This is a genomic window from Cryobacterium sp. TMN-39-2, assembly GCF_004402745.1.
Taxonomy (GTDB): Bacteria; Actinomycetota; Actinomycetes; order Actinomycetales; family Microbacteriaceae; genus Cryobacterium; species Cryobacterium zongtaii.
Genome location: NZ_SOFX01000038.1, coordinates 1 through 113,045, shown reverse-complemented (window position 1 = coordinate 113,045; position 113,045 = coordinate 1). Strand labels below are relative to the sequence as shown.

Annotated in this window: 104 protein-coding genes, 1 tRNA gene and 2 pseudogenes (1 of these 107 running past the window's edge); 49 read left to right on the top strand and 58 right to left on the bottom strand. The window is 69.1% G+C overall.

Annotation, left to right across the window (positions count from 1 at the left end):
- Positions 1 to 351 carry the 3' portion of a DUF4386 family protein gene (locus E3O57_RS14470; RefSeq protein ID WP_103461761.1) on the top strand. The gene continues 432 nt to the left of window position 1, outside the view, so only the last 351 of its 783 coding nucleotides appear in the window; its start codon lies beyond the left edge, outside the window; its stop codon occupies positions 349 to 351.
- An 88-nt stretch (positions 352 to 439) separates the two neighbouring features.
- A complete protein-coding gene (locus E3O57_RS14465) occupies positions 440 to 1,057 on the top strand; it encodes a hypothetical protein (protein ID WP_103461762.1) in 618 nt (205 codons plus the stop codon).
- 68 nt (positions 1,058 to 1,125) lie between these two features.
- On the opposite strand, the gene E3O57_RS14460 is transcribed toward E3O57_RS14465, so the two are convergent.
- Both E3O57_RS14460 and E3O57_RS14455 read right to left on the bottom strand, forming a co-directional pair.
- Positions 1,126 to 2,055 (bottom strand): NmrA family NAD(P)-binding protein, encoded by a 930-nt coding sequence (locus tag E3O57_RS14460; protein ID WP_103478634.1) that lies wholly within the window; start codon positions 2,053 to 2,055, stop codon positions 1,126 to 1,128.
- On the bottom strand, positions 2,052 to 2,642 hold the full coding sequence (locus tag E3O57_RS14455) for a MarR family winged helix-turn-helix transcriptional regulator (RefSeq protein WP_103478633.1): 591 nt from the start codon (positions 2,640 to 2,642) through the stop codon (positions 2,052 to 2,054). Before E3O57_RS14455 ends, E3O57_RS14460 begins: the two co-directional genes overlap by 4 nt.
- A 344-nt stretch (positions 2,643 to 2,986) precedes the next feature.
- Here E3O57_RS14455 and E3O57_RS18970 point away from each other — a divergent pair, with 344 nt between their 5' ends.
- The 5 genes from E3O57_RS18970 to E3O57_RS14430 all read left to right on the top strand — a co-directional run bounded on the left by E3O57_RS18970 (position 2,987) and on the right by E3O57_RS14430 (position 6,398).
- Positions 2,987 to 3,241 (top strand): hypothetical protein, encoded by a 255-nt coding sequence (locus E3O57_RS18970; protein ID WP_206750291.1) that lies wholly within the window; start codon positions 2,987 to 2,989, stop codon positions 3,239 to 3,241.
- An 84-nt stretch (positions 3,242 to 3,325) separates the two neighbouring features.
- Positions 3,326 to 4,474, top strand: coding sequence for a hypothetical protein (locus E3O57_RS14445; protein ID WP_103478631.1), 1,149 nt, complete (start codon positions 3,326 to 3,328; stop codon positions 4,472 to 4,474).
- A gap of 85 nt (positions 4,475 to 4,559) precedes the next feature.
- Positions 4,560 to 5,219: a hypothetical protein gene (locus tag E3O57_RS14440; RefSeq protein WP_103478630.1), complete on the top strand. Its 660-nt coding sequence runs from the start codon at positions 4,560 to 4,562 to the stop codon at positions 5,217 to 5,219.
- A 93-nt stretch (positions 5,220 to 5,312) separates the two neighbouring features.
- The gene (locus E3O57_RS14435; RefSeq protein ID WP_103478629.1) at positions 5,313 to 5,693 is read left to right on the top strand and encodes a hypothetical protein; all 381 of its coding nucleotides are present in this window, start codon (positions 5,313 to 5,315) and stop codon (positions 5,691 to 5,693) included.
- 207 nt (positions 5,694 to 5,900) lie between these two features.
- Positions 5,901 to 6,398 (top strand): hypothetical protein, encoded by a 498-nt coding sequence (locus E3O57_RS14430; protein ID WP_198415693.1) that lies wholly within the window; start codon positions 5,901 to 5,903, stop codon positions 6,396 to 6,398.
- A gap of 106 nt (positions 6,399 to 6,504) precedes the next feature.
- Here the strand turns inward: E3O57_RS14430 and E3O57_RS14425 are convergent.
- The 4 genes and pseudogenes from E3O57_RS14425 to E3O57_RS14410 all read right to left on the bottom strand — a co-directional run bounded on the left by E3O57_RS14425 (position 6,505) and on the right by E3O57_RS14410 (position 9,493).
- Positions 6,505 to 7,173, bottom strand: a pseudogene (locus tag E3O57_RS14425) (HAD family hydrolase).
- Positions 7,170 to 8,135 (bottom strand): TIGR03557 family F420-dependent LLM class oxidoreductase, encoded by a 966-nt coding sequence (locus tag E3O57_RS14420; protein WP_103478628.1) that lies wholly within the window; start codon positions 8,133 to 8,135, stop codon positions 7,170 to 7,172. The pseudogene E3O57_RS14425 and the gene E3O57_RS14420 overlap by 4 nt, the downstream one beginning before the upstream one ends.
- A gap of 9 nt (positions 8,136 to 8,144) precedes the next feature.
- Complete coding sequence (locus E3O57_RS14415) at positions 8,145 to 8,528, bottom strand: GntR family transcriptional regulator (protein ID WP_088456922.1); 384 nt, start codon at positions 8,526 to 8,528, stop codon at positions 8,145 to 8,147.
- Positions 8,525 to 9,493, bottom strand: a complete 969-nt coding sequence (locus E3O57_RS14410; protein ID WP_103478627.1) for a hypothetical protein — start codon at positions 9,491 to 9,493, stop codon at positions 8,525 to 8,527. Before E3O57_RS14410 ends, E3O57_RS14415 begins: the two co-directional genes overlap by 4 nt.
- A 244-nt stretch (positions 9,494 to 9,737) precedes the next feature.
- Between E3O57_RS14410 and E3O57_RS14405 the strand changes: the two genes are divergently transcribed.
- Genes E3O57_RS14405 through E3O57_RS14390 form a run of 4 tightly spaced genes read left to right on the top strand, consistent with a single transcriptional unit; the run spans position 9,738 to position 13,670 of the window.
- The gene (locus E3O57_RS14405) at positions 9,738 to 10,766 is read left to right on the top strand and encodes an iron-siderophore ABC transporter substrate-binding protein (protein ID WP_103478626.1); all 1,029 of its coding nucleotides are present in this window, start codon (positions 9,738 to 9,740) and stop codon (positions 10,764 to 10,766) included.
- Between the two features lie 44 nt (positions 10,767 to 10,810).
- Entirely contained in the window at positions 10,811 to 11,812 is a 1,002-nt protein-coding gene (locus tag E3O57_RS14400; protein WP_241979966.1) for an iron ABC transporter permease, read from the top strand.
- Complete coding sequence (locus E3O57_RS14395; protein WP_103478624.1) at positions 11,809 to 12,864, top strand: iron chelate uptake ABC transporter family permease subunit; 1,056 nt, start codon at positions 11,809 to 11,811, stop codon at positions 12,862 to 12,864. Before E3O57_RS14400 ends, E3O57_RS14395 begins: the two co-directional genes overlap by 4 nt.
- Positions 12,861 to 13,670, top strand: coding sequence for an ABC transporter ATP-binding protein (locus tag E3O57_RS14390; RefSeq protein WP_103478623.1), 810 nt, complete (start codon positions 12,861 to 12,863; stop codon positions 13,668 to 13,670). The genes E3O57_RS14395 and E3O57_RS14390 overlap by 4 nt, the downstream gene beginning before the upstream one ends.
- Before the next feature lie 163 nt (positions 13,671 to 13,833).
- On the opposite strand, the gene E3O57_RS14385 is transcribed toward E3O57_RS14390, so the two are convergent.
- Positions 13,834 to 14,727, bottom strand: coding sequence for a MerR family transcriptional regulator (locus E3O57_RS14385; RefSeq protein WP_103478622.1), 894 nt, complete (start codon positions 14,725 to 14,727; stop codon positions 13,834 to 13,836).
- A 293-nt stretch (positions 14,728 to 15,020) separates the two neighbouring features.
- Here E3O57_RS14385 and E3O57_RS14380 point away from each other — a divergent pair, with 293 nt between their 5' ends.
- From E3O57_RS14380 to E3O57_RS14360, 5 genes are all read left to right on the top strand, one after another.
- On the top strand, positions 15,021 to 16,064 hold the full coding sequence (locus E3O57_RS14380) for an iron-containing redox enzyme family protein (protein ID WP_241983581.1): 1,044 nt from the start codon (positions 15,021 to 15,023) through the stop codon (positions 16,062 to 16,064).
- A complete protein-coding gene (locus E3O57_RS14375) occupies positions 16,061 to 16,360 on the top strand; it encodes a CDGSH iron-sulfur domain-containing protein (RefSeq protein ID WP_103478620.1) in 300 nt (99 codons plus the stop codon). The genes E3O57_RS14380 and E3O57_RS14375 overlap by 4 nt, the downstream gene beginning before the upstream one ends.
- Positions 16,361 to 16,498: 138 nt before the next feature.
- Complete coding sequence (locus tag E3O57_RS14370) at positions 16,499 to 16,849, top strand: GntR family transcriptional regulator (RefSeq protein ID WP_103478619.1); 351 nt, start codon at positions 16,499 to 16,501, stop codon at positions 16,847 to 16,849.
- Between the two features lie 2 nt (positions 16,850 to 16,851).
- On the top strand, positions 16,852 to 17,832 hold the full coding sequence (locus tag E3O57_RS14365; protein ID WP_103478618.1) for a hypothetical protein: 981 nt from the start codon (positions 16,852 to 16,854) through the stop codon (positions 17,830 to 17,832).
- Positions 17,833 to 18,088: 256 nt separating this feature from the next.
- The gene (locus E3O57_RS14360; RefSeq protein WP_165787862.1) at positions 18,089 to 20,401 is read left to right on the top strand and encodes a bifunctional diguanylate cyclase/phosphodiesterase; all 2,313 of its coding nucleotides are present in this window, start codon (positions 18,089 to 18,091) and stop codon (positions 20,399 to 20,401) included.
- A 127-nt stretch (positions 20,402 to 20,528) separates the two neighbouring features.
- On the opposite strand, the gene E3O57_RS14355 is transcribed toward E3O57_RS14360, so the two are convergent.
- Entirely contained in the window at positions 20,529 to 21,104 is a 576-nt protein-coding gene (locus E3O57_RS14355; RefSeq protein ID WP_088456934.1) for a dihydrofolate reductase family protein, read from the bottom strand.
- Positions 21,105 to 21,225: 121 nt separating this feature from the next.
- Here E3O57_RS14355 and E3O57_RS14350 point away from each other — a divergent pair, with 121 nt between their 5' ends.
- A complete protein-coding gene (locus tag E3O57_RS14350) occupies positions 21,226 to 21,711 on the top strand; it encodes a DUF2809 domain-containing protein (RefSeq protein WP_088456935.1) in 486 nt (161 codons plus the stop codon).
- Positions 21,712 to 21,804: 93 nt separating this feature from the next.
- Here E3O57_RS14350 and E3O57_RS14345 read toward each other — a convergent pair whose 3' ends face one another.
- A complete protein-coding gene (locus tag E3O57_RS14345) occupies positions 21,805 to 22,605 on the bottom strand; it encodes a nuclease-related domain-containing protein (protein WP_133159700.1) in 801 nt (266 codons plus the stop codon).
- A 329-nt stretch (positions 22,606 to 22,934) separates the two neighbouring features.
- On the opposite strand from E3O57_RS14345, the gene E3O57_RS14340 reads away from it, so the two are divergent.
- The 9 genes from E3O57_RS14340 (at position 22,935) to E3O57_RS14300 (ending at position 34,319) form a co-directional block, all read left to right on the top strand.
- Entirely contained in the window at positions 22,935 to 24,212 is a 1,278-nt protein-coding gene (locus E3O57_RS14340; protein WP_341476115.1) for an MFS transporter, read from the top strand.
- A gap of 240 nt (positions 24,213 to 24,452) precedes the next feature.
- A complete protein-coding gene (locus E3O57_RS14335) occupies positions 24,453 to 25,433 on the top strand; it encodes a TIGR03885 family FMN-dependent LLM class oxidoreductase (protein ID WP_103461784.1) in 981 nt (326 codons plus the stop codon).
- On the top strand, positions 25,430 to 27,124 hold the full coding sequence (locus tag E3O57_RS14330) for an alpha-amylase family protein (RefSeq protein WP_103478615.1): 1,695 nt from the start codon (positions 25,430 to 25,432) through the stop codon (positions 27,122 to 27,124). Before E3O57_RS14335 ends, E3O57_RS14330 begins: the two co-directional genes overlap by 4 nt.
- A 32-nt stretch (positions 27,125 to 27,156) precedes the next feature.
- Positions 27,157 to 27,945, top strand: coding sequence for an alpha/beta fold hydrolase (locus tag E3O57_RS14325; protein ID WP_103461786.1), 789 nt, complete (start codon positions 27,157 to 27,159; stop codon positions 27,943 to 27,945).
- Positions 27,946 to 28,024: 79 nt separating this feature from the next.
- The gene (locus E3O57_RS14320; RefSeq protein ID WP_103478614.1) at positions 28,025 to 29,038 is read left to right on the top strand and encodes a LacI family DNA-binding transcriptional regulator; all 1,014 of its coding nucleotides are present in this window, start codon (positions 28,025 to 28,027) and stop codon (positions 29,036 to 29,038) included.
- Between the two features lie 157 nt (positions 29,039 to 29,195).
- Complete coding sequence (locus E3O57_RS14315; protein ID WP_103478613.1) at positions 29,196 to 30,902, top strand: alpha-amylase family glycosyl hydrolase; 1,707 nt, start codon at positions 29,196 to 29,198, stop codon at positions 30,900 to 30,902.
- A 42-nt stretch (positions 30,903 to 30,944) separates the two neighbouring features.
- Positions 30,945 to 32,315, top strand: a complete 1,371-nt coding sequence (locus E3O57_RS14310) for an ABC transporter substrate-binding protein (protein WP_103478612.1) — start codon at positions 30,945 to 30,947, stop codon at positions 32,313 to 32,315.
- Between the two features lie 133 nt (positions 32,316 to 32,448).
- The gene (locus tag E3O57_RS14305) at positions 32,449 to 33,420 is read left to right on the top strand and encodes a carbohydrate ABC transporter permease (RefSeq protein WP_103461790.1); all 972 of its coding nucleotides are present in this window, start codon (positions 32,449 to 32,451) and stop codon (positions 33,418 to 33,420) included.
- Positions 33,417 to 34,319: a carbohydrate ABC transporter permease gene (locus E3O57_RS14300; RefSeq protein ID WP_241990432.1), complete on the top strand. Its 903-nt coding sequence runs from the start codon at positions 33,417 to 33,419 to the stop codon at positions 34,317 to 34,319. Before E3O57_RS14305 ends, E3O57_RS14300 begins: the two co-directional genes overlap by 4 nt.
- Positions 34,320 to 34,376: 57 nt before the next feature.
- Here E3O57_RS14300 and arsM read toward each other — a convergent pair whose 3' ends face one another.
- Both arsM and E3O57_RS14290 read right to left on the bottom strand, forming a co-directional pair.
- Entirely contained in the window at positions 34,377 to 35,141 is a 765-nt protein-coding gene (arsM, locus tag E3O57_RS14295) for an arsenite methyltransferase (RefSeq protein ID WP_103461791.1), read from the bottom strand.
- A 226-nt stretch (positions 35,142 to 35,367) separates the two neighbouring features.
- Positions 35,368 to 36,213, bottom strand: a complete 846-nt coding sequence (locus E3O57_RS14290) for a pyridoxamine 5'-phosphate oxidase family protein (protein ID WP_198416846.1) — start codon at positions 36,211 to 36,213, stop codon at positions 35,368 to 35,370.
- A gap of 111 nt (positions 36,214 to 36,324) precedes the next feature.
- On the opposite strand from E3O57_RS14290, the gene E3O57_RS14285 reads away from it, so the two are divergent.
- Positions 36,325 to 37,761 carry a PLP-dependent aminotransferase family protein gene (locus E3O57_RS14285; protein ID WP_241990431.1) on the top strand — a complete coding sequence of 479 codons (1,437 nt, stop codon included), beginning with the start codon at positions 36,325 to 36,327 and terminating at the stop codon, positions 37,759 to 37,761.
- Between the two features lie 75 nt (positions 37,762 to 37,836).
- Here the strand turns inward: E3O57_RS14285 and E3O57_RS14280 are convergent, their stop codons facing one another.
- From E3O57_RS14280 to E3O57_RS14265, 4 genes are all read right to left on the bottom strand, one after another.
- The gene (locus E3O57_RS14280; protein WP_103478611.1) at positions 37,837 to 39,078 is read right to left on the bottom strand and encodes an ABC transporter permease; all 1,242 of its coding nucleotides are present in this window, start codon (positions 39,076 to 39,078) and stop codon (positions 37,837 to 37,839) included.
- 1 nt (position 39,079) lies between these two features.
- The gene (locus E3O57_RS14275; RefSeq protein WP_241990430.1) at positions 39,080 to 40,003 is read right to left on the bottom strand and encodes an ABC transporter ATP-binding protein; all 924 of its coding nucleotides are present in this window, start codon (positions 40,001 to 40,003) and stop codon (positions 39,080 to 39,082) included.
- A gap of 89 nt (positions 40,004 to 40,092) precedes the next feature.
- Positions 40,093 to 40,755, bottom strand: a complete 663-nt coding sequence (locus E3O57_RS14270; protein ID WP_103478609.1) for a response regulator transcription factor — start codon at positions 40,753 to 40,755, stop codon at positions 40,093 to 40,095.
- Positions 40,746 to 42,080, bottom strand: coding sequence for a sensor histidine kinase (locus tag E3O57_RS14265; protein WP_198416845.1), 1,335 nt, complete (start codon positions 42,078 to 42,080; stop codon positions 40,746 to 40,748). The genes E3O57_RS14270 and E3O57_RS14265 overlap by 10 nt, the downstream gene beginning before the upstream one ends.
- A 129-nt stretch (positions 42,081 to 42,209) precedes the next feature.
- Here E3O57_RS14265 and E3O57_RS14260 point away from each other — a divergent pair, with 129 nt between their 5' ends.
- From E3O57_RS14260 to E3O57_RS18935, 5 genes are all read left to right on the top strand, one after another.
- Positions 42,210 to 43,106 carry an ABC transporter ATP-binding protein gene (locus E3O57_RS14260; RefSeq protein WP_174776347.1) on the top strand — a complete coding sequence of 299 codons (897 nt, stop codon included), beginning with the start codon at positions 42,210 to 42,212 and terminating at the stop codon, positions 43,104 to 43,106.
- The gene (locus tag E3O57_RS14255; protein WP_103478607.1) at positions 43,103 to 43,927 is read left to right on the top strand and encodes an ABC transporter permease; all 825 of its coding nucleotides are present in this window, start codon (positions 43,103 to 43,105) and stop codon (positions 43,925 to 43,927) included. The genes E3O57_RS14260 and E3O57_RS14255 overlap by 4 nt, the downstream gene beginning before the upstream one ends.
- Before the next feature lie 94 nt (positions 43,928 to 44,021).
- Positions 44,022 to 44,699, top strand: coding sequence for a response regulator transcription factor (locus E3O57_RS14250; RefSeq protein ID WP_103478606.1), 678 nt, complete (start codon positions 44,022 to 44,024; stop codon positions 44,697 to 44,699).
- A complete protein-coding gene (locus E3O57_RS14245; protein WP_241990429.1) occupies positions 44,692 to 46,026 on the top strand; it encodes a cell wall metabolism sensor histidine kinase WalK in 1,335 nt (444 codons plus the stop codon). Before E3O57_RS14250 ends, E3O57_RS14245 begins: the two co-directional genes overlap by 8 nt.
- A gap of 111 nt (positions 46,027 to 46,137) precedes the next feature.
- Positions 46,138 to 46,797 carry a PepSY domain-containing protein gene (locus E3O57_RS18935; protein WP_198416844.1) on the top strand — a complete coding sequence of 220 codons (660 nt, stop codon included), beginning with the start codon at positions 46,138 to 46,140 and terminating at the stop codon, positions 46,795 to 46,797.
- A gap of 19 nt (positions 46,798 to 46,816) precedes the next feature.
- Here E3O57_RS18935 and E3O57_RS14235 read toward each other — a convergent pair whose 3' ends face one another.
- From E3O57_RS14235 to E3O57_RS14210, 6 genes are all read right to left on the bottom strand, one after another.
- Positions 46,817 to 47,932: an NmrA family NAD(P)-binding protein gene (locus E3O57_RS14235; RefSeq protein WP_165787861.1), complete on the bottom strand. Its 1,116-nt coding sequence runs from the start codon at positions 47,930 to 47,932 to the stop codon at positions 46,817 to 46,819.
- A 208-nt stretch (positions 47,933 to 48,140) separates the two neighbouring features.
- Positions 48,141 to 50,240, bottom strand: coding sequence for an alpha-galactosidase (locus tag E3O57_RS14230; RefSeq protein ID WP_103478603.1), 2,100 nt, complete (start codon positions 50,238 to 50,240; stop codon positions 48,141 to 48,143).
- 175 nt (positions 50,241 to 50,415) lie between these two features.
- Positions 50,416 to 51,747 (bottom strand): ABC transporter substrate-binding protein, encoded by a 1,332-nt coding sequence (locus E3O57_RS14225; protein WP_088456947.1) that lies wholly within the window; start codon positions 51,745 to 51,747, stop codon positions 50,416 to 50,418.
- Positions 51,748 to 51,847: 100 nt separating this feature from the next.
- Positions 51,848 to 52,717, bottom strand: a complete 870-nt coding sequence (locus tag E3O57_RS14220) for a carbohydrate ABC transporter permease (RefSeq protein ID WP_198415085.1) — start codon at positions 52,715 to 52,717, stop codon at positions 51,848 to 51,850.
- A 41-nt stretch (positions 52,718 to 52,758) separates the two neighbouring features.
- Positions 52,759 to 53,700, bottom strand: coding sequence for a carbohydrate ABC transporter permease (locus E3O57_RS14215; protein WP_088456948.1), 942 nt, complete (start codon positions 53,698 to 53,700; stop codon positions 52,759 to 52,761).
- Positions 53,697 to 55,760 carry a beta-galactosidase gene (locus E3O57_RS14210; RefSeq protein ID WP_103478720.1) on the bottom strand — a complete coding sequence of 688 codons (2,064 nt, stop codon included), beginning with the start codon at positions 55,758 to 55,760 and terminating at the stop codon, positions 53,697 to 53,699. The genes E3O57_RS14215 and E3O57_RS14210 overlap by 4 nt, the downstream gene beginning before the upstream one ends.
- 138 nt (positions 55,761 to 55,898) lie before the next feature.
- On the opposite strand from E3O57_RS14210, the gene E3O57_RS14205 reads away from it, so the two are divergent.
- The 3 genes from E3O57_RS14205 (at position 55,899) to E3O57_RS14195 (ending at position 58,210) form a co-directional block, all read left to right on the top strand.
- Positions 55,899 to 56,921 (top strand): LacI family DNA-binding transcriptional regulator, encoded by a 1,023-nt coding sequence (locus E3O57_RS14205; RefSeq protein ID WP_103478602.1) that lies wholly within the window; start codon positions 55,899 to 55,901, stop codon positions 56,919 to 56,921.
- A gap of 187 nt (positions 56,922 to 57,108) precedes the next feature.
- The gene (locus tag E3O57_RS14200; RefSeq protein ID WP_370290109.1) at positions 57,109 to 57,378 is read left to right on the top strand and encodes an acylphosphatase; all 270 of its coding nucleotides are present in this window, start codon (positions 57,109 to 57,111) and stop codon (positions 57,376 to 57,378) included.
- A 61-nt stretch (positions 57,379 to 57,439) separates the two neighbouring features.
- A complete protein-coding gene (locus tag E3O57_RS14195; RefSeq protein ID WP_088456952.1) occupies positions 57,440 to 58,210 on the top strand; it encodes a Pr6Pr family membrane protein in 771 nt (256 codons plus the stop codon).
- 24 nt (positions 58,211 to 58,234) lie between these two features.
- Here E3O57_RS14195 and E3O57_RS14190 read toward each other — a convergent pair whose 3' ends face one another.
- From E3O57_RS14190 to E3O57_RS18750, 8 genes are all read right to left on the bottom strand, one after another.
- Entirely contained in the window at positions 58,235 to 58,504 is a 270-nt protein-coding gene (locus E3O57_RS14190; protein WP_104162633.1) for a hypothetical protein, read from the bottom strand.
- A 277-nt stretch (positions 58,505 to 58,781) separates the two neighbouring features.
- Positions 58,782 to 60,218 (bottom strand): NAD(P)/FAD-dependent oxidoreductase, encoded by a 1,437-nt coding sequence (locus tag E3O57_RS14185; protein WP_103478601.1) that lies wholly within the window; start codon positions 60,216 to 60,218, stop codon positions 58,782 to 58,784.
- A gap of 248 nt (positions 60,219 to 60,466) precedes the next feature.
- Complete coding sequence (locus E3O57_RS14180; RefSeq protein WP_241990428.1) at positions 60,467 to 62,098, bottom strand: class I SAM-dependent methyltransferase; 1,632 nt, start codon at positions 62,096 to 62,098, stop codon at positions 60,467 to 60,469.
- A gap of 134 nt (positions 62,099 to 62,232) precedes the next feature.
- Complete coding sequence (locus tag E3O57_RS14175) at positions 62,233 to 63,399, bottom strand: NAD(P)/FAD-dependent oxidoreductase (RefSeq protein ID WP_103478600.1); 1,167 nt, start codon at positions 63,397 to 63,399, stop codon at positions 62,233 to 62,235.
- On the bottom strand, positions 63,392 to 64,159 hold the full coding sequence (locus E3O57_RS14170; protein WP_241980242.1) for a class I SAM-dependent methyltransferase: 768 nt from the start codon (positions 64,157 to 64,159) through the stop codon (positions 63,392 to 63,394). The genes E3O57_RS14175 and E3O57_RS14170 overlap by 8 nt, the downstream gene beginning before the upstream one ends.
- Before the next feature lie 3 nt (positions 64,160 to 64,162).
- On the bottom strand, positions 64,163 to 65,419 hold the full coding sequence (locus E3O57_RS14165; RefSeq protein ID WP_241990427.1) for a type III polyketide synthase: 1,257 nt from the start codon (positions 65,417 to 65,419) through the stop codon (positions 64,163 to 64,165).
- 109 nt (positions 65,420 to 65,528) lie between these two features.
- The gene (locus tag E3O57_RS14160; protein WP_103478599.1) at positions 65,529 to 66,365 is read right to left on the bottom strand and encodes a phosphatase PAP2 family protein; all 837 of its coding nucleotides are present in this window, start codon (positions 66,363 to 66,365) and stop codon (positions 65,529 to 65,531) included.
- Positions 66,366 to 66,541: 176 nt separating this feature from the next.
- The gene (locus E3O57_RS18750; protein WP_165787859.1) at positions 66,542 to 66,694 is read right to left on the bottom strand and encodes a hypothetical protein; all 153 of its coding nucleotides are present in this window, start codon (positions 66,692 to 66,694) and stop codon (positions 66,542 to 66,544) included.
- Positions 66,695 to 66,857: 163 nt separating this feature from the next.
- Between E3O57_RS18750 and E3O57_RS14155 the strand changes: the two genes are divergently transcribed.
- Positions 66,858 to 67,796 (top strand): phosphodiesterase, encoded by a 939-nt coding sequence (locus tag E3O57_RS14155; RefSeq protein WP_103478597.1) that lies wholly within the window; start codon positions 66,858 to 66,860, stop codon positions 67,794 to 67,796.
- Here the strand turns inward: E3O57_RS14155 and E3O57_RS14150 are convergent.
- Together E3O57_RS14150 and E3O57_RS14145 are read right to left on the bottom strand one after the other, a co-directional pair.
- Positions 67,726 to 69,543, bottom strand: coding sequence for a stealth family protein (locus tag E3O57_RS14150; RefSeq protein ID WP_088456960.1), 1,818 nt, complete (start codon positions 69,541 to 69,543; stop codon positions 67,726 to 67,728). The two genes, E3O57_RS14155 and E3O57_RS14150, sit on opposite strands and share 71 nt — an antisense overlap.
- A gap of 460 nt (positions 69,544 to 70,003) precedes the next feature.
- A complete protein-coding gene (locus E3O57_RS14145) occupies positions 70,004 to 71,881 on the bottom strand; it encodes a thioredoxin domain-containing protein (protein ID WP_103478596.1) in 1,878 nt (625 codons plus the stop codon).
- A 180-nt stretch (positions 71,882 to 72,061) separates the two neighbouring features.
- Here E3O57_RS14145 and E3O57_RS14140 point away from each other — a divergent pair, with 180 nt between their 5' ends.
- From E3O57_RS14140 to E3O57_RS14125, 4 genes are read left to right on the top strand one after another with little or no spacing between them, the layout of a single operon-like run.
- On the top strand, positions 72,062 to 73,996 hold the full coding sequence (locus E3O57_RS14140; RefSeq protein ID WP_165787858.1) for a PAS domain S-box protein: 1,935 nt from the start codon (positions 72,062 to 72,064) through the stop codon (positions 73,994 to 73,996).
- A complete protein-coding gene (locus E3O57_RS14135; RefSeq protein ID WP_103478595.1) occupies positions 73,993 to 74,430 on the top strand; it encodes a response regulator in 438 nt (145 codons plus the stop codon). The genes E3O57_RS14140 and E3O57_RS14135 overlap by 4 nt, the downstream gene beginning before the upstream one ends.
- The gene (locus E3O57_RS14130; protein WP_103461809.1) at positions 74,427 to 76,700 is read left to right on the top strand and encodes an EAL domain-containing protein; all 2,274 of its coding nucleotides are present in this window, start codon (positions 74,427 to 74,429) and stop codon (positions 76,698 to 76,700) included. Before E3O57_RS14135 ends, E3O57_RS14130 begins: the two co-directional genes overlap by 4 nt.
- Positions 76,701 to 76,727: 27 nt before the next feature.
- Positions 76,728 to 77,456: a hypothetical protein gene (locus tag E3O57_RS14125; RefSeq protein ID WP_103461810.1), complete on the top strand. Its 729-nt coding sequence runs from the start codon at positions 76,728 to 76,730 to the stop codon at positions 77,454 to 77,456.
- A 197-nt stretch (positions 77,457 to 77,653) separates the two neighbouring features.
- On the opposite strand, the gene pnuC is transcribed toward E3O57_RS14125, so the two are convergent.
- The 7 genes from pnuC to E3O57_RS14090 form a co-directional block, all read right to left on the bottom strand.
- Entirely contained in the window at positions 77,654 to 78,319 is a 666-nt protein-coding gene (gene pnuC, locus E3O57_RS14120) for a nicotinamide riboside transporter PnuC (RefSeq protein ID WP_088456964.1), read from the bottom strand.
- Between the two features lie 89 nt (positions 78,320 to 78,408).
- On the bottom strand, positions 78,409 to 78,990 hold the full coding sequence (msuE, locus tag E3O57_RS14115; RefSeq protein ID WP_103461811.1) for an FMN reductase: 582 nt from the start codon (positions 78,988 to 78,990) through the stop codon (positions 78,409 to 78,411).
- 251 nt (positions 78,991 to 79,241) lie between these two features.
- Positions 79,242 to 80,075: an aldo/keto reductase gene (locus tag E3O57_RS14110; protein ID WP_103461812.1), complete on the bottom strand. Its 834-nt coding sequence runs from the start codon at positions 80,073 to 80,075 to the stop codon at positions 79,242 to 79,244.
- 84 nt (positions 80,076 to 80,159) lie between these two features.
- Positions 80,160 to 80,987 carry an ABC transporter permease gene (locus E3O57_RS14105; protein WP_241990426.1) on the bottom strand — a complete coding sequence of 276 codons (828 nt, stop codon included), beginning with the start codon at positions 80,985 to 80,987 and terminating at the stop codon, positions 80,160 to 80,162.
- Positions 80,984 to 81,898 carry an ABC transporter ATP-binding protein gene (locus E3O57_RS14100; protein ID WP_103478594.1) on the bottom strand — a complete coding sequence of 305 codons (915 nt, stop codon included), beginning with the start codon at positions 81,896 to 81,898 and terminating at the stop codon, positions 80,984 to 80,986. The genes E3O57_RS14105 and E3O57_RS14100 overlap by 4 nt, the downstream gene beginning before the upstream one ends.
- The gene (locus E3O57_RS14095; protein WP_088456968.1) at positions 81,895 to 82,191 is read right to left on the bottom strand and encodes a transcriptional regulator; all 297 of its coding nucleotides are present in this window, start codon (positions 82,189 to 82,191) and stop codon (positions 81,895 to 81,897) included. The genes E3O57_RS14100 and E3O57_RS14095 overlap by 4 nt, the downstream gene beginning before the upstream one ends.
- On the bottom strand, positions 82,191 to 82,847 hold the full coding sequence (locus E3O57_RS14090) for a hypothetical protein (protein ID WP_103478593.1): 657 nt from the start codon (positions 82,845 to 82,847) through the stop codon (positions 82,191 to 82,193). Before E3O57_RS14090 ends, E3O57_RS14095 begins: the two co-directional genes overlap by 1 nt.
- A gap of 86 nt (positions 82,848 to 82,933) precedes the next feature.
- Between E3O57_RS14090 and hrpA the strand changes: the two genes are divergently transcribed.
- Positions 82,934 to 86,923, top strand: a complete 3,990-nt coding sequence (gene hrpA, locus E3O57_RS14085; protein ID WP_103478592.1) for an ATP-dependent RNA helicase HrpA — start codon at positions 82,934 to 82,936, stop codon at positions 86,921 to 86,923.
- A gap of 134 nt (positions 86,924 to 87,057) precedes the next feature.
- Here hrpA and E3O57_RS14080 read toward each other — a convergent pair whose 3' ends face one another.
- Positions 87,058 to 87,537 (bottom strand): MarR family winged helix-turn-helix transcriptional regulator, encoded by a 480-nt coding sequence (locus tag E3O57_RS14080; protein ID WP_103478591.1) that lies wholly within the window; start codon positions 87,535 to 87,537, stop codon positions 87,058 to 87,060.
- Between the two features lie 128 nt (positions 87,538 to 87,665).
- Between E3O57_RS14080 and E3O57_RS14075 the strand changes: the two genes are divergently transcribed.
- Complete coding sequence (locus E3O57_RS14075) at positions 87,666 to 88,043, top strand: DoxX family protein (RefSeq protein WP_103461817.1); 378 nt, start codon at positions 87,666 to 87,668, stop codon at positions 88,041 to 88,043.
- 68 nt (positions 88,044 to 88,111) lie between these two features.
- Here the strand turns inward: E3O57_RS14075 and E3O57_RS14070 are convergent, their stop codons facing one another.
- From E3O57_RS14070 to E3O57_RS14035, 8 genes are all read right to left on the bottom strand, one after another.
- Positions 88,112 to 88,864, bottom strand: coding sequence for an amino acid ABC transporter ATP-binding protein (locus tag E3O57_RS14070; RefSeq protein ID WP_133159708.1), 753 nt, complete (start codon positions 88,862 to 88,864; stop codon positions 88,112 to 88,114).
- Between the two features lie 41 nt (positions 88,865 to 88,905).
- Entirely contained in the window at positions 88,906 to 89,946 is a 1,041-nt protein-coding gene (locus E3O57_RS14065; protein WP_103478590.1) for an amino acid ABC transporter permease, read from the bottom strand.
- Positions 89,947 to 89,949: 3 nt separating this feature from the next.
- Positions 89,950 to 90,846 (bottom strand): ABC transporter substrate-binding protein, encoded by an 897-nt coding sequence (locus E3O57_RS14060; RefSeq protein ID WP_103461819.1) that lies wholly within the window; start codon positions 90,844 to 90,846, stop codon positions 89,950 to 89,952.
- Between the two features lie 218 nt (positions 90,847 to 91,064).
- On the bottom strand, positions 91,065 to 91,961 hold the full coding sequence (locus E3O57_RS14055; protein ID WP_103478589.1) for an ABC transporter substrate-binding protein: 897 nt from the start codon (positions 91,959 to 91,961) through the stop codon (positions 91,065 to 91,067).
- A gap of 226 nt (positions 91,962 to 92,187) precedes the next feature.
- Positions 92,188 to 93,216 (bottom strand): iron-siderophore ABC transporter substrate-binding protein, encoded by a 1,029-nt coding sequence (locus tag E3O57_RS14050; RefSeq protein WP_103461821.1) that lies wholly within the window; start codon positions 93,214 to 93,216, stop codon positions 92,188 to 92,190.
- Between the two features lie 69 nt (positions 93,217 to 93,285).
- Positions 93,286 to 94,140, bottom strand: coding sequence for an ABC transporter ATP-binding protein (locus tag E3O57_RS14045; RefSeq protein ID WP_103478588.1), 855 nt, complete (start codon positions 94,138 to 94,140; stop codon positions 93,286 to 93,288).
- Positions 94,140 to 95,207 (bottom strand): iron chelate uptake ABC transporter family permease subunit, encoded by a 1,068-nt coding sequence (locus E3O57_RS14040; protein WP_241990425.1) that lies wholly within the window; start codon positions 95,205 to 95,207, stop codon positions 94,140 to 94,142. The genes E3O57_RS14045 and E3O57_RS14040 overlap by 1 nt, the downstream gene beginning before the upstream one ends.
- Positions 95,204 to 96,283, bottom strand: coding sequence for an iron ABC transporter permease (locus tag E3O57_RS14035; protein ID WP_103478587.1), 1,080 nt, complete (start codon positions 96,281 to 96,283; stop codon positions 95,204 to 95,206). Before E3O57_RS14035 ends, E3O57_RS14040 begins: the two co-directional genes overlap by 4 nt.
- 56 nt (positions 96,284 to 96,339) lie before the next feature.
- Between E3O57_RS14035 and E3O57_RS14030 the strand changes: the two genes are divergently transcribed.
- Entirely contained in the window at positions 96,340 to 97,206 is an 867-nt protein-coding gene (locus tag E3O57_RS14030; protein WP_103478586.1) for a PhzF family phenazine biosynthesis protein, read from the top strand.
- 203 nt (positions 97,207 to 97,409) lie between these two features.
- On the opposite strand, the gene E3O57_RS14025 is transcribed toward E3O57_RS14030, so the two are convergent.
- Entirely contained in the window at positions 97,410 to 98,297 is an 888-nt protein-coding gene (locus E3O57_RS14025; RefSeq protein ID WP_103478585.1) for a sulfurtransferase, read from the bottom strand.
- A 70-nt stretch (positions 98,298 to 98,367) separates the two neighbouring features.
- Here E3O57_RS14025 and E3O57_RS14020 point away from each other — a divergent pair, with 70 nt between their 5' ends.
- A complete protein-coding gene (locus E3O57_RS14020) occupies positions 98,368 to 99,576 on the top strand; it encodes an MFS transporter (protein WP_088456982.1) in 1,209 nt (402 codons plus the stop codon).
- Between the two features lie 66 nt (positions 99,577 to 99,642).
- Here the strand turns inward: E3O57_RS14020 and E3O57_RS14015 are convergent, their stop codons facing one another.
- Positions 99,643 to 100,563 (bottom strand): SDR family oxidoreductase, encoded by a 921-nt coding sequence (locus tag E3O57_RS14015; protein ID WP_103478584.1) that lies wholly within the window; start codon positions 100,561 to 100,563, stop codon positions 99,643 to 99,645.
- A 124-nt stretch (positions 100,564 to 100,687) separates the two neighbouring features.
- Between E3O57_RS14015 and E3O57_RS14010 the strand changes: the two genes are divergently transcribed.
- Complete coding sequence (locus E3O57_RS14010) at positions 100,688 to 101,506, top strand: aldo/keto reductase (RefSeq protein ID WP_174776346.1); 819 nt, start codon at positions 100,688 to 100,690, stop codon at positions 101,504 to 101,506.
- Positions 101,507 to 101,578: 72 nt separating this feature from the next.
- Here E3O57_RS14010 and E3O57_RS14005 read toward each other — a convergent pair whose 3' ends face one another.
- The 3 genes from E3O57_RS14005 to E3O57_RS13995 are packed head-to-tail and all read right to left on the bottom strand — an operon-like array spanning position 101,579 to position 103,720.
- Entirely contained in the window at positions 101,579 to 102,565 is a 987-nt protein-coding gene (locus E3O57_RS14005) for an aldo/keto reductase (protein WP_103461828.1), read from the bottom strand.
- A gap of 46 nt (positions 102,566 to 102,611) precedes the next feature.
- Complete coding sequence (locus E3O57_RS14000) at positions 102,612 to 103,484, bottom strand: alpha/beta fold hydrolase (protein ID WP_198416843.1); 873 nt, start codon at positions 103,482 to 103,484, stop codon at positions 102,612 to 102,614.
- Between the two features lie 23 nt (positions 103,485 to 103,507).
- Complete coding sequence (locus E3O57_RS13995; RefSeq protein WP_103478582.1) at positions 103,508 to 103,720, bottom strand: hypothetical protein; 213 nt, start codon at positions 103,718 to 103,720, stop codon at positions 103,508 to 103,510.
- Positions 103,721 to 103,883: 163 nt separating this feature from the next.
- On the opposite strand from E3O57_RS13995, the gene E3O57_RS13990 reads away from it, so the two are divergent.
- The 3 genes from E3O57_RS13990 to E3O57_RS13980 all read left to right on the top strand — a co-directional run bounded on the left by E3O57_RS13990 (position 103,884) and on the right by E3O57_RS13980 (position 107,632).
- Entirely contained in the window at positions 103,884 to 104,828 is a 945-nt protein-coding gene (locus tag E3O57_RS13990) for a DUF4349 domain-containing protein (protein ID WP_165787857.1), read from the top strand.
- Positions 104,829 to 104,838: 10 nt separating this feature from the next.
- Positions 104,839 to 106,029 (top strand): acyl-CoA dehydrogenase family protein, encoded by a 1,191-nt coding sequence (locus tag E3O57_RS13985; protein ID WP_103478580.1) that lies wholly within the window; start codon positions 104,839 to 104,841, stop codon positions 106,027 to 106,029.
- 67 nt (positions 106,030 to 106,096) lie between these two features.
- Positions 106,097 to 107,632, top strand: a complete 1,536-nt coding sequence (locus tag E3O57_RS13980) for a threonine/serine exporter ThrE family protein (protein WP_133160357.1) — start codon at positions 106,097 to 106,099, stop codon at positions 107,630 to 107,632.
- A gap of 57 nt (positions 107,633 to 107,689) precedes the next feature.
- Here E3O57_RS13980 and E3O57_RS13975 read toward each other — a convergent pair whose 3' ends face one another.
- Together E3O57_RS13975 and E3O57_RS13970 are read right to left on the bottom strand one after the other, a co-directional pair.
- Positions 107,690 to 107,935 (bottom strand): hypothetical protein, encoded by a 246-nt coding sequence (locus E3O57_RS13975; protein WP_133159699.1) that lies wholly within the window; start codon positions 107,933 to 107,935, stop codon positions 107,690 to 107,692.
- Between the two features lie 427 nt (positions 107,936 to 108,362).
- Positions 108,363 to 109,499: a hypothetical protein gene (locus E3O57_RS13970; RefSeq protein ID WP_103461831.1), complete on the bottom strand. Its 1,137-nt coding sequence runs from the start codon at positions 109,497 to 109,499 to the stop codon at positions 108,363 to 108,365.
- 205 nt (positions 109,500 to 109,704) lie between these two features.
- On the opposite strand from E3O57_RS13970, the gene E3O57_RS13965 reads away from it, so the two are divergent.
- Positions 109,705 to 111,012, top strand: a complete 1,308-nt coding sequence (locus E3O57_RS13965) for a hypothetical protein (RefSeq protein ID WP_103478578.1) — start codon at positions 109,705 to 109,707, stop codon at positions 111,010 to 111,012.
- Here the strand turns inward: E3O57_RS13965 and E3O57_RS13960 are convergent.
- From E3O57_RS13960 to E3O57_RS18745, 4 genes and pseudogenes are all read right to left on the bottom strand, one after another.
- The gene (locus E3O57_RS13960; protein ID WP_103478577.1) at positions 111,009 to 111,788 is read right to left on the bottom strand and encodes a hypothetical protein; all 780 of its coding nucleotides are present in this window, start codon (positions 111,786 to 111,788) and stop codon (positions 111,009 to 111,011) included. The genes E3O57_RS13965 and E3O57_RS13960 overlap by 4 nt on opposite strands.
- 117 nt (positions 111,789 to 111,905) lie before the next feature.
- Positions 111,906 to 112,319 carry an ankyrin repeat domain-containing protein gene (locus E3O57_RS13955; protein WP_103478576.1) on the bottom strand — a complete coding sequence of 138 codons (414 nt, stop codon included), beginning with the start codon at positions 112,317 to 112,319 and terminating at the stop codon, positions 111,906 to 111,908.
- 156 nt (positions 112,320 to 112,475) lie between these two features.
- Positions 112,476 to 112,551 (bottom strand) — tRNA-Ala (locus E3O57_RS13950).
- 46 nt (positions 112,552 to 112,597) lie between these two features.
- A pseudogene (locus E3O57_RS18745) lies at positions 112,598 to 113,045 on the bottom strand (hypothetical protein); the annotation flags it as partial.

Here is a 113,045-nt window from a genome sequence, read left to right as displayed (position 1 = left end):
TGGGGTGAGTCCGCCTACCTCACCATTCAGACGTTGGGAATCCACGGTTTCGCCCAAGCGAGCCTCCTCACGCTCTGTGTCTGGACCGTGGGCATCAGTGTCGCCGGGGCGCGCTCCCGTGCCCTGCCGATCTGGCTGTGCGTCCTGGGAATCGTCACCGGCCTTCGGCTTGTGGTGGTGGTCGCTGGTCCGATCCTGACGGCAGCAAGTATCGACTTGCCTGAGATCTTCTGGTTTGGCTCGGTGGCGCTGATTCCACTGGCAATGCTGTGGTGGCTGGCGCTCGGGGTGGTGCTGTTGGTCATGTCTCGCCCCATCCGCAAGCAGAAACCTGTCGATTCGGTGCCGTGAGCTACGTCGAAGCGGGGGCTTGACCGCACAAAACCACGGCGCTATGTTCCGCCGTGTCGGTGTGGCACGCCTCGGAAGGAGTCCTCGGATGTCCCATGTGTTCTACGGTGTCTGGTTGGTTCGGCGGGGAGGTCTGGGTTGGGCCACGCACGAGGCGAAGTTCCCCACCCTCCCGATTCTGGCTCACATCCAATTGAGCTCTCTTCACCTGCAGGACGGTGACAGGTTCCAAATGTTTCGTCAGCAATATGCGCTGGCCTATATCGAGACGGTGAATACTCCCAGCGGAATCTGGGGGATCCCGAACCCTAACAAAGAGACGGACAACAACGTCTGGCTCACGACGGACCATCTCACGTTCCAGCTGCAGGTCGACGGCGTGGTGACCGCTTCGGCGTTCGGCCTGATCCACGACCTGAGTGCGGGAGCAGGCAGCGAAGCCAAGGTGACCTACAGTCGGGATCTCGCCATCTTTGATGACGAGGGCCGGGTGGTGGGCACTCATCGAGTGGTGCAGCTGGAAGGCGGCGGGCGAATCGACCTTGACGACGTGCAGGAGCGCGTGCTGGAACGCGCGACGGCACGGTCCGATCGGCACGTCGATGTCGTTCCGGTCGATCTGGAGGGAATTCCGCCAGACGCCGAGTTCCGCATCAACCTGCGTACGCGCCGCCCGGCGCCTCCCCGCGGTTCAAGCCTGGGCTGATCCGTTAGGGGTGTTCTCGCGCGCTCCCCCGCTCTCGTTCACAGAAGCATTGCGTGCAAGGGACGGACCTACTTGCCGGCTGCCGCAGCGACGTCAGGCTGGCTTGCCAGGTGCGCGGCGAGCACGTCCCGCACTGTTGTCCAGGCATGGACGCCGTAGCGGTCGTTGTCGACGTGGTGCAGCTGGGCCTGGCCGCTGAACATGCTCACGAAGTACTGCATGCCCTGCCAGGCGGGGAAGGTCGCATCCTCGCTCTTCGACAGGCGCCGCACGCCCTTGGCCATCGCCGAGAGGGTGCCGGTGGTGCCGGCCCACTGCAGCGTGAATTTGGTGCCGGTCAGCTCCGACATCGTTTGGGCCACGCTCCGCGCGGTGACCCGGTCGCCGGCGATCTCCACGACCCGGGGCGCGTCGGGGTCGAGTGCGACGAGAGCCACGACCCGGGCGACGTCGTCTTTGGTGGTGAAGTCGAGGATCTGGTCGGCCGAGGACCAGTACATGACTTTGCGGCGACCGAACGCGATCATCGGCGCGGTGCCGGTGAGCATGTCGGCAAACGCGCCGTTGAGAATGGAGGTGACCTTGATCGGGGCCGCGTCGAGGTCGGCGGCGAACTCGCGGCGCAGCTCGAAGTTGCGGTTGGTGCCCAGCGCGATCTGGCGGTAATCCGACGAGTAGTCCGAGGGGATGAACCGGGGCACGCCGGCGGCCACGGCCGCGGCCAGCAGCGCGCGCTGCGCATCCACGATCACCGGTCGGGTGCCGCTCACGGCCGACACGACAACGTCGGAGGCGGAGACGGCTTGGGTGAGCGCCGCGTGGTCGGTGTACTCGGCCGTGACGATGTCGACGCGGTCGTTGGCGGCGTAGAGGCCGGCGGCCGAGGCGCTGCCCGGTCGGGTGAGCACGCGGATGCGGGTGTCGTGGGTGAGCAGTTCGCGCACGATGCGCTGACCGAGGTCGCCGGTGGCGCCGGCGACGAGAACGGATGTGGTCATGGGCGGGTCTCGGTTTCTGTAGTGGGCTGGGGGCGGCGGCGGGATCGCTCCGGGGCGGGCACCGGAAGATTGAGGTCGGAGTTGGTGTCGGGGAGGGAAGCCGCGGTGGCGCCGGTGCCGAGAGCGGCCTTGGCCAGCAGCTGCCGCAGTAGGGTTTGTTCGTCGGCGGACAGGCCGCCCATCAGGGCGCCTTCGACCGAGCGGAGCGCCACGCGGGCCGTGCGGAGCAGCGCGTGGCCCGCCTCGGTGGGGTGCACCTGACGGATGCGCCGGTCGCGCAGATCGGGGCGGCGCTCGACGAGCGCATCCGTCTCGAGGGCATCGATGATGTAGGTCATGGCGGTCTTGTCGATGCCGAGCCGGTGCGCCAGCGCGAGCTGCGACGTGGGCTCTTCGGTCGTGATGGCCACGAGCACCTGGTAGCCGCGGGGGCCGCCGGGCACATCGGCCACGGCGACGCTGCCGGCCCGGGAGTAGCCATGGAACATCAACGCGAGCGACCAGCCCAGCTCGGTCTCGATGCCGTTGGCGGTCCAGTCGATCTGCGCCGCGGCATCCGTGGGCGAGGTTGGGAGTGATGCGTGCATGCAGAGATCGTATCAGTTTCAGATCATCTCAGCACCAGAAGGTACCTGTGGAGGCACCGACCTCTAGGGTGAACAGCATGGGGCGAACATGGGGACTTCGATGGGTTGGCGTGGTTGGGCTTCCGGTCGCGTTGGTGTTGAGCGGATGCACATCGACTGCAGATGCGGTCTCGCCGCCACCGGCTACCGCCTCCGACTCTGCGACAGATTCGGCAGATGACCAGGCGTCGGATCTGAGCGCGTTCGAACAGCAGCTACCGCTCAGCGGGGAGTTCGTCTCGCAAGCAACGGCCACTGAAGGCACCGTCGACATTGAGCGCCGTAGTGACGGGTCCGTCTGGGTCTTGCTGGACGACTTCCACACCGGGGACGCGTCAGACCTGCGTCTGTACCTGAAGGAAGACGCGCTGGTTCAGGATGCGGACGGGTACTGGGGTTCCGCCGAGGGCGGTTACGAAATTGCCGTGATCGATCCGGACGCGACGGCCCAAGAGATTGAGGTTCCCGGCGCGTGGGACATGCCGGAGATCCGTTCGCTCACCGTCATGGACTACACCCCGCCCAACTTCCCCGCACTGGGTTCTGTCGCGCTCGACTGACGGCGTGAATTTGCCGCCGTCGTCCGACCGCTACCCTCTGTAGGAGCCGAGTGTTGGCGAACAGGGCACGCGTGGGGTGGACGGATGCGAACGATAGACAGCACGACGAGCCTGCACACCGCGGCGCTCACCGATCGGGTGAAGCGCAAGGACGTGCGAGCGTTCTACCGGCCGTTCGCGGAGCGGTACCCGTCGGTGCGAAACCGGTTCCTGAAGGTGCAGCGGGCGGTCCTGTTCATCGGTGCCGCGCTGGGCTTTTTGGGCGTGCCCCTCCTGGCGGTGGGCGTGGTCCTCGTGGTGAGCAACGCGAGGGCTGACCGAGTCGTAGGCGACCTATCTATGGTCATCACTGGTCTGGTCATGATCGGTGGAGGCGTGTTTTTTGGGTGGTTCTTTTTGCGCTTTTCGACGCGTCGGGGCACCCCGAAGCGGCACTACCGGCTCTCCCGGTTTGCGACCGACAACGGACTGAGTTATGAGCCCGGGCCGATCACCGGCGCGCACGTGACACCGTGGGCGTCGCGCGGCCTTCTCACGCTCACCCGGGTGATGCGGCCGGTATCGGAGGTATCGGAGCGCTCGATCGAGTTCGCCAACCACGAACTGCGGTATGGAGTTGCCGGCACCGGCACGGCCCAGTTCGGCGGCTTCTGCGCTGTGCGGCTGAGCACGCGCCTACCGCACATTCTGTTGCGCGCCCAGGACGGTCCGGGCGATCGGTTCACACTGGTGGACCTGCCCGCCAGCAGCCAACGACTCTCCCTCGAGGGAGACTTCAACGACTACTACACCCTGTACTGCCCCGAAAAGTACGAGCGGGATGCGCTCTACCTCTTTACGCCGGATGTGATGGCACGTCTGATTGATCGGGTGCGCGGCTTCGATGTAGAGATCATCGACGACTGGCTGTTCCTGGTGAGCAGCCGCGACGTGGTGACCCTCGAGCCGGACGCCTGGCAGGCACTCTACGACGCGGTCGGCGCTCTGAGCGACAAGATCGGCCGCTGGGAGCGCTGGCGGGACGACCGGATGCCCGCGGTGCCGCGGGTGACAACGGGCACGGATGCCGGTACTGCCGCGGTCGAGCTGAAGCCTGCCCCGAGATCCGGGCGGGTGGCCAAGCGCGGCCGACGGCTGCGGATGCGCCTGGGCGTGGGTACGTGGATCGGGCTGATCGCTTTCGCACTGCTGATGGTCGGTGGCGTGGTCTCGATGTTCCACCAGGGCGGATAACTAGGCGGGCGGCCGCATCCGTTGCCTGAGCGCTAGTCTCGGGTAGGCCGATTGTGGCCGAGCGAAGCACACGTGGGGTGGACGGATGCACACAACGGAATACAGCACGACGAGCCTGCACACCGCAGCGCTCACCGACCGGGTGAAGCGCGGGGACGTGCGAAAGTTCTACCGGACGTTTGCGACGCGGTACCCGTCGGTGCGCAACCCGCTCATGCTCATGCGGCGGGTGTGCATGTTCATCGGTACCGGCTGCGTCCCCATCGGAGCCCTCGCCCTGGCCTACGGCATAACGGAGGTGGTCAGCGAAGGCGCACCCGTCGCCGATGTCGTCGCGCCGGTCGTCGTCGGCGCTCTGCTGCTGAGCGTGGGAATCATGATGGCGCGGTTCTTCGTGCGCACGTTCAAGCGCCGGGACACCCCCAAGCGGCACTACCGGTTGGCCCGGTTTGCCACCGCCAATGGCCTGAGTTACCTGCCCGGGCCGGTCTCCGGCAAGCACCTGAAACCGTGGGCCTCGCGAGGCGTTCTCACGCTCACGCGGGTGATGCGGCCCGCGTCGGAACGCACGATCGAGTTCGCCAATTACGAGCTGCGGGTTGACACTCTGGGCAGCAGCAACGCCCAGTTCGGCGGATTCTGCGCCGTGCGGCTGAGCACGCCCCTGCCGCACATCCTGTTGCGCGCCCAGGCCGGAAAGGCCGGAAAGTTCGCCCTGGCGGCACTGCCCGACAGTGCCCAGTGACTCTCTCTCGAGGGCGACTTCGACGACCACTTCACCCTGTACTGCCCGGAGGAGTACGAGCGAGACGCGCTGTACCTCTTTACTCCGGATGTGATGGCCCGCCTGATCGATCGGGTGCGCGGATTCGATGTGGAGATCATCGACGACTGGCTGCTCTTGGTGAGCAGCCGCGACGTGGTGACCCTCGACCCGGAATCTTGGCAGGGACTCTACGACGCCGTGGGGGCCCTGAGCGACAAGATCGGCCGCTGGGAGCGCTGGCGCGATGACCGGCTGCCGGCGGTGCCGCGGGTCGCAACGGGCACGGATGCCGGTGCGGTGGCGGTCGGGCTGAAGCCGGCCGCTTCCGCGGGCCGGGTGGCTAGGCGCGGGCGACGACTGCGGATGCGCCTGGGCTGGGGTGAGGCGATCGGGCTGATCGCGCTCGGATCGCTGCTCGTCGGCGGCGTGGTGTCGCTCTTCTACTCGCCCTGACCCGCGCCCGGGCCTGGCCGGGGCTGGCGCCCCCAGAACGGCACGAGAACGGGACGGTCGATGGCTCGACCGGAACCGGTCCGGCGGTCCTTGACACAACTGGCCATAGCTACGGACCATCGCTGCTGGAAGGGTTGTTTCCATCGAGCATCCGCTCGTCGCAGCCGGCGATAGTGCAGTCGCACTGCCCGAGTTCTGCGCCACCGATTGAACGGACCGCTCATCTCCTCCACCGCTTCCCACCCCGCGCCGTCCGACTTCGACTTCGTCATCGGCGACTGGACCGTTCACCACGAACGCTTGGACGGGATCTTCGTCGGCGCCGACACCTGGACGGCATTCGAGGGGCTCTCCTCCACGAACAAAATCCTCGGTGGCCACGGCAACCTCGAGGACAACCTCCTTAGGCATCCGTCGGGCGACTTTCATGCGGTGGCGCTGCGCTCCTACTCCGTCGCCGATGGCGAGTGGAGCATCTGGTGGCTCGACGGACGTAACCCCACGCAACTCGATACGCCCGTGCGCGGAGCGTTCAGGGATGGTATCGGAACCTTCCTGGCGGAGGACGTGTTGGAGGGAGTGCCCATCCGCGTGCGCTTCATCTGGGATGCGACCGGGCTTCAGCCCACGTGGGAGCAGGCGTTTTCGAACGATGCGGGCCTGTCGTGGGAGACGAACTGGCGAATGACGTTTCGGCGCGCGTAGCCGTCAGGCCCGGGGCGGCCGTTGGTTGCGAACGCGGTCGGCCCGCGGGGTCTCGACAAGCTCGACCAACGGCGAGGGGCGTGACATCGAGATCGATTCAGCCCGCCTATTCGATCCAGCCCATCTCGTCGAGCCGGTCGAGGAAGTCGGCCGGGCCGGCGAAGACCCTCTCGGCACCGGCCTGTATGAGCAGCTCTCCGGCGATGCCGCCGGTGAGCACCCCGAACGAGCGCACACCCGCGCTGGACGCGGCCTTGATGTCCCACTCCGAGTCGCCGACGAAGACGGCCTCCTGGGCTTCGACACCGGCACGGTCGAGAGCCACTCGCACGATGTCGGGGTTGGGCTTGGCCACATCCACGTCGTCGGAGCTGGTGGTGGCATGGATGGCGTCGTCGGCGTTGATCAGATCAAGCAGGACTTCCAGCTCATCCTCGGGCGCGGAGGTGGCGAGCACCACGATGATGCCCTAGTCGTTCAGGGCTTCGAGCAGTGACCGGGCCTCCGGCAGCAGCCTGAGCCTCGGGGCGAGAGCCTTGTAGTTCTCGGCGTGCAGGTCTTTGGCGCGGGTGATCCAGGCCTCGTCCTTCTCCCCCACCAGCGAGGTCAACAGCTCACCGGCATCCTGCCCGATGGGGCGGTGGATGAGCCAGGCCTCGACGTCGACGCCGAGAGTCTGGAAGGCCTGATGCCAGGCGTCGACGTGCAGGTAGTTGGAGTCGACCAGGGTGCCGTCGATGTCGAAGAGCACGGCCTGGGGCGCATGTGTGGTCATCGGGTGCTTTCGTCGAGCAGTCGGGGGCGGAGGTCGTTTTCGAAGAAGTCGAAGAAGCCGTCTTGGTCGGGGCCGGCGTTCATGAGGGCGATGTGGTCGAAGCCGGCCTCGGTGAATTCACCGATCACCTCGAGGTGTCGCTCCACGTCGGGGCCGCAGGCGAACTGCTCGCGGATGTCGTCCTCGCGCACGGTGGCGGCCGCGGCCTCGAAGTTCACCGGGTTCGGCAGCTCGCTCATCACCTTCCAGCCGCTCAGCGCCCAGGCATTGGTGCGGTGGGCGGCCGTGACGGCTTCTTGCTCGGTGCGCGCCCAGGCGAGCGGCGCCTCGGCGTAGAGCGGGCCGGTGCCGCCGGCCTCGCGGTAGCCGGTGACCAGGTCGGCCTTGGGCTCGGTGGCGAACAGGCCGTCGCCGTGCTCGGCGGCGAGCGCCACGGATTTGGGCCCGCTCACCGCGACGGCCAGGGTGGGCAGCACGTCGGGCAGGTCGTAGATGCGGGCGTCTTCGAGCTTGAGGTACTTGCCGTCGTATTTTTGGAAGCCGCCCTTCCAGAGCAGGCGGATGATGTCCAGCGCCTCGTTGAAGGTGGCGTGCCGCTCGTGGATGCCGGGGAATCCCCGGCCCACGATGTGCTCGTTGAGGCGCTCGCCCGAGCCGACGCCGAGGGTGAAGCGACCGTCGGAGAGAAGCGCCAGGGTGGCGGCGGCCTGCGCGATGATGGCCGGGTGGTACCGCACGCTCGGGCAGGTGACGCCCGTGGCGAGTTCGAGGGTGGTGGTCTTCGCGGCGATGGAGCTGAGCACATTCCAGACGAAGGGTGAATGGCCCTGGGCCTCCACCCAGGGGTGGAAGTGATCGCTCATCTCCACAAAATCGAAGCCGGCCTGTTCGGCGCGCACGGCTTGGCGAACAAGTTCCTGAGGTCCGAAGCTTTCAGCAATCAGCTTGTATCCGATTTTCATCCTTCGACGCTACGCAGACGGATGCGCCGGTGCAAGCCTTTGCGGCGGCACCGGGTCGGTCCACTCCACCCGCACGGCACGGATGGCGTCGGCCAGAGTGAGCCCGCCGAGCGCGGCGATGTACTCACGCGCGGCCGCTCGGGCCTCGGCGGGCAGGGGCGTCACGTCGCGCACCCGGGTTCCCGAGCGGTTGGAGACGAGCAGACCATCGGATTCCAGCTCCGAGTACGCGCGCGCCACGGTTCCGGGGGCGAGCCGCAGGTCGCCGGCCAGTTGGCGCACGGAGGCGAGCTTGTCGCCGGGCGCGAGGTTGCCGGAGAGGATCTCGTCGGCGAGCTGCTGCCTGATCTGCTCGAACGGCGGGGTGGGGCTCGCCTCGTCGATGGTGATCATGCGCGCGTGGTCGGTCCGGCGGGCTGGAGGGTGCTGGGCGCAGGGCGCACGGTGAACGGCGGCGTCACGGCATCCAATACGGCCAGCAGCAGCAGAGCCACACCGATGCCCACCACGATGAGCCCGACGCAGAACAGGGTCAGCGCCACCGTGAACCACGGTTCGATCTCGGCGTAGCTGCCGTCGAACCACTGCCCGCTCGCCGCGCTCATCGCCCTGCCGCCCATGAACATCAGCCCGCCCAGATAAACGATGAACGTGCCGGTGGTGAGCTTCACGATCACCCGGGTGATCAGCAGTCGCATCACCAGGTCGGCCTCGCGCAGTGTCGTGTGGGTGGGGCGGGCGGATGCGGCGACCCGCGCCAGTGCCGTCGCGGCCGCGATCGCGAGGGCCACGGTGACGAGCAGCACGGGCACGCCGTAGTACCAGCCGGGGTACGGGGTCGCGGTGCTGCTGTAGGCGCCGCTGTCGATGCGGATGGCGCGGAACAGGCCGTCCTCCGACGCCTCCGACGTGAGACCGAAGGCGACGATCACGCCGAGCAACAGCACCCCGGCAGTGGCCGGCAGCACCCGTGCCCAGGCCGGTGCGAAGCTCCAGGGGTGCCGCGGCGCGAGGTCGGCACTGCGTTGACTACCGGATTCCGCCACCGGCACCCCGGGCAGCGCGGCGATGACGAGGAGGCCGGCCAGGCTCATCAGGGCGGGGACCAGGAGGAAAACCAAGTCGTAGCCGGCGGGCATCGCGTGGTCCACCGCAACGGCCAGGGCACCCACCATAACGGCCGCCGTGGTCGCGAGGGCTGCACGACGCCGGAAGGCGCGCCGCGCGAAGTGCAGGCTGGGCGCCAAACCGGCCGGCACGGTGACGCGCCGGAACGCCTCGGTGGAACGCAGCCGAGCGACCGCCAGCCAGACGAGGGCCAACGCGGCGATGATGACGACGAGCGGGATGAGACCCATGAGCGGCACCCTTCTGTACCAAGTGGTCAATACAGTATCAAGTGTGTCAGGTGATTGATACAGCGCCGTGCCGGCCGAGTCGACGGACGCAGAGGCGACTTGCTTTTGCATGCGAACGCACTGGTAAGGTTAGGCAACCCTTACGACCGCGCCGGACTGGACCTCTGCGCACGGCCGACGGGTGCGGCATCACAGCTGCCGCCGGTCCGTCCCTGACCCCTGCATCACGATCACGAGGAAAACCATGCCCCGCGCATCCACTCTCATTGCCTTCTCGGCCGCCGCCGTGCTCACCCTGGGCCTGGCCGGCTGCTCCACCTCCCCCGCCGCCGACACCGCCGAGGCCGCATCCGGCGACTTCACGCCGGTCACCATCGAGCACGCCTTCGGCGAGACCGTCATCGAGGCCAAGCCCGAGCGCGTCGCCACCGTCAACTGGGCCAACCAAGAGGTGCCGCTGGCCCTCGGCGTGGTGCCGGTGGGCATGGCCGCCGCCACCTGGGGCGACGACGACACCGACGGCATGCTGCCCTGGGTGAAGGAGAAGCTCGACGAGCTTGATGCAGAGACCCCCGTGCTGTTCGACGAAACCGATGGGATCGACTTCGAAGCCGTCGCCGACACCAAGCCCGACGTGATCCTGGCCGCGTACTCCGGCCTCACCCAGGAGGACTACGACACCCTCACCGCCATCGCACCTGTCGTGGCCTACCCGGAGACCGCCTGGGGCACCTCCTGGCGCGACATGATCTCGCAGAACGCCGCCGGCATGGGCATGGCCGCCGAGGGCGACGACCTCATCGCCGAGCTCGAGACCGAGATCGCCGCCACCGCAGCGAAGTACCCGTCGCTCGAGGGCAAGACCGCGATGTTCCTCACCCACGTGGACGAGGCCGACCTCAGCGAGGTCAGCTTCTACACCACCCACGACACCCGCACGATGTTCTTCGACGACCTCGGTATGGAGAGCGCACCGAGCATCATCGAGGCCTCCGACGCCACCGACAAGTACTCCCTCACCGTGAGCGCCGAGCAGTCGGATGCATTCAGCGACGTGGACCTCATCGTCACCTACGGCGGCACCGACCTGGTCGCCACCCTCGAGGGTGACCCGCTGCTGTCGCAGATTCCCGCGGTGGCCAACAAGTCCATCGTGAACCTCTCCGGCGACGGCCCCATGGGCACCGCCGCGAACCCCACCCCGCTGTCGATCTCATACATCCTCGACGACTACGCCGCCCTGCTCGCCGCGGCGGCCGACAACGCTAAGTGACCTCGACAACCACTGCTTCATCAGCCGCTTCGAGCGTCGCCACCGTGCGACGCCCGAAGCGGCTGCGGTCGTTGTGGTTGCTCGCCGCGCTCGGGGTACTCGCCCTGCTGATGCTGGCCTCGATCACCATCGGCTCCCGCGCGGTGGGCTGGGACGACATCCTCGCCGCGCTCGGCGGCGCCACCGACGGCTTCGACCGGGCCGCGGTGGCCACCCGCATCCCCCGCACCCTGCTGGCCGTGGTCGCCGGGGCCGCCCTGGGCATGTCCGGCGCGGTGATGCAGGGCGTGACCCGCAACCCGCTGGCCGACCCGGGCATCCTGGGCGTGAACGTGGGCGCGGCACTGGCCGTGGTCAGCGGCATGGCCTACTTCGGCCTCACCTCCGCCTCGTCGATGATTTGGGTCGCGATCGTCGGCGCCGGCATCACCGCCGTGTTCGTCTATACGATCGGGTCGCTCGGCCGCGGCGGCTCCACCCCGCTCAAACTGGCACTGGCGGGTGCGGCCACCTCCGCGGCGCTGGCCTCATTCGTCACCGCCGTGGTTCTGCCCCGCAACGACATCGCCGGCGGGGTGCGGTCCTGGCAGATCGGCGGCGTCGGCGGCGCCACGATGGAGAGCATCCGCCAGGTGGCACCGTTTCTCCTAGTGGGCTTCGTGCTCTGCTTCCTTTCCGCCCGGGCGCTGAACTCGCTCGCGCTCGGCGACGACCTCGCCGCGGGGCTGGGCGAACGCGTGGCCGTGGCCCGCGCCGCCGCCGCGCTTGGCGCCGTCGTGCTGTGCGGCTCGATCACGGCCGTGGCCGGGCCGATCGGTTTCGTCGGCCTCGTCGTGCCGCACGCCTGCCGGCTGCTGGTGGGCGTTGACCACCGCTGGCTGCTGCCGTTCTCCGCGGTGCTCGGCGCCGCGCTGCTCACCGGCGCCGACGTGCTCGGCCGCATCGTGGCGCGGCCCAGCGAGATCGACGTTGGCATCATCACCGCCCTGATCGGCGCCCCGTTCTTCATCTACATCGTGCGCCGACGCAAGGTGCGTGAGCTGTGAGCGCCGCCGTTGCCGTGAAGCCGCTGTCGACAGCGGATGCGGTGGCCCGCAGCCGCGCGCGCCGCGGCATCCGTCGTCGCCGGGTGATCACCGTGCTGGCGTTGGCTATCGCCGTCGGCTACCTCGTCAGCCTCATGGTCGGCCAAACCATCTACTCCCCCGCCGAGGTGCTCGCCGTGATGCTCGGTCAGGACGTGCCCGGCGCCGGTTTCACCGTGGGCCGGCTGCGGCTGCCGCGGGCGACCCTGGCCGTGCTGGCCGGGCTGTGTTTCGGGCTGGGTGGCGTGACCTTCCAGACCATGCTGCGCAACCCCCTGGCCAGCCCCGACATCATCGGTATCAGCTCGGGCGCCAGCGCCGCGGCCGCGTTCGCGATCATCGTGCTGGGGCTGGGTTCGACCGCGGTGTCGGTGGTCGCGATCGTGTGTGGGCTGGCCGTGGCGCTGGCCGTCTACGCGCTCGCGTACAAGGGCGGCGTGGCCGGCACCCGGCTGATTTTGATCGGTATCGGTGTGGCCGCGATGCTCGACAGCATGACCGCGTACGTGCTCTCCCAGGCCGCCGAGTGGGACCTGCAGGTGGCCATGCGCTGGCTCACCGGCAGCCTGAACGGCAGCACCTGGGCGCAGACCCTGCCGGTGTTGGCCGCGCTGATGGTGCTCGCGCCGGTGTTGCTCGGGCAGTCCCGCAACCTGTCGATGAGCCAGCTCGGTGACGACACCGCATCCGCTCTGGGGGTGCGGGTGGAGCGGTCTCGGGTGATTCTGATCGTCGCCGCGGTGGGACTGATCGCGTTCGCGACCGCGGCGGCCGGGCCGATCGCGTTCGTGGCGTTCCTGGCCGGGCCGATCGCGTCGCGAATCGTGGGGCCGGGCGTCTCGCTGCTCGTGCCGGCCGGGATGGTGGGCGCACTGCTCGTGCTCGTGGGCGACTTCGCCGGTCAGTACGCGTTCGGCACCCGGTTCCCGGTGGGCGTCGTCACCGGCGTGCTCGGGGCGCCGTACCTGATCTACCTCATCATCCGCACCAACCGCGCCGGAGGCTCCCTGTGACACTCATTCATACCCTCACGGTGGAGAACCTCACCCTCGGCTACGGCGACCGCACCGTGATCGACGGCCTCGACCTGGTCATGCCGACCGGCCGGATCACCGCGATCGTGGGCGCGAACGCCTGCGGCAAGTCCACCCTGCTGCGCTCGATGTCGCGGCTGCTCGTGCCGCGCGGCGGCCAGGTGCTGCTCGACGGCACCCAGGTGCACCGGATGCCCGCCAAGGAGCTGGCCCGCACGATGGGGCTGCTGCCCCAGTCGCCGATCGCGCCCGAGGGCATCACCGTGGCCGACCTGGTCGGCCGGGGCCGCAACCCCCACCAACGGATGTTCTCCCGCTGGAGCGCTCTCGATGACGAGGCCGTCGCCGCTGCGCTGGATGCCACCGACACCGCGTCGTTGGCTGACCGGTCCGTCGACGAACTCTCCGGCGGGCAACGCCAGCGGGTGTGGATCGCGATGGCGCTGGCCCAGCAGACCGACCTGCTGTTGCTCGACGAGCCGACGACGTTCCTCGACGTGAGCCACCAGGTGGAGGTGCTCGACCTGCTCACCGACCTCAACCGGGCCCGCGGCACCACCATCGTGATGGTGTTGCACGACCTCAACCTCGCCGCCCGGTACGCCGACCACCTCATCGCCCTGGCGGATGGCCGGGTGCACGCGGTGGGCGAGCCGCACGAGGTCCTCACCGAGGAGACCGTGCAGGCGGTCTTCGGGCTGTCGAGCCGGGTGCTGGTCGACCCGACGTCGGGCCGCCCGATGATGCTGCCGATCGGGCGGCACAACGTGGTGGTGCCGGTCTAGCGCTCGTCTCGGGGTCGAGCTCGTCGAGGCCACGGTCGGCCCAAGGTATGCGGGTCACGCGCCGCTATGCGGGTGGCGCGCCACGCGCATAGCGGCGCCGTGCCCGCATAACGCGAATCGGGCATCCGTTGCGCCGGCCCAGCCGGCACGGATGCCCCCGCACTCACCCCGGCTGCACGTCAAAGACGCTCATCGGAGCACCGCCACCGTCGCCGGTGAACAACGACGGCCCGTGCACAACCTGCCGGGCCGTGGGCCGGATCGCGGTCAGATGGTGCCGGGCGCGGTGCTCCTCGAAGGCCAGCAGGTGCAGGTATCCGGCGGCGGCCTCGTCGACCGGGGTCGGCTCGGTGGCGGATGCAGCGGCGAACGTGACCTCGACGCGGCGCGGCAGAGTGCCGGCCACCGCGGTGACCGTGCTCCCGGTGCTCGCGTGCACGGCCTTCTCGATGCGCGCGAGGGCGGCCGAGTCGAGGCCGGCCCCGCCGGAGCGGGCCAGGAGCATCTGCCCGCTGGCGTTCCGGACTCCGGTGTCGGGCACCGCGGTCCAGCACACGGTGGCCGGCTCTGCCCCGAGGTCAGTCAATGCGTCGCGCAGGCCCCCCTCGATGGCGGGCATGTCCACGGCCAGCCCGGTGAAGGTCTCGACGCGGCCCTCGGCATCCTCGGGGAGGTCGAGATCGACGATGATGCCGACCCAGTCTTGGGCGGCGGCGGGAGTGCTGTGGGCGATGAAGTCGTCGGTGTCGAAAGTGCTGATCTTCTCGGCCACGGCGAGGGAGAAGTCCTCCAGGTGCCGCCGCAGCGCCACGGTCTGCCGCCACCGGTCGAAGGGGAAGTCCGGTGCCGAGGGCAGTTCAGCCAGCGGCACCTGGGCGCGGCGCAGGAGATCGACGGTCGCGCCGTGTTGGAGCTGCTGCCGGGCGTAGTAGCGGTACCCCGACCCGGGGTCGACCCACGCCGGCGTCACAATCCCCCGTTCGGCGTAGAGCCGGAGTGCCTTGGCGGTGAGTCCGGTCATCACCTGGAATTCGCCGGCGGTCAGGTCATCGGTCATGGTGCTCCTGGCTCTGGGTTGATGGGTGTCTCCCCATCATGGGCGTCGCCCCTGGGGCGAGGTCAAGCCGGCGGCGGGGTCTCGACAAGCTCGACCGACGCAAGGGGGACGTTCCCGAGGTCGGGTCGCGCGGTCTCTACGAGCACGGGCGACGAGCACGGGCGACGAGTCGTTGGAGGACCCCGAAACCCGTTTCAGCCTCGGGTCCTTCCCAACCTCCCCTGCTATGGTCACTCCCTGGCCGCGCCGCCACTCGGGCGTGCGAGCCGGTCGACAAGAGCGAGGTATGGCACGTGAGAATCCCCCAGTCCCGAGGTCCGGTGAGCGCCGCCCTGCTTGAACTCCTGAAAACTTCTCCTACTGCGGCCGAGACTGACCTCGCCACAACGCTGCGCGAGCTCACCGCCGCAGCCCTGGGCGAAACCGCCGACATCCTGCAGAATGATGACCTGCAGACCGCCCTGTTCCTGGCCTACGAGCTGCGCTACAGCGGCCTGCGCGGCGTCGACGACGACTGGGAATGGCACCCCGAGGTGCTCGCGCTCTGCGCCGGCATCGAACTCGAGTTTGAGAAGGCCCTGCGCGAACGCGCCCCGATGCCCGAGCTGCCCGCACCCGGCGTGGAGAGTGTCGCCGCCGCCCTGTTCGAGCTCACCGGGTCAGACACCGGGCCGAGCGTCTCGCGGTACATGGCGAAGAAGGCCACCGACGAGCAGGCGCACGAGTTCCTCATCCTGCGCTCGATCTACCAGCTCAAGGAGGCCGACCCGCACAGCTGGGCGATCCCGCGCCTGCGCAGCCGGGCCAAGGCCGCGCTGGTCGAGATTCAGGCCGACGAGTACGGCGGCGGCCGGTTCGACCGCATGCACTCTGAGCTGTTCGCCCGCACGATGCGCGGCGTGGGCCTGGACGCCACCAACGGTCACTACGTCGACGTGGTGCCGGCGATCACGCTGGCCTCCAGCAACATGATGACGATGTTCGGCTCCCACCGCCGGCTGCGCGGCGCCATCGCCGGGCACCTCGCCGCGTTCGAGATGACCTCGTCCCAGCCCAACCGGCTCTACGGCAACGGTTTCCGTCGGCTCGGCTACGACAAGGACGTCACCTTCTACTTCGACGAGCACGTCGAAGCGGATGCTGTGCACGAGCAGATCGCGGCCCGCGACCTGGCCGGTTCCCTGGCCACCGACGAACCCGCGCTGCTCGAGGACGTGTTCTTCGGGGCGGCGTCCGGCCTCTTCGTGGACGGCCTGGCCGGCACCCAGCAGCTCGATGCCTGGACCGCCGGCACGTCGGCGCTGCGCGTCGCGGACTCCGCGAGCCTGCCGGCATGACCGAGCCCGACGAGCAGCCCGCCACTCGGTGGGACGACCAGTGGGCCGATCAGCCCGCTGCCGGTGCGGACGAGCCCGTGAGCATCACCGCGTACCCGAATGGTCCGCTGCTGGTGCGCGGCACCTTCGAGATCCTCACGCCGTCGGGCGAGGTGATCCCGCCGCGGCGCAAGACCGTGGCGCTGTGCCGCTGCGGGGTGTCGACGCTCAAGCCCTTCTGCGACGGCAGCCACAAGGCGATCGGGTTCAAGACCGAGCAGGAACCGCCGGCTCCGCAGCCGCCACTGTCCGCCTAGTCGGCCGATCGTCGGATCGTCCGACCGGCTGATCGCCTGATCGCCTGCTCGTCGGTCGAGCCTGTCGAGACCTCCTGAGAGGTGCGCCAGCCGCCGCAGCCCTCGACACAACGGCATTGTTCTACTAACATTGCAAACATGTTGTTTCGTGTGGATCCGGCCTCGACGGTCTCGCTTGCCGAGCAGCTCGCCGTGCAGGTGCGAGCCGGCGTCGCCGACGGCACGCTCGCGCCGGGCACCCGGCTGCCGCCGGCCCGGGAGCTGGCCAGCGCGCTCGACATCAACATGCACACGGTGCTGCGCGCCTACGCCCAGCTGCGCGACGACGGGATCCTCGAGATGCGCCAGGGCCGTGGCGCCTCTGTGCGAGCGGATGCGGGCGCCGGCACCGTGCGCCTCGTCGAACTCGTCGACGCGCTGCTCGCCGAGGCGCGCAAAATGGGGGTCGCCCTGCCCGACGTCCTCACCCTGATCCAGACGAGAGGCTGACCATGCCCACCCGAACCATCCCCGAGGCCACACCCTCGCTCACCCCGCACGCCACCGGGCGAGAACGGTTCGCCGCCGCCACGCTCTGGCTGCCGGTGGTCGCCATCTCGTTGACGGCCACGCTCTGGTACGACCGGCTGCCGGCCGTGCTGCCCAAGCAGTGGAACGGCGCGGAGATCACCTCGACCGCCGGCACCGAGGTCATGATCGGCATCACGGGCACCATCGCGCTCCTCGCCGCTCTGGCGGGGCTGGTCGCCCTTTCCGACGCCGCGGCCGACATCCGTCGTGGCCTGGTGCTCGCGGCCGGCTGCGCCGCGGGTCTGGCAGCCGGCGTCTGGTTGGTGGTCGCCGGCCTAGTCATCGCCACCGGCTCAGCCGAACCGGAGGCGGGCGCCTGGCCGCTGTTCGCGGTGCTGGCCCTCGGCTACGGGCTGATCCCCTTCGCGCTGTCACCGCGCCGCCCGCACCGCCGCGAGCTGGCGGCAACCGCCGGCCCGACTTCGGTCCCGCTGGGCGCCACCGAGTCCGGCGCCTGGTTCACCACCGTGACCGTGCCGATGTTCCTCTGGCTGGCCGGCGGGCTGGCACTCGGCGCGGTCGGACTGACAGTCTTCAGCATCCTCGAGGACGGCGCCGGCACGGGCGGGGTCCTCACGTTGCTGCTGGCGGCCGGCATCTGCCTCACCTTCGCCCGACTGCGAGTCAGCGTGGACCGTCGGGGGCTGCGAGTCGTTTCGAGCCTGTTGCGGCTGCCGATCAAGCAGATCGCGCTCGACCAGGTCGCTTCGGCGCGCGCCGAGACCATCCGTCCGCTCGAGTGGGGCGGCTGGGGTTACCGGATCCTGCCCGGCCGCTCGGCCGTGGTGCTCACGAGCGGCCCCGGCATCGTCGTCGAGCGACACAACGGCACCCTGTTCGCCGTGACCGCGCCCGACCCCGAGCTGCCGGCCGCGCTGCTGACCACCCTCGCAGCGCGCTGACCACGTCTGCATTCTCATTTGCGGACTTCCCGCCGTCGCAGCGCCCACGAAGGGGGGATGTCCGCAATTGAGTGACGGCGGTGCCGCAACCCGCACGGCTCGGGCACCGTCATCCGTCAAGAGTGAGAGCGACTCACTGGTACGTTCAAGGTATGTGTCGCCGCCGCCACCAGGTGCTGCTCCGACACGATCCAAAGAAAGCAGTCAGATGGTCGCAGTCGGGGAACGATCCACGTTGAACAGAGCCGGTCACAGGATGACCACGTTCGGATCCGCGCTGCTGGACCGACCCGCTGGAGTGCTGGAGGGCACTCGGTGGCTCTTCACCTGGTTGGCGCTACTGTCGGTGGTGTTCAGCCTGCCCGGCATCATCCCCAACGTCACCGCAAGCCGGCTGGACCTGCTGCTGGCATCCGTGTCCACAGTTGCACTGATCAGCTCGTGGATATACAGCCTGATGCGGCAGCGGGTGCCGTTCGCCCTCGAGGTTCTCGATGCCCTCGCTCTCACGGCGTTCGCCCTGGCCGGGCCGGTGCCTCTGGCGGCAGCCCCGGTCTTTTTCGCCGCCGCCTGGCTGCGCACCCTCTACGGCACGTCGTGGCGGTCCGCGATTCGCGGCGCGCTCTACACGGTTGCGGTGCTCACCATCACGGTGCTCTGGCCGCTGACGCCTGGGCACCCCACCGCCCCCGACATGGCTCGCCAGGCCGCCACTATCTCCATCATGCTGCTCATTATCCTGGTAGCGGAACAGCTGCGCACCGTGCTGCAGGCCAACGACTGGGCCATCGAACGCGACAAGGCACTCACCGAGACCGGCTCCAGGCTGCTCGGCATGACCGACGCCAACGCCATCCGCCTTCTCTCCTGGACCACCGCCGGCGAGCTCGGTGCCACCACCCCCGGGTTACGGGTGGTCAAGGTCGTGCGCCACGAGGAGCTGTTGCTGGTCGGAGCCCACACCGGAGACTTCATCGTGCCGCCGCCAACGTCATTTCCCGGCGACGTGCTGCGGACCATCGGGACCAACGGCGACGCGCAAATCATGCGTACCGGCCCGCTCGACGATGCGGCAGGCCTGCCTTTGCTCTGGGAGTGCGTGTCGCTCACCGAGCAGGAGGAGGACGCGTGGCTGCTCGTCGGGGCGCCGAAGCGGATTCCCGAGGGCACCATTCTGTCGGTGCGCAGCCTGGTGAACCAGGTGAACCTGGCACTGCGCAATAGCCGCTCGCACCATCAGCTCACCGCGCAGGCGCAGCACGACACCCTCACCGGACTCGATAACCGGCTCTCTTTCACCTCCCAGCTCGGTGCCCTCCTCGCTCGCACCGACACCACCGAGGGTCTGCACGTGTTGTTCCTCGACCTTGACGACTTCAAGGACGTCAACGACCACATGGGGCACCGTGCCGGCGACGCCGTGCTCACCGAGGTGGCCGAGCGGCTGCGGAACTGCACTCGGCCGCAGGACATCTGCTCCCGGCTGGGCGGAGACGAGTTCGCGGTAGTGCTCACCGGCACCACGATTGCCGCCGCCAAGGCGATTGCGCAACGCATGGTGGGGTCGCTGGCCGCGCCCATCATCGTGGACGGACGGCCCTGCCGGGTGGGCGCCAGCGTGGGGGTGGCCACGGCCGCTCCCGGCGCCAACCTCGATGAGCTCGTACACCAGGCCGACGTGGCCATGTACGCCGCCAAGGCCCACGGCAAGGGCCAGGTACAGCTGTTCCAGCCGGGCCTTCTGCAGAATGAGTCCGCGTTGGTGTCGTTCGAGCGGCAGCTGGGCCGGGCCGCCGGTGGCGGCCAGCTCGAGGTGCACTACCAGCCGATCGTGTCCCTGCCCGAGTTGCACTGCACCGGAGCCGAGGCACTCGTGCGGTGGCGGCATCCGGAGCGGGGCATGCTGATGCCGTGCGACTTCATCCCGCTGGCCGAAACTTCCGGTGCCATCCTGGGCATCGGCGCGTTTGTGTTGCGGCGCTCCTGCACGGATGCCGTGACCTGGCCGGAGGTCCGGCCGGGCGTGCCGATGACGGTGAACGTGAACATCTCCGCGCGGGAGCTCGAGAGCGATCACTTCGTGGACTCCGTGCTCTGGTGCCTGGCCGACAGCGGGCTGCCCGCCCAACGTCTGGTGCTCGAACTCACCGAGACTGTGGTGCTGGAGTCGATCGCGGCGGTGGACCGGCTGAAGGCCCTCGCCGCCCACGGCATCCGCGTGGCGATCGACGACTTCGGTACCGGGTACTCGTCCCTGGCGACGCTGCGGTCGCTGCCGATCTCGGTGGTCAAGCTCGACGCGAGTTTTGTGTCCGGTGCGCTGAGCAACTCGGTGGACCGCACGGTGGTGGAGGCCATCGTGCAGATGAGCGCGAAGCTGGGCATCGACACCATCGCCGAGGGTGTGGAGCGGTTGGACCAGCAGGAGCTGCTGGCGCAGATCGGCACCGACGCGGTGCAGGGGCACCTGTATTGCTCGGCTGTGCCGCTGGCGGAGCTGCGTGAGTGGCTGATCCGCACCGGCACTCCCCCGCTGGTGGAGCCTGTCGCGCCCGTCGAGACCCCGTAAGCCAACCTCAAGGCGCCCACCCGTTGGTCGAGCTTGTCGAGACCCCACAAGCCGACAGCCCCACGCGAGGCTGTGGCCCGCAGATCCGGTCACCAGGTCTCGACACGCTCGACCGACGAGACATCCGCTAGCTGCTGGGCAGCACCTCGTAGCTGGACTGGGTGAAGCCCGCGCCGAGCTCGCGGGAGCCCACGTGCCGCAGGTGCACGTCGCCGTCGAGCGGGCCGAACAGCGGGATGCCCGTGCCGAGCAGCACCGGGGCGCGCGTGATGGTGATTTCGCGGATCAGCCCGGCCCGCAGAAAGCTCTGGATGGTGCGGCCACCGTCGACGTATACCCGGCGGCGGCCCTCTGCGACGAGGGTGGCGATCACGTCGTCGAGCGTGGCGTGTGCGGTGGTGTCCGGCTCGTCCTCGGCGTCGAAGCTGCGCAGCAGGGTGCGGCTGAGCACGAGCACCCGCTTGCCGGTATAGGGCCAGTCGACGAAGCCGCGCACGGTGTCGAAGGTGGCACGGCCTACGACGAGGGCGTCGACGCTGGCGAAGAACTCGTCGTAGCCGGTCTCGCCCAGGGCGTCCCCGGCGGCGACGAGCCAGTCGAAGTCGCCGTTCTCGCGGGCGATGAAGCCGTCGAGGCTGGTGCCCACGAACACGCAGCCGATCAGGGGCGGGACGGCGCCGCCCGACTCAGAGGTGGGGGTCATGCCAGCACGGTAGCAGTGGCCGCCGACACAGGCGAGGGGTGCGGCTGCTGCCGGTCCACCCGCAAACCATTCGAACGCATCCTGCTTTCGTCGACGCTTCGGCACACGGTACGGTCAGCATATGGATCGGACGCACCACATGTCGCACGGGGGTGACCTGCAGCCGGAATTCCTGGACGACGAGCACCCGCAGGCGATGGGCGACTCCGAGGCCGCCCAGGGTGCCCGGAACCTGGGCTTCCGCAACCGCCGGCTGAAGCTGGCCGCGATCGGCGTGCTGATAGTGCCCACCGGTCTGGTCGTGCACTTCTTGACCGAGGGCATCGTCGGCGATTTCGTCGGCGACGCGCTCTATGCGGTCCTGGTGTACCTGATCGTGTCGATTATCGCGGTCCGTACGCCCAGCCGGCAGGTGGCGGCCGTCGCGATCCTGATCTGCGTGGCCGTGGAGCTCTTACAGCTCACCGGCGTGCCCAGCAGCCTCGCCGAGCTCTTCGCGCCGGTGCGGTACCTGCTCGGCACCACGTTCAACGCCCTCGACCTGGTCGCCTACGTCGTCGGTGTGCTCGCGGCCACGGCCGTGAGCACCTGGCGGAAGCCGGACTGACGCCGGCCGAGTATCCGTTAGCGGCCGGGCTCACGCCGACCTGACCATCCGATATCGGCCGGACTGACGCCGCATTCGCGGTTTCGCGCCGCCTCAGCCGGCCAGCAGGGCCTGCGCCGCGAGCAGCACTCCGCCCACCGAGCCCGCGCACAGCGCCGTCGTTCCGGTGGCGGCCCAGAACACCCGGCGCACCCGGGCCCGACGCACCTGCCCGTCGAGCGCCGCGAATCGGGTCATCACATCCGCCGGGGCCGGGGTCGGATGCTGGCGCCAAGTGGCCGGGCTGTCCAGGATCACCACGGCCTCGGCGATCTCGTCCTCGCTGAGCACCGGCTGCAGCTTGAGCAGCCACCGGCGCAGGGAGCGGGCATCGAGCACTTTCACCTGCACGGGTTTGTCGCGGAAGGTGATCTGCTTGGGGTCGACGAGAGCGATCACCGGTTGCACCGGCGCGACCAGCGGCATCCGCTCACGCAGCACCGTGGTGACCCGTTCGGCCTCGTGCTCGGCGGCGGGCAGGTAGGCCTTCTTGTGGCCGGAGACGGTGACGGTGCGGGTGCCCACCCAGATGTGTTTGCCGCAGTGGTGCTTGGTGTTGATGGTGAAGATGCCGCCGGGGCCCACCAGGATGTGGTCGATGTCGGTGTCGTTCTTACCGATCGGCACGGCGTGAAAAGCAGTCCAGTCGGGGGGCAGTGTGGCGAGCATCTTGCCGACGGTGATCTCGCCCTGCGCGCCCAGGTACCAGCTCACGCTCTCCGGGCAGAGCGGCGACTGGCCGAACAGTCGGGCCACCCTGGTGCGCGGCGGCACCGCGGATTGGCGGGACAGGAGGTGTTCGATGACCAGCTGAGCAGCGATGCGGTTGCGCATCGCGGGTGGGTGCAGGGTCACGTTGCTCCTTCGGACGCGCCCGGACGCGGCTGCGCCAGGGAGACCGCGTGGGCGGGGCGGTCGCGCCGGGACCACCACACGGATGTGCGCCGCTTCGGGGCGTGCAGACCATCCAGGGAGCGGTGCGGGCGGGGCACCCACCAGGTTCGGTGGTTCGAGGTTAGCGACCGGACCGGCCCCGGCGGCACCCCCATTGTGGGTGGCGGCGCACAGCGGATGAGCGTGCGCCCGGCCCGCCGCGCGGCAAACCCGCGCCGGCGCGCACAACTGTTGCCCGTGCGGACATCTGCGTCCGGCGCACCGGGTGCAGAAGTCCGTTTCGGCAACAGTTGGCCCGGTGCAGCGGCGAGCGGCGAGCGCGGCATCCGGCAAAATGGCAGGAACACCGAGGAGACCCCATGGCCACCGCCACCGCCGCGACACCGACCATCAGCGCCCGCGCCTGGGTCGTGCTCGCCCTCGGCGTTGCCGCACAGACGGCGGGCACCGTCTTCGTCAGCGCCCCCGCGTTCCTCATCCCCCTGCTGCACACCGAGCGGGGCCTCTCCCTGGCCCAGGCCGGGCTGCTCGCCGCGATCCCCACCTTCGGCATGGTGCTCACCCTCATCCTCTGGGGCGCCCTGGCCGACCGCATCGGCGAGAAATGGGTCATCACCGGCGGCCTGATCCTCACCGCCCTCGCGGCCGGCGGCGCGATCCTCGCCGACGGATACCTCGCGCTGGGCGTGTTCCTGCTGCTGGGCGGCATGGCGTCGGCGAGCACCAACTCCGCCAGCGGACGCATCGTGGTGGGCTGGTTCCCCAAGCACAAGCGCGGCCTGGCCATGGGCATCCGGCAGATGTCGCAGCCGCTGGGCGTGACGGTCGCGGCCGTGACCATCCCGGTGATCGCTGCGGATGCCGGGGTGGGCGCGGCCCTGTTCGTGCCGTTCGCGCTCACCGCGGTGCTGGCCGTGGCGTGCGCGATCGGCCTGGCCAACCCGCCCCGGCCGGCCCCGCGCGCCGGCACCCCGTCCGTGCGAGCCGGCAACCCGTACCGGTCCAGCGGGTTCCTCTGGCGGATCCACGCGGCATCCGTTCTGCTGGTGGTGCCGCAGTTCACCATCTCGACATTCGGGTTGGTCTGGCTGGTCAGCGACCAGGGTTGGGATGCCCTCGCCGCGGGCGTGCTGGTGGGCGCCGCGCAGTTCGTGGGCGCGATCGGGCGCATCGTGATCGGCGTGGTCAGCGACAGGGTCGGCAGCCGGGTGCGACCGCTGCGCTGGGTGGCGGTGAGTGTGGCGAGCGTGCTGCTGGTGCTGGCCGCGGTGGATGCCGCGCACTGGGGCGCCGCCGCCGTGGTGTTCGTGCTCGCGACCACCTGCACCGTGGCGCCGAACGGGCTGGCGTTCACATCGGTGGCGGAGATGGCCGGGCCGGGCTGGTCGGGCAAGGCCCTCGGAGTGCAGAACACCGGCCAGTTCGTCGCCGCGTCCCTGGTCGGACCGCTGATGGGCGCCCTGATCGGGGTGGTCGGCTACCCGCTGACGTTCGCGGTGGCGGCGGTCTTCCCGGCACTGGCGGTGCCCGTCGTGCCCCGCGCGCACGCCGAGCACGACCACCTGTAGCGCCCGCCTCGCACCGGCACCCACGACGTGCCGGAAGGTGCCCATTCAGCGGGCCGGAAGGGGCAGTATGCGGCAACTCGGCCGGCAACCGACGACGGGGATACTTCGCCCTGGGTGGCAGTGAGTTCCGGGCGGGCCACGAAGCCGGGGGCTTGAACCGGCCGACGAGGTCTGCTTGCATGGTGCAACCAGTCCCGAGCCGTCGGCGCCGCGGGCAGTTCCCCAGAGAAGGGCACGGCCGTGATCGGATTTCACGCATCCCACGAGCAAATCGACCCGCGCGCACTGCTGGCCGCGGTGAAACATGCCGAAGAGGTGGGCTTCACCGCGGCGATGTGCTCGGATCACATCGCGCCGTGGAGCGTGCGGCAGGGCCAGTCCGGTTTCGCCTGGTCGTGGTTGGGCGCAGCCCTGGAAGCGACCGACCTGCCGTTCGGGGTGGTGAACGCCCCCGGGCAGCGGTATCACCCGGCCGTGATCGCGCAGGCGATCGGCACGCTCGGCCAGATGTACCCCGGCCGGTTCTGGGCAGCGCTGGGCTCGGGCGAGAACGTGAACGAGCACATCACCGGCGAACACTGGCCGCGTAAGGACCTGCGCAATGCCCGCCTGGAGGAGTGCGTAAAGGTGATGCGGGCTCTGCTGAACGGCGAGGAGGTCAGCCTGGATCACCACGTCAGCGTCGACAGGGCCCGGGTGTGGAGCCGGCCGGACACCCCGCCGCCGCTGGTGGCCGCGGCCGTGTCGGCGGAGACCGCCGGCTGGGCGGCCTCCTGGGCCGACGGCTTGGTCACCGTGGCCCAGCCGCCCGAAAAACTCCGGCGGGTGCTGGATGCGTACGAGCAGGCCGGCGGCACCGGCCGACGGGCCCTGCAAATTCACCTGAGCTGGGCGAGCACTGACGAAGAAGCCCTCGCCATCGCGCACGACCAATGGCGCACCAACGCCTTCGACCCACCCGTGCCGTGGGACATCGACACCCCGGAGAACTTCGACGAGATCTCCAAGCACGTCGCCGCGGAGGATCTGCGGGCATCCGTACTGATTAACAGCGACCTGGGTTGGCACGCCGACAAGCTGGCCGAGCTGGCCGGCCTGGGTTTCGATGACATCTACCTGCACCACGTGGGCCGGAAGCAACAGAGATTCCTGGATGCGTTCGGCGAACGGGTGCTGCCCCAACTCACCAGTGCGCTCACGGCGAAGGCGGTGGGGGCATGAGGATCTCGGACACCAGTGACCGCTGGTGGAAGAACGCGGTGATCTACTGCCTCGACGTCGAACGCTACCTCGACAGCAACGACGACGGCTGCGGCGATATGCGCGGCCTGGCCCAGCGCATCGACTATCTCGCCGAGCTCGGCATCACCTGCCTGTGGCTGATGCCGCTCAACTCCAGCCCGGGCCGGGACGACGGCTACGACATCACCGATTTCTACGCGATCGATTCGCGGCTGGGCAACTTCGGCGAATTCGTCGAGGTCATCCGCACCGCCCGCGACCGCGGCATCCGGGTGGTGATGGACCTGGTGATCAACCACACGTCCGACCAGCATCCGTGGTTCCTCGCGTCCCGCTCGAGCACGGAGTCGCCGTACCGGGATTACTACGTGTGGCGCGACGACCCGCCTACCAAGGACCAGCCCTCCGCGTTCCCGAATGATGCGAAGAGCATCTGGGAGTTCGACAAGAAGACCAAGCAGTATTACCTGCACAACTTCTATAAGCACCAGCCCGACCTCAACATCGCGCACCCTCCGGTGCGCGACGAGATCGCCCGCATCGTGGGTTTTTGGACCGAGCTGGGCGTGTCCGGCTTCCGGGTGGATGCGGTGCCGTTCCTTATCGAGGCCAAGTCCGAGGCCGGCGGCGAGGACTCCGACGCGGACGCCTCGGACGAACCGCTGCCCGACCCGCACGACTACCTCGCCGATATCTCCGGGTTCCTCGCCCGGCGAAACAGCGAGGCCATGTTGCTCGGCGAGGTGAATCTCAGCCACAAAGAGCAGCTCGCCTACTTCGGTGCGGGCGAGCGGCGGGAACTGCAGATGCAGTTCGACTTCGTCGTGATGCAGAGCATTTACTTGTCGATGGTGCGGGAGGACTCCCGGCCGCTGGCCACAGCGCTGGCCGACCGGCCGGAGCTACCCGCCGACTGCCAGTGGGGCAATTTCGTGCGCAATCACGACGAGCTCACCCTCGACAAGCTCGGCGACGCCGAGCGGCAGGAGGTGTTCGACGCGTTCGCACCCGACCCCGACATGCGGCTGTACGACCGGGGAATCCGGCGCCGGCTGCCGACGATGCTGGGCGGCGATGCGCGGCGCATCCGTATGGCGTACAGCCTGATGTTCTCGCTGCCGGGCGCGCCGGTGCTGTTCTACGGTGAGGAGATCGGCATGGGCGAGAACCTGGCGGTGAAAGACCGGTACGCGGTGCGCACACCGATGCAATGGACCGACGGGCCCAACGCCGGGTTCTCGCGAGCGCCCGCCGATCAGCTCGTGACGCCGGTTGTCACCGGAGCGTTCGGCCCGGAGTGGGTGAACGCCGCCGCTCAACGCCGCGACCCGGACTCGCTCGCGCACTTCATGCGCACCCTGATTCAGGCTTACCGCAACTCCCCCGAGATCGGCTGGGGCGACCTGACCATCCTCAAGCACGGCGACGACCGGGTGTTCGCCCACCTGGTGCGGGCGGACATCGGCTCGATGCTGGCGGTGCACAACTTCGCGAACGCACCCGTGGAGCTCGCCCTCACGCTGCCCGACGTCGCTCCGGGTTCCCGGCTGGTGGACATGCTGCACAACGGCGTCACTGCAATCGACGACGGCGAGGTAACGCTGCGACTCGACCCGTACGGGTACCGGTGGCTGCGCATCACCAGTGACGCCGACACCCGACTCGGCTGACCCGGGCCCGGCCATGTGGTCGAATAGAACCGATGCATACTCCCCCAGCCCCGCCCGCCCGCACCGTCATCGCCCCCGACAACGTGCAGATCGCCACCTACGAATTCGGCGACCCCGATGCCCCGACCGTGCTCGCGGTGCACGGCTTCGCCTCCAGCGCGCTGGCGAACTTCCACGCCACCGGCTGGATCCGCGACCTGGTGCGCGAGGGCTACCACGTGATCGCGATCGACCAGCGCGGCCACGGGCAGAGCGACAAGCCGCACTCCGCCGAGGGCTACTCGATGGACCTGCTCGTCACCGACGTGCTCACCGTGCTCGACACCTTCATGCTCGATGAGGTCGACTACGTGGGCTACTCGCTGGGCGCCCGGGTCGGCTGGCACGCCGCCCGCTTCATGCCCACTCGCATCAACCGTGCCGTCTTCGGCGGCATCCCCGACGGTGACCCGCTCACCCGGTTCCGGGTCGACCAGGCGCGGGCTCTGGTGCGCGACGGCGTGCCGGTGACGGATGAACTCACCGCCGCCTACCTGAAGATGGCCGGCGCCATCCGCGACAACGACCTCGAAGCGCTCATCGCGCTGGTCGAGGGGATGCGCGACGGCCCCCAGCCGCACGCGGCTAATGCGCCCGAGCAGCGGGTGCTCTTCGCCACCGGCAGTGAGGACCGCATCCTGGAGGCGTCCCGCGCCCTGGCCGAGGCGACCCCGCGGGCCGCGTTCTTCGAGATCCCCGGCCGCAACCACTTCAATGCGCCGACCTCCCGGGCGTTCCGGGATGCCGCGATCGAGTTCCTGGGGCTGCCCGGCTCCGACTGAGCGCGCCTGTCGGAGGAGCACCCTGTGCCCTGTGAGAAATATGCGGTGTTTCTGCAAGTAATTGCGTAAGCTCGGGCGCATGTCCAGACGACTCGCCGAAGTAGCTCGCAAGGTCGGCGTCAGCGAGGCCACCGTCAGCCGGGTTCTCAACGAGAAACCAGGCGTGTCCGTAGCGACCCGGCAGGCCGTGCTCTCCGCCCTCGATGTGCTCGGCTACGAACGTCCCACCAAGCTTCGCGGCGAGCGCGCCCGCCTCGTGGGCCTGGTGCTGCCGGAATTGCAGAACCCCATCTTCCCGGCCTTCGCCGAGATCATCGGAGGCGCCCTCGCCCAGAACGGGTATACCCCGGTCTTATGCACGCAGACCGCCGGAGGCATCACTGAAGCCGACTACGTCGAACTTCTCCTGCAGCAACAGGTGTCAGGGGTGATCTTCGTCGGCGGCGCCTACATGCAACAGGATGGCTCGCATGAGCACTACCGACGCCTTCGAGACCTCAACCTCCCCACGGTGCTCGTCAACGCACCCATCGACAACTTCGGTTTCGCCACGGTCTCCTGCGACGACACGGCCGCAATCGACCAGTCATTCGCGCATCTGACCGAACTGGGGCACACCCGGATCGGCCTGCTCCTGGGCCCGCGGGACCATGTACCGTCTCAGCGCAAACTGGCCGCGGCGAAGCGTGCCATGGCCAGAACCGGCGGACAGCTCGACGACGATCAGGTCGTCCATTCCCTGTATTCCCTGGAGGCCGGGCAAGCGGGGGCAACCCGCTTGCTTCGAGCAGGTGTGAGCGCGATAGTGTGCGCCAGCGATCCGATGGCACTCGGGGCGATCCGGGCCGTACGCCGGGCGGGTCAGAGCGTTCCCGACGACGTGTCGATCATCGGCTTCGACGACTCGGCACTGATGTCCTGCGTGGAACCGCCGCTCACGACGATCCGCCAGCCGATCGAACATATGGGCCGCATGATCATGGAGCTGCTGATCCGCCAGATCAAGGGAGACTCGGCATCCACTGAGGAGTTCTTCTTCGAACCGGAACTCGTGGTGCGTGCGTCGACAAGCCGCCCGCACGCGCCGATCTAACCTCCGACGAAATACGCAATCGGCGCAAGAATCACGCAAGCGACTTGCCGTTTGTAGAAATATTGCATCATCTTGTCAAGAAAGCTACGTTTCAGTAGTTGCCAACGCCGGTAACCAAGGTTGCCGCAGAGTCGGCCTATCGAGACGAGTACGAGCAGTGACGCTTCCCGCCGCATCCCCCGACCGCAACACCGTCGTCTCCGACGATCTCTGGTGGCGGAGCGCGGTCATTTATCAGGTCTACGTGCGCAGCTTCAGCGACGCCAACGGTGACGGCACAGGCGATCTCGCCGGCGTTCGCAGCCGACTCGGCTATCTCAAGCAGCTTGGTGTCGACGCCCTCTGGTTCAATCCCTGGTACCCGTCGCCCCTCGCCGACGGCGGCTACGATGTCTCCGATTACCGCGACATCCACCCGTCGTTCGGCACGTTGAATGAGGCCGAAGAACTCATCCAGGACGCGCTCGCCCTCGGCATCCGCACCATCATCGACGTCGTTCCCAATCACGTCTCCGATCAGCACCCCTGGTTCCAGGCGGCTCTGGCAGCCGGCCCTGGCTCCCCCGAACGCGAGCGGTTCTGGTTCCGTCCCGGGCACGGCCCCGACGAAAGCGAACCGCCCACTCGCTGGCCCTCGAACTTCGCCGGCGACACCTGGACCCGAACGGTGAACCCCGACGGCACCCCCGGCGAGTGGTACCTGCACCTGTTCACTCCCGAACAGCCCGACCTCAACTGGACCCATCCGGATGTTCACCGCGAGCACGAGGACATCCTCAAGTTCTGGTTCGACCGGGGTGTGGCCGGGGTGCGCATCGACTCAGCCGCTTTGCTGGTGAAGGACGACACGCTGCCCGAGGTTCCGCAGAACCCCGCGGCCGGGGAACACCCGAACACCGACCGCGACGAATTGCACGACATCTACCGCAGCTGGCGCGCCATCGCGGACTCGTACGAGGGAACCCGAGTGCTCGTCGGCGAGATCTGGCTGCCCGACGTTGAACGCTTCGCCCGCTATCTACGTCCCGATGAGCTGCACACCGCCTTCAACTTCGACTTCCTCGCCCGCGCCTGGAACGCAGCCGAACTTCGCGAATCGATCGATACCACCCTGACCGCGCACGCCCCCGTCGGCGCACCGAGCACCTGGGTGCTGTCCAACCACGATGTCACCCGGCCGGTCACCCGGTACGGGCGCGAGGACACGACTTTCGCCTTCGCCACCAAGCGGGCCAACACACCCACCGACCTGACTCTCGGTCTCCGCCGGTCGCGGGCTGCGGCGTTGATCACGGCCGCCCTGCCGGGCTCGCTCTACATCTACCAGGGCGACGAACTCGGACTGCCCGAGGTTGAGGACATCCCCGCCACCCTGCTTCAGGACCCGATGCATTTCCGTTCACGCGGCGTGGATCCCGGCCGCGATGGCTGCCGGGTACCGTTGCCGTGGTCAGGTGCCGACGCACCCTTCGGATTCAGCCCCGACAGCGCACAGATTGCTCCCTGGCTCCCGCAGCCGGCCGAGTGGCGCGGCCTGACCGCCGAAGCCCAGCAGTCCGATCCGTCGTCCATGCTGCGGCTGTACCAAAGCTCCCTGCGCATCCGGGCTGAGGATCCCGACCTGGGGGACGGCGGGTTCGCCTGGCTTCCCGCTGCAACCGACGTACTCACCTTCACTCGAGGCAAGAGATTCCTCCTGCTTGCGAACCTGTCGACGGAGCCCATCGCGCTACCCGACCACGAGCGCGTGCTGCTCACGAGCGAGCCGCTCGTCGGCGGACTGCTCCCCTCCGACTCCACAGCCTGGCTCCAGCTTTCCGCCGGCGCCAACGAAAACTCCGACCGGGCGCACCTCCCGGGCTGAGCTACCTGCATGTCCCCAGTCACATTACGAAAGGAACAGACAATGAAGTCACCAGCAAAGATCGTCACCCTCGTGGCGGCCACGCTCGCGGGAGTCGGGCTGCTTTCCGGCTGCACCGCGAACGCCGCCGACAGCGATGGCACGACAACCATCAAAGTGGTCAGCCTCATCCCCGGAACCGAGCAGGCCGCGTTCGACGCGTTCGACGCCCAGGTAGCCCAGTTCGAGAAAGCCAACCCCGACATCAACGTCGAGGGTGTCGAATACGAGTGGAGCGCGCCCACCTTCGCCGCGCAGCTGGCGGGCGGTACCCTTCCCGACGTCTTCCGCATCCCGCTCACCGACGCCAAGACGCTCATCGCCAACGGGCAGCTCGCGGACATGACCGCACAGGTTGAAGCCCTGCCCTACTTCGACACCTTCAACCCGAGCGTGCTCAGCAACGCCCAGGATGCCGATGGCAACATCTTCGGAGTGCCGCGCGAAGCCTACGGAATGGGCCTGCAGTACAACCGGGCGCTCTTCGAAGAGGCCGGCCTCGACCCGAACGCACCGCCGACCACCTGGGACGAGGTACGTGAGTACGCCAAGGTCATCGCCGACAAGACCGGCCAAGCCGGCTACATGCAGATGACCCAGAGCAACACGGGCGGTTGGCAGCTGACCGCGGCCACTGTGGCCCGCGGTGGCAGCATGGAGGAGGTCGCGTCGGACGGTTCCGTCACCGTGACGGCCGACAACCCGGCCACGAAGGAAGCCCTCGAGTACCTCAAGGAACTGCGCTGGACCGACAACTCCATGGGCAGCAACTTCCTCTACGACTGGGGCACCATCAACCAGGCGTTCGCCGCCGGTCAGATCGGCATGTACACCGGCGGATCTGACCTGTTCACCTCGCTCACCCGCGAGAGCAACATGGATGCGGCCGACTACGGGCTCACCGCGATCCCGCTGACGGATGCGAAGGATGCCGGCGTTCTGGGTGGCGGCACGCTCAACGTCGTCAATGTGAAGGCCGACGACACCGTGAAGGATGCGGCCATGAAGTGGATCGCTTTCTACGACCTGAACAAGCTGGTCGACAAGGACGCTGCCCTGCAGGACGCTCAGACGCTCGCCGAGACCGACCAGGCCGTCGGGACGCCCGCCCTTCCGGTCTTCGATCAGGCGACCCTGGACCAGTCCCGTGAGTGGGTGAAGGAGTACATCAACGTGCCCCAGGAGCAGGTTGCCTTCTTCGCCGAGGGCAACGTCGGCCGCACCATCGTGGGAGAACCGTCCGCGCACACCCAGGAACTGTACGGCGCACTCGACACCGCCGTGCAGTCCGTGCTGACCGACAAGAACGCCGACATCGACGCCCTGCTGGACACCGTCAACAAGACGATCCAGCCCCTGGTCGACGCCGACTGACCCCTTCCCGGTCAGACCCGAACAACCGGCGGGGATGTCGCATCCCCGCCGGTCGGATCGGCCCCCATTCCTTCCGAGCACTGCCCCGCTCCCCCAGCCCGCCTCGGCTCACCCCCGCTCACGAAAGACGACGATGACCGCACTGGATGAACGCCCCTCCGTAGTGGATCCGCCCCAACCAGCTGCGGCCACTCCCCAGCGACGTCGGCCGGCCAACCCGCGCACGTGGGTACGGAACGGTGGGCTCAGCAACCTTTTGTTCCTTGTTCCGATGCTGCTGATCTTCGGGATCTTCTCCTGGTACCCCATCGTGCAGTCGTTCGTGATGAGCTTCCAGAAGACCAACCTGGTCACGGCGCCGACTTTTGTGGGGCTGGACAACTTCGTCAAGGTGTTGCAGGACCCGCTGTTTCTGACCGCTGTGCAGAACACTGTCTGGTTTGCCGTGCTTGCCCTGCTGTTCGGCTACCCGATCCCGCTCATCGCTGCCGTGCTGATGAGTGAAGTGCGCCGGGCCAAGGGCCTGTTCAGCGCCCTGGCCTACCTGCCCGTCGTGGTTCCCCCGGTGGTCGCCGTTCTCCTGTGGAAGTTCTTCTACGATGCCAGCCCCACCGGTGTCTTCAATAGCATTCTCGCCATGGTCGGGATCGGCCCGCAGCCCTGGATCCAGAGCATCACAGCGGCAATGCCGTCGCTGGTGCTCGAAGCCACCTGGGCGGGCGCCGGCGGCACAATCATCATCTACCTCGCCGCGCTGACCGGGGTGGCCCCCGAACTCTACGACGCCGCCGAGGTCGACGGTGCCTCCATCTGGCGGAAGATCTGGCACATCACCCTGCCGCAACTGCGCGGCATCCTGCTCATCACCCTGATCCTTCAGGTGATCGGTACCGCTCAGGTGTTCCTCGAACCCTTCCTCTTCACCGCGGGCGGTCCGGCGAACTCCACGATCACCGTGCTGCTGCTGATCTACCGTTACGCCTTCCAGAACAGTCTCGGCGGCGATTACGGCGCCGCCACGGCCTTGAGCCTGATGTTGGCGATGTTCCTCGCCGTCCTTTCCGTGGTCTACTTCCGCCTCACCAAATCCTGGAGCCAGAATTGAGCAAGGCAAAGATCGCGGATGCCGAAGACCGCGGTATCATCTCCGTCGCCGACTGGACCAAGCCGCGCATCCGCCGCACGATGCGCGCCAGCCACGCCGTGCTTCTCGTCGTGCTCGCCGTATCCGGGCTGGGGCCGCTGCTCTGGCTCGGCAAAGCCGCGCTGACGCCCACCCAGGACACCCTGCGCACGCCCTTGGCGATCTTCCCCAATGGCATCGAGTGGCAGAACGTAGTCACCGCGTGGTCCACGATTCACCTCGACGTGCAATTCGCCAACACACTGTGGGTGGCGGCCGGGTCGTGGGCGGTGCAGATCGTCGTGGCCACAACGGCCGGCTATGCTCTCTCGATCCTGCGCCCCAAGTACGCCGGAGTGCTGAACGCCCTGGTGCTCGGCACACTCTTCGTTCCGAGCGTCGTGCTGCTGGTGCCGCTCTACCTCACGGTGCTCGACGTGCCATTCGTGGGAATCTCGCTCATCAACACCTTCTGGGCGGTCTGGCTCCCAGCCGGTGCCAGTGCCTTCAACGTGCTGCTCGTCAAGCGCTTCTTCGACAACCTGCCGCGTGAGGTCTTCGAGGCCGCACGAACGGACGGCGCGAGTTCCTTCCGGTTGTTCTGGTCGATCGTGCTGCCCATGTCCAAGCCCATCGTGGGAGTCGTGTCGGTTTTCGCGATCATCGCGGCCTGGAAGGACTTCCTCTGGCCCTCGCTCGTGCTCATTGACCCGATGGTGCAGCCGCTCTCGGTGCGGTTGCCCGCCCTGCAGCAGAGCATCGAACTGGGCGTCTATCTCGCAGCGCTGGCCATCTCCAGCATCATCCCGATTCTGCTGTTCCTGGTGTTCCAGCGAATGTTCCTGCGGGGTGCCGGCCTGGGCGGTGCCGTCAAGGGGTAGGTGGAATCAGGTCGGCGGCAGACCACGGCATGATGTCGGACCGAGACCCCCAGCCGGCTAACTCGGCTTGACGGCCTTGATGATGGCACCGTGCATCTGCGGGGCCACCTCGTGGGTGAAGTCCACGCTGATGTCGGTGAAGCCCGCCGCCGCCAGCGCCACACGGTACTCCTCGTCGGACAGCGCCCCAGCGATGCACCCCGCGTAGGAGCCGCGCTCGATGCGTTCGCTCTCGCTGAGCTGGTTCTCGGCGACCACATCGGAGAGCCCGAGCCGGCCGCCGGGCGTGAGCACCCGGAACATCTCGCCCACGACGGCGTTCTTGTCGGCCGAGAGGTTGATCACACAATTGGAGATGATCACGTTGACCGCCGCATCCGCCAGCGGGATCTCTTCGATGAAACCCTTGAGGAACTCGACGTTCGTGGCGCCGGCCTTGGCGGCGTTCGCGCGGGCCAGGGCCAGCATCTCGTCGGTCATGTCGAGGCCGTAGGCGAACCCCGTGGGGCCCACCCGGCGGGCGGAGAGCAGCACGTCGATGCCACCGCCGGAGCCGAGGTCGAGCACCGTCTCGCCTTCGCGCAGGTCGGCCACCGCGGTCGGGTTGCCACAGCCGATGCTGGCCAGCATCGCCTCGTCGGGCACCTCGGTGGACTCCGCGCCGGTGTACAGCACCGAGCCGAAAACGGCGCTGGTCTCCAGCGGCGTGCTGCAGCAGGAGCCGCTGTTGCTCACGTCGGTGACCTGCAGGGCCTGCGCGGCGTAGCGCTCTCGTACCTGCTCGGTGATGGCGGACTTCTCGGTCGCGGTCTTCTCGGTCATACGTGGTCCCAGCCCTGGTTGATATAGACGGATGTCGATATAGCCAGTATGGAGGGAGGATCGACGCGCGTCAATCCGACCGCGCCGCAGCGGCCCGGGCGCGGGCGCCAGCTGACACCGCCGCGCAACTGTTGCCGGTGCGGACAATTGCACCCGGTGCGCCGGTAACAATTGTCCGCACGGGGCACAGTTGAGCCGGATGCGCGCCGCCGGCGCCGCACACCGACTATGGCATCCGAGCAGCCACGGCCGGCTCCGCTTGGGCGGCAGCGGCAGCGGCCGCGGCCGCGCCAGCAATGCGGGCGGCGTACGCGGTCGCCGAGGCCGAGACCTGCGTGCCCGGTGCGGTGAGCGGCGAGGTCTCCGGCGCCAGGGCGGTCATCCGCAGCGGCAGCACGCCGGCCCAGACGGAGCGGTCCTCGCCGTCGTCGGGCTCCTCGGAGGCGCCGTGCGCGCGCACCTTCACGCTGACCTCGTCCAGCGGCAGGCGCAGCACGAGCGTGGCGGCCAGTTCGCGCTTTGTCATCGGGCGTACCTCGGCCGTGCGGCCGGGCATCAGGTGTTCGGAGACGATGCGCATCGCCTCGGTCTTCTCGGCCGGGTCGGCGACGATCGTGGCCGTGCCGAACACCACGGCACTGCGGTAGTTCATCGAGCTGTCGAACAGGGACCGGGCGTACACGAGGCCGTCGAGGTGGGTCACCGTGACCGAGATCGGGCTGCCGGATGCCATCATTCGGAAGATTCCGCTGCCGGTGGAGCCGTGCAGATAGATGGCATCGCCGCCGCGGCCGAAACCCATCGGCAGCACCAGCGGCAGGCCGTCGCGCACGATCGCCACGTGGGCGACCAGGGCGTCGTCCAGGATGCGGTACAGCTCGGCGCGGTCGGTGCGCTGGCGCTCGGGGGAACGGGTGACGCGGGTGCGGTCGGTGATGGGCAGGTCCGCCGAAGGCACGTCTGGCGCCGGCAACGTGGCGTCGGGCCGGGCTCCCGGCAGCGCGACGGCGGCGAGGCCCGCCGGTGACGAGTCGGTTTTCGAGTCTTCGTGGGGCTGGCTGGTGTGGGGCATGCTACTAGGATCGGGGACACAGTGGATCAACGACAGAGCCACCTATCGCGCCGACGAGTAGACCAGTTGGCGCCGCGGCGCCCCGGAGCACCACAAGAACGAGGACCGATCATGAACGCACACGAGCTGCCGATCCTGCTCGACCGCGGGGCCGCGCTCCCCCTCGCGGCGCAGCTGGCCACGGCCCTCCGGCGGGCCATCCTCGACGGAACGCTGCGCCACGATGAGGCCCTACCCTCGACGCGCGCCCTCGCCGCCTCGGTGCGGGTGTCGCGCGGCACCGTCGTCGCCGCGTACGACCAGCTCGCCGGCGAGGGCTACCTGTTGGCCCGACCCGGCTCGGCGACCCGGGTGATGGTGGAGCGACCCCCAACCGGGACCCCATCGCCAAAACCGCCGGCGACCCCACTGACCGGCCTACCCAGCGCGCGGCCGCTCCTCGACCTGACCCCCGGGCATCCGTCGACCCGCACCCTCGTCGACCCGGCCTGGACCGCCGCCTGGCGGGCCGCCGTGTCGGCGTCCGGCCGCAGTGACTCACCGCCCGCGAACGGCACCCTCGAGCTGCGCACCGCGATCGCCGAGCACGTGCGGCGAACCCGCGGCCTGGCCTGCCAGCCGGCTGACGTGATCGTCACGGCCGGCACCAGCGACGCCCTCGCCGGCATCGGACTCGCTCTCGCCACCCCCGCGGATGCCGCGCCGGCCGACGCACCCAGGTTCACCCCACACATCGCCGTCGAGGACCCGGGCTACCCCACCGCCCGGCGGGTGCTGCGCCGGGTGGGCGCCCTCATCCGGCCGGTGCACACCGACGAGAACGGCATCAACCTGGCCGAGCTCGCCGCCCTCGCGCCGAGGCCGCACGCGGTGCTGGTGACCCCGAGCCACCAGTACCCCCTGGGCAGCAGCCTCTCGGTGCAGGGTCGCCTCGATCTGCTCGACTGGGCGCGGGCCACGGATGCCGTGATCATCGAGGACGACTACGACAGCGAGTTCCGCTTCGACGCGATGCCGCTGCCCGCCCTCGCCACCCTCGACGGGTCGGGCCGAGTCGCGCTGGTCGGCAGCTTCTCCAAGACCGTCACCCCGTGGATCCGTTGCGGCTACATCGTGGCCACCGGACCCCTCGGTGCGGCGCTGCAGGAGGTGCGGGACGACCTCGGCCCGTCGGTCTCCGGGGTGCAGCAGGCGGCCCTCGCCCGCTACCTCGACAGCGGCGGCCTGGCCCGCAATGTCACCAGGGTGCGCCGCGAGTACGCCCACCGCCGCGCCCTGGTGATCGGCAGGCTCGGCGCGCTGCCCGGCGTGCGGCTCACCGGCCTCGACGGCGGGCTGCATGTGGTGGTGCACACCGGGGCGGATGCGTCCGCTCTCGTCACGCTCGCCGCCGCGCGCGGGGTGCGGGTCGCGTCGCTGGCCGACTACGCGGTTCTAGCCCGAGGGCAGCACGGCCTGGTGCTCGGCTACGGCACCCCGACGGATCTCGAGCTCGGGAGCGCGCTCGACGTGCTCGTGGGGCTCCTCACCGCGCCGACCGCGAGTTGATGTGCGGACTTCACGCCTTCGTCAGCGCAACGAAGGGGGGGGAGTCCGCAACTGAGTGGTGCGGCCACGAGGAACTCAGCCCCGAGCGAGGCTCCTGGCCGTGCGCCCGGCGAACACGGTTTTGAACGACACCCTGTTCGTGTACTCGATGGACCCGTACCGAAACAGACGCACCGCGAGCTGCAGCACGACAGCGCTGAGGAGGAACAGTTCCGTGATGACGATGGCCGCTTCCCAGCCCGCGAGGGAGCCGAACGCGTTGCGGAGCATCGCGGTGATCGGCGCCGAATAGGGGAAGTAGGTGAACACCTGCACGACGGCGCTGTGCGGATCCGAGAGCACCAGCGATACCGAGTAGAGCGGCACGATCATCAGGATGATCAGCGCGGTGAACCAGCCGCCGGCATCCTTCGCGTTGGGCATCACCGCCCCGATCGCGACCGCGGTGCCCGTGAACAGGGCGAAACCGCCCAGGGCCAGCAGCGCGCCGACGATCATCTGGCCGGGATCAAAGGTGAAACTGGCGAGATCCACCTCCGGCAGGTTCAACGAGGTGCGGAAGAACAGGTAGCCGACCGCCACCGGCACGAGGAATACCAGCACCTGCGCGAAGCCGACGATGAAGACCGAGATGATCTTCCCGCTGATCAGGGCGGTGGGGTTCAGGGTGGTGAGGATCATCTCCGTGACTCGGTTCTCCTTCTCTTCCAGGGTGCTGGTGAGCATCTGGTTGGAGAGCAGGGTGAAGGTCAGGAAGAACATCGCCAGGAAGATCAGCGGCGGGATCACGCCCATGAACCCGGCCGCTTCCTCCCCGTCTGTGTAGGTGGTGGAGGTCACCGACACGTCGCCCTGCGCCATCGTTGTCAGCGCCGGATCCCCGATCTGGTCCTGGGCGCTGGTGATCAGCACCTGGGTCGCGACACCCTCATACTCGCCGTTGCCGAACAGGCCCTTGTCGATCCCATACACCTGGGTCGGGGTTGTGGCCGGGTCCGCCGGGTACACAAAATGGGCGTCCTCCTCGCCCGCCTTCACGTCGGCGATCGCGGATGCGTCATCCGTGACCGGCGTACCGCCCAAGGCTGCCGCCACGGCCGGGTCGACATAACCGGATGCGTCGCTGTAGGTGAAGGTGAGCTTCGCGTCTGACTGGGCATCGATGTTACTCATCGACGACGTGTTGCCCAGGGTCACCAGGCCCACCACGATGCCGATCGCAATCGGCACCAGCAGGGTGATGACCCAGAACTTCTTCTTGCCCAGGGTACGGCCCACTTCGAACCCGATGACCGTACGGAGATTGTGCTGACCCATCTCAGGCACCTGCCATTTCGTTCTGGTCGCCATAGACGCTGACGAAGATCTCCTCGAGCGAGAGCTTGCTCGTGGTGAAACTCCGGATCAGAACGCCGGCATCGACCAGGTCGCGCAAGATCAAGGCCTCATCGACGGTGCCGATGAGGGTGAGTTCGGCGTAGTTGCGGTCGCGGAGGCTGATCTCGTAGTGCCCAGATGCGGGTATCTCGCCGGAGTAGCCGACTCGGATCATCGTGCCGCCGTACTGGTTCTGCACCTCAGGGATTGTGCCGTAGGCCTCCGCCCGGCCGCCCTTCAACAGGATCACCCGGTCGCACAGCCGCTCGACTTCCTCCATCTGGTGAGTGACCATCAGCACCGTGGCACCGGCCTTCTTCTGGTCCTCGATGATGTCCATCAGCAGTCGCCGGTTCACCGGGTCGAACCCCTTCGTGGGCTCGTCCAGGATCAGCAGCTCCGGGTCGTTCATGATCGTGACACCGAGCTGAACCTTCTGCTGCTGACCGCCGGAGAGCTTGTCCACCCGGACCTTCGCCTTATCCCCCAGCCCCACCCTCTCGAGATAGTTCGTCGACCAGGCCACCGCGGCTTTTTTACTCAGACCCTTGAGCTGGCCGAAGTACGTCATCACGGCGAGAACGGATTCCTTCTTATAGAGTCCACGTTCTTCGGGGAGATAGCCCAGCCGGATGCCGGACTCCGGCGTGAACGGGCGCCCATCGATATGCAGGATGCCGGCAGTCGGGATGTAGATGCCCAGCAGCGCCCGCAGCGTGGTGGTCTTGCCGGAGCCGTTGGACCCGAGGAACCCGAACGTCTCGCCGCGCTGCACATCGAAGGAGAGGTCCTCGATGACCGTGGTGCCGGCGAAATCCATCCGGAAATGGTCGATGTGAACCAGAGACTCTTCTGCAGACGTCATGCCAACACCCTAGCGCCGGGCTGGGCTTCGCCGCAGGTAACCACCTTTTGACCAGCAGATTTCATCTGGGCCGCCGCGGACTCTCCCGCTTACTCCCCGGTAAGACCCGCGTCGTGCACGGTGCGCGCCACCTGCACCCGGTTCGTGGCCTCGAGCTTCGCGAACACGTGGCCGATGTGCGTCTTGACCGTCGCGACCCCCATGAACAGCCGTGCTGCGATCTCCGCATTTGACAGTCCGTGCCCGACCGAGATGGCCACTTCGAGTTCCCTCTCGGTCAGCCGGTCGAGCAGCGTGCCGGCCCGCTGCCGGCGCACGTCGGTGCCGCTGGTCACGGTGGCGATCAGCTGCGCCGTCACGCTGGGCGAGAGGGTCGACTCGCCGCCTGCGACCCGGCGCACCGCATCGACGAGGTCGGCCGGCGGGGTGTCCTTCAGCAGGAATCCCACCGCACCGTGCCGCAGTGCGGTGAGCACCAGCTCGTCGGTGTCGAACGTCGTCAGCACGATCACCCGGGTGCGATCGCCGCGCGCCGCGAGCGCCCGGGTAGTTTCGAGGCCGTCGAGCCGCGGCATCCGAATGTCCATCAGCACCACGTGCGGGCCCACCCGCGCGATCAGATCGAGGGCTGCGAGGCCGTCGGCGGCTTCACCGACGATCTCGATCGATGGGTCGCCGCCGAGAATCATGCGCAGGCCCGCCCGAACGAGAGCGTCGTCGTCAACGATCACCACGCGGATGTTCACTGCCACGGCAGCCTCGCCGTCAGAACGAAGCGGCCGTGGACGTCGGTGCCGTGCTCGAGGCCGCCCCCGGCGAGCTCGGCACGCTCCTGCAGGCCGGTCAGGCCCATGCCGGCGCCATGGGTCGAAAGAACCGATGCCGGCGCAGTCGGGTTCCGCACCGACACCACCAACTCGTCGCCCAGTTTCTCGAGCTGCACGGTGACGGCGGCACCGGCAGCGTGTTTGCGTGCGTTCGTGAGCGCCTCCTGAACGATGCGATACGCGGCGCGGGAGACCGACTCGGAAAGCCCGTCAAGCTCGACCTGACCCAACGAGGAAGCACCGGTAACCGGGTCCACCCGATTACCCAGCCCGCTCACATCCACCGACACCTGCACTCCGCCCTCCCGTGAGTCGGCCAGCAGAGCGGGCAGCTCCGCGAGCGTCGGCTGCGGAGGCTCGGCGATGCCGGAGCCGGCACCGTCCGCGCCGCCGTCGCGGCTGCGGAGCACCCCCAGAATCTGCCGCAGTTCGGTGAGAGCCAGTTGCGCGTTGCCCTGGATGATCGTGGCCGCATCCACCGTCTCCTGCCGGGTCAGATCGGTGCGGAAGGTGAGCACGCCGGCGTGCAGCGACACCAGCGAGATGTGGTGGGCCAGCACATCGTGCATTTCGCGGGCGATGCGGGTGCGCTCGGCTTCCCGCGCGGAGTCCTCACGGAGCGCCTGCTCGCGTTCGGCGGTCTCGGCGCGTTCGCGGAGCGACGCCAGCAGATCACGGCGCGCCCCGATGTAGAAACCGGCGGTGGCGCAGATCGCGTAGATCGCAATGGCCAACCCACCGGATGCCCAGGTCAGGCCCGCATCGATCGTCGCGCCGGGCACGCTGGGCCGCAACACCAGCTCGTAGAACATGCCGGCGGCCACCCAGGTGAACCCGACTGCAACGACAGGCTTCCAGCGGCGCCGCGTGCTCATCGACACGATGGCCAGCGCCGCCGGTCCCACCGCGAACACGGACACCGCCGACAGGCCGGCCGTGAGCACCGCCGTCAGCACCGGCAGCCGACGGCGCAGCGGCAACAGGCCCACGGCGATCACGCCGAACAGGAGATCGAGCAGCAGGAAGCCGAAAATGGCGGCATTCGCGGCGTCCGAGAGAGTGCTGGGATCCTTCCCCAACACGTCCGCCAGGTTGATGATCATCAGCAGCAGCCCGAGGCCCACCGCCACCAGGTAGCGCCAGATCCTCGACCAGGGCCGCAACCCGGGGGCCGGCATCGGCGCCGGGCGCCGGGCGGCCGGCAGCGGCACGGCCCGGTCGGCTGGCGCGGTGCGCAGGCTGGCGGTCATGTGTCCAGAGTAGGCGGCCCGCTCCGGCATCCGCTCACCCCTTCGTCTCTGTGCTCTCCTACTAACGGTGGAGGCAGCCGAGACCCGAGTCCGATTCGCGCTCACCGGCCCGCCGGAACCATGGAGACCATGATCACCGCAGAGAAACTCACCAAGCGCTACCGCACCCGGGTCGCCGTCGACGAGGTGTCGTTCACCGCCCTGCCCGGCCGCATCACCGGGTTTCTCGGCCCGAACGGTGCCGGCAAATCGACCACCATGCGCATGCTGTGCGGCCTGGCCGCGCCGAGCTCCGGCAACAGCACCGTGCTGGGCGTGCCGTTCCGGGCGCTCGAGAATCCGGGCCGGCATGTGGGCGTGCTGCTGGACGCCTCCGCCCAACACAACGGTCGCACGGGTCGGGAATCCCTGGCGATCTCCGCACAGCTGATGCAGCTGCCCGCCCGCCGGGTCGACGAGGTGATCGAGCTCGTCGGCCTCACCCCGGCAGAGGGCAGCGCTCGCATCCGCGGCTATTCGCTGGGCATGCGGCAGCGACTGGGACTGGCCGGCGCGCTGCTCGGCGGCCCGCAAGTGCTCATTCTCGACGAACCGGCCAACGGCCTCGACCCGGCCGGTATTCGCTGGATGCGTGGGCTTCTCACCTCGTTCGCCGCCGCCGGCGGCACCGTGCTGCTGTCGTCCCATCTGCTGCTCGAGGTAGAGGCGGTGGCCGACGATCTCATCATCATCGGCCAGGGCCGGCTCCTTGCCCAGGGCAGTGCCGCCGAGCTGCTCGCCGTGGTGGGCACCCAGGTGCAGAGCCTCGACGATGATCGTCTCGGTGCGGCGCTGATCACGGCGGGGTTCGAGGTGACGGCCACGGCCGCCGGGCTCACCACATCCGCGACGGTCGCCGACGTCGGGCGGATTGCCCTCGGCTGCGCGATCGTCGTGACCGACCTGCGTCCGGCCGCCAAGGCCGGGCTGGAAGAACTGTTCTTCACCATGACCGCCTCAGACGGGCGAGAGGATGTATCCGCATGAGCACGTATCGCAGCACGCACCAGGCCGTCGGTTCCGACACCGACCGATCGCCCTCGGGTCTGGCGACGGGCATCCGACCCGCTGTCGGTGGCATCCCGTTTCTCCGACTGTGCGCCGTGGAGTTGCGCAAGCAGCTCGACACCCGAGCAGGCCTGTGGCTGCTCGTGGCGATCGCCCTCGTGAACACGGGGTTCATCGCGCTCACCTTCTTCACCGCGGATGCGGCGAGCCTCGCCTGGACGTCACTGGCTGAATCGGCGTCGCTGGGGCAGTTGCTGCTGCTGCCGCTGATCGGGGTGATGGCCGCAACGAGTGAGTGGTCGGCACGCACGGCGCTCTCAACGTTCACCCTCGAGCCCCGCCGCACCCGGGTGAATCTCGCCAAACTCGTGTCAGCAGGTTCGCTGGGTCTCATCGTGATGGTGGTGACGCTCCTGGTCAGCGCGGCGCTGAACCTCGCGGGCATCCTCTGGCAGGGCGCCGACGGGTCGTGGGCGCTGAACTGGGGCCTCGTGGGCGGAACCGCGCTCGCACTCGTGTTGCTGGTGTGGCAGGGCGTGGCGTTCGGGCTCGCGTTTCTGAGCACCCCCGTGGCGATCGTGGCCTACCTCGGCCTGCCGACGCTGTGGACGGTGCTGACCCTCACGATCGAGTCGCTGCGCGGCCCGGCGGAGTGGCTCGACGTCAACACGACGCTCAGCGTGCTGATGACGGGGGCGATGACCGCGGATGACTGGCCCCGCCTGGCCGTGTCGCTGGTGGTGTGGCTCGGGGTGCCGCTCGCATTCGGACTCTGGCGCACGGCGCGCCGGGAGCCGTAGCCGGGCCGGTCACGGCGGTTTCAGCTTGCCTTCAGCGGCATCGGCCACACTGGCAGCGGCGGCCGTGCGGCCGACCTACTGACGAGGGGGCCGGATGCGCGTGCTGGTGGTGGAGGACGAGGTGCGGCTCGCGACCGGGTTGAAGCGCGGCCTCGAGGCCGAGGGGTTCGCGGTCGATATCGCCGGCACCGGTCCGGATGGGCTCTGGCTGGCCCGCGAGAACGAGTATGCGGTCATCCTGCTCGACATCATGCTGCCGGGCCAGAGCGGCTACAGGGTCTGCGAGATCCTGCGGGCCGAGCAGAACTGGACCCCGATCCTGATGCTCACCGCCAAGGACGGCGAGTGGGACCAGGTCGAGGCCCTCGACACCGGCGCCGACGACTACCTCACCAAACCGTTCTCCTCCGCCGTGCTGCTGGCCCGGATGCGCGCCCTGATCCGCCGCGGCACCAGCGCCAGGCCCACCGTGCTGCGCGCCGGCGACCTGCACCTCGACCCCGCCACCCGCCGGGTCAGCCGGGGCGACGCATCCGTTGACGTCACCGCCCGGGAATTCGCGGTGCTCGAATACCTGATGCGCAACCGGGGCACCGTCGTGAGCAAGCGCGACGTGCTCGACAACGTCTGGGACTTCGACTTCGAGGGTGACCCCAACATCGTGGAGGTGTACGTGCGGCATCTGCGCAACAAGGTGGACCGGCCGTTCGACCGGGCCGCGATCGAGACCCTGCGCGGTGCCGGCTACCGGTTGGCGGCCAACGGTGGCTAAGCGGACCCGCAGCCGGTCGTTGCGCGGCCGGATCACCCTGGTGTCCACCGCGATCGTTGCCGCAACGCTGGTCGGCGGCGCGGTCGTGTTCGCGCTGGTGCTCCGCGGTGTGCTGCTGGACGAATTGCACACGGCCGTGGAACGCGACCTCGAGCAGATCGAGACCGAGCTCGACACCGGCAGCGGTCTGAGCGGCCTCGACGCCGACGATGACGACGTGCTCTTCCAGATCACCGACGGCTCCGGCACGCTCCTCGCCGCCAGCGAGGCGCTCGAGGGCCGGCAGCTGGGCATCGACGGCGACGACGACGCGCAGACCATCCGGGTACCAGACGAAGACACCGACTACCTGGTCGTGGCCGAAGACCACGACGACGCCACCGTCGTCGCCGGCCGCTCGCTGGAGAACGTCGACGAGGCCGTCGCCACGGTCGGCGTGCTGCTGGCCGGAGCCGTGCCGCTGCTGACCGGGATCGTCGCGCTGCTCACCTGGATCGTGGTGGGCCGGGCGCTGGCCCCTGTCGAACGGATGCGCCGGGAGGTCGACGCCGTCACCGCCACCAACCTCGAGCGCCGCATCAACGACCCCGGCCGCGACGACGAGATCGGCCGGCTCGCGCACACCATGAACAGCATGCTCGACAGGCTCGACACCTCCCAGCGCGCCCAACGGCAGTTCGTCTCGGATGCCTCGCACGAGCTCCGCTCCCCGCTCGCGTCGCTGCGCCAGTACGCCGAGGTCGCCCAGGCGCATCCCGACAGGGTCAACCTCGGTGACCTGTCCGAGGCCGTTCTCGACGAGGGCGACCGGCTGGAGCGGCTGGTGGCGGGGATGCTGCTGCTGGCGCGGGTGTCCGAGCGCAGTGCCACGACGACCGGCACGGCCGTGGACCTGGACGACCTGATGCTCGCCGAGGCCCGCCGGCTGCGCGACACCATGGCGCTCAGCATCGACAGCACCGGGGTGGGTGCGGCCCGGGTGCACGGTGACCAGAACCTGCTCGGCCAGGTGGTGCGGAACCTCGTCGACAACGCCGCCCAGCACGCCTCCGGGCGGGTGAGCCTGTCGCTCGGCCTGGTCGACGGGCAGGCGCTGCTGACCGTGGAGGACGACGGCCACGGGGTGCCGCCCGGCGAGCGCGACCGCGTGTTCGAGCGCTTCGTGCGGCTGGACGAATCCCGGGCACGGGCATCCGGCGGCACCGGGCTGGGCCTGGCCATCGTTCGGGAGAGCGTGCAGGCGCACGGCGGCACCGTGCGCCTCGTCGACAGCGCTCTGGGCGGCGCCCGGTTCGAGGTGCGCCTGCCCGCTGTTGCCGAGGCCTGACCTCGTTTCTGAAGCGGCCTTCAGCGGGCTTCAGCCTGGCTTCAGCGGTGGCTTGGCACAGTGGGCTTATCAGCCACGGCAGCCGTGGCACTCACGAACAAGGGACACACCATGAAGAAGAAGACCATCTGGATCACCGGTGCAGCCGTTGCCGCCGTTCTCGTGGTGGGCGGCGCCGGCCTGGCCATCGCCGACCCTTTCGAATCTGACGGCCCGCTCACCGGCAGCGCCCTCGACAAGGCCAGTGCCGCCGCGCTGGATGCCGTGGGCAGCGGCACCGTCACCGACACCGAGTCCGGCGACGACAACGACGCGCACGCCTACGAGGTCGAGGTGACCCTCGCCGATGGGACCGATATCGACGTGGCACTGGATGAGAAGTTCGCCGTGCTCTGGGTCGACGGCCTGCCCGCGGATGGCGCAACCTCGGTGCCGGGAACCGGCAGCGGCTCGAACTCCGGCTCCGGCTCTGACGACGGTGACGGCCGCAGCGACGACACCGGCAGCGACGACTCGGCCACCGACGACACCGGCACTGACGACTCGGCCACCATGACCCCGCTCACCGACGCCGACCGCGACGCCGCCTCGGCCGCGGCGCTCGCCACCCTGCCCGCCGGCACCGTCGGCACCGTCACCGAGGTCGAGCGCAGTGACGACTTCGACCACGCCTACGAGGTCGAGATCACCCTCGAGAACGGTCAGGACGTCGACGTCGAGCTCGATGGGGCCTTCGCGGTGCTCAAGGTCGACGGCGCGCCGACCGCATAGCCCCGGCGGTCCTGGCGTTTCAGAGCCAGGTCTGGCGGTGGTCCTCGATGAAACCGCGCAGCGTGGTCGCCGGCCGACCGGTGAGCCGGCGGATGCCGCGATTCGGCAGTGCGGTCAGCCGCCGGCGCGCCGCCCGATACCAACTCGCCTGCGCAGCGATGTCCGGTCCGGTCACACCCTGTTTCGCCGCCAGCTCGGCGAACTCGGCCTCGGTCGTGGCGGTGTACCGGATGGGCCGACCGAGCACCTCGGTGAGACTCTCCGCCACCTGCGGGAAGCTCAGCGACTCCTCCCCCGCCAGGGAGTATGACTTGCCCAGATGACCGGGTTCGGTGAGCACCCGGGCGGCGCAGCGGCCCACGTCGGCCGCGTCGACGAACGCGACCCTGGCCCCGCCGGCCGGCAGCACGATTTCACTGCGCAGGCGGATGTCGTCGCGGTACAGGGTGGACAGGGTCTGCATCAGCACGTTCGGCCGCAGGATGGTGTGCGGCGTGCGGGTGCGCTTGAGGTACTGCTCCACCACGTGATGCGGCGACCGGGTGTCGAACCGCACACCGGGCGCCGACAGGAACACGATCTGCCGCACTCCGCTCTCCTCCATCGCCTGGTCGATGAACGGGATGAGGGTGCGCCCCACGGTGCCGATCGTGGGCGGCACGAGCAAGAACACCCTGTCGACGCCGGCGAGGGCGCGCGCCCAGGTGCTGCGGTCGGCGAAGTCGAAGGCGCGCACGATGGCCCCGCCGCCGCCGGTTGTGCCGGTTGCGGGCGCGGATGCGTCGGCCGCGCCGACAGTGCGTCCTGGCGGCGGCGAGGTGGGAAGGCCGCCCGGCTTGTGGGCCGGGTTGCGTGCCGGCTTCTGGTTGGGCGCCCGCAGCGGCTTACTGCCGGGTCGGGCTGTGCCGATCCGTGCAGTGCCGGGCCCGGCGGGCTTCTGGCCGGCCGCGGTGCCGCTGGCGCGCCGGGCGCCCTCGGCGATCCACGCGCGGGGGTCCCGCATGCCGGCGATCACGGTTTCGCCCGCCTCGGCCAGGGCCTCCACGACGGCCCGCCCCACGGTGCCGGAGGCCCCGGTGACCAGGATCCCGCCCGTCAGCACTGTGCGCCGCGGCGACGAGGTCTGCTCGGTCATGCCCCTTACGTTAGTGCCGCCCAGCCCCACATCCTCCGCGAAAGCGGGCGTGTGGCTGCCACGACCCCCTCGAAGCAACCACATAACCGCTCTCGCGGATCCACCCTCACGCTCTCGCACATCCACCCCCACGCGAAAGCGGGCATGTGGCTGCCACGACACCCACGAAGCGACCACATGGCTGCTTTCGCGGATGCTCAGGGCGCGGTCAGACCGCGTCGAGGGTGAACAGGGCCGCCTGCTCGGGGGTGAGGAGCGGGGCGGGCAGGCCCACCTCGGCGAGCACGGCGCCGGTAAGCACCAGCTCCCCCGCGTCGACAGCCAGCCACGCCGGCGGCACGGTCTGCACGGTGCGCGGCACCGGTCCTACGAGCAACGGTCGCACCCGGTAGCGTCGGGCGGGGTCCAGGCCGGGAAACCGAATCGGGGCGGGTAGCGCGGTGCGCGGCGCGGCCAGCGCGACCTGCGCGAACACGGCGGCGGAGCCATCCGTGGCCACCACGCCGTGCAGTTCGATCGCCGGGTCCGACCCGTCGGCGTGCACGACGTTGCCGCTGTGCAGCAGCGCCCGGTGCTCCTTGTATATCGCGATCCAGGCCGCGATCTGGTCGAGCTCGACGGCGGATGCCTGGGTGAGGTCCCACTCGATGCCGGCGCTGCCGAACAGTGCGGTGGCCAGCCGGAAGCCCAGCGCCGAGGTACGCCCGGTGGTGTGTGCGGTGGCGGCGCCGAGGTGGCCGCCGAGGTATTCCGGCGGCACCAGCACGCTCGTGTAGCGCTGGATCTGCTGGCGTTCCAGCGGGTCGTTGGTGTCGCTGGTCCAGACCCGGTCCACCCGTTCGAGGATGCCCAGGTCGATGCGGCCGCCGCCGGACGCGCAGGACTCGATCTCCAGGCCCGGCTGCGCGGCGCGCACGGCGTCGATCAGCCGGTACAGCGCGGCGGTCTGCCGGTGCACGGAGCCGCCGAGCAGATCCCGGTTGTGGTCCCACTTGAGGTACGCGATGGGGTATTCGGCCAACAGCGCGGTGAGGCGCTCGAGCAACCAGGCGAAGGCATCCGGGTTGGCCAGGTCGAGCACCCGCTGGCCGCGCCAGGTGGGGGCGGATGCCGAGCCGAGCAGCCAGTCCGGGTGCGCCCGGGCCAGGTCGGAGTCGGGGTTGACCATCTCCGGCTCCACCCAGAGGCCGAAGTCCAGGCCGGCCGCGTGCACCCGCTCGATCAGCGGGTGGAGGCCCTCGGGCCACTTGTCGGCGTCGACGAACCAGTCGCCGAGGGCGCGCTGGTCGTCGGTACGGCCGGAGAACCAGCCGTCGTCGAGTACAAACCGTTCCACGCCGACCTTCGCGGCGGCGTCGACGAGACGGCTCAGGGTGGGCAGATCGTGGTCGAAGTACACGGCCTCCCAGGTGTTCAGAAGCACCGGGCGCGGGCCGGTGATCGTCGACCAGGATCGGATCCACGGGTGCAGCCGGGCGCTGAGGCCGTCCAGGCCCGCGTCGGAGTACACCGCCACGGTCCACGGGCTGGTGTAGCTTGCTCCCGCAGCCAGGCTCAGCTCGCCGGGCGCGAGCAGTTCACCCGCGCCGAGGGCGGCGTAGCCCAGCGTGCTGCGTTCGGCCCAGACCAGCTTGTCGCCGCTGTGCGCCAGGTGCACCGCCCACACCTCACCACGGCGGAAGCCGAAACCGGGGGTGCCGGCCACGGTGAGGTAGGAGTCGTCGTGGCCGGGCCGGCCGTGCCGGGACTCGCGGCTCCAGACGCCCTGGCCGAGGATGCTGCGCTGCGGCCGCCGTTCGTGGCTCCACAGTCCGGTGAAGTCGAGCAGCTCGGCCGCCCGGTCGGGTACCGGCAGGATCGCGTCGAGGCCGGCGAGTTCGAGGGTGCCGGCGCCGCTGTTGGTGAGGGTGTGCCGCAGGCGCAGCACACCCTGCACGGTGAGTTCCAGCTCGGTCGAGACGGTGACGGATGCGTCAGCATCCGCCAGCTCGATGACCAGCGTGTTGTCGCCGCCCTCGTGCACCGCCACCAGAGCCAGCGCCGGGTCGAGGGTGCCCGTGCCGGTGCGGAACCCGCCGAGCGCGGGCCGGCCGCACCAGCCCTCGGCGAGGGCGGGCAGCAGGCTGAGGCGGAGCGGCACGTCGAGGGAACTGGGGCCGACGGGCGGCACACTCGCGGCGGCCAGCGCGGCGAGGTCCGCCGCCGGCAGCTCGCCGAGGTCGGCGCCCCAGTGCACGATCACCGGCGTGCCGCTGCCGGAAGCGTCGAGAACAAGGCTGGTGCCCGCGGCACGGAGGTGGTGGATCATGACACTGCTTTCTTCGTTGGATGAAGGAGGAGTTTGAGCACATCGCACGCGGACCTGCGGACCGCGACCCGTGCGTCGGGCACGACGCCGAGGCATCCGCACGCGTCACACACGACCGTACCGCCCGGTGCGAGAAGGCACCGGGCGGTACGGGGTAACGGGCAAAGCGGGTCAGCTACTCCTTGACGGGGATCGACTGCGCCTTGAGCGCGTCGACGGTGGCGCTCTGACCGGTGGTCAGGGCCTCCGCGAGGGTGCCGTTGCCGCTGACGGCTGCCTTGAAGCCATCCGAGACGTCGTTGTACGTCTGGGTCATGGTCGGACCCCAGACGAAGTCGCTCGACACCTGGCCGGAGGCGGCGGCGAACTCGTCGTAGATGGGCTGGTTGCCGTAGAACTCCACGCCTTCCTTGAGCACGGGCAGGTCCAGGCCGGCCTTGGCGGCCGGGTACAGGTTGGCTGCCTCGTTGAGCATGGTCAGCGACTCGCTCGAGCTGTTCAGCCACAGGGCGAACTGCGCGGCTTCGTACGGGTGCTCTGAGCCGGTGAACACTGCGGTGGACGAGCCACCCCAGTTGCCGCTGGCCTCATCGCCGGCTTCCCACTGCGGGGACTGGGCCACGGCCCACTTGCCGGCGGTGTCGGGCGCACCGCTGGCGATGGAGTTCGCACCCCAGGCTGCGGAGTTCCAGGTCCAGGCCGCGCCGGTGTTGTAGGCGTTGTCCCACTCGGTGGTCCACGGCGGCTGCGTCGAGACGAGGTCCCGGTCGATCAGGTCCTGCCAGTAGTCGGCCACCATGATCGACTCGTCCCCGGTGAGGTCGACGTTCCAGTTCTCGCCGTCGTTGCCGAACCAGGTTCCGCCGGCCTGCCAGACGAGCCCGGCGAACTGGTTGATGTCGCTCTGCGAGAAGTTGGTGATGTACGCGCCGGTGGCCCGCACCTGCTCGGCGGCGGTGGCGTACTCTTCCCAGGTGGTGGGGATCGCGATGCCGTTGGCCTCGAAGAGGTCGGCCCGGTAGAACATGGCCATCGGGCCGGAGTCCTGCGGGATGGCGTAGACGGCGTCGTCCTCGTTGAAGCTGACCTGGCCCCAGGTCCAGTCGACGAAGTCGGCCTTGGCGTCCATCACACCGTCGCAGGATGCGAGGTTGACCAGGCCGTCCTGCACGCGGAAGTTGGGCAGCGCGTCGTATTCAATCTGGCCGAGGTCGGGCGCATTGCCGGCTTCGAGCTGGTTGAAGAAGTTGGCGTAGGTGCCGCCGTTGCCGTTCGGGCCGGTCTGCACGGCCACCTGGATGTCGGGGTTGGCCTCGTTCCAGACGTCGACGACCTCTTCGATGCCGGGGATCCAGGACGTGAAGGTCAGATCGACCTTGCCCTCGGCGGGCTCGCAGGCAGCAGCGTCGGCGCTGTCGCTGGAGGTGCCGGAGGCTGAGCAGCCGGTCATGGCGACCGTGGCTGCGGTGAGCAGGGCAACGGTGGCCGCTCTCTTGGTGATTCGCATTGTTTTCCTTTGTTGGGGTGTTCGCTGAAAAGGAGTGGTGCAGGGTGACACGGATGGTGCGGGGTTGAGCCGGGTGAACAGTCGGAAGGAGTCGAGGGGGTTACTTGACGCTGCCCGCACCGAGGCCGTTGCGCCAGAAGCGCTGCAGCAGCAGGAACAGGATGATCAGCGGGATGATCGACAGCAGCGCGCCGATCAGCACGTAGCCGCGGAGTTCGGGGATCTGGTTGACCTGGGAGTTCCAGGCGTAGAGGCCGAGGGTGACCGGGAACAGGGTCTCGTCGCGGAGCATGATCAGCGGCAGGAAGAAGTTGTTCCAGATGGCCACGAACTGGAAGAGGAACACCGTGACCAGGGCGGGGAACATCAGCTTCACCGAGACGGTGAAGAAGGTGCGCACCTCGCCGGCGCCGTCCAGGCGGGCGGCCTCGATCAGTTCGTCCGGCACGCTGGCCGAGGCGAAGATGCGGGTGAGGTACACGCCGAACGGGCTGACCAGGCTGGGCAGGAACACCGCCCAGAAGGTGTTGGTGAGGCTGACCTGGCTGAAGATCAGGAACAGCGGCAGCGCCAGCGCGGTGGCGGGCACGAGGACCCCGCCGAGGACGATGTTGAACAGGAGTTCCCGGCCCGGGAAGCGGTACTTCGCCAGGGCGTAACCGCACATGGCGGCGAACAGGGTGGCCAGCAGGGCGCCGGCGCCGGCGTAGAGGGCGCTGTTGAGCATCCACTTGAGGAAGACGCCGTCACGGTAGGCGATCAGGTTGCCGATGTTGGCGAACAGGTTGAAGTCGGCGAACCAGAGCGGGTTGGTGCTGGTGAACTGGGAGCTGCTCTTGGTGCCGGCGACGAACAGCCACCAGATCGGGATGAGGAAGTAGAGCGTGAAGACCAGCATCACGGTCATCGCGCCGACGCGGGAGAGCGGGCTCTCCTTGGGTCCCTTCGGCGTGTTCTCGGCGCGGCGCATCGCGCGCTTGGTCGGGACGGCGACGGGCTCGGTGAGGGCGCTCATTTGCCTTCCTTCCGCTGGGTGAACTTGAGGAACGAGAACGAGAGCACGAACGTGGCCAGGGCCAGCACCACGCTGAACGCGGCGGCGAGGTTCACGTTGGGGATCGAGGAGGTGGAGTAGACCATCAGGTTCGGGGTGAAGGTGCTGGTCACCGCGGAGCTGAAGGACCGGAACACCTGCGGCTCGGCGAGCAGCTGCAGGGTGCCGATGATGGAGAAGATGCCGGTGAGCACGATCGCGGGCATGATCAGCGGGATCTTGATCGACCAGGCGATGCGCAACTGCCCGGCGCCGTCGAGGCGGGCGGCCTCGTAGATCTCGGTGGGGATGGCCAGCAGTGCCGAGTAGATGATGAGCATGTTGTAGCCCACGTAGACCCAGGTGACGACGTTCGCGATGGCCCAGAGCACCAGGTCGGCGGAGAGGAAGCTGACGTTGCTGGTCAGTGCCGTGAACGGCGACAGGTTGGGTGAGTAGAGGAAGCCCCACATGATCGCGGCGATGACGCCGGGCACGGCGTACGGCACGAAGAAGGCGAGCCTGAAGAAGCGCTTGCCGCGCAGCAGCGGGCTGTCCAGCAGCAGCGCGAACAGCAGCGCCAGGCCGAGCATCACCGGAACCTGCACCACACCGAAGGCGAGCACCCGGGTGATCGACTCCCAGAACGGTCCGTTCTGGAACACCAGGATGTACTGGGTCAGGCCGCCGAACACCTCGGTGGCCTTGCCGAAGGTGCCGTCGCGCTCCACCACGAGCAGCGACTGGTAGATCGCGTAGCCGATCGGCAGCAGGTAGAACAGGGTGAACAGGATGGCGAACGGCACGATGAAAATCGCGATCGCGCCCGGGTGCGAGACCTTGATCTTGCGGGGCCGGGGCGCCGGGCTGCGGGAACCCGCACGCCGGGCATCCGCGGCCGGAAGGGCTGGTGCGCTCATGATGCGGTGTCCTCTCTGAGAACGCGTACGGCTCCGGCCGGTACGCGCAGGGTGCGGGCGATGTCGGCGCCGGTGACGAGCTCGACCCCAGCCGCGCTCACCTCCAGGTCGGTGTCGCCGTGGTTGATGATGAAGCGGTAGGAGCGGCCGGGCGCGGCGCGGCGGATGACCTCGATGAGGCCGTCGCCCTCCGGACCGACCGCGGTGACGTGAGCGTGCCCGGCGATGGTGCGGAGCACGTCGCGGTAGGTGTCGGCGTCTGGCGCGGTGGCCAGGTACCAGGCGGTGCCGGCGCCGTGCCGGTTGCGGGTGAGCGCGGGCACACCGGGCAGGGCGCCGTCGGTGTAGTGCACCACGGCCTCCGCGCCGGTCAGCTGCAGGCGTTCGGTCCACAGGGTCCCGGCGGCACCGGCCGCCAGACCGATCGGGGCGCCCAGGCCCACGGTGGTGCCGGGGCGGAGCGGCACGAACTCTTCGACGCGCACGCCGAGCAGGTCGCGGAACGCGCCGGGGTAGCCACCGAGGCGCACCCTGTCGTCTTCGTCGACGATGCCGCTGTAGAACGTGACCAGGGTGTGGCCACCGGCGGCGACGTAACCGGCCAGGTTGTCGGCCTGGGCGTCGGTGACCAGGTAGAGAGCGGGCACCACGACGAGGTTGTAGCCGGCCAGGTCGGCATCCGGGGAGACGATGTCGACGGTGACGCCGAGCCTGTGCAGCGCGGTGTACGCGGCGTGCACCTGCTCGAGGTAGGTCACCGACTGCGACGGCCGGGATTCGCCGTCGCCGGCCCACCAGGCCTCCCAGCTGAACAGGATCGCGGCATCCGCGACGACGCGCGTGCCGATGATCTCGTCGAGCCTGTCGAGGGTGGCGCCCAACTCAACGACCTCACGCCAGAGCACGGTGTCGGTGCCGGCGTGCGGCACCAGTGCGGAGTGGAACTTCTCCGAGCCCTGCTGGGAGGCGCGCCACTGGAAGAAGCAGATCGCCTCGGCGCCGCGGGCCACGTGGGCCAGCGAGTTGCGGGTCAGCTCCCCCGGCGTCTTGGCCAGGTTCAGCGGCTGCCAGTTGACGGCGCTGGTGGCCTGCTCCATCAGCAGCCACGCGCCGCCGCCGGCCAGGCCGCGGGTGAGGTCGGCGGCGAAGGCCAGCTCGGTGGTGGGGTCGGCGAGGCGGTGGTCGAGGTAGTGGTCGTTGGCGATCACGTCAACGGCGGATGCCCAGGACCAGTAGTCGAGGTTGCGAATGTGCGCGGCGACCATGAAGTTCGTCGTGACGGGCAGGCTGCTGTGCCGGCGGATGACGGCTTCTTCGGCCTTGTAGTAACCCAGCAGCTCGTCGGAGCTGAACCGCTGGAAGTCGAGCACCTGGCCGGGGTTGCGGCTGGAGAGGGTGAGCCTGGGGGTGTGCACCTCGGCCCAGTCGGTGTAACGCTGGCTCCAGAAGCTGGTGCCCCAGGCGGCGTTGAGGGCGGCGATGCTGCCGTACTTGGCCTCGAGCCAGAGCCGGAACGCGGCGGCGGTGTCGTCGTCGTAGCAGAGCGCGTTGTGGCAGCCGAGTTCGTTGGAGACGTGCCAGAGGGCCACGGCGGGGTGGTCGCCGAAGCGTTTGGCGACCTGTTCCACCAGGCGCAGCGCGTGCTCGCGGAACACCGGCGAGCTGGGGCACCAGGCCTGGCGACCGCCGGGGTAGCGGGTGGTGCCGTCTTCGGTCTGCGGCAGGATCTCGGGGTGCAGGGTGGTCAACCACGGCGGCGGCGACGACGTGCCGGTACCCAGGTTCACCCGGATGCCGTGGGCGTGCAGCAGGTCCACGATGGTGTCGAGCAGGGTGAAGTCGTACTCCCCCGGGGCCGGCTCCAGGGCGGACCAGCCGAAGATGTTGATCGCGACGAGGTCGACGCCGGCCTGCTGCATGAGGAGCACGTCCTCGGCCCAGACTTCCGGACCCCATTGCTCGGGGTTGTAGTCACAGCCGTAGGCGATGCCGTTCTGCACGAACGGTGTCGTCGGGGTGACCTGACGGGTCACGGCCGGGGTGGCTACTGGCGTGGTCATCTGCTCCTGCTTCATGCTACGTCTGTGAACGTGCACAGATCGAGGAGCAAATGACTCCCCGTTGAGTGTCTGTGAACGTACACAGAGTAAGTACAGCCTGCCCACGATGTCAAGCTCGGGGACGGGTACAGTTATCGAATGGTGACAATTCCGGGGCGGCGCAAGCGTGCGACGATCCACGACGTCGCCGCGGAGGCCGGCGTGTCTCGCGGCACCGTGAGCCGGGTGGTGAACAACGAACCCTACGTGTCAGCCGAGGCTCGTCTGGCCATCGAGGCGGCCATCGCGAAGGTCGGCTACGTGCCGAACACCGCCGCCCGCAACCTCGTCATGCAACGCTCCCAGGCCGTGGGCCTGATCGTGCACGAACCGCATTCTTTGTTCCTCGAAGACCCCAACATCGGCGAGATCCTGCTCGGCGCCAACTCGGCGCTCTCCCTGGCCGACTACCAGATGGTCAGCCTGGTCATCGAGTCCGAGCGCGACACCGAGAGGGTGGCGCGGTACCTCAGCGGTGGCTTCGTCGACGGTGTCGTCGTCGTGTCGGCCCGGGAACAAGACCCGATCACCCGGGTAATCGAACGGCTCGACCTGCCGGCGGCGTTTGTCGGGCATCCGCAGGACCTGCGCGACCTGCCGTACGTGGGTATCAACAACCGCGCCGCGGCCCGCGCCATCACCGAGCGCCTGATCGGCACCGGCCGCCGCCGCATCGGCATGATCGCCGCGGCCCTGGACCGGGACTCCGGCGCCGACCGGCTGGCCGGCTTCACGGATGCCCTGGGCGACCGGTTCGACCCCGCGCTGGTGGCCCCGGTGCCGCTGTACACCTACGCCGACGGCCGCGACGGCATGCGCGCCCTACTGGCCCGCGAACCGCTGATCGACGGGGTCTTCGCGGCCTCCGACGTGATCGCCGCCGGCGCCCTGAACGCTCTGCGTGAGGCCGGCCGCAGCGTGCCGGGCGACGTGGGCATCGTCGGCTTCGACGACAGCGCCTGGGCACTCCGGTGCCAGCCGTTGCTCTCCACGGTGCGCCAGCCCGCCAACGGCCTCGGCCAGCGCGCGGCCGAGTCGGTGCTCAGCCAGCTGCGCGGTGAGGCGCCGGAGCTCGGCGGCATCCTGCTCGACACCCAAATAGTCTGGCGCGACTCCGCCTGACCGCCGGCGGGTCGATCTCGAGAAGCCAACCCTATTCGTCGGTCGAGCTTGTCGAGACTCCGCGAGCCGACTTTTCAACGCATGTCCCCCGGTCTCGACAAGCCCAGCCAGTGGGATGGGAACGAACCGCAGACCCGACGGGCGGGCGGGGTTGTCGGGGCGGTGGCGTGCGCCCAGAATGGGGAGCGTGAGTCGCAAGCGAGTGATCGTCAACGGGATGGTTCAGGGCGTGGGGTTTCGGTATTACACCGAGGCGCAGGCCGGCACCCTCGGCCTGGGCGGTTTCGTGCGCAACCGGTCCGACGGCGCCGTCGAAGCCGAGATCGAGGGTGACGACGACGCGGTCGAACGGATGCTGGCCTGGCTGCACACCGGACCGCGTTCGGCGAGCGTGGAATCGGTGCAGGTGACCGACCTGGCCGAACACGGCGAGGCGAGTTTCAGCATCCGCCTGTAGCGACCCACCGCGATGCCGGTGATGGCCGCGGGCGACCGGCACTCTGGCGTACCGTGGGAGTATGGGCGCGCAGGCATCCGGTCCCGGCCGGACGGGACCGACGGTGCGCGAATCCTCCCCGCAACGGGAGGAACCACAGGCGCGCGAGCCGTTCCGCGCGCGCAAACGCCTGTCCATGCGGTCCAGTTACGGTATCGGCCGGCTGCTGTTGGCCGTCGCCGGGATTGCGGGGCTGATCGGCAACTACGAGTACGTGTTGCTGTTCCCCACCTTCGCCGCGTACAACGTGTTCACCTATTTCACGGTTCAGAGTGCGATCGCGGCGGTGATCGCGTTCGTGCTCGGCGCGATCGTGGCGTTCCGGCAGCCGAAGGACCCACAGTGGCTGGACGTGTTCCGGGCGCTCGTGACCACGTACATCCTGGTTTCCGGAATCGTGTTCCTCACCATCGTCATCCAGTCGTCATCGCGCGACTACTCGATCGAGGTGCCCTGGCCGAGCCAGGTGCTGCACTTCTACATCCCCACCCTGGCGCTGCTGGACTGGCTGACCGACACCGGCAAGGCCCGGCTGTCCTGGCGTTTTCTGCGCTGGATCCTGCCGTACCCGATCGCCTGGGGCATCTTCACGTTCGTGCGAGGCTCGTTCGTGGGCTGGTACCCGTACTTCTTCCTCGACCCGGCCCAGGTCAGCGGCCCGCTCGAGACCGCGTTCTACTGCCTGATCGCCGTACTGCTGTTCCTCGGCATCGCGGCAGTGCTCGTGGCCACGTCGCGGCTCAGTTGGCGTCCCCGCCCGCGCGGCGACCGCGCGTCATCGGTGCCCAACTAGAACCGGCCGGCCGCGCTCGACCCGCTACTGCTCGACGGGGAGAAAGGTGTACTGGCTGGTGAGGTGCTCGGACTCGCAGGTACCGCAGTAGAGCACGCCGGAGGCCTGCATCGCCGAGACCCGCGGCGAACACTGGATCACCTTGGGACCGCAGCACGGGGAGATCACCATGTAAGCGCCGGGCTCGGCGGCGGCGTGGCCGCTCAGGCTCCGGTGGTGGTGGCTGCCCTCGCAGGGCAGGTTGGTGTCGAAGTCGAGCAGCGACACTGAATCAAGACTTGTCAGAATATACATGTTTCACACGGTCAATCAGAATTGGCATTGGCCGCGGTGCAGGTGGGACACCAGGATCGCGACCGCACCCGATGACCGACGGCGAAAAGCACCCACCCGGACTCCGTCGGCACGTCCAGTCGGGAAACGACTGGATCTCCCCGTGGGGGTGTCCCTGAGATGGGCGGCCCCTTCACCGACTAGACGTTTCGTGGAGCTTACACCGGAACTCTGAGCTTTGCTCGTTAATGTTCCGACGGCGAATCACTCCGCCCGGAGTCCCAAACAGAAGGGCCGGTCAGGGCGCCGGGGTGGCCGTGGCGACGACCGCGAACGGCTCGAGGCTGCGCAACGCGGCGTCGGTGAACTCCGTGTTGTCGGACTTCGCGAGCCCCAACGCGCGCTCGCCGCTGACAAAACCCACCAGGATCGGCTCGTTGGTGATCGGCATCATGTTCACCCAGACCCTGAAGTCGAGGGTGTCGTCTCCGACGGTGGTCCACAGGGCGGCGTCGGTGTCCCAGAACGGCTCCTCGAAGCGCAGCCAGATCTTGTCGAGAGCGCCCATCCCGAGCGCGGCGATCGCGCCCCGGTGCGCGAACGGCAGGGGCGGGTCGAATTCGATGACATCGCTCTTGAGCACGCCCAGCGGCACGGTCACGATCGCGCGGTCCACGGTGAGCGACTCGCCGGTGCCCAGGCGCAGGCTGACGGAGGTGTCGGTGTACGCCACCCGGGTCACCACGCTGGAGAAGAGCACGTCCAGGTCGGCCGCGTCTTCGTCGAGCAGCGCGCCGTAGCCTCCGAGCACGATGCGGATGTCGTCCGCGGCGGTCGTCGCCGGGGTGGGGGCATACCAGCCGGACATCTCCTCGGCCGGGGCACCGGACTCCAGGGTGGTGGAGGTGGCGAGCTGGTAGTCCAGCCAGTCGGCGTCGGAGACCCCGGCTTCGCCATCCGCCATCGACAGTGTGGCGGAGCCGTTGGCGATGAGGGCCTTGGCCAGGGAGGTGTCTTCGGCCTGCGCGGCGGCCCAGGCCAGCGCCGCGGTGACGGCGTCGGCGCCGACCGGAGAGACCGGGGTGACGGTGCCGGCCGGGGTGCGCGCCTCCGGGGTCGGCGTGAAGGGCGCGTGCGAGACCTCGAGGCCGGTGAACTCCTCGTCGAGGGAGTTGGTGTTGCCGGCGACGATGAACGACGGGCCGAGTTCGACGGGCATCGGCCAGGAGTCACTGGCGACGGTGTGGATGCGGCCGCCGAGCCTGTCGCGGGCCTCGATCACGAGCACGGTGAAGCCGGCGTCGGTGAGCAGCCGGGCGGCGGCGACGCCGGCAGCTCCGGCGCCGATCACGGCCACCCGCTCGCCGGGTTCGGCGACGTCCGCCAGGGCCCTGGCGGCGCGCTGGCCGGAGCCGCGGGCGCCCTGCACGGTGCCGGGGGCGGTGTCTGAGAGCGCCTCCCCGGCGAGGAAGAGCCTGTCGCGGATGGGTTCGGCAAGGTCCTCGCGCTGCTGAGGCGTTGAGGAGACCGCCGCGAAGCTGTAGGAGCCGCGGGCGAACGGGTCATCGGACCAGGAGCTGCGCAGCATGTCCTGGGGCTGCGGCACCAGGGACGGCGCCGGCGTGGCGGAGGGAGTGGGCGAGCCCGTCGGCGTGGGCTTGGGCGGCACGCATCCGCTGAGCGCGAGCAGGGAGAGCCCGGAAAGGGAGCTGATCAGGAAGGTCCGACGTTGCATCGCTGTGTTCGCGTCAGGTGACGCACTCCTCTCGGCCCCTCGAAGTGGTACCCCTCACGCTACCTCAGGCCGTGGCCGCCCGGTTCGGCCGCGGTCGGGCGCGCCGGGTGGGGCCCTTCGGCAGCAACTGTTCCCGTTCCGGACAATTGGTCCCGGCACACCGGGCGCAAATGTCCGCTTCGGCAACAGTTAGCGCCGCTGGGGCGGGCAGCTGTGGCTAGGCGGGCGGGGCCGGCGGGCGCCCGTGGCTAGGCGGCGGGCGGCTGGAGGAAGCCGTCGTCGAGCAGGCCGCGCACCCGGGGCAGCAGTTCGGCCCGCAAGGCGGCCGCGTCGGCGTCGAGCAGCTGGGCGATCGCGTCGATGATGGCCCCCACCGGAAGCTCGCCGTCGCAGGCGCCGATCAGGGCGGCCTGGGCGGTATCCAGCGGCACCGATCGGCCGAAGCCGCCGCCCTGGTGCAGGGTCATCAGCGTCGGATCCTCCTGGCCGGGCCAGAAGTGCCGTTCCTCGGTGACGTCGGATGCCACGGTGAGCGTGCTGCGGGACAGCGCGTCGTCATCCAGCCCGGCTTGCCAGTCGTGCGCGGCCAGGCACTCGGCAAGGTGGTGGCCGATGCCGGCCGGGTTGTGCCCCAGGGCCTCCGGCAGGCGTTCGAGCCGGAGCAGGCGGGGGCGGGCAGGCGCGGCGGCCCGGCGGCGGCCATCCGTCGGGCGGCGCAGCAGCATGTAGCCGAAGCCCACCTGACGCACCCCGCGGGCCTCGAAGTCGTCGAGCCAGGCGCCGTAGAGCCGGTCGAAGTCGGGGGTGTCCGGGCGGGTGCCGCCGTCGCGGATCCAGGTTTCGGCGTAGCCCGTGGGCGGCTGCACCTCGCGCTCGATGATCCAGGCGTCCAGCGCGGTCTCCGCCGGGCTCGCCAGCCAGCCGGTGAGCCTGTTGAAGGCGTCGTCGTCGTGATACTCCCAGTTGCCGAGCAGCTGGGCCACCCCGCCGGGGGTGAGGTGGTCGGCGGCGCCACGCACCACGGCCTCCACGAGGGCGTCGCCGACCATGCCGCCGTCGCGGTACTCGTAGCTGGGCACACCCTCCACCCGTGGGGTGATGACGAACGGCGGGTTGGAGATGATGTGGTCGAACCGCTCCCCCGCGACGGGGTCGAACAGGCTGCCGAGCCGGAACTCGATGTTCTCGACGCCGTTCAGCCGGGCGTTGAGTGCCGCGAGCTCGAGGGCGCGCTCGGAGATGTCGGTGGCCACCACCCGGGTGGCGTGTCTGGCGGCGTGCAGGGCCTGGATGCCGCAGCCGGTGCCGAGGTCCAGCGCGCTGTCGACCGCGGTGGGGATCATCAGGGCACTCAGGGTGAGTGACGCACCGCCGACGCCGAGCACGTGGTCTTCGCCGAGCGGATGCCCCAGCGCCAGTTCGCCCAGGTCCGAGGTGATCCACCAGCTGCCGGCGCCGTGCGCGTCCACGAAGCTGTACGGCCGCAGGTCCACCAGCGGCGCCACCTGTGCCGGGCCGAGTGCCGGCTCCGCCGGGGCGACGCGGTCGGCGACGGGGCCGGGCTGCGTGGCGGCCTCGTCGTGGCGGGCGGCGACAAGGCCGAGCTGCTCGGCACCGTCCACGCCGAGGGACGGCAGGGCCGCCGCGAGCTCGGCCCGTTGGACGGGTAGGCCGAGCACGAAGATCTGGGCGAGCACCACATTGGGTTCGGGCACGGTGAGGGTGGCGCGCAGCTTGGCGAGCGCCCGCAGGGCCGGCACCCGCTGATTGCGGCGCAGGGCGGCATCCGCTTCGATGCCCCACAGCCCGGTCAGGGCGGTCACCGAGAAGTTGGCGGCGGCGAGGTCGGCGCGGAGCAGGTCGATCAGAGGTGCAGTCACCCCTCTATTCAACTGCACGCCGGGCCCGGCCTACGCGACCCAACCAACCCGTGGGCGCGACCCAGGCACCGAGTCACCAGGTCTCGACAAGCTCGACCAACGACGTGGACGTGATCCTTGGACCAGGAAGCCGGCTAGAGCCAGCGCATCGTGAACGCCCGCGTGAGCAGGCCGTTCAACGGCGGTGCCGCCAGGACCCGCACGATCACGTTGCGCAGCCGCAGCCGCAGTCCGCGTGCCGGACGGCCCATCGCCATGTTGAAGCCGGCCTGCCTGGCGGCAATGCGGGCGCTGCGCCGCCGGCGGCGGTCGTAGCCGGCGAGCGTCACCCGGGCCTCGATCGGCTGCGCGAGCGCGTGCGTGAGCGCAGGCGCCAACGCCACCGCGTCGAGCCACCCCAGGTTCATACCCTGCCCGCCGATCGGGCTGATCTCGTGCGCCGCATCCCCCACCAGCAGCACCCGGCCCTGCACCATCGTGGCGGCCAGCCGCTGCCGCACCGAGAACGAGCTCGGCACGGCGTCGGAGGCCGGCAGCAGCACCCCGGTGCGACCGAGGACCAGGGCCGTCAGGTCCTCGAGCGAGGCATCCTCCATCAGGGTCGGCGTCAGCGCCACCCAGCGGCGCCGGCCGCCCGGCAGCGGGAACGACTCGACGACGCCGCCTCGTTCGAAGAATAAAACGGCCTCGCTGCCGTGTTCGCCGGTGTCCGGATAGTCGGCCATCAGGTAGGTGTCCCCGCCGCCGAGCGGCCGGGAGGCGATGCCGACGGCATCGCGCAGCTGTCCGCGGGCGCCGTCGGCCACCACCACGTACCGCGCCGTCCCCACGATCTCGAGCCCGTTGTCGCCGGTATCCCCGGACCCGTCGGCACCCGGCTCGGCGATCAGGTCCACGTGGTAGCCGCGATCGTGCAGCATGCCCACAGCCACGCCGGAGCGCAGACCGTCCGGCCGCAGCTGTCGGAATCGCGCCCGCAGCACAGCTTCGGTTTCGTACTGCGGCAGCGCCACGACAAACGGGAACCGCCCCGTCGTCTGCGCGAACGACAGCCGCCCCAGCGTGCGGCCGCCGCTCTGCACGCTGCCGGTCTCGATGCGAACTGCCCGGGCCAGCACCTCCTCGGCCACCCCGGCCTGGCGCAGGACCCGCATCGACGGCGGGTGGATGCCGATGGCCCGCGCGAGCATCGACGGCTCGGTGCGCCGTTCGAGCACCTCCACGTCCACGCCGCGCTCGGCCAGCAGACAGGCCAGCAGGATGCCCACCGGGCCGCCGCCGACCACGATCACGTCACGCATGCGCCCGACTTCCAGCTGCCGGTGCGGCCGAATCAGTCGAAACGGCCCGCCGCGGTTCGGTCACCGCGGGGGCCTGCCAACGCAGCATCAGCCGGTACGGCACCTCCCGGTGCACGCTCCAGCCCGGCGGCGCCACGGCCGCCAGCTCGCGCCAGGTGAAGCTGCGCCGGATCGAGGTGAGGCCGTCGGCGCGAATGTAGGAGCGGCGAAAGAACGGCCACGTGCCCAGCCCGAAGCCGAGGTAGGCCAGCGGGGAGCGCTCGATGTCGCCGTGCAGGACCAGGCCGCGGCCGAGCCGTTCCGAGTCCACGAGCAACGCGCCGAGCTCGACGCCATTGAGGTGGTGCAGCACGTGGTTGGAGAGCACGATGTCGAACCGCTCTCCCGCTGCGACGAGGTCGCTGCTGAGCGCCCGGCGAAACTCCAGCCCGGGCAACGGCGGCCGGCCGGCCGCGTAGGCGTGCGCGCGGGCATCCGGGTCGATCGCGGTCACACTCAGGCGCAGCCCGTCGCGCACGGCCCAGCGGGCCAGCGACCGGGCCACATCGCCGCCGCCGGAGCCGATGTCGAGCAGGCTGGTCTCGGTGCCGGCCGACAGGCGCGGTCGGATGTCGCGGCGGTAGGTGTGCCGAAGCCCGGAGACGACGGCGTTGACGTACCGGAAGTTCGCGTAGGTGCGCCGCAGCGTCTCGGCGTCGCAGTGCGGATCGTCCATGATCTCGACGGCGTCGACCGCCCGTTCGCGGAGCCTCGGGAGCACGGGTCAGCCGCGCTGCACTGTCATCAGGCCTGACTCCACGGTCAGACCCGGCCCGAACGCCATCGCGCAGACCCTGTCCCCGTCGGCGGTGGCCGCGCCCTCGAGGATCTCCTTCATGACGAAGAGGATGGTGGCGCTGGACATGTTGCCGTTGGTGCGCAGGGTTTCCCGCGACGGCACCAGCTGCGCCTCGGTGAGGCCGAGTTTGGCCTCGGTTTTATCGAGGATGCTGCGCCCGCCGGGGTGGATCGCCCAGTGCGCGATGGCGGTGCTCAGAGCCGAACCAGGGGTCGCGGCCGTGAGCACCTGGCCGGGACTCGCCCCGCCGTCCACCGACTGCGATTGCTGCTCCTGTGCCTGCACGGTCACGGCGTCGGCCTCGGCCACCACGCCCGCCGCCAGCGCTAGGGTCAGCGACTCGTCCCGGCCGAACAGCGGCGCCAGGGCCGACTCGATGTGTTCGTCGATGATGTGCGGCACGTACGAGCTCAAAACCATCTCGAAGCCCTCGTCGCCGATCTTCCAGGCCATGTCGCCCTCGCCGACGGGCGTGATCACGGTCTCGAAGTGGTCCAGGTTGAGGGCGGTCTCGCCGGCGACCGGCGCCCGGCTGCTCACAATGCCGGCGGCCGCGCCATCCGAGAACAGCGACGACGCCACGATGGTGTCGGGGTCGTTGGAGGTGCGCAGGTGCAGCGAGCACAGCTCGGCGCTGACCACGAGCACCACGGCGGACGGATCGGCCAGCACGAACTGCTTCGCGGTGCGTAGCGCCGGCATGGCCGCGTAGCAACCCATGAATCCGAGGTGGTAGCGCTGGGTGGACGGCGCCAGGCCCAACTCGCGCACCAGCATGTAGTCAGGGCCCGGCGCGTAGAAGCCCGTGCAGGAGACCGTCACGACGTGGGTGATGTCACTGGCGTCCAGCCCCGGGCAGGCGGCCAGCGCACGCCGGCCGGCCTCCACGAACAGCTTCGTGGCCTGCTCGATGTACAGCTCGTTGCGCACCCGGGTGCCGGGCACGAGCAGCCGCTGGGTGGTGGCGTCGAAGAACTGCGGCTCGGGCGCCTGCGAGTCGAGGGTGAGTTCCTCGATCACGGTATGCCGGGTGTCGATCCCCGACAGGTTGAAGGATGCGGTCACCAACCGCTGCGCCAGCCGGCTGAGGCCAGGTTGGGCGGCGAAGATGTCCCTGACCTGCTCCTGCACAAGGACGGTGGGCGGAACAACGGTCTGGAGCGCTCTCAGCGTGACGGCCATGCCCCAGTGTTACACGCACCGCGCCGTAGGCACATCCCCCTGCACGGCGAGGCGCGCGGCGGATGCGGCGGCAGATGGGCTCCCGGCCGCGGGCTCCCGCCCGCGACCGCTACGGCAGGCGGTCGAAGAGGCGGGTGGCGGTGATGGCCAGCACAAAACCGACCGCGACGATCGCGGTGACCGCGCCGAGATAGGCCACCGGCGCATCCGAGATGCCGAACGCCCCGGTGGCGCCGATACCCGCGGCCACCGCGGTGACGATGCCGGCGAGCACCGCGATCCCGGTCTGCAGCTTCAGGCCCACCCTGGCCGGGGTGGGGGTGCGTGCGGAGCGCTGTCGGCCGCCGGACCGGGTGAGCACGGCCCCGGCGACGCAGCCCCAGAACGCCACGACGAGCAGCGCCGCGATCACGTCGCTGGGCCGGTGCCACAGGCTCACCAGCGTGGATACCCCGGCCGCGACCGCGAATGCCGCCCCGATGGTGCCGGCCAGCCACCGCGTGTGCGGGCTGGCGACGAGGAACACCACCAACGCGGATGCCGCCGCCACCGTTGTATGCCCGGAGGGGAATGAGTTGGGGACGTAGCCGTCCACACCGAGCTCCGGGCGGGTGAGGATCACGTTCTTGAGCAGCTGAGTGGTCACGACGGCCACCATCGCGGCGCTCACGGCGACCACGAGCGGGAACCAGGCGCGTCGCACTGTCGCGATGATCAGGCTCACGATTGCTCCGATGGCGACCATCACCGAGGGGATCAGGTCGAGCAGCTGCCGGGTGACCGTGGTGCCCGTTGAGCCGTCCTCGGCCCCGTTGAAGGCCAGCTGATCGATGGCCTGCCCGGCGACATCCCGCACGAAAAAGCTGTACAACGCCACAAACGCGACGACGCAGAGCAACGCTGCGCCGATGTAACGGGTGGGGGTGAGGCGGGAGATCGAGGGCACTCTCTAGCTTCCCACGGCAGCATGGGTGAACCGTGAAAGCCTGGTGCACAACACATGTGCGTCAGGTGCTGAGCCACGCTCAGGTTGCCTCTTGACATGGTGATTCTGCGGCGTATCGTCGAAATATGTTCGGTAGGCAGATAAGGCGGGAACGGTCCACGCGCGGCGCGGATCGCTCACTCGACCGCGGTGGATACCCGGGCCTGGAGGGCGACTTCGAGTCGGAGCGGCGCCGGGCGGCGGCCGCGGACCACGACACCATCGAACCGTATGAGCACGACGAGGGCGCCGTAGCGGTGCTGCCGGTCACGGAGCCCGGGCTCACGCATCCCTGAGACAGGTCACGAGACGGGACCCTGAGGATTTATCCTCAGGGTCCCGTCTTTTCGCGTGTTGGACACGCTATGTTCATGATTCTCTGATCGACTGGTCTTGTAGCATCCGCAGCGTAATCCCCGTAAAGTGCCTAAGTACCAAACGAATGGAAGCTCCGTGAGCGTTCGAACGGCCGAATACCCCAGGCCGGATTATTTCCTTCTCCACCTCAGCGACACGCACCTGCTCGCAGACGGCAATCGTCTCTACGGCAGCGTGGACAGTGCCGCACACGTGCAGCGGTTGGTCGCGGATGTCGAGGCATCCGGCGGCAGACCCGATGCGATCATCATCACCGGTGACCTCGCCGACAAGGGTGAGCCGCACGCCTACGCGCAGCTGCGCGGCATCGTCGAACCCGCCGCGGAGCGCCTCGGCGCCAGGGTCATCTGGGTGATGGGGAACCACGACAATCGGGCGAACTTCCGTACCGAGCTCCTCGGTGAGGAACCCAGTCAGGCGCCGATCGACCACGTCGACTTCATCGGCGGGCTGCGCATCATCACCCTGGACACCTCGGTGCCCGGCAGCCACTACGGCGAGATCACCGAGAATCAGCTCGAGTGGCTCAGCCTGCAGTTGAGCGTCCCCGCGCCGGACGGCACCATCCTGGCCATGCACCACCCGCCGGTGCCGAGCATGCTCGACCTGTCGGTGGCGGTGGAGCTGCGCGATCAGGCCAGCCTCGCTCACGTGCTGCGCGGCACGGATGTGCGCAGCATCCTGGCCGGGCACCTGCACTACTCGTCCACCGCCACGTTCGCCGGCATCCCGGTGTCGGTGGCGTCGGCCACCTGCTACACCCAGGACCTCAACGTTCCCGTCGGCGGCACCCGTGGCCGCGACGGCGCGCGAGCGTTCAACCTCGTGCACGTCTACGCCGACACCGTGCTGCACTCGGTGGTGCCGCTGGGCGACTTCGAGCCGCTGGACTACATCGACGCCGCCGAAAGCGCCCGCCGCCTGGCCGCCTCCGGCATCGAGATCATGCCTGCGGGGAGTCTGCCCGCATACCGGGAGCCGCCAATGACCAGGCCGATCCAGGTTCTGCGCTGACGTCGCCGTTTCCCAGGCCCAAGGCACTCTCGATGAGGGTGTCCTCGCCGTGCTGGCTGGCCGCGATGACGCTTTCGCGTTCCCACGGGGCCACGATCGGGAAGTAGCGCTCGAGGAAGTCGGTGACGGCCTCGGTGCGCACCTCGTCGCTGATCTCGGGAAAGCTGCCGTCGTTGAGGCAGAACATGTCCTGGTCGCGGCGCTTGAGCAGCTTGTTCATCTGGCGCAGCGCCAGCTTGAGCGTCGTTTCGACGTACAGCGACCGAACCTGGGTCTGCTCCACGGCCCGGCCGGTGGCCAGCGCGTAGTAGTGGTACAGCGAGTTGGTGACCGAGATGTCGGTGGCCGAGCGGAACCGGCTGGCCATGGTGCGTCGGAAGTCCTCGGGGAACTCGGCCTCGAGCTCGGCCATGACGCTCTTGCGCAGCGGTGCCGGGGTGTGCTCGAGGTGCCGGGTGGTGACCTTGCCGAACCGTTCGCGCAGCAGCGCCCGGTTCACCCGCGCGGCGTTTTCGAACCCGCTGCGGCTGGGGTCGTTGTCGCCCAGGCCGATCCGGGTCGCCGCCTCGACGAACTTGGTGATTCCGCCGGGTGAGTAGAACAGCTCAGGTCCCACCGGACGGCCGAAGAACATGTCGTCGTTCGAGTAGATGAAGTGCTCGGCGATACCCGGGATGTGGTGCAGCTGGCTCTCCACGGCGTGCGAGTTGTGGGTGGGCAGAACGGAGACGTCGGGGAAGAAGTCCTCGCTGTTCATGATGGTCACCCGCGGGTGGTCCACCAGCCATTCGGGAGCGGGCGAGTCGGTGGCGATGAAGATGCGGCGCACCCACGGCGCGAACATGTAGACACTCCGCAATGCGTACTTGAGTTCATCGATCTGCCGGAAACGGGCATCCGAATCGTCGCCGGCGCCGGCGACGTAACCGTTCATGCGCAGGGCGCGGGCCTTCTGGAAGTCGCTGGAGGACCCGTCAACCCAGGAGAAGACCAGGTCGATGTCGAAGCTGATGTCGCTGACGAGGTCGTCGAACATGTTCTGCAGGGTGCGCCAGGTGCGGCCGAAGAGCTCGACGGTGGTCTCTCGGGCCTCGGACCGGGGCAGCCGGCGGCGCATGAGGGCATTCTCGACGGGAGCGACGATCTCGTCTTCGCCGAACCGCCACAGCTCGAGCTGGAACGCGGTCTCGGCACCGTAGCGGAGCCGGCCGATGGGTTCGATGCGCGGCTGGTAGACCCTGAAGACGTCGGAGGTGCCCAGAGCGGCGAGGGCGCCGTCGGCGGCGAGAGCCGGGCGGGCGAGGTCGCCGTCGAGGGGCTTGAGGTAGAAGGGCGTGTTCGCGAAGGCCTCGGCCAGGACGCGGCTGATCTTCTTGCGACGCTTGCGGTTCACGGCGATGACCGGACGGTCGTGGTCGCCGCGCACCAGCAGGTAGTCGATGCCGGCGGTGTCAAGGGCGTCGGCCAGGGCGAGCAGGTCGCTGACCCTGGACTCGTGCGGAGTGAAGTGCCCGTTGATCAGGGCGATCTCGCCCTTCCGCACGACAACGTCTTCGCGGTCGAAACGGCGGGTGCGGTCGTCGAGGGTGCGCAGCACCAGCTCGGGTTCGCTGCTCAGCGAGAGGAGGGGAATGGACGCGGTGTCCGGAGCCGGTTCATCGACCGGGTTCGCCGGGGCCTCAGAGAAGCCAGTTCCGGCAGCGATGTGAGAGTGTCGGGTGGAATCGGTGCGGTCAAAGCGTGCCATGGTCCTCCTTGGAGAAAAATACGTGGAGCGGTAACGGATGCAGGGCTGACTGCGGGGTGCCAAGCGGTTGTGCGGGAAAAGCGACGGGCGATCTGCTCAGGGCGGGCATCGATGCGCCAGGCCCCGGAGTATGCGCCCGGGTCTCCCGGGCATCCACGCACCGGTCCAGGCCGGGCAAGGGGCCCGCTGGGAATAGTGACGTTGCTCTAGTGTACGTTGCCGGGGCGGCCGGGGCGTGACCGGCGCGGACGGCGGCGGCTTGGTCAGGCCGTGGTGCCGGCGATCGAACGCGTCGTGGGTGATCATCCGGGAAGCGGTGGCCAGGGTGGCACCGGCCTGCCTGGTCTCGTCGGTGTGCTCGCCCGGCCGGCAACTGTTCCCGTTCCGGACAACTGTGCCCCGTGCGCAGTTGTCCGCACGGGCACCAGTTGCATGGGGCGGGGGCGGCGGATGGGGCGATTCAGCCGAGCGCGGCGGCATCCGTGCTGGGCAGGCGGCAGACGAAGTCGTGGCAGAGGTATGCGGTGGGCAGGCCGTCGCGGGTGGTGCGGTCGGCGAACAGCTCGAAACCGGCGGCGGCGAAGGCGGCGCCCTGCCGTTCGGTGACCACGGCGACGACCCCGGTGCGACGCCGGGCCGCGTCCAGCAGAGCCGAACCGGCCGTGGCGGTGACGGGCCGTTCCGAGGCTCCGTCAGGGGTGACGACGACGAGTTGCTCCACCGGCGTGGTGAGCCCGTTGACCAGCCGGAGGGCGGCGCCGAACGCGAGCGGGTTGATGTCGCCGGATCCGACCAGCCGCACCATCCCGGCCGTGGCCGCGTCGCGATAGCGGCCGGCGCCGGTGAGCAGGTGCAGCCGCCAGGCCGCGCTGGCGATGGCCGAGAGTCCGGACGGGTAGGCGCCCTCGGAGGGGTCGGTGGCGAGGTCGAGTCCCTGCGCCGTGAGCACCGGATCGGCGCCCTCCGGGGCGGCGAAGGTCATTCCGGGTTCACGGCCGGCCGTCGAACCGTCGCCGGGCATGGTCCGGTCGATGAGTTCCCGGGCCACGACCGCGTACCGTACCTCTCCGGTGGCGGTGGCGAGCTCGAGGAGGCCGCCGGCGAACATGCCGTAGTCCTCCAGTGTCGCGACCGCGGCCGAGAGGCGACCGTCGATGGAGGCCCGCACCAGGGCGCCGTCGGCGCGGCGGTGCGCCTGGAGCAGCCTGTCGGCGGCACGTCGGGCCAGGTGCAGCGCGGCAGCGTCGGCGAACGCGTGCCCGGCCAGTGCGAGGGCCCCGATCGCCAGGCCGTTCCAGCCGGTGAGCACCTTGGCGTCCAGGGCCGGCGGGGCCTGACCGCGGCGGGCGTCTTCGTCGAGGGCGTAGTAGCCGCCCTCCACCCGCACCCCGTCGACGGTGCTCTCCGAGTCCTGGGCGCTGGCGAAACCGCCGTCGGGAAGCTGAAGCACCGCGCCGAGAAACCCGACGAGCCCCTCGGCCACGATGCGGGCCCAGCGTTCACCGGTGAGCATCCACGCCCGGGTGTACAGCTCGAGAAGTTGCGCGTTGTCGTAAAGCATCCGTTCGTAGTGCGGGTCGCTCCAATCGCGGTTGACGGCGTAGCGGAAGAAACCGCCCTCGACGGGGTCCCGGAGCGGCGACGCACCCATCCGCTTGAGGGTGCGCAGCGCCAGCTCCCGGCCGTCGGCCCGGTCGAGCAGCAGGCCCAGGGTCGGCGCGGCGGGAAACTTGGGGGCACCGCCGAAACCGCCGTAGACGGGATCCTCCGCCGTGGCCAGCCGGGCGACGGTGTCGGCGACTCTGGCCTGGTCCGGCATCTCCCCCACCGCCGCGGGCGCCGCCTGGGCGAGCGCCTCGGCCAGGCCCGCGGCACTGTCTTCGACGGCGTCCCGGCGGTTGGTCCAGGCATCCGTGACGGCGTTGAGCACCTCACGGAACGCCGGATGCCCCGGCATCGGCGTGGGCGGCGAATAGGTGCCGGCGAAGAAGGGCCGGCCGGCCGGGGTGACGAACACATTCAGCGGCCAGCCGAGGTTCTGGGTGAACGCGCCGGCCGCGGCGAGGTAGCTGGCATCGACATCCGGATGCTCCTCCCGGTCGACCTTGACGCTCACGAAATGCTCGTTGAGATAGGCGGCCAGCGCCGGATCGCTGAAGCTCTCGCGGGCCATCACATGGCACCAGTGGCAAGTGGCGTAGCCGATCGACACCAGGACCGGCACGTCGCGCCGGCGGGCCTCGGCGAAGGCGGCCGCACCCCACGGGTGCCAGTCGACCGGGTTCTCGGCGTGCGAGCGCAGATACGGGCTGATGGCGTCGGCGAGGCGATTCGGCATGGCTCCATTGTGACCCGGCAACCGGCCGCAGCCTCGGTTGACGCAGAAGTGCGTGGGCGGTTTCGTTGGACGGCTGGGGAGCGTGCGGTAATCTTCGATCATGACCGCACTGACCGTTCCGCTTCAGTCCCTGGCGACTCCGGCCGCGGCCACGCACTCTGTGTGCACCGTTCAGTCCGCGTGACAACGGCAGCCACCAGCGATGTCTCCACTCCCGGCCTCGCCGAGCGAGCCCTGGCCGACAGCGAGGCAGACTACCGGTCGTTGGTCGACGCTGTCGACAACTATGCGATCTACCTGATCGACCCGCAGGGCAAAGTCGCCACCTGGAATGCCGGGGCCCAGCGGCACACGGGCTACGCCGCCGACGAGATCATCGGTCGCAACTTCTCTTGCTTTTTTCCGGAGGCGGCGATCGCGGCCGGCCGGCCCGCGGAGATCCTCCGGCTGGCGGCTCAGACGGGCCTCCATCGGGAACAGAGCATGCGCGTTCGCCAGGGGGGTTCGCAGTTCCTCGCCGACCTCACCTTCACTGCCCTGCGGAACACCGACGGCACACTGCGAGGGTTCGCGGAGTTCAGCCACGACCTGACCGAGAGCCGCGCGTCGGAGGTCCGCTACCGGGGCCTGCTGGAAGCGGCGCCGGACGCGATGGTCGTCGTCAACGAGGCCGGCGACATCGTGCTGCTCAACGTGCAAGCGGAAAAACAGCTGGGCTACCGGCGAGACGAGCTGATCGGCCAACCGGTCACCAACATCATCCCGGAAGGCTTCGCCGAACGCCTGATCGCCGACGGCACCCGCTCGGCCGCCGACGCGCTGGCGCAGCAGATCGGCACCGGCATCGAACTCGTCGCACGCCGCAAGGACGGCACCGACTTCGCGATCGAGATCATGCTCAGCCCCTTGGAGAGCAGCGAGGGCACCCTCATCACCGCCGCCATCCGTGACATCAGCGTGCGCAACGCCGCGGCGCTGCAGCTGGTCCAGCTGGAGGCGCGCTACCGGGGCCTGCTGGAGGCGGCGCCGGATGCGATGGTCGTCGTCAACGAGGCCGGCGACATCGTGCTGCTCAACGTTCGGGCGGAAAAGCAGCTGGGCTACCGGCGGGACGAGCTGATCGGCCAACCGGTCACCAACATCATCCCGGAAGGCTTCGCCGAACGCCTGATCGCCGACGGCGCCCGCTCGGCCGCCGACGCGTTGGCACAGCAGATCGGCACCGGCATCGAACTCGTCGCACGCCGCAAGGACGGCACCGACTTCGCGATCGAGATCATGCTCAGCCCGTTGGAGAGCAGCGAGGGAATCCTGATCACCGCCGCCATCCGTGACATCAGCGTGCGCAACGCCGCGGCGCTGCAGCTCGCCACCACCCTGGATGAACTCCGCCGCTCCAACCAGGAGTTGGAGCATTTCGCGTACGTGGCCTCCCACGATCTACAGGAACCGCTGCGGATGGTCTCCAGCTACACCCAGCTCCTGGCGCGCCGGTACGTGGGCAAGCTCGATTCCGACGCGGATGATTTCATCCGGTTCGCGGTGGACGGCGCCACACGAATGCAGCAACTCATCCAGGACCTCCTCGCGTACTCGCGGGTGGGCACCAAGGCCAACAACGTCACCGAGACCCCGAGCGGGCGCGCGCTGGACCGGGCCCTGGTGAACTTGCAGGCTGCCATCGAGGAATCCGGCGCGACGGTGACCTCCGACCCGCTTCCCGTGGTCGTCGCCGACGAGGTCCAACTCGTCCAGCTCTTCCAGAACCTCATCGGCAACAGCATCCGCTACCAGCAGGGCGACACCGTGGCTCGGATTCACCTGGGTTGCACGCGAACCCACCAGGACCGGTGGGAATTCTCGGTGCGCGACAACGGGATCGGGATCGAGTCCCAGTACTTTGACCGCATCTTCGGCATGTTCCAGCGACTGCACGGACGTGACGAATACGCCGGCACCGGCATCGGCCTGGCCATCTGCAAAAAGATCGTCGAACGTCACGGCGGCACGATTTCAGTTGAGTCGGAGCCCGGACAGGGCTCCACTTTCCGCTTTGACCTCCCAGCGGGGGGCGCCACTGGGCCCCCCGCCCTGTTACAAGAAGGCCGCACATGAATATCCAGGTACTACTCGTGGAGGACAGCCCTGGCGACGTCCGGCTCACCCGCGAGGCTCTCCACGACGCGAACGTCGCCATCCAGCTCCACGTCGCCGCCGACGGCGTCGAGGCGCTCGCGTTTCTCCGGCGCGAGGATGCCTACGCCGGCGCCCCGCGCCCGGACTTGATCCTCCTCGACCTCAACCTCCCGCGCATGGACGGACGGGAAGTGCTCGCCTGGATCAAAGCGGACCCGGATCTGAAAACGATCCCCACGATCATCCTCACCACCTCAGAGGCGGAGGACGACATCGTGACGAGCTACCAGCTGCAGGCCAACAGCTACCTGAGCAAGCCCGTGCAGCTGGATCGCTTCGAGACCCTCGTGAAGAGCATCAATGACTTCTGGCTGACGAAGGCCAAGCTCCCGAATCAGCGGGACACCGAATGAGCGGTGCGGACCTCACCCGGATCCTCGTGATCGAGGACAATCCCGGTGATGCCCGGCTCCTGCGGGAGATGTTCAACGAGAAGCCCTCGGACCGCTCACTCAGCCAGGTTGGCACCGCGCGGGAGGCAGAGGCCCACCTGGCCGCGCACGGGGTCGATGTCATCCTCCTCGACCTCGGGCTCCCCGACGCCCAGGGCCTGGACGCCCTCCGACGTGTCCGCTCCGCCGCGCCGCGCGTGCCGCTCGTGGTGCTCACGGGCTTCGACGACGAAGCGCTGGCGGCGCTGGCACTCAAGGAGGGCGCCCAGGACTATCTGATCAAGGGCGAGATCGACGCGAAGAGCCTGCTCCGTGCCCTGCGTTATGCCATCGAGCGCAACGCGATGGAGGAGGCGCTCTTCACCGAGAAGGAGCGGGCGCTGGTGTCGCTCAAATCGATCGGTGAGGGCGTGGTGTGCACGGACACGCAGGGGAACATCACGTTCCTCAACCTCGTCGCCGAGACGATGACCGGATGGCCGCTCCCGCAGGCTGCCGGGCGACCCCTTCACGAGGTTCTCCCGATTCTCGATGCGTCCACCCGCCAACCGCTGCTCACCCACTTCCAGCTGCCGACGGATCCCTCGGTCTTGCCCCGCCTGGGCATCCTCGTCCGCCGCGACGGGCTGGAGATGCCCATCGAGGGATCCGCCGCAGTCATTCATGATCGGATGGGCCACCCGGCCGGCGCCGTCGTGGTGTTCCGCGATGTCACGACTGCCCGCGCCATGAGCCAGGAAATGGCCCGCGCCGCCCAGCATGACTTCCTGACCCAACTCCCGAACCGGGGCCTGCTCACCGAACGGATCACCCAGGCCCTGGCCATCGCTGCCCGCCACGAGAGTCGCGTCGCGGTGCTGTTTCTCGACCTCGATGGTTTCAAACACATCAACGACTCGCTCGGTCATTCGACGGGTGACCGGGTACTCCAGTCCGTCGCGATCCGGCTCGACGGATGCGTCCGCGACACCGACACGGTCAGCCGGCAGGGTGGCGATGAGTTCGTCGTTCTGCTCTCCGACATCTCCAGCGCGGAAGCGGCCGCGATCAGCGCCACTCGCATGCTGCGCGTGATCGCCGCCGCCCACTCGATCGACGGGACGGACCTCCACATCACGACGAGCATCGGGATCAGCGTCTACCCCGAGGACGGCCAGGATGCAGAGACGTTGATCAAAAACGCCGACACCGCTATGTATCAGGCCAAGGAGAACGGACGCCAGGGCTACCAGTTCTTCACTCCGACCATGAACGTCCGGGCCGTCGAGCGACAGTTCATCGCGGAGGGCCTGCGCAGAGCCATCGCAAAGGATGAGCTGTCGTTGCACTACCAGCCGGTGATCGACGTGCGTACGGGAGAAATCACCGGCGCTGAGGCGCTCACCCGCTGGACGCATCCCGCGCGAGGCCCGATCGCCCCGGACGACTTCATCCCGATCGCCGAGGACAGCGGTCTCATCATCCCGATTGGACGATGGGTCATGCGAGAGGCGTGCAGCGAGGCCCAGCGGTGGACCGATGCCGGTCTCGGACCGATCACGATAGCCGTGAACGTTTCGGCCATGGAGTTCCAGGATCACGGCTTCCTGACGGGCGTTCTGGGGATCCTGGCCGACACCGGGCTTGATCCCCGTCGGCTCGTGATCGAGCTGACGGAGAGCGTCCTCATGAGGCGCGTCGAGGCCACTGCCGAAGTACTCCAATCGTTGCGTGAGCGTGGCGTGCGTGTGGCGGTCGACGATTTCGGGACCGGCTATTCCAGCCTGAGCTATCTGCGCAAGTTCCCGGTTGACGCGCTGAAGATCGACCAGTCCTTCATTCGACAGATCACCACGGAGGGCCGGGACACCACCCTGGTGACCGCCGTTATCCACATGGCCCGCAGCCTCAAACTGCGCGTGATCGCCGAGGGCGTCGAAAATGTGGATGAGCTTGCCTTCCTCAAGGAACACCTGTGCGACGGGGCGCAGGGCTACCTGTTCAGCCGTCCCATCCCCGGGCCGCAGTTCATGGCCCTTCTGGCCGCCTCCTCGGTCCACCCGGTCCAGCCCGCCGTGACCCTGACCCTCGGTCGGGTGCGCGGCGCCGAGAGCATGCACGCCACCGCCGACGGCCTGCCTCCCGCTGTCGTGCTGGACCGCGACCAGACCGGCTTCGCGGATGTGGCAACCGACCTTCCCTCGGCAACCGCTGTTGCGACGTCTCGACAGCATGCAGATCGGTCGGGATAAACTCGACCGCGTGAGCGGACTGTGCGCATGACCGAACGCACGATGACCCCCGTCGAGGCGGCGGCACTCCTCGAGGTTGCGGTCGATGCCGAGCTGGAGCAGGTGGAGCGGGCGTTCCGGTACCAGGCCCAGCGCTCGCATCCCGACCGGTTGACCGCCGCAACCCCCGCCGAGTTGGCCGCCGCGGCCGCCCGGTTCGACAGGTTCACTCAGGCCCGGGCCGTGCTGCGTGAGGTCGAGGCCGAGCGGATGCGCCGCTCCCCCGGATCCGCCGGACCCCGGCCGACCGGCGAAGGGGCGGGCTCCGGCTCGAGTTTCGGCTCGGGCGGGCCGTGGGCCGGGACCGGCCGGGAACCTGCCACGGGTACGCCGCCGGGCTGGGCGGCCGACGAGCCGTACCAGCCGGTGCAGCCCGCCGGTCCATGGCTGTTCTGGGTGTGGACGGCACTGTACGCGCTGGCTGCCACGATCTCGGTCATCGGCGGGCCGCTGCCCCAATCCCAGGCGGACCTGTGGCTGCGGTTGGTGCCGCTGGGGCTGGCATCCGTCGCCTTCGCCCGCACCGGACGCACCGTCTTTTTGGTGATCGTGTTGATCCTGGGCACCGCGACGGCGGTGCTCACCGTGGTGTTCGCCTCGTTCGGTCCCCTCGTGGCGCTGCAGCTGCTCATCGCGCCGGTGCTGGGCCTGGTGGCCCTCGGCCGGCCCAAGCAGCTCCGGCGCCGGTCGTCCGCCCCGCCCCGCCCCGCCGGCTGACCGTCCCCACGGCCCCCAAGCACCCGCGTGCGCTCGAAGGACGACCTCGCGAAAGCGGCCACGTGGTCACTTCGCCCCGGCCGAGGCAACCACACGGCCGCTTTCGCGGAAGGTCGACCTCGCGAAAGCGGCGTTCTGGCTACCTCAGCCGATCCAGGCAACCACAGGGCCGCTCTCGCGGGCGCTGCAGGGTGGGATCAGGCCAGGGCCCGCTCCACGAGCGCGCGGCGGCGTTGCACCCGGGTCCAGATCACGAAGCCGGTGATGGTGAATGCGCCATAAAAGAGGTACAGGATCGCGGAGGCGTAGTAGCCGGCGCTGATCAGCAGGGGCACGCCGACGATGTCCACGGCCACCCAGATCAGCCAGAATTCCGTCCAACCGCGGGCCATGCCGTAGGTGGCCAGCAGCGAGCCGGTGAAGATCCAGGCGTCGGCCCAGACCGGTTCGAACGAGCCCAGCGCCCGGAAGATCGGGGTGAGCACCAGCGTGCCGGCGACGAGGCCGATGCCCAGGCCCACCCGCGCCCGGGTGCCGGCCCAGTGCGGGGCGACGGCGACGGTGCCGACCGAGCGGCTGCGCGACCACTGCACCCAGCCGTAGATCGAGACGATGATGAACATCACCTGCCGACCGGCTTGACCGAGCAAGTTCACCGGGTTGGGTGTGCCGAAGACGGCGCCGAGGAACACCGTGAACAGCAGGGCGTTGCCGACGATGCCCACCGGCCAGGCCCAGATCTTGCGGCGCATCCCGCCGACGGCACTGGCGATGCCGAAGACGTTGCCGATGATCTCGCGCCAGAGAATGGTCTGGCTGCCGATCTGCAGCTGGGCGTCAAAGAGCCAATCGATCAGGGACACAGGACACTTCTCTCCCGGATGGGTCGCATCCGTGCACGTCCCAATGTAAGGCGTTTGCGCGCGGGTCTATTCCGCGGCCGCCCGGAGCGTCACCAGACGATGGCGGCCGAATCGGCCGAGAGGTTGGCCGGCAGGCTGGCCCGCACCAGCGGTAGCCCGCGGCGGATCGCCTGATCGATGCGCTCGTTGAGCTCGGCGTTGGTCACCCGGTAGTCGGTGAAGTCGGAGTCCTTGGCGTACACCCCCAACGGCAGGGTGAGCGCCTGGAAGAAGCTGAACAACGGTCGGAACTGGTGCTCGAGGATCAGCGCGTGCCGGTCGCTGCCACCGGTCGCGGCCAGCAGCACCGGCTTGTCCACGAGCGAGTACTGCTCGACGAAGTCGAAGACGTGCTTGAAGAGTCCGGTGAAGGAGGCCCGGTACACCGGCGACGCCACGATGAGCAGGTCGGCGCCCTCGATGCGTCGCAGGTCGTCCTCGGCCGCGGCGGAGAGCTCATCCCGGCGAAGCGCCCCGCTGAACTCGCGGCCGACCCGGCTCAGCTCGATCAGGTGCACGTGGATCGAGAGCTCGCGTTCGAGGGCGTCGAGGATCGCCCGCACCAGGGCGGTGGTCTTCGAGGGAGCGTGCAGGCTGCCGGAAACGGCGACGACGTTCAGGGTGTACGACATGTTCCGACGCTAAATGCCGACGCCGGCTGCCGCCAGCCGCGCCGACACACGGCGTAAGACGCGAGCCGGTGCGCATCCGCCGCCCGCGAAGCAACGCGTGCGTGCCGAGTTGCCGCAAAGTGCCCCTTCGGACGCCGCACAGGGGCACTTTCTCGCAAGTGGGCGCAGGGTCATCCGCTGAGAGGCCGCAAACGGCCCCCTCCGACGAGCGGAAGGGGCCGTTTGCGGCACGTCAGCGGAGCCCGGTGAGGCTAGTTGACCTCGTTGGGGTGCGCGCTGACGCGGCCGCCGCGCTCGAGCGCCGAGATGGTGGCGAGCTCGGTGTGGCTGAGTTCGAAGTCGAAGACGTCGAAGTTCTCCGCCATCCGCTCGCGGCGGTTGGACTTGGGGAAGACGATGTTGCCGGTCTGCAGGTGCCAGCGGATGATCACCTGGGCGGGAGTCTTGCCGTGCGCCTCGGCCGCGGTAGTGACCACGCCCTCATCGAGCAACGGGTACTTGCCCTGGCCGAGCGGGCCCCAGGCCTCGATGTGGATGCCGTGCTCGCGGGCGAACGCCGTGATCTCGGTCTGCTGGTAGGCGGGGTGCAGCTCGATCTGGTTGACCGCCGGCACGACGTCGGTCTCGGTGAGCAGTCGCTCCAGGTGCGGCACGAGGAAGTTCGAGACGCCGATGGAGCGGGCCCGGCCGGACTCGCGGATCTTCGCGAGCGTCTTCCAGCTCTCCACGAACTTGTCGTTCGCCGGTGCCGGCCAGTGGATGAGGTACAGGTCGACGTAGTCCAGGCCGAGCTTCTCCAGGCTCTCATCGAACGCATCCAGCGCCGACTGGGTGCCCTGCTTGTCGTTCCACAGCTTCGTGGTCACGAACAGTTCCGAGCGGTCGATGCCAGACGACGCCAGCGCCTGCCCGACACCTTCCTCGTTGCCGTAGACGGCGGCGGTGTCGATGTGCCGGTAGCCCACCTCGAGGGCGTCGGTGACGATGCGGGTGGTCTCGGTCGGATCGACCTTGAAGACCCCGAAGCCGAGCTGCGGGATGGTGTGGCCGTCGTTCAGGGTGATGGTGGGTACGGAATTCGTCATCCACTGAGCCTAGGGAACCGCCACTGCCCGCGCACGTCACGCACGCCGAGAGCGTAATCAGCGCGCTCTCCGGGGCTGACTGACTCAGTGGTAGCGGCGGCCTTCGTCGCGGCGGAAGAGCAGCAGGGCCAGGGCGAAGGTGCCCGCGGTCCAGACCAGGATGCCGATCCACACCCACGGCTCCAGCTCGCCGCCCTGCACGGCCCAGATCACGAACTCCCGGGCCTGCCGCGACGGCAGGAACATCGACAGGGTGTCGAGCCAGTCCGCGAAGAGGTCCGGCGGCAGGAACAACCCACCCGCGAACGCCAGGCCGAACATCACGATCTGCACCACGGCGATTGCGGCCTTGGACGACATCGAGTAGCCGATCGAGATGCCGATGAACATGAACGGCAGCGCCGAGATGCCCAGCGCCACGATCCCCGCGAGAACGCCCAGTACGGATGCCTCCGCCGCGGTGAACAGAGCGCCGATCGCGATCACCGGCAGGATCGACGCAAGGCCCATCAGCCCGGTCGAGCAGATCTGCCCGAGCACGCGGGAGACGCCCGGTACCGGCAAGGTGCGCAGGTACGGGTCCCACGGCTGCTCCCGGTTGGCCGAGATGTTCAGGCCGAAGCTGAAGAGCGAGTTCGACATCAAGGCGAACACGCTCAGCGCGATCACCGCCTGGGTGGCGAACTCCGGGTTGTCGGCGATGGCGCGTTGCGGCACCACGAAGAACAGCAGCGACAGCCCGGGAAACACGAGTGACCCGATCAGGGCGGCCGGGATGCGGAACGTCTCGACGAGGATGATCCGGGCGTGCAGCAGCGTGAGGGCAAGGATGCCCGTACGGCCGCCCAGAACCGGAGTGCGGCCGGGCGTGCCGGGAGCGGCGCCGACCGGAGCGGGGATGTGGGTGCTCATCGGTTCATCTCCTTCTGGGCGGTGGGGGCATCCGTCGCCCCGGTGAGGGTGAGGAACGCCTCTTCGAGGGTGGCGCCACGAACGGTGAGGCCGGAGAACGGAATGCCGGAGCGCACGAGTTCCACGATCAGCCGGTCGCTGTCGCTGGCGTAGAAGGTGGTCGCGCCGTCGTCGGCCTGCTCGTGGCCCACCACTCCGGGCAGCCCGTTGACAAGGTCTGGCTGGTCGGTGACCAGGCGCACCTGACGCAGCGAGACCTGGTCGATCACGGCGGTCACGGTGTCGTCGGCGATCACCCGGCCGTGCCCCATCACCACCACCCGTTCGGCGAGCGCCTCGATCTCCTCGAGGTAGTGGCTGGTCACCACCACGGTGGCGCCGCGCTCGTGCTGACGTCGCACGGCGTCCCACAGGGTGCGGCGGGCATCCACGTCCAGGCCCGTGGTCGGTTCGTCCAGCAGCACCAGGCGCGGCTGCCCCACAAACGCGAGGGCCACACTGAGCCGGCGCTTCTGGCCGCCGGACAGGGCGCCGGTCTGCCGTTTCAGCAGCTCCGCCAACCCGAACTCCTCGGCCACGGCCGCGGTGGACAGCGGGGTCTCGAAGTGCCGGCCCACGAAGTCGATCACCTCACCCACCCGCAGCGTGGGCGGCAGCGCGGTCTCCTGCGGGGTGCCACCGAGCTTCTGGCGCATCCGGTAGTCGCCCGGTGACCCACCGAACAGCGACACCGTGCCGCTGCTGGGCCTTCGCAGCCCCTGCAGCATGGTGAGCACGGTGGATTTGCCGGCGCCATTGGGCCCGAGCAGGCCCAGGATGCTGCCCGAGTGGATGTCCAGGCTCACGTCGTCGACGGCGAGCACGTCGCCGAAACGCCGCGTCACGTGATCGAGCCGGGCGAGAACGCTCATGAGGATTCCCCTAACAGCCCGCGCAGGGCTTCTCGGTAGTCTTCGAACGCGCGCCGGCCGGTGCGCGACAGGGCCAGGTAGGTGACCGGGCTGCGGCCCTGGTGAGACTTGACGACGTCAACATAGCCCGCGTCCTCGAGCTTCCGCAGGTGGGTGGACAGGTTGCCGGCGGTCATACCGAGCAGCTCCTGCAGCCGGGGAAAGGCGATCTGGTCGCCCACCTCGAGGGTAGCCAGGGTGGCGGTGATCTTCAGCCGGGCGGATGCGTGGATCACCGGGTCGAGTTCGTCCATCAGCTGTTCCGGCGCAGGCGCGCGGCCATGACGGCGGCCGTGACGAGGAAGGCGCCACCACCGACGAGCGCGAAGACCAGGTCGTTGCCGGGCGACCCGGCGAAGGGGGCCGCCGCACCGACGACCAGCATGACCAGACCGAGGACCAGCTGCGATTTGTCCCGCCAGAGCGCGGCGCCACCGAGATAAATGGTGCCGCACATCAGCGCGAAGCCTGACGGGAAGAACAGGTTGGCGAGGTCGGTGGACATGCCGTGGCTGATCAGGGCGGTGCCGAGCAGCCCGAAGGCGGTGCCGCAGACCGACCAGGACAGCCCGTAGACGGCGCCGGAGAAGCTGGACATGCCGCGAACGCCGCGGTTGATGCGCAGGCCGATCACGGCGGAGGACACGATCGAGATCACCAGCAGCACGATGAACAGCGGCGTGGCCACGCCCGCGGGAATCGTGAACCACGGGTTGCCATCCACATCGCCCGACCAGAGGGCAAGGAAGCCAACGAACCAGGCGACCCCCCAGATGAAGTACAGCCAGACGACGGGCGCAATCTGTGAATCCGCCACCCGCCGCTGTTGTTCTTCGAGCATCGCGAGCATCTCGCGCGGGTCCCCCAGGGGCTCATCGAGGGCGGTGGCGGGCGTCCTGTTGTCATCCATGACTACTTTGTAACACAAAGCAGTTTGCTCCACAACGGTTCGACCCGAAGTGGGGTACCTCCGCGACGCAATACTATGGAGGGCTAATGATTCCCGTGAAAATCACCTTCCCGCCCGAGTTGCCGATCAGCCAGCGCCGCGACGACATCGCGCGCGCCATCCGCGACAACCAGGTCGTGATCGTGGCGGGGTCGACCGGATCGGGCAAGACCACCCAGCTGCCCAAGATCTGCCTGGAGCTGGGCCGGGAGTCGATCGGCCACACCCAGCCGCGCCGGCTCGCCGCGCGCACCATCGCCGAGCGCATCGCCGAGGAGCTCGGCCAGGAGGTCGGCGAACTCGTCGGCTACCAGGTGCGGTTCACCGACCGGGTCGGCGCGGACACCCGCATCAAGCTGATGACCGACGGCATCCTGCTCAACGAGATTCACCGCGACCGGATGCTGCGCAAGTACGACACCATCATCATCGACGAGGCGCACGAGCGCAGCCTCAACATCGACTTCCTGCTCGGCTATCTGCAGCAGCTGCTCCCCCAGCGCCCCGAGCTCAAGCTGATCATCACCAGCGCCACCATCGACCCGGCCAGCTTCGCCAAGCATTTCGCGGCCGCCGACGGTACCCCGGCGCCCATCATCGAGGTATCCGGCCGCACCTACCCTGTCGAGATCCGCTATCGCCCGCTGGTGGCCGAGGCCGCGATCGACGACGACGACGAGATCACGGATGCCGCGCCCAGCGTGGACCGCGACTACATCGAGGGCATCTCCGCCGCGCTCGACGAGCTCGAGCAGGAGTCCAACGGCGACGTGCTGGTGTTCCTCTCCGGCGAGACCGAGATCCGCGACGCGGCCGATGCCCTGCAGGGCAAGTTCGCTTCCCGCGACCGCACCAGCCCCACCGAGGTGCTGCCGCTGTACGGCCGGCTCTCCTCCGCCGACCAGCACAGGGTGTTCCAGCCCTCCACAGTGGCCGGCGTGCGGCGCCGCATCGTGCTGGCCACCAACGTGGCCGAGACCAGCCTCACCGTGCCGGGCATCCGCTACGTCATCGACGCCGGCACCGCCCGGATCAGCCGGTACAGCGTGCGCTCCAAGGTGCAGCGGCTGCCGATCGAGGCCATCGCGCAGGCCTCCGCCAATCAGCGGTCGGGCCGCAGCGGCCGCACCAGCGACGGCATCGCCATCCGGCTGTACAGCGAAGAGGACTTCACCCGGCGCCCGGAGTACACCGAGCCGGAGATCCTGCGCACCAACCTCGCCGCGGTGATCCTGCAGATGATCTCGCTGGGCCTGGGCGACATCGCGCAGTTCCCGTTCCTCACCCCGCCGGACTCCCGAAACATCAAGGACGGCCTCGACCTGCTCACCGAGCTCGGCGCCGTCAAGGCCACCGTAGCGCCCACGGGCACCCCCACCGAAGACCCGAGCCAGGCCGGCGGCCGCTCCAGTGGCCGCGATGGTGGCCGCGGGCGCGGCGGTCGTGGGCCGCAGGGCGGGCGGATGGCCGTCACGGCCGGAACGCACACCCTCACCCGGGTGGGCCAGCAGCTCGCCCAGCTTCCCATCGACCCGCGGTTCGGCCGCATGGTGATCGAGTCCAAGGTGCAGGGCACCAGCCGCGAGGTGATGGCCATCGTCGCCGGCCTCACCATCCAGGACGTGCGCGAGCGACCGCTGGAGCGCCGCGGGTCCGCCGACGAGAAGCACGCACGGTTCGCGGACCCCACCAGCGATTTCCTGTCGCTGCTGAACCTCTGGAACTACCTGGAGAACCAGCAGAAGGAGCTCGGCTCGAGCGCTTTTCGGCGTTTGTGCAAGAACGAGTACCTCAACTACCTGCGGGTGCGCGAGTGGCAGGACGTCTACAAGCAGCTCCGCCAGCTGGCCAAGCCGCTCGGCCTGCACATCGGCGACCCCAGTGTGAACCCGGACGGTATCCACCGGTCGATGCTCTCCGGCCTGCTCTCGCACATCGGCCTCAAGGATGTGGCGAAAAAGGATTACATCGGCGCCCGGCAGCAGCGCTTCGTGCTGTTCCCCGGCTCTGCGCTGGCCAAGAAGCAGCCCAACGCCGTAATGAGCGCCGAGCTGGTGGAGACCAGCCGCCTGTTCGCCCGGATGAACGCCGTCGTCGACCCGGCCTGGGCGGAACAGCTCGCCGGCGACCTCTGCAAGCGCAGCTACTCCGAGCCGCACTGGGAGAAGAAGCAGGGCGCCGTGGTCGCCTACGAGCGGGTCACCCTGTACGGGGTGCCGATTGTGCCGCGCCGCCGCGTGCAGTTCTCCCGCGTGGATCCGGCCTACGCCCGCGAGCTGTTCATCCGGCACGCCCTCGTCGACGGCGAGTGGGACCTGGACCGGGTCGACCAGCGGGTCACCGCGTTCGACCGCGCCAACACCGCGCTCCGCAAGGAGCTCGCCGAGCTCGAGGAGCGCACCCGGCGCCGCGACATCCTCTTCGACGACGAGGCCGTCTTCGAGTTCTACCACCGCCGCATCCCCGCCGACGTGCACAGCACCCGCACCTTCGAAACCTGGTGGCGCGTCGCCCGCGCCGAGACGCCGGACCTGCTCACCATGACCGCCGAGGCGCTCGTACCCGAGGATGCGCCGGAGATCGACGAATCGCTTTTCCCGCCGGCCTGGCAGCAGCGTGACCAGCGTTTTGCATTGAGTTACCGGTTCGAGCCCGGCGAGGAGGACGACGGCGTGACCGTGCAGGTACCCCTCGCGCTCCTCGCCCGGGTCTCCCCCACCGGCTTCGACTGGCAGGTGCCGGGCCTCCGCGCCGACCTGGTCACCTCACTGATCAAGTCGCTGCCCAAGGCCATCCGCCGCAATGTGGTGCCCGCCGCCGACTGGGCCGTGCGCCTCCTCGCCGAGCTGCCCCCCGCCCCCGGCGTGGTTCGATCGTCGGTCGAGCTTGTCGAGACCCCGGGACATGCCTCGAATCGCGACCAGGACGCCGACCCCTCCTTCGCCGAAACCCTCGCCGCCCTCATCCAGCGCCTCACCTACGTGCCCGTCACGGTGCGCGACTTCGACCTCTCCAGGGTGCCCGCGCACCTGCGGATGACCTTCAGGGTCGTCGACGAGCGCGGCCGCTCCGTCGCCTCCGGCAAGGACCTCACCGAGCTCCAGCGGCGCCTGGGCAACAAGGTGCGCGAGTCCGTGGCCAAGGCCTCGGCCGCCACACCCAAGAACGCCATCGAACGCAGCGGCCTCACCACCTGGGACTTCATCGAACTGCCCCGGTTCATCGACACCAAGCAGGGTGACAACACCATCCGCGGCTACCCCACCCTGATCGACGACGGCACGTCAGTGAGCATCCGCATGATGAGCACCGCCGAGGAGCAGGCCCGCACCCTGCCCGGCGGGGTGCGCCGGCTGCTGCTGCTGGCGACCGCGTCGCCGGTGGCGTACGTGCAGCAGCACCTCAAGGGCGGCGAGAAGCTCTCGCTGGCCACCAGCCCCTACCGCTCCACCCAGGCCCTGTTCGACGACTGCCTCGCGGCCGCCGTCGACGACGTGCTCTACAGGGTGCGGCCCGACGGCCAGGTCTTCATGAAGGCCGAGTTCGACACCATCCGCGACAGGGTCTCCGGCGTGGTGATGGACTCGATGTTCGAGACCGTCGGGCTCGTCGCCCGCATCCTCACGGCGTCCCGCGCCGCGGACAAAGCGCTCAAGGCCTCCACCAGCATGGCCCTGCTTGCCGCGCTCACGGATGCCCGCGAGCAGCTGAACGGGCTGGTCTACCCCGGTTTTGTCAGCGCAACCGGCCTGGCCCAGCTGCGGCACCTGCCGCGCTACCTCGGCGGCATCAGCGCGCGCATCGACAAGCTGCTGGACAACCCCAACCGCGACAGGGTCTGGATGAACGAGGTGCAGTCCGCCACGGCCCGCTTCGCGGACGCAGGCGGACGCATCCCGTTGCCCGCCGACTCAGCGGCCAACCTGGTTCGGGCGAGATGGATGATCGAGGAGTTGCGCATCAGTCTCTTCGCCCAGGAGCTGCGCGCGGCAGAGTCGGTCTCCCTCCAGCGCATCCAGAAGGTCCTCGCCTCCTAACGCCGTCTCGCAGTCGCACCCCACCGCCGGTCGAGCTTGTCGAGACCTGGTGACAATACCTGCGTTCAGACTCCAGCTCACGGGATCTCGACAAGCTCGATCAGCGAGGCGGGGCGTTCCACAGACAGGCTCATTCAGCGAGGCGGGCCGTCGCAAGCCGCGTGGTCGTCGGGGTGGGCGAGGGCTCGGGCGATGTCGGTGAGCGAAAGCACCTGGGCGGGCGTCAGCCGGTCGAAGACCAGGCGGCGCACCTGGGCCACGTGGCCGGGCGCGGCCGCCACGAGTTTTGCCAGACCCGACTCCGTCAGGGTGGCCAGCACGGCGCGGCGGTCATCCGGCGCCATCTCGCGGGTGACAAACCCCGCCGCCTCCAGGCGAGCCACGATGCGCGACAGCCGCGATTGCGAGGTGCTGGCCGATGCCGCGAGCTCGCTCATGCGCATGCAGTGGTCGTCCCGTTCCGAGAGCATCACCAGCACCATGTAGTCCGCCATCGCGAGGTCAGCATCCCGCTGGAGCTGCGATTCCAAAGCCGCGGGCAGCAGGAAGAGCACCTCTGCCAGGGCCTTCCACGCGGTCAGCTCCTCAGCGTTCAACCATTCCGGTTCGTCCATCCGCCCACTCTACCCAGATTTACTTGACGTCGAAAGTAGTTCACGCTAGTTTATTTGACACAGCAACTACTTCCCCCGCAACAACCGTCGTTCGGCGCTTCCGGCCCGACGCCAACCCTGGAGTTCCCATGAATATCGCCATCTGGATCATCACCGTCCTCATCGCCGTCGCCTTCATCGGCGCCGGCCTCATGAAGGTCGCACAACCGCGTGCCAAGCTGGCCGCCAACGGCATGGCGTGGACCAACGACTACTCGGATGCCGGCGTCAAGCTCGTCGGTCTCGCCGAGCTGCTCGGCGGCCTCGGCCTGATCCTGCCCGCGGTCACCGGCATCGCCCCGATCCTGGTGCCGATCGCCGCGGCCGGCCTGACCGTGATCATGATCGGTGCCGTGGTTTGGCATGTGCGTGCCGGCGACGGCGCCAAGGAGACCATGCCCAGCGTGATCCTCGGCATCCTCGCTCTCGTCGTGGCCATCACCCGCTTCGGCCCCTACGCTTTTTAGCCCGCGACCTGTGACAAAGGCCCCAGAATCGTGGAGATTCTGGGGCCTTTCTCACGGTTCGGGGAGGGCTAGAGCACCTTGGAGAGGAACGCCTGGGTGCGGGCGTGCCGCGGGTTGGCCAGGACCTCCGACGGGAGACCGGACTCGACCACAACACCGGCGTCCATGAAGACCAGGGAGTCGGCGACCTCGCGGGCAAAGCCCATCTCGTGGGTCACCACGATCATGGTCATGCCCTCCTTGGCCAGGCCCTTCATCACGTCGAGCACCTCGCCGACGAGCTCCGGGTCCAGCGCGCTGGTGGGCTCGTCGAAGAGCATCAGCTTGGGCTCCATCGCCAGCGCCCTGGCGATCGCCACCCGCTGCTGCTGGCCACCGGAGAGGTGCGCGGGGTAGTAGTCGGCGCGGTCGGCCAGGCCCACCCGGGCCAGCAGGTCGCGGGCGGTCGACTCCACCTTTGCCTTGGGCAGTCCCTTTACCCGCAGCGGCGCTTCCATCACGTTCTGCAGCGCGGTCATGTGCGGGAACAGGTTGAACCGCTGGAACACCATGCCGATGTCCCGGCGCTGCTTCGAGGCTTCCTTGGGCGCCATCTCGTAAAGCTTGCCGTTGGACTCGCGGTAGCCGATCAGCTCCCCGTCCACGCTCAGCCGCCCGGCCGAAAGCACCTCGAGGTGGTTGATGCAGCGCAGGAACGTGGACTTGCCCGAACCACTCGGCCCGACCAGGCACATCACCTCGCCGCGCTTGACCTCGAGGGTGATGCCCTTGAGCACCTCATTCGAGCCGAAGCTCTTGGTGACTTGCTCCGCCAGCACCATCGGCACGTCAACGGTTGTCGCGGGCCCCACTGTCGTCGCGCTCATCGTGCTCCTCCGTCGCCGGTCGTGCCCGGCGCATCCGTCTTCGGCGGCAGCACCACGGTGGGCTGGCCCGACCCGATCACGGGCACCACACCGGTGATCGCACCCGTGCTGGGCGTCGGGTCGCTCTTGTCGGTCTGCCGGTCACCCACGCCGCGGGAGAAGCGCTTCTCGAGGAAGTACTGGCCGACCATGAGGATCGAGGTGAAGAACAGGTACCAGATCGATGCGACGATCAGCAGCGGGATCGGGTTGAAGGTCTCCGCCGAGATGTCTCGCGACCTCGTGAACAGCTCCAGACTGAACGGCACCGCGGTGACCAGGGAGGTGGTCTTCAGCATCGAGATCACCTCGTTGCCGGTCGGCGGAATGATCACCCGCATCGACTGCGGCAGGATGACCCTGGTCATCGTCTGCGACCAGCTCATACCGAGGGCGATCGAGGCCTCTTCCTGGCCCTTGTCGACCGAGAGCAGGCCGGCGCGCACGATCTCGGCCATGTACGCGGCTTCGTTCAACGCCAGCCCGATGATGGCCAGGGTGAAGGTGTTCAGTGCTGCGTTGGTGCTGAACGAGACCCAGGGGTCCATGAAGGGAATGCCGATATCGATGCTCGTGTAGATCAACGAGATCAGGCCCCAGATGGTCAGCTGCACGTAAACCGGGGTGCCGCGGAAGATCCACAGGTAGAACCAGGCCACGCTCTTGACCACCGGGTTGGGTGAGAGCCGCATCACGGCCAGGATCACGCCGAGGATGATCGCGATCACCATCGAGAACACCGTCAGCTGGATCGTCACCAGGGCGGCCATCGAGATACGCCGGTCGAAGAGGTACTTGCCCACCGCCGGCCAGTCGTACGCCGGGCGGAAGGCCGCGTCGATGACGAACAGAGCGAAGATCGCCATAAGCAACACGGCGAACACCACACGCCACGGGTGTCGCAGCCGGATGGCCTTGATCGGCTCCGAGGTGGATACGGCGTCTCGCGGCGGCGGGGTCGAGCCCGCCGCCGGGCCGGACGGGTGCGTGGTACTCATGGGTTATCCGTTCGCGCCTGCGTTGATTGTGATTTCGTCGATGCCGCCGTCGGCAACGCCCCACTCGTCGAGGATCGCCTGGTAGCTGCCGTCGTCGACCATGGACTGCAGCGCGGCCTGCACGGCCACGGTGAGCTCGGAGCCCTTGGCCACGACCATGCCGTATGGGGCCACATCGAAGGTCTCGCCGGCCAGCTGCAGCTTGCCGTCGGTCTGGGCGATCGCGTACAGGGTGACCGGGGAGTCGGCGCTGAGCGCGTCGGCCTGGCCGAGCACGACCGCGTTGGTCGCGGCATCCTGGGTGTCGAACTTGAGCTTGTCGATCGGGGGCTTGCCGGCGGCCACGCAGGCGTCGCTCTTGGCGGGCACCTCGTCGGTGTCCTCGAAGGTGGTGGCCTGCACGGCGACCTTCAGGCCGCAGGCGTTGTTGGGGTCGACATCCGTACCCGCCGCAGAGGCCCACTGGATGCCCGCGGTGTAGTAGTTGACGAAGTCGACCTGCTGCTGCCGCTCGACGGTGTCGGTGAACGAGGACGAACCGATGTCGGCCTTGCCGCCGGTGACGCTCGGGATGATGTTGTCGAACTTGGCGACCTGGAACTCCGGCTCGAGGCCGAGCTTGGCGGCGATGCCACTGGCGATTTCCACACCCCAGCCGATCGGCTCGCCGGCCTCGTTCTTGAACTCGTTCGGCGCGTAGGTCGGGTCGGTGCCGATGACGAGGGTGCCGGTGTCGGCGACCTCGGCGGGCACCAGGGCTGCGGCCGCGTCGTCGACCTCGAGCGTGGGAGCGCTGCTTGCGTCGGAGCCGCTGGTCGCGGGCGTCGAGTTGTCAACGCAGCCGGTCAGCATCAGCGCGGCGGCGGCGGCGAGGGCGGGAAGTACGTATCTAGCGCGCATGGCACGACCTTCTTCATTGGGGCGTCGAGGTGTCGGATCGACTGAATGGCAGTGGACGGTACGACTGCTGTGAGCCTAATACACCCCTGCGCTGGGGGAACGGCCTGGCGATATCGGTTCGGGAACAGCCCAAACGACGCCTGTCAAGGCTAGTGGGTCCTGCGCAGTGGCACTCCAGCGGAGTCGTCGATGCCCCAGGTCAGCGAGAACTTAGGGGATCAGCCGTTCGCGGCTGCGTTGATCGTGATCTCGTCCACGCCACCGTCCGTGACACCCCAGGCATCGAGGATGGCCGTGTAGCTGCCGTCGTCGACCATGGACTGCAGGGCGGCCTGCACGGCGGCGGTGAGTTCGGAGCCCTTGGCGACGACCATGCCGTACGGGGCCTCGTCGAAGGTGTCGCCGGCCGGCTGCAACTTGTCGCCGGTCTGGGCGATCGCGTACAGGGTGACCGGGGAGTCGGCGCTGAGTGCGTCGGCCTGGCCGAGCACGACAGCGTTGGCGACGTCGGCCTGGGTGTCGAACTTGAGCTTGTCGATCGGGGGCTTGCCGGCGGCCACGCAGGCGTCGCTCTTGGCGGGCACCTCGTCGGTGTCCTCGAAGGTGGCGGTCTGCACGGCGACCTTCAGGCCGCAGGCGTTGTCAGGGTCAACGTCGGTGCCCGTCACCGACGCCCACTGGATGCCGGCGTTGTAGTAGTTGACGAAGTCGACCTGCTCCGCGCGCTCCGGGGTGTAGGTGAACGAGGATGCTCCGATGTCGGCCTTGCCGCCGGCCACGCTCGGGATGATGTTGTCGAACTTCGCGACCTGGAACGTCGGCGCCAGGCCGAGCTTGGCGGCGACGCCGGCGGCGAGCTCGATGTCCCAGCCGATCGGGTCGCCGGCCTCGTTCTTGAACTCATTCGGCGCGTAGGTCGGTTCGGTTCCGATGAGCAGGGTGCCACGATCAGCCACCTCAGCCGGGACCAGTGCCGCTGCCGCGTCGTCTTTCGTGATCGCAGCGGCACTGCTCTCGGGCGACCCTGACTCCGCCGGAGTCGAATTGTCGACGCATCCGGTGAGCGTCAGAGCCGCCACGGCAGCGAGGGCGGGGAATACGTATCTAGCGCGCATGGCACAACCTTTTCCTGGGTCTCGACGCTTCACAGGATCGAGTCGACTGAGCGCTCCGCGGATTGTACGACTGGAGTGAACCTGAAACACCCCTGCGCTGGGGTACGGCTCGTACGATCTCGGCTTCGAAATCAGTCGAAACGGAGGCATGTCAAGGTTACCGTGCTCAGGGCAGCCCGTGCTCCAGGCTGCCCTCGCTCCCGGTCGCCCTCGCTTCAGGCCGCGATTACTTCGCGGCGTCGGCGGCCAACGCGGCCACCGAGAGCTGCGCGACGTAGTCGTCGATGCCCCAGGTGAGCGAGAGACCGGTGGGCGGGGAGACCGAGGCGACGAAGGCCGCGCCGACCGGCGACGCCACTGCATTGTTCTGCACCTGCGGCATGACCTGCGCGTAGCCGGCGTTCAGGAACGCGTCGGATTCCTCCTGGGTGGCGGCGAAGTTGACGATCACGTCGCTGGTGAGCTTGTCGAGCTGCTCGTAGCTGATCGTGTAGAAGAAGTCGGACTCGCCATTGGCGAGTTCGGCGACGCTGGGGGCGCTCTCAAAGCCAAGCTCGGTGGCGAAGGTCACGCGCGGGTCAGCATCCGTGTAGACGTAGAACACGCCGGCGGTGTCGGAGGTCAGGGCGACGGTCTTGCCGTCGAACTCCGGATGCGCCGCGGCCTTCTCGGCGATCGTGTCGTCGATGTCGGCGAGCAGGGTGGTGGCCTCGTCGGACTTGCCCAGGGCCGTGCCGGTGATCTCGATCAGCTCGCGCCAGTCGGTGGACCAGGGCTCGTCGGGGTAGGCCACGACGGGGGCGATGTCGCTGAGCAGTTCGTACTGCTCCTCGGTGACACCGGAGTACGCGGCGAGGATCACGTCGGGCGCGGCGGCCGCGATCTCCTCGTAGGGGGGTTCGGTGGAGTCGGAGAGCACGGTGGGCACGTCTGCGCCCTGCTCGTCCAGGGCTTCCGCGATCCACGGCAGCACACCGTTCTCGTCGCCGCCGTAGGCCTGGAAGGGGATGGCGACGGGCACGACGCCGAGGGCGATGGCGTCGTCGGCGCTGCCCCAGCCCCAGGTGACCACCCGGGTGGGCTCGGCGTCGATGGTGGTCTCACCGAAGGCGTGCTCGATGGTGACGGGGAACGCGCCGCCGGCCGCGGCATCCGAGCCGGCGTCGCCGTCGGAGTCGGAGGCGGAGCATCCGCTGAGCGTGAGGGCGGCGATGGCCGCGGTGGCGGCGAGCACGGTGGTCAGACGTCTGGGCACAGGTAACTCCGGTTCTGAGGGGCGGAAACGACCGCCGATGTTTAGGGTAGCCTCACCTAATATAGCGGGTCAGGGGCTTCCGTGGAACCGTCCGATGGGCACGACCAGGGGTGAGCCGCAGACCGGGTCGGCGATGACGCGGGCGGTGAGCCCGAAAGCCTCGAGCACGACCGCCTCGGTGAGCACCTCGGCCGGGGGGCCCTCGGCGATGATGCGCCCGTGCCGCATGACGACAAGCCTGTCGGCGTATCGGGCGGCCAGGTTCAGATCGTGCAGCACCATCACCACCGTGGTGCCCTGCTCGTGGTTGAGCTCGTGCAGCAGGTCGAGCACCTCCACCTGGTGGGTGACGTCGAGGAAGGTGGTGGGTTCGTCCAGCAGCAGGATGTCGGGTTTCTGCGCGAGCGCCATGGCGATCCAGACGCGTTGACGCTGGCCGCCGGAGAGTTCCTCCATGCGCCGGGAGGCCAGCTCGAGGGTCTGGGTGGCGGCCATGGCCTGGGCGACGATGGCGTCGTCGGTGCTCGACCAGTGCCGGAACCAGCCCTGGTGCGGGTACCGGCCGCGGCCGACGAGGTCGGCCACGCCGATGCCCTCCGGGGCGATGGGCTGCTGGGGCAGCAGGCCCACGACGGTGGCGACCTGACGGCTGGGCAGGCCGGCGATGTTCCGGCCGTCGAGGGTGACGGTGCCGGCCTGCGGCGGCAGCAGCCGGGCGAGGCCGCGCAGCAGCGTGGACTTGCCGGACGCGTTGGCGCCGACGATCACGGTGATCGCGCCGGGTTCGATGGCGAGGTCGAGGTTGTCGACGATGCGGGTGCCGTCGTAGCCGAGGCTGAGGCCGGTGGCGGTGAGGGCGTGGCGAGCGGATGCGGCGGACTCGGCGGCGGGCTGAGCGGTGGTCTGGCCGGTGGGCTGGGGCATCAGGCGCCCTTTCCGATTCGGTTCTGGGTGGCGAGCAGCCAGAGCAGGTAGGGGGCGCCGATCGCGCCGGTGATGATGCCGGCCGGCAGTTCGAGTGACCCCGGCAGCAGGTGCTGGGCGGTGAAGTCCGCGACGGTGGTGATCAGCACGCCGATCAGGGCCGCCGGTAGCAGGGCCAGACTGCCGGTGCCGACGACGCGTCGGGCGATGGGTGCCGAGACGAAGGCGATGAACGCGAGCGGACCCACGAACGCGGTGGCGAGGGCCGCGAGGGCCACGGCCGTTACGAGCAGGGCCAGCCGGGAGCGTTCGGCGCGCACGCCGAGGCTGCTGGCGGTGTCGTCGCCCAGCTGCAGCATCCGCATCCGCCCGGCGAGCAGCCCGATGGCCGGCAGCAGCACGGCCAGGAACCCGGCGAGGACCGCGATCTCGGACCAGCGGGCGCCGCTGACGCTGCCGACCAGCCAGGTGAGGGCGTCCTGCGCGTTGCGGAGGTCGGCTCGGGAGAGCAGGTAGCCGAGCAGGCCCTGCACCATGAATGCGACGCCCACACCGATGAGCACGAACCTGTAGCCGACGACGCCGCCGCGCCAGGCGAGCAGGTAGATGGCGGCGGCCACGACCATGGCGCCGGCGAAGGCCATGAACGAGGTGGCGACACTGCCCAGGCCCAGCACGAGCATGCCGAACACGGCCGCGGCGCTGGCACCACCGGTGACGCCGATGATGTCGGGGCTGGCCAGGGGGTTGCGCAGAACCGTCTGGAACAGCCCGCCGGAGATCGCGAAGGCCACGCCGACGAGGACCGCCAGGGTCAGCCGAGGCAGCCGCAGCTTGAACACTATGAAGTTCTCGCTGCTGGACCCCTGACCCACCAGGGTGCGCAGCAGGTCGGGCACGCTGAGGTTGTATGCGCCCACCATCAGGCTCATCGCGGCGACCAGCAGTACCAGCACGGCCAGGACCAGCACGATGCGGCGTTCCCGGCGGTGCCGCAGGGTGCGGGCCAGCGCGAGCGGGGCGGCATCCGCTACGGCCCGGGTGGATGTCGTCACGGTGGCGCTCACAGGCCGGCCAGCTTCACGCGGCGCACCAGGGCGATGAGCATCGGGGCGCCGAGGAACGCGACCACCAGGCCGGCCTCGATCTCGCCGGGCCGGGCGATGACCCGGCCGAGAACATCGGCGGCTAGCAACAGCACCGGGCCGAGCACCGCGGAGTAGAGCAGGATCCAGCGGTAGTCCGGGCCGGTGAAACGGCGGGCGATGTGCGGCACGGCCAGGCCCACGAACACGATCGGTCCGGCCATGGCGGTGGCGGAGCCGCAAAGCAGCACCACGGCGACGGCGCAGACGATGCGGGCCGCCACGAGGTTCTGGCCGAGCCCGCGGGCCAGGTCGTCGCCCAGGGCGAGCGCGTTGAGCATCCGCCCGGCCAGCAGGCAGAGCAGCACCCCGAGGCCGATGAACGGGGCCAACTGCAGGGTGGAGCCGAGGTCGCGGGCCACGAGGGAGCCGGCCGACCAGAACCGGTACTTGTCGAAGGCGGCCGGGTCGCTGAGCAGCACGATGGTGATCAGCGAGGTGAGTGAGGCTGTGAGCGCGGTGCCGGCCAGCGCGAGTTTGACCGGGGTGGCGCCCTCGCGGCCGAGCGAGCCGACCACGTAGACGATCACGGCGGCCACGAACGCGCCGGCGAAGGCGAACCAGACGTAGCCGAGCGCCGAGGTGACGCCGAACCAGGCGATTCCGGCGACGACGAAGAGCGAGGCGCCGGCGTTGACGCCGAGCAGACCGGGGTCGGCGAGCGGGTTGCGGGTGATGCCCTGCATGAGGGCGCCGGCCAGGCCCAGTGCGAGGCCGGCGAGCAGGCCGATGGCGGTGCGTGGCACCCGCAGGTCGAGCACCACGGTGTGGTCGGTGATGCCGAGGTCGGGGCGCAGCAGCGCCTCGAGCACGGTGCCCAGCGGGATCGACCGGCTGCCCACCACCAGGGAGGCGGCCACGGCGAGTGCCAACAGGAGCACGGCAATGCCCAGTCCGACGAGCTGACGGCGGCGGGGCACCCGCAGCTCGTTCCCGGCCGCGGGCACGACCGAGCCGCGGGCGGGCGCGCCCGTCCCCGGAGCCGCTGAGGTAAGCATTACCTAAGTATGACAGCCTCGACCTGAGCAGTCACCGGCGCTGGCAGTATGAACCCATGACCGTGCCCGTGCTGCGTTTCGCCGCCTTCACCGATCCGACCCTCACCGATGCGGCGGTCGGGGGAAATCCAGCCGGCATCGTGCTCGACGCGAGCGGCCTCGACGACGCGGCGATGCAGGCCGCCGCCGCCGAGGTCGGCTACGCCGAAACCGCGTTCATCACGGTGCCGGGGGTGGACAGTGATCCGCGCAGAAGCCGGCTGCGCTACTTCTCCCCCGTCGCCGAGGTGCCGTTCTGCGGGCACGCCACCATCGCCACGGCCGTGGCGCTGGCCGGCCGGGACGGTGTCGGCCCGTTCACGTTCGACACCAGCGTCGGCACCATCATCATCGAGACCCGCACCACGGATGCCGGCCTGTCCGCATCCTTCACCAGCGTTGAGCCCGACGTGCGGGCCATCGCGCCCGAGGTGCTGACCGAACTACTCGGGCTGCTCGGCGTCTCGGTTGCGGCGCTGCACCCGGAGTACCCGCCGTTGCAGGCCTTCGCGGGCAACTGGCATCCGGTGCTGGTCTTCGCCGATCAGGCCGGGTTCGACGCCTTCACCTTCGACCCGGCGGCCATGCGCCGTCTGATGGATGCCCAGGGCTGGGCGGGCACCGTCACCACCCTGTCGGTTCTGGGCGTCGGCGAGTTCGAGGCACGCAACCTGTTCCCGGTCGGCACTCTCAGCGAAGACCCGGCCACCGGCTCGGCCGCCGCCGCGGTGGGCGGCTACCTGCGCGAGCTCGGGCTGGTGATACCGCCGGCGCGGGTGGTCATCCACCAGGGCCGGCACGTGAACCGGCCGAGCCTGCTGCTCGTGGACGTGCCCGTCGCCGGCGGCATCGTGGTGAGCGGTACCGCGACCCAGATCGCCTAGCCGCGCGGCGGGACAGCCCCGGCACGCGCCAGCCCTCGCGGCACGCGCCAGCACCGGCGGCATGCGCTAGCCCTCGCGGCACGCGCCTGCGCCGGCGGCACGCGTGAGCCCCGGCGGCACGCGGTGTAACACGTGCCGCCGGAGGTACTGCGGGCCGCCAGGACCAAACCGGGCCGCGACGCTGCCGAACCGGCGAGAGGGATCTACCCGCGGGCGGATGCCTCACCGGGCGCGTCCCCGGTCGCAACCGGCCGGCCGGGCAGGTTCGACCACTGCGACCAGGAGCCGGGGTAGAGCGCCGGGGTGAACCCGGCGAGGGTGAGCGCCACCGCCTCGTGCGCGGCCGTCACGCCGGAGCCGCAGTACACGCCCACGTCGTAGCCGGGCGTCTCCGGTCCACCGCCAGCCTCCCGGCCGGGCACCCCGAGCGCCTCGAACCGGGCCCGCAGCTCCGCCGCCGGCAGAAACCGCCCCTCAGCATCCAGGTTGGCGCCCGTCGGAGCGCTCACCGCGCCCGGGATGTGGCCGGCGCGCGGGTCGATCGGTTCGATGTCGCCCCGGTAGCGTTCGGCGGCCCGGGCGTCCAGCAGCACGCCGTCCTGCGCGAGCGCGGCCGCGGCATCGGCGTCGAGCACGGGCAGGGCGCCGAGGGTCAGTGTCACCGAACCGGCCGGCACCGGCTCCTCCCCCTCCACCACCGGTAGCCCGGCGGCGCGCCAGGCGGCCAGGCCGCCGTCGAGCAGACGCACGTCACGCACCCCGGCGTGGCGCAGCAGCCACCAGGCGCGGGCGGCCGACATGTTGCCCAGGTCGTCGTACACCACGACGGTGTCGCCGTCGTTCAGACCCCAGCCGCGCGCGGCGGCCTGCAGGTCGGCCGGTGCGGGCAGCGGATGCCGGCCGTCGGCCGGCTCGCCGTGTCCCGCCAACTCGGAGTCCAGGTCCACGTACACGGCGCCGGGCAGGTGCCCACGGCGGAACTCGGCACGGCCTGGAGGGCCGCCGAGCTTCCACCGCACGTCGAGGATGCGTGGAGCCGGGCCGACGACGAGGAACGCAGCCAGATCGGCCGCCGAAATCAATGTGTGCACCCGTTCACGTTAGCCGGGCGGGTACCCCCGCTGCGCTGGGAAGCTCGCCTCGGCCATAGACTAGACGGTTGTGAGCAGCTACTGGACCCTTCTGAAAACCCCCGGCGTGGCCCGACTCATCGCAGCCCAGCTCACCGCCCGATTCCCGTTCGGGATGCTCTCGCTAGCGTTCCTCATCCACATCGAAAAACTCTTCGACTCCTACGCCGCCGCCGGCCTGGTTCTGGCCGCCATGAGCATCGGCCAGGGCATCGCCGGCCCGCTCACGTCCCGGCTGATGGGCCGCCTGGGCATGCGCCCGGTCCTGATCACCACCATGGTGATCTGCACCGCCGCGATCGTCACGATGGCCCTGGTGCCACTGCCCGTGGTGGGGCTGATGATCGTCGGCTTCATCGCCGGGCTGTCGATGCCACCCATCCAACCCGCCGTGCGCACCATCTATCCCAAGGTGGTCAACTCCCGCCAGCTCACGCCGCTGTTCTCCCTGGACGCTTCCGCGCAGGAGATCATCTGGGTGCTCGGCCCCGTCATCGCCACCTTCGTGTCCATCCAGGTCAGCAGCACAGCGGGCATCCTGCTGGCCGCGTTCTTCCTCGTGGCCGGAGGCATCTGGTTCGTGGTCCTGCCCGAGGTCGGACGGGTGCGCATCCCCCGCAGCCGGCGCAAGCTCGGCGTTGTGCTCAAGAAGCCGGCGGTGCTGCTGAGCACCATCGTCGGCTTCATGCTCCTCGCGGCCTGCTCCGCCCTGGAGGCGGGGGTGGTGGCCGTTTTCGGCCACGGCAGCGCCAACGCCGGCTGGGTGCTCGGCATCTTCGCCATCGGGTCGCTCATCGGCGGTCTCGCCCTGGGCCACCTGCCGATCGGACCGTGGGCGCTGGCATCGCGGATGCTCATCGTCACCTGCGGCCTGGCCCTGGCCAGCCTGTGGATGAACTTCTGGTGGCTCTCCGGGGCCCTCGTCCTGGCCGGCATCGGCATCGCGCCCGCGTTCGCGGTGCTGTTCGGCATCGTCTCGGCGAGCGTGAAGTTCAGCGACACCGCCGAGGCGTACGGCTGGATCGGCACCGGCCAGCTCATCGGCGCGGCACTCGGCTCGGCCCTGGCCGGGTTCGCGATCGACCACTCCGGGGCGGCTGCGGCCATCTACGTGGCCGCCGGGTTCGCGGCGCTGGGTACGATCATCCCCGCGCTCGGCCGCCGCTGGCACCCTGACCTGCGCGGACGCGACGCGAGCCCGATCCCCGACACCGAACCGATCAGCATCCAGGTTTCCTGACTCCATCTCCCTCCCTCGCGAACTGTGATTTGAGCCCTAAAAACTCGAGTTCCTGGGGCTTTTGTCTCAGTTCGCGAGGCTGAAACCGCCATCGCTGGTGAGAACCTGGCCGACCAGCCAGCGGGCCTCCGTGGTGCACAACCACGCGATCAGGCGGGCGGGATCGGTTGGCTCGCCGAACCGGCCGAACGGGAGGGTGCGCAGGTACTCGAGCATGCCGTCCAGGGGACGGTCGGTGGTCTCCGGATCGAGATAGCCGGTGTTCACCGGACCGGGATTGACGGTGTTGAGCAGGATGCCGCGGTCCAGCAGCTCGCTGGCCACGGTGGGAGTGAGCCCGGCCAGAACCGCCTTGCTGGCCGCGTACGCGACTTCGCCTGGCATCGGCCCGTGGATCTGACCGGAGGTCAGCCAGATCACCCGCCCCGTGGCGAACTCGTCGATGGCGGCGGCGGCCGGATCGCCGCGTTCGCCGGGACGCCGCGGCGTCTGCACCGCACCGACCGGGCCGGCCGCATCCGAGCCGGCCGCATCCGGGCGGGCCGCGAGGCCGAACTGCTCGGCGAAGGCACGGGTGAGCAGCAGCGTGGAGCGAGCGTTGACCTGCCAGTGCCCGTCGAGCATCGCGGCGGTCATATCGAAGATGGAGCCGTCGCCGCCGCTGCGGGCGTGGTTGGCCACGAGGATGTCGACCCGCCCGGTGAGGCCGACGGCCGCGCGCATGACCAGCGTCGCGGCATCCGGCTCGGCCAGGTCGGCGCTCACGTCACCGAACACGGCGCCCTCGGTCAGCGCCGAACGGATACCGGCCCGCACCGCGTCGAGGTCATCACCACCCCAGGGCTGCGCGTCGTCGTGCGGGGCGAAGTGTTGCACGAAGACGCTGGCGCCCAGCTCGGCAAGCCGCACCGCCACCGCGTAGCCGATGCCCTTGCGCCGCGACACCCCGGTCACGAGCGCCGTCCTACCGTGCAGTGCGGGTTCCATCCCCCGAGACTAGGCCTCGCCGGCCCGCGAACCGTGAGCCAGCACCACGTTTCCGAGACTTTCGAGGCTCGGCTCACAATTCGCGAGGGGCGGGCCGGGCGGGCCACGGGGTTTAATGAAAGGCATGGACCACACGCTTCTGCTGAACGACGGCCACACCATCCCCCAACTCGGGCTCGGGGTCTACAAGATCCCGGATGCCCTCGCGGCGGGCACCGTGCAGATCGCATTGGAAGCGGGATACCGGCACGTCGACACCGCGGCGTTGTACGAGAACGAACGCGGCGTCGGCGAGGGACTGGCCCGCGCCGCCCTCCCCCGCGCCGAGGTCTTCGTCACCACCAAGGTCTGGAACGACCGGCACGGCTACGACGAGACCCTGCGCGCGTTCGATGAAAGCCTGGCCAAGCTCGGCCTGGACTACGTCGACCTGTACCTGATCCACTGGCCGGCGCCGCGGCAGGACCGCTACGTCGACACCTACCGCGCCCTGGAGACGATCAAGGCCGACGGTCGCGCCCGCTCGATCGGGGTGTCGAACTTCCACACCCACCACCTGGACCGATTGTTGGCCGAGACCGACATCGTGCCGGCCGTCAATCAGGTGGAGCTGCATCCGTGGCTGCAGCAGACCGAGGTGCGCGCGTACAACGCCGCGCACGGCATCCTCACCGAAGACTGGTCGCCGTTGGCCCGCGGTCGCGCGATCGGCAACAACACCCTCGACGCCATCGGCGCCAGGCACGGCAAGTCCGCCGCGCAGGTGGTGCTGCGCTGGCACCTCGACCTCGGCGACGTGGTGATCCCCAAATCGGTGACCCCGTCGCGCATCCGCGAGAACCTCGACGTCTTCGATTTCACCCTGGATGCCGCCGACCACGCCACCATCGCGGCCCTGGACGCGGGCGAACGCACCGGCAAAGACCCCGACGACCTCGGCTAAGCCCGCGAACTGTGAGAAAAGCACCCTCCCAGCGCGTGGGAAGGTGCTTAGCTCACAGTTCGCAGACGGGACCTACCAGCGCTCGTGGATGGACTCGCGAAGGAGGCGGTCGTAGATGGACTGCACGCCGACCATGAACTCGTCGGGCAGCTGCGGCACGGCGCCGGCGGCCGCATTGCCCTGCGCCTGCGCCACCGACCGGGCACCGGGGATCACCGAGGACACCCCGTCGATCTGCGCCACCCAGGCCAGCGCGGCCTGAGCGGGCGTGAGGCCCTCCGGCACCAGCGCGGCGAACTCGGTCGCGGCGATCAGGCCGGTCTCGTAGTCGACGCCGGAGAAGGTCTCGCCCACGTCGAAGGCGCTGCCGTCGCGGTTGTAGTTGCGGTGGTCGTTCTCGGCGAAGGTGGTCTCCCGGGTGTACTTGCCGGTGAGCAGCCCGCTGGCCAGCGGCACCCGGGCGATGATGCCCACCCCGGCGGCGCGGGCGGCCGGCACAACCTCGTCGAGAGGCTTGAGCCTGAACGCGTTGAGGATGATCTGCACGGTGGCGATGCCGGGCCGGGCGATGGCTGCGAGCGCCTGCTCGCAGGTTTCCACGCTCACGCCGTAGTTGGCGATCACGCCCTCGTCGACGAGGGTGTCCAGGGCGTCGTAAACCTCGCCGGATTCGACGACCGCGCTCGGCGGACAGTGCAGCTGCACCAGGTCGAGGGTCTCGGTGCCGAGGTTTCGGCGGGACCGCTCGGTCCACTCGCGGAAGTTCGCGAGCACGTAGTTCTCCGGCAGCTGCTCGGCCCGACGGCCCATCTTGGTGGCCACGGTGATGTCAACGCCGGGGGCGCCGTGCTCGAGGAAGTGCCCGATGATCTGCTCGCTCCGGCCGTCGCCATAGACGTCCGCGGTGTCGAAGAAGGTGACGCCGGCCTCAACGGAGGCGGCGAGCACGGCGGTGGCGTCGGCCTCGGTGACGTCGCCCCAGTCGGCGCCCAGCTGCCAGGTGCCCAGTCCGATGACGGAGACGGTACGGCCGGTTCTGCCCAGTGTTCGTGTATCCATATGTCAAGCCTAACCACGCGCTTCGGCGTTGCCGGGAGGCCGCAGGTCAGCGCGTCACTCTGGTTGCTGCCGGTTCCGCCGCGGGTGCACCGAAACCGTCGATCACCCTCACCAGCACCTTCGCGATGCGGCGGCGCACGATGTGATCGTTGGCCTCCACGCGGTGGGTGGTGACGTGCCGCATCCGCTCCACCACCCGCAGGCTGCCCGGCGCCACGAAGGCGTCCAGCGCTCCGTAGATCAGGTCGACGGGGATGCGCAGGCCGGCGATGTCGCTCACCATGGTCTGCGATTCGATGCAGTGCTCCAGCGACTTCACGAACGGGGTCCAGGTGTCCTCGGTGAGTTCCAGGATGCCCTTGGGCAGCAGCCGGCCGAGCACCGCCGCGTTGGCGAGGGTGAAGTCCTTGTTCGACCGCAGGAACTCGTAGGCGCGGAGGTACGCGGTGACCCTGGCGCGCACCCACGGGTCGCCGATGTCGGCGGGCGAGAGATAAATCGGCGGCCCGACGAGCACCAGGCGGGAGACCCGCAGGCCTGGTCGGGTGTACCAGCGGTGCTCGGCGGCGTACCGGGTGGCGATCAAGCTGCCGAGCGAATGCCCGACCAGCACGAAGGGCTCCCGCAGGTTCAGCGCCCGGATGGTCGCGGCGAGCGCCGCGACATGGTCGTCGAGGGTGTACTCGCAGTCCGGCGGTGCCGGCGAGGCGCCGTGGCCGAGGATGTCCACGGCGATGACCCGGTGCCCGGGGGCCAGCATCGGCACGACTTTGCGGAAGGTCACCGCGGTGGACGCGATGCCGTGCACCAGGATCACGACGGGTCCGGTGCCGGTGTCCGTCTGGATGAACAGGTGCGGAGCGCGGCGCCGACGGAGCGCATCCGTCAGCGCCGCCCAGCGTCCGCGGCCCGCGGCCACGGCGCCGCCCCCGGCGGCCGCGGCTAGCGCAGGCCTTCCTTGTAGTCGTTCTTGGCCTTGGTGGAGTCCCGCTCGGCCTCGGCGTGCTTGACCTCGGCCTCGGCCTTCTTCACCTCGGCGTCGGCCTTGGCTTCGTCGAGCTTGTCTGAGACGCGCCCCTTGGTGTCTTCCGCCGCGCGTCCAATCTTCTGGCCGGTGGCCGCGAGGGCGTCTTTGGCGTCGTCTGCGAATCCCATGGTTCCTCCTAGAGCGAGAACTGAACAGTCTTTTCGTACAACGGCGCCGCAGAAACCGGCGCCACTTCGAGCGTACGACGCGGCCCAAGGTCGAGACTCGATTGTGATCCGACTCCCAGAAACCATCCAGATAGCGGATACGGCCCGACCCTACAGTTGGCCCATGAGCAACAGCACGGAGACCCAGGGTGTGGCGCAGGGCGTCCAGGCACGGCGGCCCCGCCGCCTGAGAACATGGGTCGGCGTGACCGGCGGCCTGGCCATCATCGGGTTGCTCCTGGCCGGCTGCACCTCCCTCGGTTCGCAGAGCGCCAGCGACTCCGGCTACCGCTCCGAGTCGATGGATTCCGGCACCGTACCCGGCCAGCTGCCCGCGCCGGGCGAGGTCGTCGCAGGGGATGTCGCGGAGGATGCCGCGGGCGAGGCCACCACCGCCGATCGCTCGGTGATCACGACGGGATCGGTGTCGCTCACCGTGGCCGACCCGATCCGGTCGGCCGAGAACGCCGCGATGATCGTCGAAGAGGCCGGCGGCCGCGTCGACAGCCGCACCGAAACCCCCGAAACGGAGAACCAGTCCGCCAGCGCGAACCTGTCGCTGCGCATCCCCGTCGGCGACCTCGACCGCACCCTCGACGCGCTCCGGGCCCTCGGCACCGTGAACTACGTGTCCCTGAATTCCTCCGACGTCACCCAGCAGAGCCAGGATCTGGACGCCCGGATCACGGCGCTGCGCACCTCCGTCGACAGGCTGCTGGCCCTCATGTCGCAGGCGACGACCACCACCGACCTGATCGCCATCGAGAGCGAACTCTCATCCCGCCAGGCCGAGCTGGAGGGCATGCAGTCCCAGCGCGACTACCTCACCGACCAGATCGAGTACTCCACCATCGGCCTCGAGCTGTACTCCACCGGCACCGTCGCCCCCGGCGCCCCCGATAATTTCTGGACCGGCGTCGTGGCCGGCTGGAACACCCTGGTGACGGCGCTCGGCGCCCTCCTCGTCGGCGTCGGATTCGCCCTGCCCTGGCTCGCCATCCTGGCGGTGGCCGGCGGGATCGTGTTTCTCATCGTGCGTCTGGCCACGCGAAAGGAAAAGGCTACGTAGGCTTGCAGGTGTGACCGAATCTTCCCGCCCCGCACCGACCTCCCCCGCCTCCGGCGCGGTGCTCGACGACGCCCTCCTCGGCCGCATCCGCTCCCGTGCCGCAGCGCACGACGCCGCCAACACCTTCCCGTTCGACGACGTCGCCGAACTCGCCGCCGCCGGCTACCTGCGTGCCCTGGTGCCCACCCGCTTCGGCGGCCTGGGCCTCACCCTGCCGCAGCTGGCTGCCGAGCAGTCCCGGCTGGCCGCGCACGCCCCGGCCACCGCCCTCGCGGTGAACATGCACCTGGTCTGGACCGGTGTCGCCAAGGCCATGCACGACAGGGGCGACACCGCCCTCGAGTTCGTCCTCACCGAGGCCGCGCAGGGCGCGATCTTCGGCTTCGGGGTCAGCGAACCCGGCAACGACCTGGTGCTGTTCGGCTCGTCGACGGATGCCGCACCGCAGCAAGGCGGTGGCTACAGGTTCACCGGCACCAAAATCTTCACCTCCCTCTCCCCGGTCTGGACCCAGCTGGGCACCATGGGCCTGGACAGCTCCGATCCGGCCCGGCCGCTGATCGTGTGGGCGTTCCTCGACCGCGCCGACCCCGGCATCACCCGGAAGGACGACTGGGACACCCTCGGCATGCGCGGCAGCCAGAGCCAGACCACCCTGCTGGACGGGGCCTCCGCCCCTGCCGACCGGGTGGTGCGCACCCTCCCGCCCGGACCGGTCAACGACCCGCTGATTTTCGGTATCTTCGCCACCTTCGAGATTCTGCTCTCCAGCGTGTACACCGGCATCGCCCAGCGGGCGCTGGAACTCGGGGTTGCGGCCGCGAAACGGCGCCGCTCGGCCAAGAACGACGGTCGAGCTCTCGCGCAGGATCCGGACGTCCGCCGCCGCATCGCCGAGGCGGCCCTGCTGCTGGATGCCCTATACCCGCAGATTCAGACGCTGGCCCGCGACGTCGACACCCTCGTCGACCACGGCCCGTTCTGGTTCGCCAGGCTGGCCGGCCTCAAGCACCGCAGTGTGGAGAGCGCCAAGGAGGTCGTGGACCTGATGCTGCGGGTGAACGGCGGCGCCAGCTACTTCACCGGCGACGAACTCGGCCGGCTGTACCGGGACGTGCTGGCCGGGCTGTTCCACCCCTCCACCGCCGATTCCGCCCACGCCACCGTTGCCACCGCCTGGCTCGGCCCGCTCGATGACTGAGCAGCCGCGCACGTTCCCTCCCCGCATCACCGATCCTCGAAGTGTTGAAGTTGTCCAGTTGACTGCCGTGCCCCCCTCCTCTCCCCCCACGAACACCAAACCGGTGCCCGTCGCCGCGACGACCGCACCCATCCCCAAGCAGCCCTACCGGGCGCCGCACCCCACCACCCCCCGCCCGGTCACCACCAGCATCCCGATCCTGCGCGCCGATGCCACGGGCATCGCCGCCGTGCGCGCCTACGAGGATGCGCCGAGCACCTCCACCGTCGCGGTCCCGGTCATCGACATCGCCGCGTACACCCGGTCGGTGCTCGACCTCACCATGCGGCTGGCCGAGGTGATCTTCGCCTCCGGCGCCGGAGCGGAAGACGCCACGGCGGCCATGCTCGCGCTGACTCGCGCGTACGGGCTGCGCGGCACCGAGGCGAACATCACCCACACGATCATCACGCTCACCCACGAAGACCAGTCCACCCACGAATCCATCTCCCGCAGCCGTGACGTCAAGTACCGCACCCTCAACTACGCCAAGCTCACCGCCACGTCGGAGCTCATCGCCGACCTGATCGAAGAGCCCACGGATGTGCCGGAGGCCCGCAAACGCCTGGCCACGATCGTCTCGTCGAAGCCGCAGGTGACGCTGCTGTACCGTCGGATCGGCTGGAGCCTCGTCGGCGCCGGCGCCGCCGCGCTCTTCGGTGGCAGCCCGGTCGTGATCATTGCCGCGTTCGTCGCCGGATTCGTGATCGACTTCCTCACCACCGCGCTCGACAAACGGCGGGTGCCGTTGTTCTACCAAACCGTCGTCGGCGGGGCCATCGGTCCGATCTTCGCCGCAATCGTGCCCCTGATCGATCCCGGCGCCAGTCCGTCCCTCGTCGTGGTCGCCACCATCATCATGCTCCTGGCCGGGGTGACCACCTTCGGCGCGGTGCACGACACCCTGTCGGGGTTCTACCTCACCGGCACGGCGCGGCTCATCGAGGCCCTCCTCATCACCGGTGGTCTGGTCGCCGGTGTGGCCGGCTCCTCGCTGGTCCTGGCCCGGTTCGGGCTCGACCTGGGGATCAGCGCGGATGTGCCCGCCTCCCTGGGTGTCGTGGCAATCCAGTTGGTCGCCGCGGTGGTCATCGTGGCGGGCTTCGCCCTGGGTACCCAGGTGCCGTGGCGGGCGTTCTGGGTCGTCTGCCTGCTCGGCGCCGTGGCCGAGGCGGTTTACCTGGCCGCCAGCAATGCCGGGTTCGGCCTGGTCTGGTCCTCCGGCGCGGCGGCGATGGGTGCCGGGCTCCTGGCGGCCGTCGGCGCACGCCTCGTGCGCACCCCTCCCCTGGTGATCGTCGTCTGCGCCCTGGTTCCCCTGGTGCCGGGCCTGGCGTTGTTCCGCGGGCTGCTGCAGATGGCCGACGGCGATATCAACGGGCTGCTCAACCTGCTCACCGCCGGTGCGATCGCGGTCGCCCTGGCGGCCAGCGCCATCCTGGCTCAGCTGATCGTGCAGTACGTGTGGGGCCCCGGCCGCAGCCTGCAACGTCGTTTCGTGGGTCCGCTGATGGCACTGCCCGTGCGGCTGAGCCGCAGCTCCAAGCCGGGCGCCCGCATCTAGCCCTGCACACCGGCGGCAGCGCTTCCCGCGCTGCCCCCGGTGTGCAGGTCCGAACGGCTAGTTGGGCACATCCCCCACCGCGGTCTCATCAGACACGTCTTCGTCGACGAATCGGTACGGGATGGGTTCCTCGGTCTCCCGGCCCTTGCGGTAGGTGCGGGTGATCGTCTGGCCGTTTTCGACGGCTTCGAGCACCACCACGTCCTGGTATCCCCCGTTGGCGAAATGCAGTTCAATCTCGGTGCCGGACCCGATCACGTTCGGACCGAATAGCACTGCTTTGTACGTTTCCTGTGCGCTCATGATCTCCCGGCTCTCCGTACGACTTCTCGTCCCAGCGACGAGGAGCCTCATCGCAGACAGCCTACGTCGACACCCTCCAAAGGCACAGGCCCCGCAGAGGCCCCCAATCGGGCCGTGTCGGGGGCGGCGTTCAGGCACGCCCTCGTCTCAAGATGCCCTTTGTGTCGAACCCGCGTAGGGTCAGAACATCCGTGCCGCCCAGGTTCAGGTCGAAGGAGTACACATGGCTGACAAATCACCCAAGAAGGATGCGACCAAGAAGGTCGCCGGCAAGTCCCTGAAGGAAAAGCGCGCCGACAAGCAGCTCAAGTCCGCTGAGACCGAAAAAGCCCGCAAGCGCTAACTCGTCTCCGGCCGGGCGCAACGCGCCCGGCGCACGAACCTCACCGGTGTCGCCTGCCTGCAGGCGGCACCGGTTTCGTGTGCGTCAGACCATGAAACGCACCCCCGCGGCGACAGCACCGCCGCCGGGCATGTCATCGGCCCGCACCGCGAAGATCTCCGCCCCCGACAGCAGCGCCCGCCGCAGGATCTCGTCGACGACACCGTAGGTGATGGCGTCGTCCTCCGCGCTCAGGGTGACCGCCCCGGTTTCCTCGTCGACCAGCCCCGGCACGCTCTGGTCGATGTCCACGAACAGGGTGTCGACCGCGCCGTAGGTGGCGGCTCGCGCCACGTCGCTGAGGTCGGTGACGGCCCGGCCGTGCGCGGCCCGGCGGGCCATGCGGTCTTTGAGTCCGTCCAGCTCCGCCGCGTAGAGCTCGTCCAGGATGCCGCGCGCCGCCCGCCCCAGCTCCTCGTCCGGGGTCTCTTCGGGGTTGCCGGGGATGATCGCCTCGGTGAGGTTGGGGTAGCTGTTCACCGAGCGGTAGATGCCGGCCAGGGGTTCGGCGGCGGCGAGGATCAATGGCAGGTCCACGCCGCTGAGCACCGGCCGCAGAGCCCGGTCGATCGCCCGCGCGTATTGGCGCATCCGCACCTTCTGCCCTTCGGCGCCCTGGATGCGGCCGCCCATGATGTGGCTGTCCTGGGTGCGGCCGTTGATCGAGGGCAAGCCGACCGCGTCGGCGACGTCGCTGGGCAGCCCGGGCACCGAAACCGCGTAGACCGGGCTTTCCGCGCTGATCTCCAGCAACCGTACGGAGTTCTGCGCGAGGGCGAGCACAAAAGCGGCCTGCGGGAACGTGACCGCGCGCAGCAGCGGCTTGAGGTAGAACCGGTCCGAGACCTCCAGCGCCCCGCCGAGCCGGTTTGGCAGCCGGAAGGTCCGCACGCTGTCCGGGGTGGCGAAGATCGCCAGGCTGTACGACAGTGACCGCCAGAAATCCGAGTCCTGGATGAGGTCGTCGAGGGTTTCCTGCAGTTCCTCGATGGGTCCCTTGTCGGTGCCGGCATCGCGCAGCTGTTGTACGGCCTCCGTCAGCCGGTTTTTCAGCTCCATCCTGGCCTTTTCGGACTCCTGGGGCAGCGGGCTGGTGCTGAGGTAGATCGAGACGCACGGATGTTTGCGCACCGTTGCGAGGGTGTCGACGTCGTCTCGGGTGGGTATGTCGGTGTGCAGCACGAATGGGCTCCTTTGATCCGGGTGCCCACGTGCCGCCCCCGCTCGACCGTGAGCCTCTTCTCCGGCCACTCTAACCACTCGGTTGACTTCCCATAAGGGTGTCAGCGGACTGCGCTCGCTGGCGATACCGTTGACTCGCGCGCATGAACAAGGGGGCTCCATCCGCACTCGAAATCGCACCACACTCACAACCACGGTCGCTCTGGTGGCGCTCACCGCCGCCGGCCTCACCGGATGCTCCTCGCAGGGCATCGCGGCCGAGGGTTGGCTCGGCAGGAGCCAGATCGTCGACAGCACGGAGATGGCCCTGACCGGGTGCTCCCTGATGTGTGATCCGGAGGTTGCGGGCACCATCCGTGAATCCGCCACCCCCGCCCAGGTTCGTGACCTGAGCGAGGCCGCGACGGACTACCTGTCCTCGCACGGGGGCGACGAGGTGGGCATGACCCTGACGTACGGGAAGGTGAGCTTCGAAATCGGGGGGACGCGGGATGAAACCGCCACCCTGGTCGACTTTGCACTCACGGCGTACTCTGACAGCCGGGTGTCCTCGGCGTCCGCGTATGGATCAGGCCGCCAGGTGTGGGGGCCGGAGGCCGACCTCGTGACGATGTTCCAGGAGTACGGGGGCACCGAAGATTTCGCGCTCAGCGTCCTGTCTGACAGTGGGGACGACAACCACGACACCACTTTCTCACTCAGCACGGACTCTGACCGGTGCGATACCTCTGAGTCGCTGATCGCCGAATTCGACAGGCTCCTTCGTGATCCAGCGGTCACTTCACTGAGGCTGGATCTGTGCACGAGACTCGCGGTGACCGTCACTGACGAACCGAGTGTTGACCCGATGGTCGCCCAGGTTCAGCTCTTGGCGTCCAATCCGGAGTACTCGGCGATCGAGTTCAGCGTCGCTACCGAAGAGGGCGTTCCCTACTCGATCACCGCTGAGACTCCCCAGATGGACGCTTTTTTCACCGTGCTGGACTCCACCCCCGGAGTGGCCTCTTACTCCCGCACGGACTGGGTGCTCAGCGTCGAGGTCTCCGACCCCGCACTCTTCCGCTCGGTGGCGGCAATGATCGAAGCGACACCCCTCCCCTCGTTCATCTCTGAGACCCTGGTCAGTCACGCCCAGGTGTCGGTCTACCTGAACGGTGACGGCACGTTGGCTGCCCAGTTCACCACCGCCGAATCCATCCTCGCCTCAAACGCCGCACGAGCCGCCGACCACCAGATCTCATTCGGCTCTCGGCCTCATGGCACCTTGGACTTCAAGCCGATGAATTACGACGAGGAGGCGGGGCGGGCGATCGTTGACGCCGTCATCGCCGGGGGGCTCTGGAAGACGACGAGTACGAAAATCGCGGTCCTCGGCGATTTCGTTGACTTCACGGTGACGGCGGACCCCGGGTCGAACCGCTTGGAGGTGACCAAGACCAATGAGGCGCAAGAGACCACCCGCCTCATCGAGGAGCTCGACGGCTACTGGGCCGCCCAGACCGGTCTGGGCTAGTCGCCCGGGTCGCGGTTCAGCAGCGCCGCCACGGCCGCCGCCCCACGGATCTCTGCGACCATAGTGAGGATCTCGTCGACGAGGGCGGCAGTCACCCCCGCCGTGACGATGCTGTGCGGGCCGAGCGACTCCAGGCCGTCGGCACGCACCCGGATCACCGCCCAGCCCACCTCCTCCAGGGCCGCGTCCTTCTCCCGGTCGGAGACCTCTTTGAGGCCGCGGTGCGCGGTCTTGTCGCGGCCGGGTGAGTCGTACTCGATCGCGACCTTGACGGCGGGGATGATGATGTCCGGCCACACCTCCGGCTTGCCGTAGAAGGTGCGGTTGATCCGAATCGCGTTCACCCGGTGCGGCAGAGCGATGCGATCACCCAGCAGCATCCGCAGCCTCTGTTCGGCCTGCGAGGTGCGAGTCTTCAGGCCGGGCTTCATGAACGGCACGCCGCCCTCGAACCGGGCCGCCGGGGCCCGCGCATTCCGGGCGCAGTTGGGGCAGCCAGGGCCGGTCAGGGTCTCCCGCACGCTGGCCTGGTACCGGGAGTGCCCGCGGCTGCAGATCCACTCGTAGCTTGCCCCGATGCGGGTTTCCCGCGCCAGGGCGGCCCGTCCGTTCGGGGCCACCCGGCGCAGCAGCTGGTCCCGGGAGCGCCGGGTCTCCGCGAGCAGCATGCACAGCGGGCACTGCCGCTGCACGGTGACGCGCGCCTCGGCCGCATCCGCGCCGTGCCCGCAGCGGAACCGCACGGTGGTTCCCGCCGGTGTCGCTTCCTCATTCATCCCGTTGCCCGGCTTCCGCTCTCGTGTCGTTGACCGTCACGGTAGCAACGACGACCGACAGCGGCGGCGCCTCCCCAGGCGAGGGGCGCGGTGAGTTGCGGGAGCGTGGGGGCCGAGTCAGGCGCCGGTGTGCGCTTCGATGACCGCGCGCATCCGCGGCAGTGCGAACTGGTCGGCGATCTGGATGCCCGAATGGCTGCCGAGATCCGGGTCGGCGCCCGCTGTCAGCAGGTCGACGAGGATCGGCTCGTTGTTCCGGAACACGGCGCAGGCCAGGGCCGTCTGACCCATGCCGTTCACGATGGCGGTGTCGGCACCGCGGCGCAGCAGCTCCTGGACGGTCTCGCGGTGCTGCCCGTATGCGGCCACAATCAGCAGGCTGTCGCCGCGACCGTTGACGAGGTCCAACGGCACGCCGGCGTCGAGCATCTCGCCCAGCGGGCCGGTGCGACCGTCCCTGGCGAGTTCGAAGACACCCTCGACGACGGCCGCGGGCGGCACTGTTGCCGGCTGGTCCTGCTGGGCTGTCATGGTCGTCTCCGGTCGTCTCAGACACAGGAACCGCCGGGCCCCTGCGGCTCGGCCGGTCCCGGCAGTGCCCAATTCTACCGGCGCGGCACACTGCCGCGGATGTTGACACCAACACAGAAGGACCGCAGCCCGGGGGCCGCGGTCCTTCTGTTTCAGTGGTGGAGCTAAGGAGATTCGAACTCCTGACCTTCTCATTGCGAACGAGACGCGCTACCAACTGCGCCATAGCCCCAGACTGCGTATTTACAATATCACGCGAGTGCGGCGCTTTCGAACCGTCAGCCGACGGCGCGGCGGCGGCGGAGCACCGCGTCAAGGTCGGTCATGCCGGGTTCGGTGTCACCGATGATGCCCATCTTGGCGAACCGGCTCGGCGCCGCTTGCGGGGCGGTCTTGGCGGCGGGGGCGGTGCCACGGGCGACCACCGGGCGGGTGATCGGGGTGACCTCGGACGGGGCGATCGCCTCGGCCATGGCCAGCGCGCGACGCTGCAGTTCGGCTTCGGCGGCGGCCTGGCGCAGTTGGGCGGCGGCATCCACCGACGCCATCGCGGCCTGGGCGATCGAGCCCGGCGACAGGTGCAGGGGCTTGGGCAGCGGCTGCGGGGTCCACGGGCTGGGCTGGACGACGGGGGCCTCGTCGACGAAATGCACGGGCTCGAAACGCTGGCCGCGGGCGCCGGCGGGCGCGCGACGGCCGGCGGCAGCGGCGTCGGCATCCGCTGCA

Excerpts from the sequence above, each read along its gene's own strand:
- E3O57_RS14465 (WP_103461762.1), top strand. The coding sequence starts at position 440 with ATGTCCCATGTGTTCTACGGTGTCTGGTTGGTTCGGCGGGGAGGTCTG.
- E3O57_RS14460 (WP_103478634.1), bottom strand. The coding sequence starts at position 2,055 with ATGACCACATCCGTTCTCGTCGCCGGCGCCACCGGCGACCTCGGTCAG.
- E3O57_RS14455 (WP_103478633.1), bottom strand. The coding sequence starts at position 2,642 with ATGCACGCATCACTCCCAACCTCGCCCACGGATGCCGCGGCGCAGATC.
- E3O57_RS14445 (WP_103478631.1), top strand. The coding sequence starts at position 3,326 with ATGCGAACGATAGACAGCACGACGAGCCTGCACACCGCGGCGCTCACC.
- E3O57_RS14440 (WP_103478630.1), top strand. The coding sequence starts at position 4,560 with ATGCACACAACGGAATACAGCACGACGAGCCTGCACACCGCAGCGCTC.
- E3O57_RS14435 (WP_103478629.1), top strand. The coding sequence starts at position 5,313 with ATGGCCCGCCTGATCGATCGGGTGCGCGGATTCGATGTGGAGATCATC.
- E3O57_RS14420 (WP_103478628.1), bottom strand. The coding sequence starts at position 8,135 with ATGAAAATCGGATACAAGCTGATTGCTGAAAGCTTCGGACCTCAGGAA.
- E3O57_RS14415 (WP_088456922.1), bottom strand. The coding sequence starts at position 8,528 with ATGATCACCATCGACGAGGCGAGCCCCACCCCGCCGTTCGAGCAGATC.
- E3O57_RS14410 (WP_103478627.1), bottom strand. The coding sequence starts at position 9,493 with ATGGGTCTCATCCCGCTCGTCGTCATCATCGCCGCGTTGGCCCTCGTC.
- E3O57_RS14405 (WP_103478626.1), top strand. The coding sequence starts at position 9,738 with ATGCCCCGCGCATCCACTCTCATTGCCTTCTCGGCCGCCGCCGTGCTC.
- E3O57_RS14385 (WP_103478622.1), bottom strand. The coding sequence starts at position 14,727 with ATGACCGATGACCTGACCGCCGGCGAATTCCAGGTGATGACCGGACTC.
- E3O57_RS14375 (WP_103478620.1), top strand. The coding sequence starts at position 16,061 with ATGACCGAGCCCGACGAGCAGCCCGCCACTCGGTGGGACGACCAGTGG.
- E3O57_RS14370 (WP_103478619.1), top strand. The coding sequence starts at position 16,499 with ATGTTGTTTCGTGTGGATCCGGCCTCGACGGTCTCGCTTGCCGAGCAG.
- E3O57_RS14365 (WP_103478618.1), top strand. The coding sequence starts at position 16,852 with ATGCCCACCCGAACCATCCCCGAGGCCACACCCTCGCTCACCCCGCAC.
- E3O57_RS14360 (WP_165787862.1), top strand. The coding sequence starts at position 18,089 with ATGACCACGTTCGGATCCGCGCTGCTGGACCGACCCGCTGGAGTGCTG.
- E3O57_RS14355 (WP_088456934.1), bottom strand. The coding sequence starts at position 21,104 with ATGACCCCCACCTCTGAGTCGGGCGGCGCCGTCCCGCCCCTGATCGGC.
- E3O57_RS14350 (WP_088456935.1), top strand. The coding sequence starts at position 21,226 with ATGGATCGGACGCACCACATGTCGCACGGGGGTGACCTGCAGCCGGAA.
- E3O57_RS14330 (WP_103478615.1), top strand. The coding sequence starts at position 25,430 with ATGAGGATCTCGGACACCAGTGACCGCTGGTGGAAGAACGCGGTGATC.
- E3O57_RS14325 (WP_103461786.1), top strand. The coding sequence starts at position 27,157 with ATGCATACTCCCCCAGCCCCGCCCGCCCGCACCGTCATCGCCCCCGAC.
- E3O57_RS14320 (WP_103478614.1), top strand. The coding sequence starts at position 28,025 with ATGTCCAGACGACTCGCCGAAGTAGCTCGCAAGGTCGGCGTCAGCGAG.
- E3O57_RS14310 (WP_103478612.1), top strand. The coding sequence starts at position 30,945 with ATGAAGTCACCAGCAAAGATCGTCACCCTCGTGGCGGCCACGCTCGCG.
- E3O57_RS14305 (WP_103461790.1), top strand. The coding sequence starts at position 32,449 with ATGACCGCACTGGATGAACGCCCCTCCGTAGTGGATCCGCCCCAACCA.
- arsM (WP_103461791.1), bottom strand. The coding sequence starts at position 35,141 with ATGACCGAGAAGACCGCGACCGAGAAGTCCGCCATCACCGAGCAGGTA.
- E3O57_RS14290 (WP_198416846.1), bottom strand. The coding sequence starts at position 36,213 with ATGCCCCACACCAGCCAGCCCCACGAAGACTCGAAAACCGACTCGTCA.
- E3O57_RS14285 (WP_241990431.1), top strand. The coding sequence starts at position 36,325 with ATGAACGCACACGAGCTGCCGATCCTGCTCGACCGCGGGGCCGCGCTC.
- E3O57_RS14280 (WP_103478611.1), bottom strand. The coding sequence starts at position 39,078 with ATGGGTCAGCACAATCTCCGTACGGTCATCGGGTTCGAAGTGGGCCGT.
- E3O57_RS14275 (WP_241990430.1), bottom strand. The coding sequence starts at position 40,003 with ATGACGTCTGCAGAAGAGTCTCTGGTTCACATCGACCATTTCCGGATG.
- E3O57_RS14265 (WP_198416845.1), bottom strand. The coding sequence starts at position 42,080 with ATGACCGCCAGCCTGCGCACCGCGCCAGCCGACCGGGCCGTGCCGCTG.
- E3O57_RS14260 (WP_174776347.1), top strand. The coding sequence starts at position 42,210 with ATGATCACCGCAGAGAAACTCACCAAGCGCTACCGCACCCGGGTCGCC.
- E3O57_RS14255 (WP_103478607.1), top strand. The coding sequence starts at position 43,103 with ATGAGCACGTATCGCAGCACGCACCAGGCCGTCGGTTCCGACACCGAC.
- E3O57_RS14250 (WP_103478606.1), top strand. The coding sequence starts at position 44,022 with ATGCGCGTGCTGGTGGTGGAGGACGAGGTGCGGCTCGCGACCGGGTTG.
- E3O57_RS18935 (WP_198416844.1), top strand. The coding sequence starts at position 46,138 with ATGAAGAAGAAGACCATCTGGATCACCGGTGCAGCCGTTGCCGCCGTT.
- E3O57_RS14235 (WP_165787861.1), bottom strand. The coding sequence starts at position 47,932 with ATGACCGAGCAGACCTCGTCGCCGCGGCGCACAGTGCTGACGGGCGGG.
- E3O57_RS14230 (WP_103478603.1), bottom strand. The coding sequence starts at position 50,240 with ATGATCCACCACCTCCGTGCCGCGGGCACCAGCCTTGTTCTCGACGCT.
- E3O57_RS14225 (WP_088456947.1), bottom strand. The coding sequence starts at position 51,747 with ATGCGAATCACCAAGAGAGCGGCCACCGTTGCCCTGCTCACCGCAGCC.
- E3O57_RS14220 (WP_198415085.1), bottom strand. The coding sequence starts at position 52,717 with ATGCGCCGCGCCGAGAACACGCCGAAGGGACCCAAGGAGAGCCCGCTC.
- E3O57_RS14215 (WP_088456948.1), bottom strand. The coding sequence starts at position 53,700 with ATGAGCGCACCAGCCCTTCCGGCCGCGGATGCCCGGCGTGCGGGTTCC.
- E3O57_RS14210 (WP_103478720.1), bottom strand. The coding sequence starts at position 55,760 with ATGACCACGCCAGTAGCCACCCCGGCCGTGACCCGTCAGGTCACCCCG.
- E3O57_RS14205 (WP_103478602.1), top strand. The coding sequence starts at position 55,899 with ATGGTGACAATTCCGGGGCGGCGCAAGCGTGCGACGATCCACGACGTC.
- E3O57_RS14195 (WP_088456952.1), top strand. The coding sequence starts at position 57,440 with ATGGGCGCGCAGGCATCCGGTCCCGGCCGGACGGGACCGACGGTGCGC.
- E3O57_RS14190 (WP_104162633.1), bottom strand. The coding sequence starts at position 58,504 with ATGTATATTCTGACAAGTCTTGATTCAGTGTCGCTGCTCGACTTCGAC.
- E3O57_RS14185 (WP_103478601.1), bottom strand. The coding sequence starts at position 60,218 with ATGCAACGTCGGACCTTCCTGATCAGCTCCCTTTCCGGGCTCTCCCTG.
- E3O57_RS14175 (WP_103478600.1), bottom strand. The coding sequence starts at position 63,399 with ATGCGTGACGTGATCGTGGTCGGCGGCGGCCCGGTGGGCATCCTGCTG.
- E3O57_RS14165 (WP_241990427.1), bottom strand. The coding sequence starts at position 65,419 with ATGGCCGTCACGCTGAGAGCGCTCCAGACCGTTGTTCCGCCCACCGTC.
- E3O57_RS18750 (WP_165787859.1), bottom strand. The coding sequence starts at position 66,694 with ATGCGTGAGCCCGGGCTCCGTGACCGGCAGCACCGCTACGGCGCCCTC.
- E3O57_RS14150 (WP_088456960.1), bottom strand. The coding sequence starts at position 69,543 with ATGGCACGCTTTGACCGCACCGATTCCACCCGACACTCTCACATCGCT.
- E3O57_RS14145 (WP_103478596.1), bottom strand. The coding sequence starts at position 71,881 with ATGCCGAATCGCCTCGCCGACGCCATCAGCCCGTATCTGCGCTCGCAC.
- E3O57_RS14135 (WP_103478595.1), top strand. The coding sequence starts at position 73,993 with ATGAATATCCAGGTACTACTCGTGGAGGACAGCCCTGGCGACGTCCGG.
- E3O57_RS14130 (WP_103461809.1), top strand. The coding sequence starts at position 74,427 with ATGAGCGGTGCGGACCTCACCCGGATCCTCGTGATCGAGGACAATCCC.
- E3O57_RS14125 (WP_103461810.1), top strand. The coding sequence starts at position 76,728 with ATGACCGAACGCACGATGACCCCCGTCGAGGCGGCGGCACTCCTCGAG.
- msuE (WP_103461811.1), bottom strand. The coding sequence starts at position 78,990 with ATGTCGTACACCCTGAACGTCGTCGCCGTTTCCGGCAGCCTGCACGCT.
- E3O57_RS14110 (WP_103461812.1), bottom strand. The coding sequence starts at position 80,075 with ATGACGAATTCCGTACCCACCATCACCCTGAACGACGGCCACACCATC.
- E3O57_RS14105 (WP_241990426.1), bottom strand. The coding sequence starts at position 80,987 with ATGAGCACCCACATCCCCGCTCCGGTCGGCGCCGCTCCCGGCACGCCC.
- E3O57_RS14100 (WP_103478594.1), bottom strand. The coding sequence starts at position 81,898 with ATGAGCGTTCTCGCCCGGCTCGATCACGTGACGCGGCGTTTCGGCGAC.
- E3O57_RS14095 (WP_088456968.1), bottom strand. The coding sequence starts at position 82,191 with ATGGACGAACTCGACCCGGTGATCCACGCATCCGCCCGGCTGAAGATC.
- E3O57_RS14090 (WP_103478593.1), bottom strand. The coding sequence starts at position 82,847 with ATGGATGACAACAGGACGCCCGCCACCGCCCTCGATGAGCCCCTGGGG.
- hrpA (WP_103478592.1), top strand. The coding sequence starts at position 82,934 with ATGATTCCCGTGAAAATCACCTTCCCGCCCGAGTTGCCGATCAGCCAG.
- E3O57_RS14080 (WP_103478591.1), bottom strand. The coding sequence starts at position 87,537 with ATGGACGAACCGGAATGGTTGAACGCTGAGGAGCTGACCGCGTGGAAG.
- E3O57_RS14075 (WP_103461817.1), top strand. The coding sequence starts at position 87,666 with ATGAATATCGCCATCTGGATCATCACCGTCCTCATCGCCGTCGCCTTC.
- E3O57_RS14070 (WP_133159708.1), bottom strand. The coding sequence starts at position 88,864 with ATGGTGCTGGCGGAGCAAGTCACCAAGAGCTTCGGCTCGAATGAGGTG.
- E3O57_RS14065 (WP_103478590.1), bottom strand. The coding sequence starts at position 89,946 with ATGAGTACCACGCACCCGTCCGGCCCGGCGGCGGGCTCGACCCCGCCG.
- E3O57_RS14060 (WP_103461819.1), bottom strand. The coding sequence starts at position 90,846 with ATGCGCGCTAGATACGTACTTCCCGCCCTCGCCGCCGCCGCCGCGCTG.
- E3O57_RS14055 (WP_103478589.1), bottom strand. The coding sequence starts at position 91,961 with ATGCGCGCTAGATACGTATTCCCCGCCCTCGCTGCCGTGGCGGCTCTG.
- E3O57_RS14045 (WP_103478588.1), bottom strand. The coding sequence starts at position 94,140 with ATGCCCCAGCCCACCGGCCAGACCACCGCTCAGCCCGCCGCCGAGTCC.
- E3O57_RS14035 (WP_103478587.1), bottom strand. The coding sequence starts at position 96,283 with ATGCTTACCTCAGCGGCTCCGGGGACGGGCGCGCCCGCCCGCGGCTCG.
- E3O57_RS14030 (WP_103478586.1), top strand. The coding sequence starts at position 96,340 with ATGACCGTGCCCGTGCTGCGTTTCGCCGCCTTCACCGATCCGACCCTC.
- E3O57_RS14015 (WP_103478584.1), bottom strand. The coding sequence starts at position 100,563 with ATGGAACCCGCACTGCACGGTAGGACGGCGCTCGTGACCGGGGTGTCG.
- E3O57_RS14010 (WP_174776346.1), top strand. The coding sequence starts at position 100,688 with ATGGACCACACGCTTCTGCTGAACGACGGCCACACCATCCCCCAACTC.
- E3O57_RS14005 (WP_103461828.1), bottom strand. The coding sequence starts at position 102,565 with ATGGATACACGAACACTGGGCAGAACCGGCCGTACCGTCTCCGTCATC.
- E3O57_RS13995 (WP_103478582.1), bottom strand. The coding sequence starts at position 103,720 with ATGGGATTCGCAGACGACGCCAAAGACGCCCTCGCGGCCACCGGCCAG.
- E3O57_RS13990 (WP_165787857.1), top strand. The coding sequence starts at position 103,884 with ATGAGCAACAGCACGGAGACCCAGGGTGTGGCGCAGGGCGTCCAGGCA.
- E3O57_RS13975 (WP_133159699.1), bottom strand. The coding sequence starts at position 107,935 with ATGAGCGCACAGGAAACGTACAAAGCAGTGCTATTCGGTCCGAACGTG.
- E3O57_RS13960 (WP_103478577.1), bottom strand. The coding sequence starts at position 111,788 with ATGAATGAGGAAGCGACACCGGCGGGAACCACCGTGCGGTTCCGCTGC.
- E3O57_RS13955 (WP_103478576.1), bottom strand. The coding sequence starts at position 112,319 with ATGACAGCCCAGCAGGACCAGCCGGCAACAGTGCCGCCCGCGGCCGTC.